At 73.2% G+C, this 112,603-nt stretch carries 108 protein-coding genes, 2 tRNA genes and 3 pseudogenes (1 of these 113 cut by a window edge); 73 read left to right on the forward strand and 40 right to left on the reverse strand.

The window, feature by feature from the left end; genetic code table 11:
- Positions 1–59: 59 nt before the first annotated feature.
- Genes ABZS80_RS00005 through ABZS80_RS00015 form a run of 3 tightly spaced genes read right to left on the reverse strand, consistent with a single transcriptional unit; the run spans position 60 to position 5,850 of the window.
- Positions 60–1,997 carry a nitrate- and nitrite sensing domain-containing protein gene (locus ABZS80_RS00005; protein ID WP_355053679.1) on the reverse strand — a complete coding sequence of 646 codons (1,938 nt, stop codon included), beginning with the start codon at positions 1,995–1,997 and terminating at the stop codon, positions 60–62.
- 32 nt (positions 1,998–2,029) lie between these two features.
- Positions 2,030–4,585, reverse strand: a complete 2,556-nt coding sequence (locus tag ABZS80_RS00010; RefSeq protein ID WP_355053680.1) for a LuxR C-terminal-related transcriptional regulator — start codon at positions 4,583–4,585, stop codon at positions 2,030–2,032.
- A 5-nt stretch (positions 4,586–4,590) separates the two neighbouring features.
- The gene (locus tag ABZS80_RS00015) at positions 4,591–5,850 is read right to left on the reverse strand and encodes an Hsp70 family protein (RefSeq protein ID WP_355053681.1); all 1,260 of its coding nucleotides are present in this window, start codon (positions 5,848–5,850) and stop codon (positions 4,591–4,593) included.
- Positions 5,851–6,137: 287 nt separating this feature from the next.
- On the opposite strand from ABZS80_RS00015, the gene ABZS80_RS00020 reads away from it, so the two are divergent.
- The 3 genes from ABZS80_RS00020 to ABZS80_RS00030 all read left to right on the forward strand — a co-directional run bounded on the left by ABZS80_RS00020 (position 6,138) and on the right by ABZS80_RS00030 (position 10,487).
- Positions 6,138–7,064 carry an IniB N-terminal domain-containing protein gene (locus tag ABZS80_RS00020; RefSeq protein ID WP_355053682.1) on the forward strand — a complete coding sequence of 309 codons (927 nt, stop codon included), beginning with the start codon at positions 6,138–6,140 and terminating at the stop codon, positions 7,062–7,064.
- Positions 7,065–7,164: 100 nt separating this feature from the next.
- Entirely contained in the window at positions 7,165–9,024 is a 1,860-nt protein-coding gene (locus ABZS80_RS00025) for a dynamin family protein (RefSeq protein ID WP_355053683.1), read from the forward strand.
- Complete coding sequence (locus ABZS80_RS00030) at positions 9,021–10,487, forward strand: dynamin family protein (protein ID WP_355053684.1); 1,467 nt, start codon at positions 9,021–9,023, stop codon at positions 10,485–10,487. The genes ABZS80_RS00025 and ABZS80_RS00030 overlap by 4 nt, the downstream gene beginning before the upstream one ends.
- Here ABZS80_RS00030 and ABZS80_RS00035 read toward each other — a convergent pair.
- The 3 genes from ABZS80_RS00035 to trxA all read right to left on the reverse strand — a co-directional run bounded on the left by ABZS80_RS00035 (position 10,401) and on the right by trxA (position 12,279).
- Entirely contained in the window at positions 10,401–11,303 is a 903-nt protein-coding gene (locus ABZS80_RS00035; RefSeq protein WP_355053685.1) for an MFS transporter permease, read from the reverse strand. The two genes, ABZS80_RS00030 and ABZS80_RS00035, sit on opposite strands and share 87 nt — an antisense overlap.
- Positions 11,300–11,740: a hypothetical protein gene (locus ABZS80_RS00040; protein ID WP_355053686.1), complete on the reverse strand. Its 441-nt coding sequence runs from the start codon at positions 11,738–11,740 to the stop codon at positions 11,300–11,302. Before ABZS80_RS00040 ends, ABZS80_RS00035 begins: the two co-directional genes overlap by 4 nt.
- Before the next feature lie 170 nt (positions 11,741–11,910).
- A complete protein-coding gene (gene trxA / locus ABZS80_RS00045) occupies positions 11,911–12,279 on the reverse strand; it encodes a thioredoxin (RefSeq protein ID WP_151464437.1) in 369 nt (122 codons plus the stop codon).
- 546 nt (positions 12,280–12,825) lie between these two features.
- On the opposite strand from trxA, the gene ABZS80_RS00050 reads away from it, so the two are divergent.
- The 11 genes from ABZS80_RS00050 to ABZS80_RS00100 all read left to right on the forward strand — a co-directional run bounded on the left by ABZS80_RS00050 (position 12,826) and on the right by ABZS80_RS00100 (position 21,059).
- Entirely contained in the window at positions 12,826–13,341 is a 516-nt protein-coding gene (locus ABZS80_RS00050) for a MaoC family dehydratase (protein WP_091314480.1), read from the forward strand.
- Between the two features lie 93 nt (positions 13,342–13,434).
- A complete protein-coding gene (locus tag ABZS80_RS00055; RefSeq protein WP_151464436.1) occupies positions 13,435–13,926 on the forward strand; it encodes a hypothetical protein in 492 nt (163 codons plus the stop codon).
- Positions 13,927–13,979: 53 nt separating this feature from the next.
- Positions 13,980–14,603: an RNA methyltransferase gene (locus tag ABZS80_RS00060; protein ID WP_355053687.1), complete on the forward strand. Its 624-nt coding sequence runs from the start codon at positions 13,980–13,982 to the stop codon at positions 14,601–14,603.
- Positions 14,604–14,668: 65 nt separating this feature from the next.
- The gene (locus ABZS80_RS00065; RefSeq protein ID WP_355053688.1) at positions 14,669–15,352 is read left to right on the forward strand and encodes a TFIIB-type zinc ribbon-containing protein; all 684 of its coding nucleotides are present in this window, start codon (positions 14,669–14,671) and stop codon (positions 15,350–15,352) included.
- Between the two features lie 118 nt (positions 15,353–15,470).
- The gene (locus ABZS80_RS00070; protein ID WP_167544553.1) at positions 15,471–15,629 is read left to right on the forward strand and encodes a hypothetical protein; all 159 of its coding nucleotides are present in this window, start codon (positions 15,471–15,473) and stop codon (positions 15,627–15,629) included.
- A gap of 6 nt (positions 15,630–15,635) precedes the next feature.
- Positions 15,636–16,511, forward strand: a complete 876-nt coding sequence (locus ABZS80_RS00075; RefSeq protein WP_355053689.1) for a PH domain-containing protein — start codon at positions 15,636–15,638, stop codon at positions 16,509–16,511.
- A gap of 102 nt (positions 16,512–16,613) precedes the next feature.
- Positions 16,614–17,276, forward strand: coding sequence for a SigE family RNA polymerase sigma factor (locus tag ABZS80_RS00080; protein WP_355053690.1), 663 nt, complete (start codon positions 16,614–16,616; stop codon positions 17,274–17,276).
- Between the two features lie 56 nt (positions 17,277–17,332).
- Complete coding sequence (locus ABZS80_RS00085) at positions 17,333–18,538, forward strand: hypothetical protein (protein WP_355053691.1); 1,206 nt, start codon at positions 17,333–17,335, stop codon at positions 18,536–18,538.
- 30 nt (positions 18,539–18,568) lie between these two features.
- Positions 18,569–19,435, forward strand: coding sequence for a PHP domain-containing protein (locus tag ABZS80_RS00090; RefSeq protein WP_355053692.1), 867 nt, complete (start codon positions 18,569–18,571; stop codon positions 19,433–19,435).
- A 31-nt stretch (positions 19,436–19,466) separates the two neighbouring features.
- Positions 19,467–20,081, forward strand: a complete 615-nt coding sequence (locus ABZS80_RS00095) for a MarC family protein (RefSeq protein WP_212838156.1) — start codon at positions 19,467–19,469, stop codon at positions 20,079–20,081.
- A gap of 132 nt (positions 20,082–20,213) precedes the next feature.
- A complete protein-coding gene (locus ABZS80_RS00100) occupies positions 20,214–21,059 on the forward strand; it encodes a PD-(D/E)XK nuclease family protein (protein WP_355054173.1) in 846 nt (281 codons plus the stop codon).
- 10 nt (positions 21,060–21,069) lie between these two features.
- Here ABZS80_RS00100 and ABZS80_RS00105 read toward each other — a convergent pair whose 3' ends face one another.
- Positions 21,070–21,921: an oxygenase MpaB family protein gene (locus ABZS80_RS00105; RefSeq protein WP_355053693.1), complete on the reverse strand. Its 852-nt coding sequence runs from the start codon at positions 21,919–21,921 to the stop codon at positions 21,070–21,072.
- A 101-nt stretch (positions 21,922–22,022) separates the two neighbouring features.
- Positions 22,023–22,451: a Fur family transcriptional regulator gene (locus tag ABZS80_RS00110; protein ID WP_355053694.1), complete on the reverse strand. Its 429-nt coding sequence runs from the start codon at positions 22,449–22,451 to the stop codon at positions 22,023–22,025.
- A gap of 174 nt (positions 22,452–22,625) precedes the next feature.
- Here ABZS80_RS00110 and ABZS80_RS00115 point away from each other — a divergent pair, with 174 nt between their 5' ends.
- A complete protein-coding gene (locus ABZS80_RS00115; protein ID WP_355053695.1) occupies positions 22,626–23,108 on the forward strand; it encodes a DUF2231 domain-containing protein in 483 nt (160 codons plus the stop codon).
- A gap of 55 nt (positions 23,109–23,163) precedes the next feature.
- Here ABZS80_RS00115 and ABZS80_RS00120 read toward each other — a convergent pair.
- Positions 23,164–23,391 (reverse strand): annotated as a pseudogene (locus ABZS80_RS00120) (hypothetical protein); the annotation flags it as partial.
- An 856-nt stretch (positions 23,392–24,247) separates the two neighbouring features.
- Here ABZS80_RS00120 and ABZS80_RS00125 point away from each other — a divergent pair.
- Positions 24,248–24,433: a hypothetical protein gene (locus ABZS80_RS00125; RefSeq protein WP_355053696.1), complete on the forward strand. Its 186-nt coding sequence runs from the start codon at positions 24,248–24,250 to the stop codon at positions 24,431–24,433.
- Positions 24,434–24,442: 9 nt separating this feature from the next.
- On the opposite strand, the gene ABZS80_RS00130 is transcribed toward ABZS80_RS00125, so the two are convergent.
- The 3 genes from ABZS80_RS00130 to ABZS80_RS00140 all read right to left on the reverse strand — a co-directional run bounded on the left by ABZS80_RS00130 (position 24,443) and on the right by ABZS80_RS00140 (position 26,409).
- Entirely contained in the window at positions 24,443–24,991 is a 549-nt protein-coding gene (locus ABZS80_RS00130) for a flagellar biosynthesis protein FlgA (RefSeq protein WP_355053697.1), read from the reverse strand.
- Positions 24,992–25,345: 354 nt separating this feature from the next.
- Positions 25,346–25,699 (reverse strand): FmdB family zinc ribbon protein, encoded by a 354-nt coding sequence (locus ABZS80_RS00135; protein ID WP_355053698.1) that lies wholly within the window; start codon positions 25,697–25,699, stop codon positions 25,346–25,348.
- Between the two features lie 62 nt (positions 25,700–25,761).
- A complete protein-coding gene (locus ABZS80_RS00140) occupies positions 25,762–26,409 on the reverse strand; it encodes a 5-formyltetrahydrofolate cyclo-ligase (RefSeq protein ID WP_355053699.1) in 648 nt (215 codons plus the stop codon).
- An 88-nt stretch (positions 26,410–26,497) separates the two neighbouring features.
- Here ABZS80_RS00140 and ABZS80_RS00145 point away from each other — a divergent pair, with 88 nt between their 5' ends.
- The 8 genes from ABZS80_RS00145 (at position 26,498) to ABZS80_RS00180 (ending at position 35,746) form a co-directional block, all read left to right on the forward strand.
- A complete protein-coding gene (locus tag ABZS80_RS00145) occupies positions 26,498–28,729 on the forward strand; it encodes a diguanylate cyclase (RefSeq protein ID WP_355053700.1) in 2,232 nt (743 codons plus the stop codon).
- A 9-nt stretch (positions 28,730–28,738) separates the two neighbouring features.
- Complete coding sequence (locus tag ABZS80_RS00150; RefSeq protein ID WP_355053701.1) at positions 28,739–29,734, forward strand: UTP--glucose-1-phosphate uridylyltransferase; 996 nt, start codon at positions 28,739–28,741, stop codon at positions 29,732–29,734.
- A complete protein-coding gene (gene glp / locus ABZS80_RS00155) occupies positions 29,731–31,044 on the forward strand; it encodes a gephyrin-like molybdotransferase Glp (RefSeq protein WP_355053702.1) in 1,314 nt (437 codons plus the stop codon). Before ABZS80_RS00150 ends, glp begins: the two co-directional genes overlap by 4 nt.
- A gap of 164 nt (positions 31,045–31,208) precedes the next feature.
- Positions 31,209–31,853, forward strand: coding sequence for a GNAT family protein (locus tag ABZS80_RS00160; protein ID WP_151464314.1), 645 nt, complete (start codon positions 31,209–31,211; stop codon positions 31,851–31,853).
- A gap of 179 nt (positions 31,854–32,032) precedes the next feature.
- Positions 32,033–32,815 carry a hypothetical protein gene (locus ABZS80_RS00165; protein ID WP_355053703.1) on the forward strand — a complete coding sequence of 261 codons (783 nt, stop codon included), beginning with the start codon at positions 32,033–32,035 and terminating at the stop codon, positions 32,813–32,815.
- A 92-nt stretch (positions 32,816–32,907) separates the two neighbouring features.
- Positions 32,908–33,459 carry a dihydrofolate reductase family protein gene (locus ABZS80_RS00170; RefSeq protein ID WP_355053704.1) on the forward strand — a complete coding sequence of 184 codons (552 nt, stop codon included), beginning with the start codon at positions 32,908–32,910 and terminating at the stop codon, positions 33,457–33,459.
- A 166-nt stretch (positions 33,460–33,625) separates the two neighbouring features.
- A tRNA-Ala gene (locus ABZS80_RS00175) sits at positions 33,626–33,699 on the forward strand.
- Positions 33,700–34,483: 784 nt separating this feature from the next.
- Positions 34,484–35,746 (forward strand): MFS transporter, encoded by a 1,263-nt coding sequence (locus ABZS80_RS00180; protein ID WP_355054174.1) that lies wholly within the window; start codon positions 34,484–34,486, stop codon positions 35,744–35,746.
- Between the two features lie 460 nt (positions 35,747–36,206).
- Here ABZS80_RS00180 and ABZS80_RS00185 read toward each other — a convergent pair whose 3' ends face one another.
- A complete protein-coding gene (locus tag ABZS80_RS00185; protein WP_355053705.1) occupies positions 36,207–37,331 on the reverse strand; it encodes an FAD-dependent monooxygenase in 1,125 nt (374 codons plus the stop codon).
- A gap of 30 nt (positions 37,332–37,361) precedes the next feature.
- Between ABZS80_RS00185 and ABZS80_RS00190 the strand changes: the two genes are divergently transcribed.
- Both ABZS80_RS00190 and ABZS80_RS00195 read left to right on the forward strand, forming a co-directional pair.
- Positions 37,362–38,087 carry a TetR/AcrR family transcriptional regulator gene (locus ABZS80_RS00190; protein WP_355053706.1) on the forward strand — a complete coding sequence of 242 codons (726 nt, stop codon included), beginning with the start codon at positions 37,362–37,364 and terminating at the stop codon, positions 38,085–38,087.
- A gap of 121 nt (positions 38,088–38,208) precedes the next feature.
- Positions 38,209–38,553 carry a VOC family protein gene (locus ABZS80_RS00195; protein WP_355053707.1) on the forward strand — a complete coding sequence of 115 codons (345 nt, stop codon included), beginning with the start codon at positions 38,209–38,211 and terminating at the stop codon, positions 38,551–38,553.
- A 55-nt stretch (positions 38,554–38,608) separates the two neighbouring features.
- Here the strand turns inward: ABZS80_RS00195 and ABZS80_RS00200 are convergent, their stop codons facing one another.
- Entirely contained in the window at positions 38,609–39,073 is a 465-nt protein-coding gene (locus tag ABZS80_RS00200) for a DUF1579 family protein (protein ID WP_355053708.1), read from the reverse strand.
- Between the two features lie 129 nt (positions 39,074–39,202).
- Here ABZS80_RS00200 and ABZS80_RS00205 point away from each other — a divergent pair.
- Positions 39,203–40,443, forward strand: a pseudogene (locus ABZS80_RS00205) (low temperature requirement protein A).
- 342 nt (positions 40,444–40,785) lie between these two features.
- Here ABZS80_RS00205 and ABZS80_RS00210 read toward each other — a convergent pair.
- The 7 genes from ABZS80_RS00210 to ABZS80_RS00240 form a co-directional block, all read right to left on the reverse strand.
- A complete protein-coding gene (locus ABZS80_RS00210; protein ID WP_151464308.1) occupies positions 40,786–40,893 on the reverse strand; it encodes a hypothetical protein in 108 nt (35 codons plus the stop codon).
- Between the two features lie 164 nt (positions 40,894–41,057).
- Complete coding sequence (locus ABZS80_RS00215) at positions 41,058–41,858, reverse strand: G5 domain-containing protein (RefSeq protein ID WP_355053709.1); 801 nt, start codon at positions 41,856–41,858, stop codon at positions 41,058–41,060.
- 273 nt (positions 41,859–42,131) lie between these two features.
- The gene (locus ABZS80_RS00220) at positions 42,132–42,395 is read right to left on the reverse strand and encodes a DUF2188 domain-containing protein (RefSeq protein ID WP_355053710.1); all 264 of its coding nucleotides are present in this window, start codon (positions 42,393–42,395) and stop codon (positions 42,132–42,134) included.
- A 96-nt stretch (positions 42,396–42,491) separates the two neighbouring features.
- A complete protein-coding gene (locus ABZS80_RS00225) occupies positions 42,492–42,683 on the reverse strand; it encodes a general stress protein CsbD (protein WP_151464306.1) in 192 nt (63 codons plus the stop codon).
- A gap of 108 nt (positions 42,684–42,791) precedes the next feature.
- Positions 42,792–43,505 carry a VOC family protein gene (locus tag ABZS80_RS00230; RefSeq protein WP_355053711.1) on the reverse strand — a complete coding sequence of 238 codons (714 nt, stop codon included), beginning with the start codon at positions 43,503–43,505 and terminating at the stop codon, positions 42,792–42,794.
- 107 nt (positions 43,506–43,612) lie between these two features.
- The gene (locus ABZS80_RS00235) at positions 43,613–44,680 is read right to left on the reverse strand and encodes a hypothetical protein (RefSeq protein ID WP_355053712.1); all 1,068 of its coding nucleotides are present in this window, start codon (positions 44,678–44,680) and stop codon (positions 43,613–43,615) included.
- Between the two features lie 75 nt (positions 44,681–44,755).
- A complete protein-coding gene (locus ABZS80_RS00240) occupies positions 44,756–45,412 on the reverse strand; it encodes a 4'-phosphopantetheinyl transferase superfamily protein (RefSeq protein ID WP_355053713.1) in 657 nt (218 codons plus the stop codon).
- A 163-nt stretch (positions 45,413–45,575) separates the two neighbouring features.
- Here ABZS80_RS00240 and ABZS80_RS00245 point away from each other — a divergent pair, with 163 nt between their 5' ends.
- On the forward strand, positions 45,576–45,794 hold the full coding sequence (locus ABZS80_RS00245; protein ID WP_355053714.1) for a hypothetical protein: 219 nt from the start codon (positions 45,576–45,578) through the stop codon (positions 45,792–45,794).
- Between the two features lie 54 nt (positions 45,795–45,848).
- Here ABZS80_RS00245 and ABZS80_RS00250 read toward each other — a convergent pair whose 3' ends face one another.
- The 3 genes from ABZS80_RS00250 to ABZS80_RS00260 all read right to left on the reverse strand — a co-directional run bounded on the left by ABZS80_RS00250 (position 45,849) and on the right by ABZS80_RS00260 (position 50,005).
- On the reverse strand, positions 45,849–46,625 hold the full coding sequence (locus tag ABZS80_RS00250) for a peptidase (protein WP_355053715.1): 777 nt from the start codon (positions 46,623–46,625) through the stop codon (positions 45,849–45,851).
- Between the two features lie 2 nt (positions 46,626–46,627).
- Positions 46,628–47,908, reverse strand: coding sequence for a VWA domain-containing protein (locus ABZS80_RS00255; RefSeq protein WP_355053716.1), 1,281 nt, complete (start codon positions 47,906–47,908; stop codon positions 46,628–46,630).
- Positions 47,909–48,304: 396 nt separating this feature from the next.
- Positions 48,305–50,005 (reverse strand): phospholipid carrier-dependent glycosyltransferase, encoded by a 1,701-nt coding sequence (locus ABZS80_RS00260; protein WP_355053717.1) that lies wholly within the window; start codon positions 50,003–50,005, stop codon positions 48,305–48,307.
- 83 nt (positions 50,006–50,088) lie between these two features.
- Between ABZS80_RS00260 and rsmI the strand changes: the two genes are divergently transcribed.
- Positions 50,089–50,937, forward strand: a complete 849-nt coding sequence (gene rsmI / locus ABZS80_RS00265; RefSeq protein ID WP_355053718.1) for a 16S rRNA (cytidine(1402)-2'-O)-methyltransferase — start codon at positions 50,089–50,091, stop codon at positions 50,935–50,937.
- A 56-nt stretch (positions 50,938–50,993) separates the two neighbouring features.
- On the opposite strand, the gene ABZS80_RS00270 is transcribed toward rsmI, so the two are convergent.
- The gene (locus ABZS80_RS00270) at positions 50,994–51,857 is read right to left on the reverse strand and encodes a hypothetical protein (RefSeq protein ID WP_355053719.1); all 864 of its coding nucleotides are present in this window, start codon (positions 51,855–51,857) and stop codon (positions 50,994–50,996) included.
- 138 nt (positions 51,858–51,995) lie between these two features.
- Between ABZS80_RS00270 and metG the strand changes: the two genes are divergently transcribed.
- Positions 51,996–53,798 carry a methionine--tRNA ligase gene (metG, locus tag ABZS80_RS00275; protein WP_355053720.1) on the forward strand — a complete coding sequence of 601 codons (1,803 nt, stop codon included), beginning with the start codon at positions 51,996–51,998 and terminating at the stop codon, positions 53,796–53,798.
- 58 nt (positions 53,799–53,856) lie between these two features.
- On the opposite strand, the gene ABZS80_RS00280 is transcribed toward metG, so the two are convergent.
- Complete coding sequence (locus ABZS80_RS00280; RefSeq protein ID WP_355053721.1) at positions 53,857–54,708, reverse strand: alpha/beta hydrolase; 852 nt, start codon at positions 54,706–54,708, stop codon at positions 53,857–53,859.
- A gap of 60 nt (positions 54,709–54,768) precedes the next feature.
- Positions 54,769–56,007, reverse strand: coding sequence for a hypothetical protein (locus tag ABZS80_RS00285; RefSeq protein WP_355053722.1), 1,239 nt, complete (start codon positions 56,005–56,007; stop codon positions 54,769–54,771).
- Between the two features lie 82 nt (positions 56,008–56,089).
- Between ABZS80_RS00285 and ABZS80_RS00290 the strand changes: the two genes are divergently transcribed.
- The 3 genes from ABZS80_RS00290 (at position 56,090) to ABZS80_RS00300 (ending at position 58,907) form a co-directional block, all read left to right on the forward strand.
- Positions 56,090–56,986 (forward strand): TatD family hydrolase, encoded by an 897-nt coding sequence (locus tag ABZS80_RS00290; RefSeq protein ID WP_355053723.1) that lies wholly within the window; start codon positions 56,090–56,092, stop codon positions 56,984–56,986.
- 13 nt (positions 56,987–56,999) lie between these two features.
- Positions 57,000–57,869: a 16S rRNA (adenine(1518)-N(6)/adenine(1519)-N(6))-dimethyltransferase RsmA gene (rsmA, locus tag ABZS80_RS00295; RefSeq protein ID WP_355053724.1), complete on the forward strand. Its 870-nt coding sequence runs from the start codon at positions 57,000–57,002 to the stop codon at positions 57,867–57,869.
- Positions 57,870–57,953: 84 nt separating this feature from the next.
- Positions 57,954–58,907: a 4-(cytidine 5'-diphospho)-2-C-methyl-D-erythritol kinase gene (locus tag ABZS80_RS00300; RefSeq protein WP_355053725.1), complete on the forward strand. Its 954-nt coding sequence runs from the start codon at positions 57,954–57,956 to the stop codon at positions 58,905–58,907.
- A 73-nt stretch (positions 58,908–58,980) separates the two neighbouring features.
- Here the strand turns inward: ABZS80_RS00300 and ABZS80_RS00305 are convergent, their stop codons facing one another.
- Positions 58,981–59,958 carry an NADP-dependent oxidoreductase gene (locus ABZS80_RS00305; protein ID WP_355053726.1) on the reverse strand — a complete coding sequence of 326 codons (978 nt, stop codon included), beginning with the start codon at positions 59,956–59,958 and terminating at the stop codon, positions 58,981–58,983.
- Positions 59,959–60,013: 55 nt separating this feature from the next.
- Here ABZS80_RS00305 and ABZS80_RS00310 point away from each other — a divergent pair, with 55 nt between their 5' ends.
- The 4 genes from ABZS80_RS00310 to ABZS80_RS00325 all read left to right on the forward strand — a co-directional run bounded on the left by ABZS80_RS00310 (position 60,014) and on the right by ABZS80_RS00325 (position 64,053).
- Positions 60,014–60,979, forward strand: coding sequence for a helix-turn-helix domain-containing protein (locus ABZS80_RS00310; protein ID WP_355053727.1), 966 nt, complete (start codon positions 60,014–60,016; stop codon positions 60,977–60,979).
- Between the two features lie 134 nt (positions 60,980–61,113).
- Positions 61,114–62,913, forward strand: a complete 1,800-nt coding sequence (locus tag ABZS80_RS00315; protein ID WP_355053728.1) for an ABC-F family ATP-binding cassette domain-containing protein — start codon at positions 61,114–61,116, stop codon at positions 62,911–62,913.
- A 94-nt stretch (positions 62,914–63,007) separates the two neighbouring features.
- Positions 63,008–63,463 carry a DUF4383 domain-containing protein gene (locus ABZS80_RS00320; protein WP_151463183.1) on the forward strand — a complete coding sequence of 152 codons (456 nt, stop codon included), beginning with the start codon at positions 63,008–63,010 and terminating at the stop codon, positions 63,461–63,463.
- Positions 63,464–63,579: 116 nt separating this feature from the next.
- Positions 63,580–64,053, forward strand: a complete 474-nt coding sequence (locus tag ABZS80_RS00325; protein ID WP_355053729.1) for a DUF4383 domain-containing protein — start codon at positions 63,580–63,582, stop codon at positions 64,051–64,053.
- 6 nt (positions 64,054–64,059) lie between these two features.
- Here the strand turns inward: ABZS80_RS00325 and ABZS80_RS00330 are convergent, their stop codons facing one another.
- Positions 64,060–64,743, reverse strand: coding sequence for a TetR/AcrR family transcriptional regulator (locus ABZS80_RS00330; protein WP_151463185.1), 684 nt, complete (start codon positions 64,741–64,743; stop codon positions 64,060–64,062).
- 41 nt (positions 64,744–64,784) lie between these two features.
- Positions 64,785–65,756 carry an acyl-CoA desaturase gene (locus ABZS80_RS00335; protein WP_355053730.1) on the reverse strand — a complete coding sequence of 324 codons (972 nt, stop codon included), beginning with the start codon at positions 65,754–65,756 and terminating at the stop codon, positions 64,785–64,787.
- Positions 65,757–65,876: 120 nt separating this feature from the next.
- Between ABZS80_RS00335 and ABZS80_RS00340 the strand changes: the two genes are divergently transcribed.
- From ABZS80_RS00340 to cysN, 9 genes and pseudogenes are all read left to right on the forward strand, one after another.
- Positions 65,877–66,617 (forward strand): resolvase, encoded by a 741-nt coding sequence (locus tag ABZS80_RS00340; RefSeq protein ID WP_355053731.1) that lies wholly within the window; start codon positions 65,877–65,879, stop codon positions 66,615–66,617.
- A 47-nt stretch (positions 66,618–66,664) separates the two neighbouring features.
- Positions 66,665–66,735, forward strand: a tRNA-Gln gene (locus tag ABZS80_RS00345).
- 130 nt (positions 66,736–66,865) lie between these two features.
- A pseudogene (glmU, locus tag ABZS80_RS00350) lies at positions 66,866–68,336 on the forward strand (bifunctional UDP-N-acetylglucosamine diphosphorylase/glucosamine-1-phosphate N-acetyltransferase GlmU).
- A 50-nt stretch (positions 68,337–68,386) separates the two neighbouring features.
- Positions 68,387–69,367 (forward strand): ribose-phosphate diphosphokinase, encoded by a 981-nt coding sequence (locus tag ABZS80_RS00355; RefSeq protein WP_355053732.1) that lies wholly within the window; start codon positions 68,387–68,389, stop codon positions 69,365–69,367.
- A gap of 296 nt (positions 69,368–69,663) precedes the next feature.
- A complete protein-coding gene (locus tag ABZS80_RS00360) occupies positions 69,664–70,356 on the forward strand; it encodes a 50S ribosomal protein L25/general stress protein Ctc (RefSeq protein WP_355053733.1) in 693 nt (230 codons plus the stop codon).
- Positions 70,357–70,452: 96 nt separating this feature from the next.
- Positions 70,453–71,043 carry an aminoacyl-tRNA hydrolase gene (gene pth, locus ABZS80_RS00365; RefSeq protein ID WP_355053734.1) on the forward strand — a complete coding sequence of 197 codons (591 nt, stop codon included), beginning with the start codon at positions 70,453–70,455 and terminating at the stop codon, positions 71,041–71,043.
- Between the two features lie 92 nt (positions 71,044–71,135).
- A complete protein-coding gene (locus tag ABZS80_RS00370; RefSeq protein WP_151463191.1) occupies positions 71,136–71,969 on the forward strand; it encodes an inositol monophosphatase family protein in 834 nt (277 codons plus the stop codon).
- An 80-nt stretch (positions 71,970–72,049) separates the two neighbouring features.
- Positions 72,050–72,961, forward strand: coding sequence for a sulfate adenylyltransferase subunit CysD (gene cysD, locus ABZS80_RS00375; RefSeq protein ID WP_151463192.1), 912 nt, complete (start codon positions 72,050–72,052; stop codon positions 72,959–72,961).
- The gene (cysN, locus tag ABZS80_RS00380) at positions 72,961–74,265 is read left to right on the forward strand and encodes a sulfate adenylyltransferase subunit CysN (protein WP_355053735.1); all 1,305 of its coding nucleotides are present in this window, start codon (positions 72,961–72,963) and stop codon (positions 74,263–74,265) included. The genes cysD and cysN overlap by 1 nt, the downstream gene beginning before the upstream one ends.
- A 64-nt stretch (positions 74,266–74,329) precedes the next feature.
- Here cysN and galK read toward each other — a convergent pair whose 3' ends face one another.
- Both galK and galE read right to left on the reverse strand, forming a co-directional pair.
- Positions 74,330–75,490: a galactokinase gene (gene galK, locus ABZS80_RS00385; protein WP_355053736.1), complete on the reverse strand. Its 1,161-nt coding sequence runs from the start codon at positions 75,488–75,490 to the stop codon at positions 74,330–74,332.
- Entirely contained in the window at positions 75,487–76,419 is a 933-nt protein-coding gene (gene galE, locus ABZS80_RS00390) for a UDP-glucose 4-epimerase GalE (protein WP_355054175.1), read from the reverse strand. Before galE ends, galK begins: the two co-directional genes overlap by 4 nt.
- A 229-nt stretch (positions 76,420–76,648) precedes the next feature.
- On the opposite strand from galE, the gene ABZS80_RS00395 reads away from it, so the two are divergent.
- The 6 genes from ABZS80_RS00395 (at position 76,649) to ABZS80_RS00420 (ending at position 81,205) form a co-directional block, all read left to right on the forward strand.
- Entirely contained in the window at positions 76,649–77,674 is a 1,026-nt protein-coding gene (locus tag ABZS80_RS00395; protein WP_355053737.1) for a hemolysin family protein, read from the forward strand.
- A 33-nt stretch (positions 77,675–77,707) separates the two neighbouring features.
- Positions 77,708–78,733, forward strand: a complete 1,026-nt coding sequence (trpS, locus tag ABZS80_RS00400) for a tryptophan--tRNA ligase (RefSeq protein ID WP_151465623.1) — start codon at positions 77,708–77,710, stop codon at positions 78,731–78,733.
- 41 nt (positions 78,734–78,774) lie between these two features.
- Positions 78,775–79,332: a 2'-5' RNA ligase family protein gene (locus ABZS80_RS00405; protein WP_355053738.1), complete on the forward strand. Its 558-nt coding sequence runs from the start codon at positions 78,775–78,777 to the stop codon at positions 79,330–79,332.
- Between the two features lie 57 nt (positions 79,333–79,389).
- The gene (locus ABZS80_RS00410) at positions 79,390–80,325 is read left to right on the forward strand and encodes a YhjD/YihY/BrkB family envelope integrity protein (RefSeq protein WP_355053739.1); all 936 of its coding nucleotides are present in this window, start codon (positions 79,390–79,392) and stop codon (positions 80,323–80,325) included.
- Positions 80,322–80,696 (forward strand): GntR family transcriptional regulator, encoded by a 375-nt coding sequence (locus ABZS80_RS00415; protein ID WP_313723154.1) that lies wholly within the window; start codon positions 80,322–80,324, stop codon positions 80,694–80,696. The genes ABZS80_RS00410 and ABZS80_RS00415 overlap by 4 nt, the downstream gene beginning before the upstream one ends.
- A 74-nt stretch (positions 80,697–80,770) precedes the next feature.
- Positions 80,771–81,205, forward strand: a complete 435-nt coding sequence (locus tag ABZS80_RS00420) for a hypothetical protein (protein WP_355053740.1) — start codon at positions 80,771–80,773, stop codon at positions 81,203–81,205.
- Positions 81,206–81,209: 4 nt separating this feature from the next.
- Here ABZS80_RS00420 and ABZS80_RS00425 read toward each other — a convergent pair whose 3' ends face one another.
- From ABZS80_RS00425 to ABZS80_RS00435, 3 genes are all read right to left on the reverse strand, one after another.
- Complete coding sequence (locus tag ABZS80_RS00425; protein ID WP_355053741.1) at positions 81,210–81,572, reverse strand: VOC family protein; 363 nt, start codon at positions 81,570–81,572, stop codon at positions 81,210–81,212.
- 161 nt (positions 81,573–81,733) lie between these two features.
- On the reverse strand, positions 81,734–83,368 hold the full coding sequence (locus ABZS80_RS00430) for a glycoside hydrolase family 13 protein (protein WP_355053742.1): 1,635 nt from the start codon (positions 83,366–83,368) through the stop codon (positions 81,734–81,736).
- 109 nt (positions 83,369–83,477) lie between these two features.
- Positions 83,478–84,554 (reverse strand): LacI family DNA-binding transcriptional regulator, encoded by a 1,077-nt coding sequence (locus ABZS80_RS00435; RefSeq protein ID WP_355053743.1) that lies wholly within the window; start codon positions 84,552–84,554, stop codon positions 83,478–83,480.
- 199 nt (positions 84,555–84,753) lie between these two features.
- Between ABZS80_RS00435 and ABZS80_RS00440 the strand changes: the two genes are divergently transcribed.
- The 4 genes from ABZS80_RS00440 (at position 84,754) to ABZS80_RS00455 (ending at position 90,551) form a co-directional block, all read left to right on the forward strand.
- On the forward strand, positions 84,754–86,004 hold the full coding sequence (locus ABZS80_RS00440) for a maltose ABC transporter substrate-binding protein (protein ID WP_355053744.1): 1,251 nt from the start codon (positions 84,754–84,756) through the stop codon (positions 86,002–86,004).
- A complete protein-coding gene (locus tag ABZS80_RS00445) occupies positions 86,004–87,647 on the forward strand; it encodes an ABC transporter permease subunit (RefSeq protein WP_355053745.1) in 1,644 nt (547 codons plus the stop codon). Before ABZS80_RS00440 ends, ABZS80_RS00445 begins: the two co-directional genes overlap by 1 nt.
- A complete protein-coding gene (locus ABZS80_RS00450; protein ID WP_355053746.1) occupies positions 87,644–88,549 on the forward strand; it encodes a sugar ABC transporter permease in 906 nt (301 codons plus the stop codon). Before ABZS80_RS00445 ends, ABZS80_RS00450 begins: the two co-directional genes overlap by 4 nt.
- A 190-nt stretch (positions 88,550–88,739) precedes the next feature.
- Positions 88,740–90,551: a glycoside hydrolase family 13 protein gene (locus ABZS80_RS00455; RefSeq protein WP_355053747.1), complete on the forward strand. Its 1,812-nt coding sequence runs from the start codon at positions 88,740–88,742 to the stop codon at positions 90,549–90,551.
- A 62-nt stretch (positions 90,552–90,613) separates the two neighbouring features.
- Here ABZS80_RS00455 and ABZS80_RS00460 read toward each other — a convergent pair whose 3' ends face one another.
- Positions 90,614–91,204 carry a TetR/AcrR family transcriptional regulator gene (locus ABZS80_RS00460; protein ID WP_355053748.1) on the reverse strand — a complete coding sequence of 197 codons (591 nt, stop codon included), beginning with the start codon at positions 91,202–91,204 and terminating at the stop codon, positions 90,614–90,616.
- 100 nt (positions 91,205–91,304) lie between these two features.
- Here ABZS80_RS00460 and ABZS80_RS00465 point away from each other — a divergent pair, with 100 nt between their 5' ends.
- From ABZS80_RS00465 to ABZS80_RS00505, 9 genes are all read left to right on the forward strand, one after another.
- Positions 91,305–92,312, forward strand: a complete 1,008-nt coding sequence (locus ABZS80_RS00465) for a hypothetical protein (protein ID WP_355053749.1) — start codon at positions 91,305–91,307, stop codon at positions 92,310–92,312.
- Positions 92,313–92,369: 57 nt separating this feature from the next.
- Positions 92,370–92,711: a hypothetical protein gene (locus tag ABZS80_RS00470; protein WP_355053750.1), complete on the forward strand. Its 342-nt coding sequence runs from the start codon at positions 92,370–92,372 to the stop codon at positions 92,709–92,711.
- 277 nt (positions 92,712–92,988) lie between these two features.
- A complete protein-coding gene (locus tag ABZS80_RS00475; RefSeq protein ID WP_355054176.1) occupies positions 92,989–94,059 on the forward strand; it encodes a BMP family ABC transporter substrate-binding protein in 1,071 nt (356 codons plus the stop codon).
- A 267-nt stretch (positions 94,060–94,326) separates the two neighbouring features.
- A complete protein-coding gene (locus ABZS80_RS00480; protein ID WP_355054177.1) occupies positions 94,327–95,820 on the forward strand; it encodes an ABC transporter ATP-binding protein in 1,494 nt (497 codons plus the stop codon).
- Complete coding sequence (locus ABZS80_RS00485) at positions 95,817–97,175, forward strand: ABC transporter permease (protein WP_355053751.1); 1,359 nt, start codon at positions 95,817–95,819, stop codon at positions 97,173–97,175. The genes ABZS80_RS00480 and ABZS80_RS00485 overlap by 4 nt, the downstream gene beginning before the upstream one ends.
- 2 nt (positions 97,176–97,177) lie before the next feature.
- The gene (locus ABZS80_RS00490; protein WP_355053752.1) at positions 97,178–98,458 is read left to right on the forward strand and encodes an ABC transporter permease; all 1,281 of its coding nucleotides are present in this window, start codon (positions 97,178–97,180) and stop codon (positions 98,456–98,458) included.
- Positions 98,459–98,563: 105 nt separating this feature from the next.
- A complete protein-coding gene (locus ABZS80_RS00495) occupies positions 98,564–99,271 on the forward strand; it encodes a cytidine deaminase (protein ID WP_355054178.1) in 708 nt (235 codons plus the stop codon).
- A gap of 41 nt (positions 99,272–99,312) precedes the next feature.
- The gene (locus ABZS80_RS00500; RefSeq protein WP_355053753.1) at positions 99,313–100,593 is read left to right on the forward strand and encodes a thymidine phosphorylase; all 1,281 of its coding nucleotides are present in this window, start codon (positions 99,313–99,315) and stop codon (positions 100,591–100,593) included.
- A gap of 102 nt (positions 100,594–100,695) precedes the next feature.
- Complete coding sequence (locus ABZS80_RS00505) at positions 100,696–101,376, forward strand: DUF4272 domain-containing protein (protein ID WP_355053754.1); 681 nt, start codon at positions 100,696–100,698, stop codon at positions 101,374–101,376.
- Positions 101,377–101,386: 10 nt separating this feature from the next.
- On the opposite strand, the gene ABZS80_RS00510 is transcribed toward ABZS80_RS00505, so the two are convergent.
- Together ABZS80_RS00510 and ABZS80_RS00515 are read right to left on the reverse strand one after the other, a co-directional pair.
- Positions 101,387–102,244 carry a putative RNA methyltransferase gene (locus ABZS80_RS00510; protein ID WP_151463154.1) on the reverse strand — a complete coding sequence of 286 codons (858 nt, stop codon included), beginning with the start codon at positions 102,242–102,244 and terminating at the stop codon, positions 101,387–101,389.
- Between the two features lie 2 nt (positions 102,245–102,246).
- Complete coding sequence (locus ABZS80_RS00515; protein ID WP_355053755.1) at positions 102,247–102,720, reverse strand: MarR family winged helix-turn-helix transcriptional regulator; 474 nt, start codon at positions 102,718–102,720, stop codon at positions 102,247–102,249.
- Positions 102,721–102,776: 56 nt separating this feature from the next.
- Here ABZS80_RS00515 and ABZS80_RS00520 point away from each other — a divergent pair, with 56 nt between their 5' ends.
- Genes ABZS80_RS00520 through ABZS80_RS00535 form a run of 4 tightly spaced genes read left to right on the forward strand, consistent with a single transcriptional unit; the run spans position 102,777 to position 105,501 of the window.
- Positions 102,777–103,406 (forward strand): hypothetical protein, encoded by a 630-nt coding sequence (locus ABZS80_RS00520; protein ID WP_355053756.1) that lies wholly within the window; start codon positions 102,777–102,779, stop codon positions 103,404–103,406.
- Complete coding sequence (locus ABZS80_RS00525) at positions 103,394–103,966, forward strand: NAD(P)H-dependent oxidoreductase (RefSeq protein ID WP_355053757.1); 573 nt, start codon at positions 103,394–103,396, stop codon at positions 103,964–103,966. Before ABZS80_RS00520 ends, ABZS80_RS00525 begins: the two co-directional genes overlap by 13 nt.
- Positions 103,963–104,376 carry a PPOX class F420-dependent oxidoreductase gene (locus tag ABZS80_RS00530; protein WP_355053758.1) on the forward strand — a complete coding sequence of 138 codons (414 nt, stop codon included), beginning with the start codon at positions 103,963–103,965 and terminating at the stop codon, positions 104,374–104,376. The genes ABZS80_RS00525 and ABZS80_RS00530 overlap by 4 nt, the downstream gene beginning before the upstream one ends.
- A gap of 51 nt (positions 104,377–104,427) precedes the next feature.
- A complete protein-coding gene (locus ABZS80_RS00535; RefSeq protein ID WP_151463149.1) occupies positions 104,428–105,501 on the forward strand; it encodes an adenosine deaminase in 1,074 nt (357 codons plus the stop codon).
- Here the strand turns inward: ABZS80_RS00535 and ABZS80_RS00540 are convergent, their stop codons facing one another.
- Positions 105,502–105,915 (reverse strand): hypothetical protein, encoded by a 414-nt coding sequence (locus ABZS80_RS00540; RefSeq protein WP_355053759.1) that lies wholly within the window; start codon positions 105,913–105,915, stop codon positions 105,502–105,504.
- Between the two features lie 384 nt (positions 105,916–106,299).
- Here ABZS80_RS00540 and ABZS80_RS00545 point away from each other — a divergent pair, with 384 nt between their 5' ends.
- From ABZS80_RS00545 to ABZS80_RS00560, 4 genes are all read left to right on the forward strand, one after another.
- Entirely contained in the window at positions 106,300–109,908 is a 3,609-nt protein-coding gene (locus tag ABZS80_RS00545; protein ID WP_355053760.1) for a nitrate- and nitrite sensing domain-containing protein, read from the forward strand.
- On the forward strand, positions 109,905–110,309 hold the full coding sequence (locus ABZS80_RS00550) for a roadblock/LC7 domain-containing protein (RefSeq protein ID WP_089011242.1): 405 nt from the start codon (positions 109,905–109,907) through the stop codon (positions 110,307–110,309). Before ABZS80_RS00545 ends, ABZS80_RS00550 begins: the two co-directional genes overlap by 4 nt.
- 100 nt (positions 110,310–110,409) lie before the next feature.
- On the forward strand, positions 110,410–110,787 hold the full coding sequence (locus ABZS80_RS00555) for a DUF742 domain-containing protein (RefSeq protein WP_091261430.1): 378 nt from the start codon (positions 110,410–110,412) through the stop codon (positions 110,785–110,787).
- A gap of 1 nt (position 110,788) precedes the next feature.
- Positions 110,789–111,382: an ATP/GTP-binding protein gene (locus ABZS80_RS00560; protein WP_355053761.1), complete on the forward strand. Its 594-nt coding sequence runs from the start codon at positions 110,789–110,791 to the stop codon at positions 111,380–111,382.
- A gap of 116 nt (positions 111,383–111,498) precedes the next feature.
- On the opposite strand, the gene ABZS80_RS00565 is transcribed toward ABZS80_RS00560, so the two are convergent.
- Positions 111,499–112,603: the 3' portion of an ABC transporter substrate-binding protein gene (locus ABZS80_RS00565; RefSeq protein ID WP_355053762.1), read on the reverse strand. Its footprint extends 119 nt past the window's final position; the window shows 1,105 of its 1,224 coding nt (coding positions 120–1,224); its start codon lies beyond the right edge, outside the window — the gene reads right to left on this strand; the stop codon is at positions 111,499–111,501.

Genomic DNA, 112,603 nt, shown 5'->3' on the forward strand with positions numbered 1-112,603 from the left:
CGCTCGTCATCGGACAGTTCCACCACACCACGCGGACGACCAGCCACCCCGACAGCCTACTATCTGCCGGCGAAATAACGACTCAGGACACTAGGTCCTCTCCCGCTGTTGCGGAGCGTTGTTTCGGGGGTGGCGGGGCCGGTGGATGCGGGTCGGACCGCCCCGGACTGGCGGGTCCGGGTGGGCAGCGCGCCGCCGGGGCCCGTCGGGGCCGGCGGGTGCGGCGGCCGGGTCGGCGGCGGCCCGGCCGCACCGCCGCCGGACACCGTGCCGCCGGGGGGTGCGGTCGCGGTCGCGGTGACCAGACCGAGGGGCAGCAGGACGACGGCGGCGGTCCCGCCGCGCGGGCCGGGACGAAGCGACACCCGGGCGCCGCACCGGGCGGCGAGCAGGGCGGCGACGTGCAGTCCGGCGCGTCCGGCGGGCGGGCCGTCCGGGGGCGGACGGTCCAGGAGGTCGTTCGCCTCGGCCAGCGCGGCGGGGTCCAGGCCGGGCCCGTCGTCGAGGATCACCACGGCGCAGCCCTGCGGCCCCGGCTCGCCGGCGAGCCGGACCGTGGTGTGCTCCGGGGAGCAGGCCAGCCCGTTCTCGATCAGCTCGGCCAGCAGGTGGACGACGTCGGTGACGCCGGAACCGGCGAGCGTCCACGGCCAGTGCGGCGCGACCAGGACGCGGTGGTAGTCCGGCACCTCGGCGACCGCCCCGCGTACCACGTCGAGCAGCGGCACCGGCCGCCGCCAGCGGCGGGCCGGCGCCGCACCGGCCAGGATCACCAGCTTCTCCACGTTGCGCCGGATCCGGGTGGCGAGGTGGTCGAGCCGGAACAGGTCGGCCGTCTCCTCGGCGGTCCGCTCCCGCCGCTCCATCGTGCCGAGCAGGTCGAGCTGCTCGCGCAGCAGTGCCTGGTTGCGCCGCGTCAGCTGCAGGAACAGCTCGCCGGTGGCGGTCTCCGCGGACCGAGAACCGGCCTCGCCCGGGGTCTCCGCCCGGGCGGCGGTGCCCGAGCGGTCCGGCCCGCCGGCCAGGCGGCGGACGGTGCGGGACCAGGCGGCCAGCACGACGAGCACGGCGATGAGCCCGAGCCCGACCACCAGGCCGGTCCTGGTGACCACCAGGGCGGCGCCCGGCGCGGCCCGCTCGACGCTGCCGCGGGCCGTGGTGGTCACCAGGTCCCGCAGCCCGCTCAGGGCGGGCTCGACGGCCTCCCGCCAGCTCTGCCCGCTGATCCCGGCCGTGCCGCCGCGGCCCGGGGCCCGGAGCAGCCGGTCCTCCAGCCGCAGCAGGCCGGCGAACCGGGGGCCCTCCACCAGCCGCTGGTGCTGCTCCCGTCCGCCGGCCGGCAGCGCGGCGGCGGCCGTCGTCCGGGCGTACCGCTGGACGGTCAGCAGCTCGACCAGGCGGCGCCGGTCGTCGTCGCCGATCCCGCCGCCGGCCAGGGCGGCGGTCACCAGGGTGTCCTCGCGGGCGAGCAGCTCCCGGGCCCGGGCCAGCGCGACGACGGCCCGGGTCTCGGCAGCCAGCGCGTCCTCGCGCCCGCCCCACTCCGGGCCGTACACCGCGAAGGCGGCGTCGACCAGCCGGTCGTACGCGGCGACCGCGCTGGGCCGGTCGAGCCGGCCGCCGTCCACGTCGGACCGGAGGGTGGCCAGCCCGGTCAACTGCCGGACCAGCTCGTCGGCCCGGTCCCGCACCGCGCCCGCCGTGAGCAGGCGCGGGTCGTGGTCCTCGGTGAACGCGCGCACCGGGGCGACGGCGCCGTCCGTCCGGTCCCGCGCCTCGGCCAGGGCGGCCCGCGTCCGCCCGGCACCGGCGATCGTCTCGGCGGTCAGCCGGCGTTCGAGCTGGAGGTCGAGGATCAGCAGGTCGGTGGGCTGGCCGAGGGTGTCCGCCAGGGCCCGCACCCGCACGAGGTCGGCGGCGTCCCGGCCGGTCAGCACGGCCGCGTACGCCCAGAGGGTCAGCAGCACGGCGGCCAGCGCGGCGAGCCTCAGCCGCAAGCCGGGGCGACCGGGGCGCCCCGCCGGCCGGCTCACCGCGGGTCCCGTTCCGGCCACGGCTGCCGGCCGGCGACGCCCGACCGGTCCGCCACGACGGTGCGCAGGAGGGCCAGCAGCTCCGCCCGGTTGGCGCAGTTGAGCCGGGACCGCATCCGTGCCACGTGGTGCTCCACCGTCTTCGCCGAGATGAAGAGCCGGTCCCCGATCTCCCGGTAGGTCAGGCCGGCCAGGACCAGTTCGGCCACCTCGTGCTCCCGGTCGCTGAGCCGGTACCGGGTGGGGCCGGCGTCGGCCGCCGGCGCCGTGCCGTCTCCCGCGCCGTCCGCGCGGGCGGGCGACCGGGCCTGGAGCACCCGGGCGCACTCCAGCAGGGTGGTCATGGCACGGCGGTCCGAGGTGCGGATCGCGGCCTGCCCGGCGAGGCGGGCGGCATCCCAGCACAGCCCGGTGTCGTGCAGCCCGCGGGCGGCGGCCTCCACCCGGACGGGGTCCACGACGCCGCGCAGCACCTCGACCCAGACCGTGGCGGCTTCCGCGGCCGCGGCGGCGTACCGGCTGTGATCGGCGGCGGCGAGCAGGGCGGCGACGTGCGCGTCGGCGACCGTCGGCTCCTCGGTGAGGATGGCGGCGTGCAGCCCGGTCCAGTGCAGCGGCGCGCTCCACAGCGCCGGGCCGCCGAGGCGGTCCAGCAGCAGCCACGCCTCCCGCAGGTACGGCTTCAGCCGGGCGAGGTCGCCCAGCCGGGCCCCGGCGACCGCCAGCTCGCCCAGCGGCAGCAGGGTGAACAGGTCCACCGGGTGCCGGACCACGGCCTCCAGCGCCGGGCCCCATCCGCCTTGGAGCCCCGCCACGTCGCTGTTGCGCCGGGCGATGCCGAGCCGGAGCGCACTGGCCAGGAGCAGGTCGCGAGGCTCCAGCGGCCGGTCGCCGGCGGTCACCGCGGCGAGGCGGTCGGCCGCGGCGGCCGTCTGGCCGCGGACCATCAGGATCCAGGCCTGCAGCAACCGATGCCGGCGGGCCATCAGCGGCCCACCGATCCCGGTCGTCACGGCCCGGTCCAGCACGCTCTCGGCGATGTCCAGCTCGGCACAGTGGATGGCGGTCAACGCGGCGAGCGCCGCCGGGCTGTCCGGCAGGAGCACCCGCCGCCCGTCGGGCTCCAGCAGCGCGGTGGCCTGCACGAGCCGGGACAGGACGCTGGTCGGCGCGGCGGTGACGCTGTCGCGTACCCCCTCGGCCATCAGCCGCGCGGCGCTGGCGTGCAGCGTCGGCGGCCCGCCGGCCGGGTCGTCGGCCAGGTCCACGCCCGCGACCGGGCGGCCGAGGGCGAGGGCTCCGACGGCGGCGAACGCCGCGGACGGGGCGAGGCGGGACCACCGGTACAGCTCGACGCTGCGCTCCACCTGGCCCCGGTGCGCCAGCGCCGTCGCGGCCACCGTGGCCGCCTCCGCCCGGACGGCCGGCGGGGCCGTCGCGAGCAGCCGGTTCGCCAGCCGCAGCGCGGCCTCCAGGTCGCCGGCGAGCGCCGCGGCGACGGCCTGGCGGGCACCGGCCGGGATCCCTCCGGCGGCGGCCGCGGCGAACAGTTCGGCGGACAGCGCCGGCTCGCCGCCCAGCGCCTCCTCGGCCGCGGCCTCCAGCGCCGCGGCCGGGCAGTCGTCGAGGGCGCCGGCCGCGCGCAGCGACCGGACCAGCGGGAGCACGGCCGCGCCACGACCGAGCTGCACCTCGGTGAGGCGCCGCCAGATCGCGCTGCGTTCGGTGGCCGGGCTGAGGGCGACGACCGCCCGCCGCACGATCGGCGCGAGCCGGCCGTCCGCGCCGAGCAGGCCCGCCGCCCGGGTGTACGCCACCAGTTCGTCCACCGAGGCCGGCTCCCGGTCGAGCAGCGGGCCGAGCAGGTCCACGGGCAGCGGGACGCCCGCGGCGACGGCCAGCAGCAGCCGCCGGACGTCCTGCGGCAACTCCTCCAGGTCCGGGCCGAACGCGAGGATGGCCGGCCGCGGCAGCTCGGTCGGCAGGCCGGGCCGCCTCTCCGACCCGCGCAGCCCCCGGACCAGCCGCTCGACGTCCCGCGGCACCCCACCGGTCTGCGCGTGCACGAACGCGGCCAGCTCACCTTCCGGGCCGGGGTCGGGCACGCCGGCGAGGTAGTCGCGGGTCTGCTCGACGGTGAACGGGTCGAGCACGAGCTGCTGCCCGTCGCGTTTCAACGCCTCGGCCAGCCCGGCCAGCGCCCCCGGCCGGGGCCACGGGCGGTAACCGACCAGCAGCCGGTGCCGGCCGCCGGTCACCAGCCGGCGCAGCGTCTCGAGCCGCGCGTCGTCGAGCAGGTGCGCATCGTCGACGAGCAGCACGGTCCCGGGGTCGACCGGGCGGTCCGGGCCCGGAGCACCTTCCCGCACCGTGCGGCCCGCGTCCCGGTGGGCCCGCGCCAACTCCCGGAGCAGGGCGGTCTTTCCGTGGCCGCCGGGACCCGTCACGCCGACGGCGAGGGGGCGCCCGGGATCCGCCACGACCGCTGCGAGCAGGGCGGCCGGCCCGGTGCCGAGCACGAGCCGGGCGTCGGTGACGGTACTCATGATCATGTCGGTCATCCTTCGCGGTCCCGGCTCCGGCCGCGGGCCAGCGCCAGGCGGGACGCCTTCGGCAGGTTCAGCGGCGTGACCCGGACCGGGGGGCGGGCCGGCGGCTCGCCGTGGTGGGGGTGGTCGGGTTCGGCGTCCCGCCACGCCGGAACGGCCGGCGCGGCGGCACCGACCGGTGCGGTGGCGGGGATCGGCGCCGGGCGGCGCGGGCGCGGTGCCACCACCTGGCAGGCGGCGAGCGCCGCCCCGGTGGCGGCGGTCAGCTGAGGGTCCGGCTCCACCTCGACGGGCACGGGAAGCGCGGCGGTGAGCAGTTCGGTGACCAGCGGGACGCGGGCCGAGCCGCCGGCCAGGAGGACGCCGTCGAGCTGCGCCGGCGTGAGGCCGGCCGAGTGCACGGTCTGTGCCAGCAGGTCGACGGTGGCGCGCACCGCGGGCCGGATCATGTCCTCGAACTGCGCCCGGGTCACCGGCACCCGGACGGGGCCGCCCGGCAGGGTGAGCATGACGTCGGCCTCGGTGGCGATGGTCAGCTCCCGCTTGACGCGGCCACACTCCGCCAGCAGCCCGCGCAGGGCCGGGTGGGCCTCCGCGCCGGCGAACTCCCGGCCGAGCGTGGCGCGCACGTGCTCGGCGAGCGCCTCGTCGAAGTCGGTGCCGCCGAGCGTCTCCAGACCCTGCGGCAGGCCGAACGTCTCGTACCTGCCCCGCGCGTTGCGGCGGACCAGCGCCGCCTCGAAGGTGTTGCCGCCCAGGGCGTACACCGCGGCCGTGGTGCCCGGGAAGCCCCGCGCCGCATGGCTCTCGGCCACCGTGACCGTGCGCGGGAGCAGCGTCACGTTGCGCAGGTCGAGGGCCCACAGCGCCCGGTGCAGCAGGTCCCGCCGGTGCGGGCCCCACCCGGCGGGATGGCTCAGCACGACGGCCTCGGGGAACTCGCCCTCGTAGGCGGAGACCCGGTGCACCACCCACGCCGCCAGCTCGGCGACCAGCGTCTCCGGCGGGCACGACTCGCCGCCGAGCAGGAGGGGCACGTCGTCACCGACCCGGCGGACGAAGTCCCGGGTCGTGCCGCTGCGGTCGTCGGTCGCCGGCTCGCCCACCCGGAGCGACCCGTCGGGCGCCAGGTGCAGCACCGACGGTACGACGGCCGACCGGCCACCCAGCGTGACGACCTCGGGGCGGGCCCAGGAGTCGCCGCGCCGGCTCGCGACGGTGGCGGCAGTGCCTGTGTTCCCGATGTCCAACCCCAGGACGTACGGCATTCGTTCTTCCTCCACCGCGAGTGGCCTGGGGACGGTGTCGGCACCGTGGCAACCCACCCCCGGCGAACCCCGTGGGCTCCTACGTTCGTACCAGAGATCGGCTCCGACCCGGTACCCTAACTCCGGCCGGCCCGGCTCCCCCTGCCCCCCTAACGCACGAGGGGGCGAGGACCCTAACCGGCGGGGGCGGGTTGCGGGTCGCGCCCCGATGACGACGGGTGGCCCCCCGCCCTAGCGTCAGTGTCGCGGCACGACGGTGCTGACGATACGTTCGAGGAGAAGCCCCCATGGAATCGCACCAGACCCTGCACGACTTCGTGCTCAACCTGCTCACCGACCCCGACGCGCGGTCGGCCTTCGACCTCGACCCGGAGGGCGCGCTGCAGGCCGCGGGGCTGACCGACGTCACCGCCGCCGACGTGCAGGACGTCGTCCCGCTGGTGGTCGACTACGCCCCCGGCGCGGCGGGGCTCGCCCCGGTGGCCCCGGTGGTCGGGCAGCTCGGGCTCGACCCGCTCACGAGCGACGTCACCGACGTGGTCGGCCAGGTCCAGGCGGTGCCGCACCAGATCGGCGTGAGCAGCTCCCACAGCGGTGTGGACGTGTCGGCCGGCGCGCTGGGCGCCATCGCGGTCGACCCGGCCGGCCTGTACGCCGGCGTGGCCCTGGCCCCGGGCATCGGCCTGGGCGTCGGGCCCGGCGGTCTCGGGACCGACCTGACCGCGGTGCACGACGTGGCGGACACCCTCGACTCCGACGTGGTGGGCACGGTGAACACCGCCGTCGACCCGGTCGTCGGTGACGTCACCGGGGTGGTCGGCGAGCCGCTCGGCACCACGGCCGGCACCGACCTGCTGCACGACGGCGGCGTGCTCGGCGGCGACCTGGGTGTCCTCTCCGGCACGCAGGGCCAGGTGCACGGCGTCGTCGGTTCGCTCGGCCTCGACCAGACCCTCGGCGGGCTCGGCCTGGGCGACGGCAGCGGCGTGGTCCCGCCGGTGCACGTGCCGGCCACCGTGGATGGTGTGACGCACCAGGTCGACAGCACGCTTACCGGTGTGACCGGCACGGTCAGCGGCGTGACGGGCACCGTCGGCGGCCTGACCGGCGGGCTCACCGACGGGATCACCGGCGACGCCGGGGCGCACGGCGCGGGGGTCCACGGCGACGCGCACGCCTCGTCCGACGGCGGCCTGCTGGGCGGGCTGCTCTGACGGAGGGCTCAGGCAGGAGCGGGAGGCACGATCCGGCCTCCCGCTCCTTTTCCGTTCACGACCCTCTTGATAATTGAGCCGAAATCCGCACACTTGGTGCGTGATCGCGGGGATCTGGCTGGATGTGCTCGATGAGATCGCCCGTACGTGCAGTGCACACGGGCGAGGCGACCTGCTCCAGACGGTGCGGCAGAAGCGGGTCCAACTGCTGGACCCCCGGCTGCGTGTGCTGGTCATCGGTGAGTCTCAGCAGGGCAAGAGTCAGCTGATCAACGCCATCGTCAACGCGCCGGCCTGCCCGGTCGGCGACGGCCGCACCACCGTGCTGCCGACCGTGGTGCAGCACGCCGAGGTCCCGTCGGCCGCCGTGGTCCAGGCGCCACCCCCCAACCCGGGCCGGCCCGCCGGCGCGGCGCTCCCGGCGACCGGCGAGCGGACCCCGGTGCCGCTGGACCAGGTCGCCGCCGGGGTCGCCGGCACGTTCGGCCGCCGGCCGGGCGGCGGTCCCGCGTACGTCGAGATCGGACTGCCGCGCGCGCTGCTCGGCTCCGGGCTGGTGCTGGTGGACACCCCGGGCACGGAGGAGGCCGCCGCGCTGGGCGCCGCCGGCCCGGCCGCCGCCCCGGCGTGGGCGGACACCGTGCTGCTCGTCTCCGACTCCACCCGGGAACTCTCGGCCGGCGAGCTGACCATGCTGCTGCACGTCGCGCGGTCGCACCCGAACGTGGTGCTGGTGCAGACCAAGACGGATCTCGTGCCGGACTGGCGTGCGGTCGCCGAGCGCAACCGCCAGCACCTCGCCGAGGCCGGCGTGCCGGCGCCGGTCATCCCGGTCTCGGCGGCCCTGCGACTGCGCGCGGCCGTCGGCGACGACCGGGAGCTGAACGCCGAGTCCGGCTTCCCCGTGCTGATCGGCCGGTTGCAGCGGGACCTCGCCGGCAAGTCCGACCGACTGGCGCGGGCCGCGGTCGGCGTGATCGCCCGGACCGTGGTGGAACAGCTGGCCGCGCCGCTGCGCGCCGAGCTGGAGAGCCAGGAGGTCGAGGAGCAGTCCGGTCCCATCTCCCGGCTGCACGCGGCGCAACGCGAGGTCGACGAGCTGCGTCGCTGCTCCACGAGGTGGCAGAACACGCTGGCCGACGAGATGGCCGACGTGCTCGCCGACATCGAGTACGACCTGCGGGACCGGACCCGGCAGATCCTGCGCGAGGTCGACGACGCGTTCGACAGCGCCGACCCGCTGGTCAGCTGGGACACGTTCCAGGAGTGGCTGGAGCGCAGCCTCACCGAGGCGGCGGAGGCCAACCACGAGTGGCTGGTCCGGCGCTGCGACTGGGCCGCGCGGCGGGTGGCCGACACCTTCGCCCGGTACGGCGGGGACGTGCTGCCGCCCTGGTCGATGACGACGCCCCCGGACCTCGGCGACGGCCTGCCCGAGCTGGAACGGCCCACCGTCGACCGGTTCACCCCCAGCCAGAAGCTGATCAGCGGCATGCGGGGTTCGTACGGCGGCCTGCTGATGGTCGGCCTCGCGACGACGCTGGCCGGCATGCCCATGATCAACCCGCTGTCGGTGGGGGTCGGCGCGCTGTTCGGCGGCAAGAGCATCCGCGACGAGAGCAAGCAGTTGCTCCGCCGCCGCCAGGCGGTGGTCAAGACGGCGATCCAGCGGTACGTCGACGACTTCTTCGTCCGGGTCACCAAGGACCGCCGGGACGCCGTCCGGCAGGTGCAGCGGATGCTGCGGGACCACTTCACGGCGCTGACCGAGGAACTCCAGGAGGCCATCATCCGGTCGTTCCGCAGCGCCAAGCAGGCCGCCGACACCGACGCGGCCGTCCGCGACCAGCGGCAGCGGGAGATCCGGTTGAAGATGACCCGGCTGGCCGGGCTCTTCGAGCAGGCCCAGCAGTTGACCGGCGCCCGATCCGCTCCGACGCCGCTGGAGCCCCGGCCATGACGGTCGGGCTGCGGCTGGACGAGGCGGTGTGGGGCCTGCTGCACCAGGCGCTCCAGCACTACCGGGACAACCCCAGGGCGACGGACCACCTGCGGCACCAACTGGCCCGGCTGGAGCAACCGCTGCGGATCGCGATCGCCGGCCCGTGGCGCTCCGGCAAGTCGACCCTGCTGAACGCCGTCATGGGGGAGGAGGTCGCGCCGGTCGACGGGGTGGATGGCAGCACCGTCTTCACCTGGTACGAGGACGGGCCGCAGCCGAGCGCCACCGCGTACGCGAACGGCCAGCCGCCGCAGGAGCTGGCGATCGCCAAGTCGGCGACCGGGATGCGGGTGGACCTCGTCGGCTGGCGGGCGGGTGAGCTGCGCGACATCGTGGTGCAGTGGCCGACCCGGACGCTGCGCCAGGTCACCCTCATCGACACTCCGGCCACCGGCCGGGACGAGCAGGGCCGGGCGCCGGTCATGGAGCGGGTGCTGCGGGACGCGGACGCGGTGCTGTACCTGACCCGGGACGGCCGCGACAGCGACCTGCGGGTGCTGGAGACCAGCCGGGAGAGCGCGGTCGGGCAGGCCGCCGCCGTGCACGTGATCATGGTGCTGTCCCGGGTGGACGAGACCGGCGGTGGACGGATCGACGGCCTGCTCACGGCCCGCCAACTCGCCCGGCGCCAGCACCGGGACCCCCGGGTGAACGAGCTCAGCGTGCACGTCGTGCCGTGCAGCGGCCTGCTCGGCCTGGCCGGCCGGATCCTCAGCGAGTCGGACTACGCCGTGCTCGCGGCGCTGGCCCGGGTGCCCCGGCCGGAGCTGGAGACGCACCTGCTCTCGGCCGACCGGTTCCTCCGCGGCGACCTGCCCGTCCATCTCGACACCGGCGTGCGCGCCGGTCTGCTGGACCGGCTCGGGCTCTTCGGGATCCGGCTGGCGACCACGCTGATCCGCACCGGCTGCGACAGCCGGGCGAAACTCTCCGCCGAGCTGATCCGGCGCAGCGGCCTGACCGAGCTGCGCGAGTCGGTGGCCCGCCTCCTCGTCGACCGGCGGGACACGCTCAAGGCGCGCTCGGCGCTGGCGGCCGTCGAGGCGCTGCTGCGGGCCGAGCCCGGCCGGGGCACGGACGAACTGCTGGGCCGGGTCGAGCAGATCCTGGTCGGGGCGCACGAGTTCCGCGAGCTGCGCCTGCTCGCCGCGCTGCGGACCACCCGGCTCGGCTTCGACGCCGACCTGGCCGCGGAGGCGGCACGGCTGGTCGGCGGCGACGGGGTCGGCCTCGCGGCCCGGCTCGGCGTGGAGCACGACGCGACCGTGCACCGCCTCTGGGACGCCGCCTCGGACGCCCAGTGGCGGTGGCGGAACCGCGCGGAGGACCCGCTGCTACGCCTGGCCCAGCGGCGCGGCGCCCAGGTCGTCGTCCGCAGTTGTGAGGGGATGCTCGCCGAGCTGGCCGAGGGGGGCCGGTGACCGCCGCCGGCGGAGCCAGGCGATCGGACGGACCTTCTCCAGGGGCAGGAAGCTGGTCATCGCCACCAGATGCGGCGCGAACGAGATGGTGATCGTCGCGATGGTCACCAGGTGGAACGAGTAGAAGGAGCCGACCATGGCGAGCCGCCACCGCTCGGGCAGCAGGAAGACCAGCGGGCTCAGCAGCTCGAAGGCCAGGATGCCGAACTGGGCGACGATCAGCAGGTGCGGCACCTGGGCGATCACGTCGGCCAGGTCGGTGCCGCGCCGGATGATCGCGCGGGCCAGCACCGAGCCGGTGGCCCAGTCCAGGCCGCCGAAGCGAAACTTGGCCCAGGCGGCCAGGAAGTAGGTGCAGATGACCGCGATCTGCGTGACCCGCAGCGCCCAGCCGCCCGCCTCGGTGCGGGTGAGGTCCCCGTGCCGGGCCCGCCCCGCCGTGGGCAGCACGGCCAGCGCGACGAGCAGCCCGACCCGGTCGTGGTCGACCTTGCCGTAGCTCATCGCGACGATCATCCACTCGAAGTAGAGGGCGAAGACCGTCCAGCCGAGCAGCCGGGGCGCCCGGCCGGTGGCGGCGAGCAGCGAGACCGCCAGCAGCACCCAGAAGACGACAGCGACCAGGGTCGGGGTGGGGGTGGGCAGCGGGAGCAGCCGGCCGATCAGCAGCGGCTGGTAGAGGTCGCCGGGCACGTCGACCCGGGTGCGTACCCAGGGGGTGAAGATCACCAGGTCGGCGGCGACGAAGAGGTAGACGAGGGTGCGGAAGGCGGCCACCCGGCCCCGCGGGACCGCCTCGGTCAGCCAGCCGGTCACGGGGCGGTCTCCCAGCGCACGGCGGTGCGGTCGGTCCAGCGGCCGGTCGGCCGGCCGCCCTGGATGTCGTACCAGCGGACCACGATGCGGACCTCGGCGAGCGGGGGGGCCGCCGGGTGGCGCTCGGCGTACGCCTGGGCGACCCGGCGGAGCAGGCTCGGGTCGGCGGCGTACCGGTCCTGCTGGCCCTCGATCTCGGCGCGCCGGATGCCGGTGGCGTCCTGGCCGAGCGGCACCACGGCCCCGCTGCGGTCGACGCCCTCGACGCGGGTGTCGGGGGCGGGCGCGTCAGGCGGGTCGGAGGTGGAGTACATCCGGAACGGCCCGAACGGGAAGTCGTCGTCGGTGCCGCGCACGGTGCCGAGGAGGAGCAGCGCCAGCCCGAGCAGAGTGGCGCCCAGCCGGACGGCACGCCCGCGGGTGGTCAAGGTCTCCATCGGCTCGTGACGATACGGGATGAACATGCCCGGAAGGCGTCGGTCCGTCGTCCAGTCCTCGCTGCCCGTGTCGCTCTTTCCGGTCGCCCCGGACGACACCGGCCGGGCCCCGCGGTGGGGGCCCGGCCGGTGGTGTCGGCGCCGCTCGGCTCGGTGCTTGTCGAGTCGGCTCAGTGCTTGTGGCCGTGCTCGGCGAGCTTCTTGCGGACGTCCTCCATGTCGAGCTGCTCGACCTGCTCGATCAGGTTCTCCAGGGCCGACTCGGGCAGGGCACCCGGCTGGGCGTAGACGATCACGCCGTCGCGGATCGCCATCACGGTCGGGATGGAGCTGATGTTGAACTTGGCGCCCAGCTCCTGCTCGGCCTCGGTGTCGACCTTGCCGAAGACGATGTCCGGGTGCTTCTCGGACGAGCGCTCGTAGACGGGGGCGAAGCGCTTGCACGGGCCGCACCAGTCCGCCCAGAAGTCGAGCAGGACGATGCCGTCGCGTTCGGTCACCTCGTCGAAGTTGGCCGTGGTCAGCTCAACCGTTGCCATTGCACTCTCCGATCAACGCGGATTTCCTACGTCCCGTGGAACCAGGGTCGATGGTTTGGCATTCCCGTGACGTGCGCGACGAAACACTGCGCAGCGCGTCGGTGACGGAGGGACGCATCGAGCAAGGTCTGTGTACCCCGTCCTGCGGAACGCAAGTGCACGACGCATTTGCGTGACGGGACGTGATGGGAGCGCTTCCAGGGTGATCGCGGCCGATTCGCGCTACGAATCGGTAACTTGACGCTTGACAAGCGGGGATTCGACAGGCGGAGATCGCTTGTGGAGTGATCACGAGTCACTACGCGTAGTGTTACGAAAAGATAAATGTGACGCCCGTCTCTGTCGTCACAGTACCGGCGTACGGCAGAATCTGTCGCATCAGAGCGTGGGCGGCGGGTGCCGGGGAGGGCCCCGCCGCTCATTGCGTCTCCACCCGGGTCGGTCCGGGTGTGACTTTTCCGCACCGGCTGCGCCCCGCCCACCGCCTTAACAAGCGGTAAGGCATGCTGTGCCGAACTCCATCGCCGCCCGTCGAAGGGGACCAGGATGCAGTTCGGCCGCTACTACGAAGAGTTCGAGGTCGGCGCCGTCTACCGGCACTGGCCGGGCAAGACGGTCACCGAGTACGACGACCACCTCTTCTGCCTGCTCACCATGAACCACCACCCGCTCCACATGGACGCCCACTACGCCGAGTCGGCGAGCCAGTTCAAGCGCAACGTGGTGGTCGGCAACTACATCTACTCGCTGCTGCTCGGCATGTCGGTGCCGGACGTCAGCGGCAAGGCGATCGCCAACCTGGAGATCGAGTCGCTGCGGCACGTCGCCCCGACCTTCCACGGCGACACCATCTACGGCGAGACGACGGTGCTGGACAAGCGGGAGTCCTCCTCCAAGCCGGACCGCGGCGTGGTCGCCGTGGAGACCCGGGGCTACAACCAGGACGGCACGCTGGTCTGCGTGTTCCGCCGCAAGGTCATGGTCCCCAAGAAGGAGTACGCGGCCGCTGCCCTGCCCGAGGGGGTCGACCCCGAGCGGCCCAGCTTCCCCGAGCCGCGCTGACCTCTCCCGTACGCCCGGAAGGGCCCCTTCGCCGATCCGCGGGGAAGGGGCCCTTTTCCCGTTCCGGGGCATATGCTGACGCCGGAGGTCACCATGAGCCACTCCGTCGCCGGAGAGCCGCCCTCTGCCGGCCGCCGTGCCGCACCGCTGACCACCGCCGTCTACTCCGCGGCCGAGTGGGACCTGTTGACCGACCTGCCGGGCCGGGTCCTCGTCGCCGCCGCCACGCCCGGTCCGGGCCGTCCGCCGCGTGGCGTCGCCGCCGGGCTCGCCGGGCTGGACGCGGTGGCCGCCGGCCGGGCCTTCGACAGCGACCTGGTCCGGGCCGTGGTCGCCGCGATCTACGCCCGCCACGACGGCGCCGCCGACCGGCACGAGCGCCTCACCGACCTGGTCGACCTGCTCGCCGCCGCCCGGGCCGCGGTGCGGGTGTTGCGGCGGCGCGCCGACCCCGCAGACTCGGCGGCGTACCGGCAGTGGGTGGAGTCGGTCGCGGCCCGCGTGTGCCGGGCCGGCGAGGCCGCCCCGAGCCCCGCCGACCGGCGCTTCCTCGACCGGCTCGCGGGCGCGCTCGACCTCCGCTGACCTGCCGGCCCGTGACGGCCGTCCGCCCGGTTGGGCCGTACCCTCTGCAGACCGTGACCGACGACCAGCTCGACGTGGGCGTGGGGCCGTGGCCCGGCGACCCGCCGGACGACCCGCGCTACGACCCGGAGCTGCTCGCCCAGGGCGACCGGCGCAACGTCGTGGACCGGTACCGCTACTGGCGGCGCGAGGCCGTGGTGGCCGACCTGGACCGCCGCCGGCACGACTTCCACGTGGCCGTCGAGAACTGGCAGCACGACTTCAACATCGGCACGGTGGTCCGCAACGCCAACGCCTTCCTCGCCGCCGAGGTGCACATCGTCGGGCGGCGGCGGTGGAACCGGCGGGGCGCCATGGTGACCGACCGCTACCAGCACGTGCGGCACCACCCGACGATCGAGGAGTTCGTGGCCTGGGCGGCGGGGGAGCGGCTGCCCGTGGTCGGCATCGACAACCTGCCCGGCTCGAAGCCGCTGGAGAGCAGCACGCTTCCCCGCCGCTGCGTGCTGCTCTTCGGCCAGGAGGGACCGGGGCTCTCCGAGGTCGCCCGGGCCGCCTGCGACCAGCTCTTCTCGATCGCCCAGTACGGCTCGACCCGCTCCGTCAACGCCGGAGTGGCCAGCGGGATCGCCATGCACGCCTGGATCCGGGCGTACGCCGGACCCCCACCGGAGTGACCGATCCGGCCGCTCCGCTTGACGCCCCGCCGGTCCGGGGTGACCGTGAAGGCGTGAGTGTCGCGGTGAGTTGTCCCAGGTGCGCGGGCCCGGTCCGGGAGCCGGACCTGATGCACGGCGAATACCGGTGCCTGCGCTGCGGTCCCGTGCCGCCGCTGCACGTGCCCGAGCACATCGGTGCCGAGATCATGGCGAGCGTGGTGGAGCGGGTGGCCGCCGGCACCGACCCGGCCGGGCCGGGCATGCCGCTCTGGTGCCCGTGGCCGCTGCCCACCGGGTGGACGCTGACCGGGGTGGCCTGGGCGGGGGACGACCGTTCCGGGGTCCGCGCCACGGCGGTGGCCTGCGCCGGCCCGGCCCCGCTCGACGGTGGACCGGCCGACCTGCTCTTCGTCGCCGAGGAGCCGGGCGTCGGCCTGGGCTCCCGCCTCGCCGGCCTGCCCGGCCCCGACCCCGGGCCCGAGATGGCGGAGGCGCTGACCGATCCCGGCCCTGGTCACCCGGAGCGGGTGCCGCACGCCAAGATCCGGGTGGGCGGCCACCCCACTCCACTGTGGCCCGTGAATTCCCCGACCGATCGAAGCGCGTACGCCGGCGAGGCTCGGGGAATGTGGCTCCATGCGATAGCCTGGCCGGCGAGTGCGGGTCACCTCCTCGCGGAAGAAGTCGTGCTGCACGACCTCACCGAGTGGACACCGCCCGAACTCGTGTACGGCGCACCATCTCCGTACCTGCACGGGCGGGCCTGACCGGCCGGCACCGGCGAGTCGGAGAACAGACGCAGATATTCACTCTACGACACCATACTGATACTCTGGGTGCCGCTGCAGTAAACGGACCCGGCTCCGCGCGAGAGGATGGCCCGCTATGGTCAAGAAGGTCCTCACCTGGGCCGGCCTCGCATTCTTGATCTTCTTCATCGCCTACCGGCCGAACTCCGCCGCCGACGTGTTCAAGTCCCTGGGCGGCGGCATCATGGACATCGCGCAGGGCTTCGGCGACTTCTTCACCAACCTGGTCGCCTAACCGCCCATGGGAAGCCCCTCCGGTCCACCCTTCGACCCGGACGACCCCGACCGGGAGCGCCGGGAGCGCGACACCGAGCCGATCCCGCGGATCGACCCCGACGACGGCCCGGGCTTCGGCTCCGGTTCCGGCTACGGCGGAGGCCCCTCCCTTTCGGACGACGCCGCCTTCGGTGACGGCCCGGCCTATGCCGGGGAGGGGCGGTCCGGCCGCGCCTGGATCCGCGACCCGGAGGCCGGCTACCAGAACCCGCAGATCTCCGAGGAGGAGCTGGCGGGCCTGCGCGCCGACGCCTCCGGGATGGCCCCGCGCCGGGTGCTGCCGATGGAGGACGAGCCGAGCGCCCTGGCGGCCCGCTACCTCTTCCCGACGGAGCGCTTCCGGGGCGAGTGGAAGCGGCACTGGGTCCACCTCTCCACGCCGATCATCGTCGGCATCGCAGCGACCTTCGTGCTCGGCTACCTCTCCGGTTTCCTCGCCGGGCGTGACGTCGGGGCGCTGACCACCGTCGCGGTGCTGCTCTGGTTCGCCGTGATGGGCTGGGTCGCCTGGCGGGTCGCCGACTGGTGGTACGACCGCTTCATCCTCACCAACAAGCGGGTCATGGTGGTCAACGGGATCATCACCCGCCGGGTGGCCATGATGCCGCTGGTCCGGGTCACCGACATGAAGTACGAGCAGACCCCGACCGGCCGCGCGCTCAACTACGGCACCTTCGTGCTGGAGTCGGCCGGCCAGGAGCAGGCGCTGCGCGAGATCAAGAACCTGCCCAACCCGAACGAGCTCTACCTGCGCGTCGTGGAGGAGATGTACGAGCCGCAGGCCGTCGAGGCGCGGATCGGCAAGGAGCAGGACGAGGCGAAGGCCGACGACGGCGCCTGAAGGTTTCTGTCCGAACATCGGAGGAACTGCGCACCTTTTGCCGTCGACCCACCCCGCTCTTCCGTGGGAGCCTGCCAGGCAGGACGGGGTGTGGAGGTGGGCGTGGCCAGCAGGGATCCGCTGGAGGAGGAGTTCCGCGACTTCGTCGCGGCCCGCTCCGGTGCCCTGCTGCGCACCGCCTACCTGCTGGCCGGCGACTGGGCGACGGCCGAGGACCTGCTCCAGACCGCGCTGACCAAGACCTACCTGGCCTGGAAGCGGCTCGGCGGGATCGACGCCATCGAGCCGTACGCCCGCCGGGTCCTGGTCAACACCTCCACGAGCTGGTGGCGCCGGCGCTGGCACGGGGAACGCCCGACCGAGGTGCTGCCCGAGCGGGCCGGGGTCGACGAGATCGAGCAGCAGCTCGACCGGGACGCGCTGTGGCGGCACCTCCAGGCGCTCCCGGCCCGCCAGCGGGCCGTGCTCGTGCTCCGCTTCTACGAGGACATGTCCGAGGCGCAGACCGCCGCCCTGCTGGAGATCTCCCCGGGCACGGTGAAGAGCCAGACCTCCCGGGCCCTGAACACCCTGCGCCGCCGGCTCGGCTCCGCGGCCGCCCTCGCCCTGCCGGCCGCGCCGGAGGAGACACCCGCGCCGCCCGCGCCGCACACCCCGCCGCGGGTGGTCCGGCAGCCCGCCCCGGCCCCGCCCGCCCCGCCCGCCCCGGCGTCCCCGGCGGTCCGGCCGACCGCGCGACCCGCCGTCCCGGTGAAATCCCGATGAGCCGCACGCCGCAGGACTGCGACAACCGGACGGGCGGCCCGAAGCGTCCACTCCCCGTGACCGAGGACGAGCTGGAACGGGCGCTACGGCAGACGCTGGCCAGCCGCGTCGCCACGCCCCGGCCCCTCGCCGCCGACCCGGCCGGCGCCGTTCTCCGGCGGGCCCGGGTCGCCGCACGGCGCCGCACGCTGACCGGGCTCGCCCTGGCCGGGGTGGCGACCGTGCTGGTCACCACCGGCATGGCCCAGCTCGGCGGGCCGACCGGACACAGCGGCACGCCCACCGTGGTGCTCGGTGACCCGGGCGGGTTCTCGCCCGTGCCGCTGCCCACCGCCAGCAGCCCGGCCCCCGGGAAGGGGCCGGTCCGCGCCGAGCTGGACCTGATCGTCGGCTCGTGGCTGGACAGCAGCGGGGGCGAGCGCCGGGAGCTGACCGGGTTGAGCGGCGTCGAGCGGGCGCAGCGGGTCCCGGACTACGGCGGCTGGCTCGTCACCTCGGTGGCCACCCCGGCCGGCCGTACCCTCTGGTGGGTGCCGCCCAACGGCAGCGACCCTCAGGTGCTGCTCGCCGGCGCGGACGCCGTCGTGGTGGCCGCCGACGGGCGGCAGGTCGCCTGGCGCGACGGCGCCTACCTGGCCGCCGCCGGCGTGGTCGGCGGTCAGCTTTTGGCCAGCAGCCGGACGGCGGCTCCCGAGGGGGCGGTCCCGATCGGCTTCGCCGGCGACGCCGTGCTGGTCCGGCAGCCCGACCGGGGCGGGGTCAGCGTCTGGCGGCGGCCGGTGGGTGGGGTGCCGGGCGCGGCGAACCCGGACGTGCTCACCGTCTACGGCACGCTGCCCGACGGCCGGGTCGTCGGCCTGGTCTCCGCCGGCACGCCCCGGCAGCCCTGCGTGGCGCTGCTCGACGCGGCTCGCGAACTCACCCCCGTCCGCACCGGCTGCGGCCCCGCGGTGGCCACCGACGGCCTCGGCGGGGTCTCCGTCGACGGGCGGTGGCTCCTGCTCAACGCCGCGCGCAAGGACGCCCTGCTGGTCGACCTGGCCAGCCTCGGCGCCGCCGCCGTGACCCGCCCGGCCGGGCCGGCGGTCGCCGGGGCCGTGGCCTGGACCCGCAGCGGGGCCGCGCTGCACGTCGACGCCACCGGCGGCCTGGTCCGGGTCCGGCCCGACCGGGTGCTGGCCGGCGAGCGTCCCACCGCCTCCGCGCTCGACGGGGTGGCGCCGGGCGAGCGCCCCGTGGTGGTGGCCGACACCCGCTCCTGACCGGTTCGGGGTGGGCGTAGCGTCGGCGGGGTGAGCGCCCCCGCCCGGATCGACCTGCACACCCACTCCACCGCCAGCGACGGCACCCTCAGCCCCGCCGAGCTGGTCCGGGCCGCCGCCGCGGCCGGTCTCGACGTCGTGGCGCTCACCGACCACGACACCACGTCCGGATGGGAGCCCGCCGTCGCGGCCCTGCCGCCCGGGCTCACCCTGATCCGGGGCGCCGAGCTCTCCTGCCGCTGGTTCGGCGTCGAGCCGGCGATCCCGCTGCACCTGCTCGCGTACCTCTTCGACCCGGCCGAACCGGAGCTGGCCGCCGAGCTGGCCCGGGTCCGGCGCGCCCGCGAGGAGCGGGGCGAGCGCATCGTGCGCCTGCTCCAGGCCGACGGGATCCGGGTGAGCTGGTCGGAGATCCTGGCCGGCGCCGCCGGCGGGACTGTCGGCCGGCCGCACATCGCGCAGGCGCTGATCCGGGCCGGGCTGGTCGCCACCACCACCGAGGCGTTCGGGCCGCGCTGGCTGGGGGAGCGCTACCGGCTGCCCAAGGAGGACATCGACGTGTTCCGGGCGGTGGCGCTGGTCCGGGCGGCCGGCGGGGTGCCGGTCTTCGCCCACCCCCGGGCCAGCCGGCGTGGCCGGATCGTGCCGGACGAGCTGATCGTGGACCTGGCGGCGGCCGGGCTGGCCGGCCTGGAGGCCGACCACGAGGACCACAGCCCGGCCGAGCGGGAGCACGTCCGCGCGCTCGCCGCCGAGCTGGGGCTGCTCGTCACCGGATCGTCGGACTTCCACGGCACGCACAAGACCGTCCGGCTCGGCGCGTTCACCACCGGCGCCGGGGCGTACGAGCGGATCGTCGAGCTGGCCCGGGGGGTGACCCCGGTCGCTTCGAGCTGAAGCGTTCCGGCCACGCGGCTACCGTGTCCGCGTGGATCTCAAGCTCTTCGGCGAGGTCTTCGTGACCCTGCTGGTGATCGTCGACCCGCCCGGCATGATGCCGATCTTCCTGGCGCTGACCGGGCCGCTGGCCGCCCGCGACCGGAACCGGGCCGCCTGGCAGGCCGTCGCGCTGGCGCTCGGGGTGATCGTGGTGTTCGCCGTCGCCGGCCAGACCATCCTGGCCTACCTGCACGTCGACCTGCCCGCCTTGCAGGCCGCCGGTGGGCTGCTGCTGATCCTCGTCGCGCTGGAACTGCTCACCGGCAAGTCCGACGACCCGAACCAGCAGGCGACCAGCAACATCGCGCTGGTGCCGCTGGGCACCCCGCTGCTGGCCGGCCCCGGCGCCATCGTCGCCACCATGCTCTTCGTGCAGCAGGCCGGTGGCTTCACCGACTACCTCGCCATCGCCGCCGCGATCGTCGCCGTCATGGTCGCCGTCTGGGTGGTGCTGCGCTTCTCCGGCGGCATCGTCAAGATCCTGCGGCCGGGCGGCATCGAGGTGCTGACCCGGATCGCCGGCCTGCTGCTGGCCGCCATCGCCGTGCAGCTCATCGCCGACGCGATCGCCGCGTTCGTCACGCAGTACCTCACCATGGGCTGAGCCGTCGCGGCACTGTCGTACCCGGGTGGCAGGATCTGAGGCGTGCGACGACCCTCCCCGACCGGGCGACCCACCGGCGGCCGGGCACCCCGGCCCCGCGCCGAGCAGGCCGAGCAGCTCGGCTTCGAGGGCATGCCGGAACGGCTCTTCGTCTGCACCCCCAGCAAACTCGGCGCCTACACCGACTGCCCCCGGCGCTACCGCTACTCGTACGTGGACCGCCCCGCGCCGTCCAAGGGCCCGCCGTGGGCGCACAACTCGCTCGGCGCCAGCGTCCACACGGCCCTGAAGAACTGGTACGCGCTGGCCCCCGACCGCCGCCGCCCCGAGGTGCTGGGCACCCTGCTCAAGGGCACCTGGGTCCGCGAGGGCTACCGCGACGACGAGCAGGAGCGGGACGCGTTCCGCCGGGCGCTGTCCTGGCTGGAGTCCTACGTCGCGGGGCTCGACCCGGCCGACGAGCCGCTCGGGGTGGAACGCGTGGTCGCCGTGAAGACCGCCGTGCTCGCCTTCAACGGCCGCACCGACCGCATCGACTCCCGCCCCGGCCCGGACGGCCGGCCCGAGCTGGTCATCGTCGACTACAAGACCGGCCGCACCGGGCTCGACGGAGACGACGCGCGCGGCTCACAGGCCCTCGCGCTCTACGCGTACGCCGCCGAGCGGGTGTTCCGCCGCCCGTGCCGCCGGGTCGAGCTGCACCACCTGCCCACCGGCACGGTCGCGGCGCACGAGCACACGCCGGAGTCCTTGCAACGGCAGCTCACCCGTGCCGAGGACACCGCGCGGGACATCATGGCCGCCGAGCGGGCCGTCGCCGACGGCGCCGACCCCGACGAGGCGTTCCCCACCGAGCCGGGGCCGCGCTGCGGCTGGTGCGACTATCGGCGCACCTGTCCGGCCGGCGCCGCCGTCCCGGGCAAGGAGCCCTGGGCGGCCGTGGAGCGTCCCGCCGCGCCGGTCGCCGACCAGGGCTGACCGCGGCTTCTCAGGCCGCCGCGAGCCGGGCGGCGCGTTCCTTGGCGGCCTGCTGCAACGGGCCCTCCCGGTAGCGCCGCGGCACCGCCGCCAGGGCGAGCCGCAGCGCCCGCACGCCCAGGTCCGCGGAGAGCGCGGTGGTGGGCAGGCCGAGGCCGCCGTACAGCCGCTGGGCCCAGGCCGGCAGCAGCGCCAGCGCCGTGCCGGCGATTCCCAGGTACGCCCAGCGCGGCGGGCCGAGGTGCAGGCCGAGCCGCACCGGCAGGCTGAGCTTCCACGGGATCGGCGGGGCGGTCAGGAAGAGCGCCGTCTCCGCGGCCTCCCTGGTCATCCGCAGCTCGGGCCGGACCGCGCGGTAGTAGTCGGCCACCTCGGCGGCGGTGCCCGGCACGTCGGCCGGGTCCAACCCGACCAGGGCCGCCGCCCGGCGCTGCTCGGTGTAGTAGCCGTCCACCTCGTCGTCGGTCAGCGCGAGCCCGGCCCGCCGCGCGGTACTCACGAACGACTCGACCTCGGTCACGTGCACCCAGCGCAGCAGGTCCGGCTCGTCGATGCGGAACTCCTCGCCGGTGAACGGGTCGGTGGCCCGCATCCGGGCGTGCAGCGTACGCAGCCGCCGGCCGGCCGCCTCCGCCTCGGCGGTGGTGCCGTAGATCGTCGTGGCCACGTAGGTGGCCGTGCGGACGAGCCGGCCCCAGGCGTCCGTCTTGTAGTTGCTGTTCTGGGCGACGCCCGCCATGGCGCGGGGGTGCAGCGCCTGGAGGTAGAGCGAACGCAGGCCGGCGACGATCAGGATCGGCTCCTCGTGCACCTTCCACGTGACCGATCCCGGACCGAACAGGCCGAGGTCATCGGAGTCCACCGACCAAGAGTGCCACGCCCGTCTGGGCGTGGGTGCGGTCAGCTCGGCGAAGGCCGGCGCGGGGGGTGCGGTCAGCTCGGCGAAGGCCGGCGCGCGGCCGGTCAGTCGTCGGCCGAGCGGCGGGCCTGGCAGGCCGGGCAGAGGCCCCAGAAGGTCACTTCCGCCTCGTCCACCTCGAAGCCGTGCGCGACGTTCGGGTCCAGGCAGGGGGCGTTGCCGGTGGCGCAGTCCACGTCGGCGATCTCACCGCAGCCCCGGCACACCACATGGTGGTGGTTGTCCCCGACCCGGGCCTCGTAACGGGCGGGGCTGCCGGCCGGCTCGATGCGGCGGGACAGCCCGGCCCGGGACAGCGCGCCGAGCACGTCGTAGACAGCCTGGGTGGAGACCGAGTCGAGGCGCTCACGGACCCGTCGGGTGATCTCGTCGACCTCCAGGTGACCGCCGGCGGCGAGCACCTCCAGCACGGCGAGACGCGGCCGGGTGACCCGCAGGCCCCTCGACCGGAGCAGCTCCTCGCCCGTGGACATGCGTCCATGACAGCACGGGCCCTCGGGACCGACAAGCGAGCGGGACCGCGGGTGGTTTGGGCCACAGGTGAACCGCGCCGGTGACCCGTGCGTGTGTCGATGTACGGAAGCGGGACGGCGGATCATCACGTCGTACGCTGACCGCGCGATCCCGTCCACTCGCCGGAGGTGTCGGTGTTCAGGGAAGTCAACGGCCTGCCGGGCCACGTCCTGGTCGTACACGCCGCAGTGGTGCTGGTGCCGCTGCTGGCGTTGCTCTCCGTCGCGTACGGGGTGCTGCCCCGCTGGCGGCCCCGGCTGGACTGGGCGGTGGCGATCCTCGCCGTGCTCACCCCGATCGTCACCTGGGTGGCGACGGAGTCCGGCGAGGCGCTGGAAGAGGTGCTGCGCCAGCGGGGCTACCCGCCCGAGGGCCTGCAGAAGATCCACGAGCATTCCGAGTACGGCGGGAACCTGTTCTGGTTCACCGTCGGGCTGGCCGTGGCGGCGCTCCTACTGCTGCTGGTGACCAGCGGTTTCGCCCGCACCCGCAACCTGCCCCGCTGGCTGTCCCTGGTGCTCACCGCGATCATCATCGTGCTCGCCGTGTTCGCGCTGGTCTACGTCTATCTGACCGGTGACAGCGGCGCCAAGATGGTGTGGAGCGGCATCGTCTGACCCGGATCGGCCGGGCCGCTCCAGCCGGGGCGCCCGGCCGGCTCAGAAGACCGGCTCAGAAGAGCAGGCGCGAGCAGAGCAGGCAGGTGAGCAGCACCAGCACGACGCCGACGACGGCGCCGATGCCGTAGGTGAGCCGCTGGGCCTGCCCCTCGGCCTGGTCCATGGCGGCCATGTCCTGCGGCGGGAGCCGGCGTGGCGGCGTCGGCTGCACGTGGACCGGCGGTCGCCAGCCGGGCGGCGGCGGGACGGTCGGCGGCGGGCCTGCATATCCGGCGGGCGCGCCACCCGGCCCCCAGCCACCGGCCGCGGCGGCCTGCTGCAGCCCACCACCGGCCGGACCGGTCTGCGCGGGCCAGCCGCTGGTCGACCCGGCCTGCCCGGTGTGCGCGGGCCAGCCGCCGGTCGATTCGGCCTGGGCGGTCTGCGCGGGCCAGCCGCCGGTCGCGGTGGCACCCTGACCGGGCCTTGCCCACGGGCTGTCGGTGTGGCCGGCGCGCGACCAGGGGCTGGTCTCCGGCTGCGGAGCGTCGCTTGTCGAGCTGGCGGGCTGGTCACCGTCGGCTGCTGAGCCGCGGGCCACGTTTCCGCCAGCCGCCGCAGCGGGCTGGTCCGCGCCAGCCTGTTCGGTACCGGGAGTCTGCGCGGTGCCGGGGGTGCGGGCCGTGTCGGCCTGGTCCGTGGCGTGAGTGTGGGCCGTGTCGGCTCGGTCTGTGCCGGGGGTGCGGGCCGTGCCGGCTCGGTCGGTGCCGGGAGTGTGGGCTGTGCCGGCTCGCTCTGTGCCGGAAGTCCGGTCTGTGCCGGCTCGGTCTGTGCCGGATGTCGGGGTCGCGCCGGCCGGCTCGTCCGGGCGTCGCCAGATCTCGTCCTCGGGCCTGCCACCGCTCGGCGTCGTCACGCCGTCCGACGCTACCAACGCCCCGGCCGGTCGGCCGCCCGACGCGACGGGCCATCGTGGCACCGCTTCGGCCGGTCCGTGATCGACTCCGCCTCGGCGAGGTAGTGGTATCGAGGGGAGCCGGATACCGCCGGCTCGGCGACCTGGAGTTGACCAAGGCGGGTGTGGACCGTCGGCGGCGAGGGATGGCGCCCGGCGTTCGCGCCTCAGCGGTCGAACCCTTACCCGTCCGGCGGTATCCTTGCCGCTCGTGAGCGATCCCGGCATCCGTGTCCCGCGCGGCGACGACGACCGCGTGGTCGACCTCAGCGAAGACCTCGTCGTGCTGCCCGAGCAGACCACCGACGACACCGACCGCGGCTGGGGCGAGCGCTCCTCCGGCAACGACGACTGGCTGCTCGCCGAGCGCCCGCCGCACTGGGACTGACCGGCCGGGTCATTCGCGTACCACCACGGCGAAGCGGCTGCCCTCGGGCACGCCGACCGCGCGTTGCGCCTGCTCGGGGCGGAGCGGCAGGTAGAGCGCCGAGGAGCCGTCGACGGCCCCGGCCGCACCCACCACGTCGAGGACGAGCGCCCGCGGCGCGAGCAGGGTGGCCGCCCCCGCCGCTCGGCCGGCCGGCACGACCAGCAGGTCCACCCGGGCACCCGGGCGGAGCACCGCGAGCGCGGCCGGTTCGGCGAGCCGGACCGGCACCCCGACCGCTCCGGCCGGCAGCGGCAGGGCGGCCGCGCGACGATCACCCCCGCCCGGCGCGCCACCCCCGTCCGGCGCGCCACCGCCCGCCGGGACACCGCCGGTCGGGGTGGGAGCCGCGGCCGGGACCGCGCCAGGGACCGCGCCCGGCGGACAGCCGGCCGGGTTCTGCAGGACAGCCGCGGCCAGCCCGAGCAGCACCGCGACCAGCGCCACCCGGAGCAGCGTGCGCCCCCGGGGCAGCCCGCGCCAGCGCACCGGCCGCAACGATGCTTCCTCACCCGCCACCAGCGCCTCCCGCCCACCCGACCCGACCGGTACGCGGGCAGGCTAGGCGGTGAACAACGCCTCCCGCCGCCCCCGCTGGCTCACCTGTGGAAAACCGGCCGACCTGTGGACAAGCACCGGGAGACCGTGATCGCGAAGAGCCCGACGACCTCGGGCGTGACCCGCACTTGGCGTCGTTGATCAAGGGGTTTGCGTCGGCTCGGCGCCGGATTCTGACGCAAACCTCTTGATCAACGCGGGTGGGTGCGGCGGCCACACATGCCCGGGGCTGGGAATTTGGCACGCGACGCAGCTCCGGGGATACGAAAAGTGGCCACCCGTGCCGGATGGCCACTTTCGTGGAAAGAAGGAGCGTCAGGAGGAGCTGCTGGCCGCCGGTGCCTTGCTGGTCGACGAACCGGAGGACGAGCTGGACGACGCGGCGGACGAGCCGTTGCTCGACCCGGTCGACGAGCTGTCGGACGAGCCGCTGGTCGACGACTCGGACTTGGCCGGCTTGCTCGTGGCGCTCGTGGTGCTGTCGGAACCGGACGAACGGGAGTCCGTCCGGTAGAAGCCGGAGCCCTTGAACACGATGCCGACCGAGTTGAAGACCTTGCGCAGCCGCCCTTCACACGCCGGGCACTCGGTCAGCGGCGCGTCGGAGAAGGACTGCACCGCCTCGAGCTGGTGGCCGCACGCGGTGCAGGCGTACTGGTACGTGGGCACGTTCTCCTCCGGATCTTGGCTCGGTCGCTTGGCACTCGACGGATTCGAGTGCCAATGGTGCGTCATGGAACCCGGGTTCGTCCAGCGGAAGCGCCTTGGGCCACACCCGGCACCGCCACCAGCCCCTCCGCGGGTGTGATCACGAAGCGCACCGGCCGGTCGTGCGGCTGCGCCGGAACCGCCTCGACCAGCTCCCCGTCGTGCAGCAGCGCCACGGTGGGGACCGTGGCGGGCACCCGGGCCAGCGCCCGGTCGTACGAGCCGCCGCCCCGGCCCAGCCGGAACCCCCGGCGGTCCACCGCCAGCGCCGGCACCACCACGAGGTCGGCCCCGGCCACCGCCGCGCTCCCCAGGGGCGGCCCGGTCGGCTCGCGCAGGCCCCGCCCGGCGGCCCGCAGCGACTCCGGGTCGGTGTAGGCGGCCCAGTCCAGGTCGAGGTCGTCGAGGAGCACCGGCAGCAGCAGTTCGGCCTCCGGCGGCAGCGCCGCCCGCAGCACCGCGGGCAGGTCGCTCCCGCCCGGCTCGGAGCCGACCGGCACGTACGCGGTCATCCGGGTCGGGCGCAGCCGGCGTACCAGATCGACCAGCTCGGCCTGGACGGACGCCGCCGCCTCCGCCCGGCGCGGCGCCGGCAGCGACCGGCGGTGGGCGAGCAGCGCGACCCGCAGGTCCCGCTTGGTCACATCCGCTCCATCAGAAAATTCCGGCACGCAACACTCCTGACGCAACGCTTGCCTCCCGGTCGCTCTGTGTCAGCATCGCAGGGAGGGGCGCGGTACTTCCGGGGGGAAGCCAGCTTTGACGCTACGTGGGCGGTTGACGGCAGCCTTCCTCACGGTGGTGCTCGGCCCCGTCCTGCTCGGCGCCTTCTTCGTCGGGTCCACCCTGAGCGCCGTCGACCGCGGTCGGGCCACCGAGCGGCTGGGTGTGGCGGCCGCCGGGGTGCGCACCTCCGTGGACGCCCTCTGCCAGCAGCTCCGCGCGGCGGCCGACGCGGTCGCGCTGGTGGCCGACCCGGCCGCCCGGCCCCGCGCGGCCGACCAGGTCGTGGGCCGGGGCCTGGCCGCCGCCGTGCTGATCGCCGACCCGGCCGGCCGCACCAGCTACGCCACCGCCGGCGGCCCGGCCGGGCCCTGGCAGGACTGCGCCGGCGACACGACCGGCCCGGTCCATGCGCTCGCCGCCCAGGTCCGGCTCCGTGACCCGGCGGGCGCCGACCTGGGCACGGTCGCCGCCGCGCAGCCCGTCGACCCGGCCTTCGTGGCGCGGCTCGCCGCGGTGACCGGGGCCGGGGTCACCCTTCTCGACGACCCGGGCCGGATCACCCACACGACCGAAAACCGGGAGGTACGCGCAGCGGTGCTGGCCGCCGCCCGCCAGGCGGACGGGGATCGGGTGGCCGGGACCGTCGACGGCCGGTACGTGCGCCGGGTCGGCCCGGCCCCCGGTCAGCCGCTGCCGCTGGTGCTCTCGGTGCCGGGGGAGCGCCCGCCCGGGCTCTACGCCGCTCTGGTCGGCGCGGTGGTGCTGGCCGCCCTGCTGGCCGTGCTGGCCGCCTGGCGGCTGGCCCGGGTGACCACCCGGCCCCTGGTCGAGCTGGCGGGCGCCGTGGACCGGGTGGCGCACGGCGACCTCACGACCCGGGTGCCGGTGCGCAGCCGTGACGAGATCGGGCGACTGGCCTGCGCGTTCAACCGGATGACCCGGGAGACGGGCAGCTACGTGGCCGCCCTGACCAGCAGCCGGGACCAGCTGCGCGGCCACCTGACGGTGCTCGGCGACACCCTGGCCAGCACCCACGACCTGCAACGCATCCTGCGGGTGATCCTGCACAGCGCGATCGCCGCCACCGGGGCCCGGGCCGGTGCCGTGCTGCTGCTCGACGGTGACGGCGCGCTGGTCGGCCAGTGCGTCGAGGGGCTGGACGGGCGCTGGCCGACCGAGGACCCGGCCGACCCGGCGACGCTGCGGGTGCCCGTCGGCGCCGGGGTGCTCGGCACGGTGGCCGCCACCGGGGAGCCGCGGCGCGGCCGGTGGGAGGCGACGGACGAGCCGACCGGGGAGCCGTCCTGCGAGACGTACGTGGCGGTGCCCTTCGCCGCTCCCCGCGGCGTGGAAGCGCGCGGCCCGGACCGCCCCGGCCACCCCCCGGCCGAGTCCGACGACTCCAGCTCGGCGCGTCTGGCGCCGCGCCGGGACCTGGAGCCGCCGTCGGACGACTCGTGCGCGCTCGGTGTCCTCGCCCTCTACGACCGGCTCGGCGCGGACGAGTTCGACGACGACGACCTGGTCACCCTGCGGACCTTCGCCGGGCACGCGGCGGTGGCGGTGCAGAACGTCCGGGTGCACGAGGAGACGCAGCGGCTCTCCCTGACCGACCCGCTCACCGGGCTGTGGAACTACCGCTACCTGCGCGAGTCGATCCGGCGCGAGGTGGAGCGGGCCAACCGCTTCGGCCGGATGCTCAGCGTGCTCGCCCTCGACCTGGACCGGTTCAAACACGTCAACGACACCTGGGGGCACGCCGCCGGGGACGCGGTGCTGGTCGAGTTCGCCCGCCGGGTACGCGGCGAGATCCGCGAGGTCGACCTCGCGTTCCGGCAGGGCGGCGAGGAGTTCGTGGTGCTGCTGCCGGAGACCGACGCCCGGGGCGCCGCGATCGTCGCCGAGCGGCTTGGCGCGGTGGTCCGGGACCAGCCCGTGCCGGTGGAGGGGCACGCGGGGGAGCCCGTCCGGGTCCCGGTGACCGTCTCCATCGGCATCGCCGTCTACCCCGACGACGCGGCCGGCGGGCAGCAGGTTCTCGACGCCGCCGACGACGCGCTCTACGCGGCCAAGGCCGCCGGCCGCGACGGCTATCGGGTGGCCCGGGCCCCCGATCCGGTTCCCACCCAGGAGATCCCCGTGGTGGTCGCCGCGGTCAGCCCGCCCGACGGACTGCCCCGGGCCGGCGCCGGGGACGCCGGGGCGGGGGCACAGGGCGGCGCGTCTTCCGGTCCTCACCCGCCGCGGCAGGGCCGTGGCCGATAGTCTCGCGACATGTCGGAGCACTCAGCTAATCCCTCAGCGACCGCCGCGACCGGTCGCACCCGCGCCGTCAAGGCCGTCATCCCGGCCGCCGGCCTGGCCACCCGGTTCCTGCCGGCCACGAAGGCCGTCCCCAAGGAGTTGCTGCCGGTCGTCGACCGGCCGGTGCTCCAGTACATCGTCGAGGAGGCCACCCAGGCTGGGCTCAACGACGTGCTGCTGATCACTGGGCGCGGCAAGACGGCCATGGTGGACCACTTCGACCGCCGGCCCGACCTGGAGGAGCGGCTGGAGAACAAGCCCGAGCTGCTGGCCGCCGTCAAGCGCACCGAGGACCTGGCCGAGATCTACACCTGCCGGCAGCCGGAGCAGCTCGGCCTCGGCCACGCGGTCGGCTACGCCGAGTCGCACGTCGGCGACGCGCCCTTCGCCGTGCTGCTCGGCGACGAGTTCGTCAAGATGGACGAGCCGCTGCTGCCGGCCATGCTGGAGCTCCAGGCCCGCACCGGCGGCATCGTGCTGGCCTTCTTCGAGGTCGACCCGGCCGAGACCTCGCGCTACGGCATCGCCTCGGTCGAGCCGGCCGGTCCCGAGTTCGGCGACCTCGCCGAGGTCGTCAAGGTCACCGGGATGGTGGAGAAGCCCAAGCCGGAGGAGGCGCCGAGCAACCTCGCCGTCCTGGGCCGCTACGTGCTCCCCGGGAAGATCTTCGACGCGATCCGGCGCACCGAGCCGGGCAGCGGCGGGGAGATCCAGCTGACCGACGCCATGGAGATCCTGCGCAACGAGGGGGTGCCGGTGCACGCCATCGTCTACCGGGGCACCCGCTACGACACGGGCCAGCCGCTCGGCTATCTCCAGACCGTGGTGCAGATCGCCGTCGAGCGCGAGGACCTGGGCGCCGAGTTCCGCAAGTGGCTGACCGAGTTCGTCAACAACGGCGACGAGACGGTCAGCGCGGCGATCCTGAACGGGATGCGCGACCAGTCCGGCGGTGCCGGTACATGACCGCGACGGCCGACGCCGAGGCGGCCGCGAACGAGTTGACGCCGCTCGCCGACTACCTGGGCAGCGTGCTGCGCAGGTTACGCGCGCTGCCTCCGCTCGACCTCGACCTCACCCAGGCGTACGGCAACGTCCTCGCCGAGGACGTGGTCGCGCCGCACTCGTTTCCCGCCTTCGACCAGGCGGCGGTGGACGGGTACGCCGCGCGCTGGGAGGACATCTCCGGAGGGAGCCGGGGGCCGGGCTATGTCCCGGCCCCCTCCGGTATTCCCGGTGGCCGCAGCATCCGGCTGAACGTGGTCGGTGACCTGGGCGCGGCGAGCTGGCGGCCGGTCCGGCTCACCCCCGGCTCCTGCTTCTCGGTGGCGGCGGGCGCCCCGCTGCCCGTCGGCGCCGACGTGGTGGTCCCCGTGGAGTGGACCGACCAGGGCATGGCCGCCGTGGAGATCTTCCGCGCCCCCAAGCGGGGCTACGGCGTGCGGCGCGCCGGTGAGGAACTGCCCGCCGGCACCCTGCTCGCCCGCGCCGGCACGTACGTCTCGCCCGCCCTGGTCGCGGTCTTCGCCGCCACCGGGATCGGTCACGTGGTGGTCCGGCCCAGCCCGCGGGTGGTCATCGTGGCCACCGGCGACGAACTGGTGGACGTGGGGCGGGGCAGCCAGCCCGGCCAGGTGGTGGACACCAACTCGCACGCGCTGACCGCCGCCGCGGCCGAGGCGGGCGCGCTGGCGTACCGGGTCGGGATCTGCGACGACGACCCGGAGGCGCTGCGCGGCCTGCTGGAGGACCAGACGCTGCGGGCCGACCTGATCATCACGACGGGCGGCACCGGCACCGGCCCCGGCGACATGGTCCGCCGGATCCTGTCCCGCCGGGAGGGCGGCCGGGCCGGGCCGGTCACCTTCTCAGAGGTCGCCCTCTATCCCGGAACGGCCCTCGGATTCGGTACGGTCGGCGCCGAGGAGGTGCCGGTGGTGTGTCTTCCCGGTGAGCCCGGCGCGGCGCTGATCGGCTTCGAGGTGCTGGCCCGCCCGGCCATCCAGTTGCTGGCCGGCGCCGAGCCCGTGTTCCGGCCCAGCGTCCGGGCGCACCTGCTGGAGACGGTCTCGTCCCCGGTGGGGCTGCGCGAGTTCCGCCCGGCGCACGTCGCCGAGCGGCGCGGCGGCGGCTACACCGTTCAGCCGCTCGCCGGTGGGCCGTTCACCCTCTCCGGCCTGGCCGAGGCGAACGGCCTGCTCGTCCTCGGCGAGCGGGTCACCACCGCGGCGGCGGGGTCGACCGTGGACGTCCTCCTGCTGGACCGGCGCCGGTGAGCGCGAGGAGTGAGCTTGCGAGCCCCGCAGTCGCGAACGGAAGGCCGGCTCGGTGAGTGCGAGGAGTGAGCTTGCGAGCCCCGCGGTCGCGAACGGAAGGCCGGCTCGGTGAGCGCGAGGAGTGAGCTTGCGAGCCCCGCGGTCGCGAACGGAAGGCTGACTCGGTGAGTTGGCTCCGGCGGCAGCCGGGATGGCCGGCGGTGCTGGTGGACGGTCCGGTGGTGCTGCGGCCGTACCGGCGGTCCGACGCGACGGGCTGGTCGGCGATCCGGCGGGCCAACCGGGCGTGGCTGTCCCCCTGGGAGTCGCACCTGCCGGGCAGTTGGGACGAGATGAACTCGCCGGCCGCGTTCCGCTACGTCCACGCCGACCAGCGCCGGTCCGCGCGGACCGGTGACGGCATGCCGTTCGCGGTGTGCCTGCGCGAGAACGGCGAGGAACGGCTCGTCGGCCACCTCAACGTGGGCAGCATCGTGCGGCGCGCGTTCTGCTCCGGCTACGTGGGCTACTGGGTGGACTCCCGGGTCGCCGGTCGCGGCGTCATGCCCACCGCGGTGGCCCTCGCCGTGGACCACGCGTTCGGTCCCGGCGGGTTGCACCGCATCGAGGTGAACATCCGGCCGGAGAACCAGCCGTCCCGCCGGGTGGTGGAGAAGCTCGGCTTCCGCGAGGAGGCCTACCACGTGCGTTACATGCACATCGACGGCGCGTGGCGCGACCACATCGGATACGCGATGACCAGTGAGGAAGTGGTCGCCGAGGGCGGGCTGCTGGCCCGTTGGCACCGCGTACGTGACAACCACGGTTGAAGGCTCCCACCCGCCACGCCCCGGCGCGGCGCACGATGAAGTCGGTCGGCGGCCCGTAACCTCAAGTAACTGCAAGCTGTGGCAAGCGCTGCCTGCCCGCACGATCTGCGCCATCAACGACGGGCGACGGAAGAAGTTGCGGTCGTGTGGCGCTCGCCCCGAACTTGGTGACGGGAGGGGTGAGGGTGCCGACCTCGGTGCTCCTCGCCGTCCTCGCCGCCGCCGGTCTGCTCGCCCTCGCGCCGGCGCTGGTCCGCCGGTACGACGCCACCGAGCGGCTGGTGGCGGAGCGGGCGCAGTCGACGGCCCGGGTGCTCCAGCGCCGCCGTCGACGTCGCACCGTGCCCGGACGGCGGCCGGTGCACCCGCCGCGCTCCCTCGTAGTCACGCTCAGTGAAGATGCCGATACGGGCGGTCTTGCCCGTCCGGTGTCGGCACCGCCCGCCCGGCGCCGGCCGGGCCGGCTCCGCGCGGTGCCGCCCGCCCCCGCGAAGTCCCGCCGACGGCACCCTCCGAAGCGCCGGCACACCCCGGCCGTCTACCGCCGGCGCCGGGTGCTCGCCGCGCTGCTGCTGCTCAACTTCGTCGAACTGATCGGCGTGGTGCTGGTGAGCCCCGGGTTCTGGATCAGCGTCTCGGTCACCGGCGCCCTGCTCGTGGCGTACGTCGTGCACCTCCGGCAGCGGGCCCTCGCCGAACGCCGGCGGCGGCGCGCGGAGGCCCGGGAGGCGGCGTGGCTGGCCGCCCGCCAGGCCGAGGTGCGCCGCGAGCAGGCGAGGCGCGCCGCGGCCCGGCGGGAGGCGCAGCGCCGGCTGGCCGCCCAGCGGGAGGCCGTCCGGCGTACCGCGATGGGGCTGGACCGGCCCGCGGACCTGCCGCCCGCGGCGAGCGGTGGCTCGGTCTCCTACCGCCGCGCGGGTGGTCTGCGCGGGCGGCCGTACCAGAGCGGGCGGGGCGCCTAAAACTTTTCCGCCGGTGTTGTCGAATCCGGCGGCCCTCGTTCGACGGGTTGGTGAAGGCCGGTGCGGAGCCGGTCGCGGACAGGGAGCTTGTGATGGCCAAGATCGTGTCGAACTTCTTCATCTCGCTGGACGGTGTCGTGGAGCGGCCCGACCAGTGGCACTTCCCCTACTTCGACGACGAGATGGGCGCCGTCGTGGGCCGCGGGGTGGAGGCGACCACCGCCTTCCTCATGGGGCGCACGCAGTACCAGGAGTGGTCCGAGTTCTGGCCCAACCAGTCCGGGGACGACATGGAGTTCGCCTCGTTCATCAACTCGGTGCCGAAGTACGTGCTCTCCAACACGCTCACCGAGACGACCTGGCAGAACTCGCACCTGATCTCCGGCGAGTCGGACCAGGTCGCGGCCCGGCTGCGGGAGATCAAGGAGCAGGCCGACGGGGAGATCGCCATGTCGGGCGGCGCCACCACGGTCCGGTGGCTGCTCGCCAACGGCCTGCTGGACGAGCTGCGGCTGCTGGTCCACCCGATCGCCGTGGGGCGCGGCCAGCGGCTCTTCGAGGACACGCCGACGTACCCGCTGCGGCTGCTGAACAGCTCGACCCTCAAGAGCGGGGTGCTGAACCTGACGTACGCGCCCGCCTGACGACCGCTTCGCGATCTTGGAGGGTCTGTGCCCCTCTGGGAGCCCTTTCCCTCCAAGATCTGCCGGGTCCGCGGGGCGGTTCGCCTCGAAGGCGCGCGACCTGTTAGCCTTGTCGCCGGCCCGCCCGGTGCAAGCCGGGTGGGACCGACGCTGGTACGCCAGCGGAGGGGCTGTGGCGCAGACCGGTAGCGCACCTCGTTCGCATCGAGGGGGTCAGGGGTTCAAATCCCCTCAGCTCCACCCAGCTCAAAGGCCGTTTCCCATCGTGGGGGACGGCCTTTTCGATCTTCTACAGCAGCGAGTACAGCAGTCGTCGACCGCACAGGCGATGGGGCTGGCCGCAAGCCCCAAGCATGGGGGCGGTGTCCGCCGAGGGCATGCCAGTCGCCCAGGAGCCGGCTCCACAGCCGCTCAGGGTCAGGTCAACTGCTCACCTGGGAGGGGGAGGGGTGGCCGCAGGTGGCCAGCTTCGACCCCGGGAGCCGGGTCCGTGCCGGGCGAGGTGGGTCAACTGCGCTGCTGTGGCGGTGTCCGTCGGGGCGCGGTCCGTGACACGAGAGCCGACTCAGTCTGTTCCGGCACCGTCCGTACGTGCGCCCAGGCCCGCTTCACGTAGCGGGCCGGGCGACGGCCCGCTCCTCAGGAGGGCGGGTTGGCGGCTGACAGAAGCAGAGGACCTTCGGTCGGACCAACTGTGGTGCACGTCACGAAGTGGCAGACCCGGAACCAAGCCAGACTGATGTCTTTCTCTTGCTGAAAGTATCCATTGAGGGTCCTGGTGCGGCTCTGGAGCGCAGTAAGGGGTCCCCCTGTACGTCGCCTAGGGCGCGGCCATTGTCTTGACGGGATCGACCTCTGAGCGCTGTTGATGTTGCGCATCGGCCGCTGGCCTGACCGCCGGGGCCGGCAATACGGTCAGCCGCATGCCCGAACTGATACTGCCGACCACCGGTTTGCACGCTGCCTTTCAACAGTGCCGGGACGACTGGGGCCTCGGCGTGTACGAGGACGGCTTCGGCCTTGGCTGGCCCGGGAGGTATGGATCATGTTGGATTTGAAGCCTTACCGGGACGCGCTCGCGCTGCCGGGGTTGCGGCCCCTGCTGCTGGTCGCAATCCTGGCCCGAGTGCCGGTGGCGGCCACTGCGGTGGTGATGACGCTGCACGTACTCGATCTGGGCCATGGTTATTTCGCCGCCGGACTGGTCGGGACGGCGATGACGGTCGGTTCGGCGCTCGGCGCACCACTGCTCGGCCGGCTGGTCGACCGGCGTGGCCTGCGGCCGATGCTGCTGCTGACCACGGCGGTCGAGGCGCTGTTCTGGGCGATGGCGCCGGTCCTGCCGTACCCGGTGCTGATCGGCGCCGCGTTCGTCGGCGGGCTGCTCACCCTTCCGGTCTTCTCCGTGGTCCGGCAGTCGATCGCCGCGCTGGTTCCGCCGATCCAGCGCCGTCAGGCATACGCGCTGGACTCGATGTCAGTCGAACTCAGCTTCATGATTGGGCCGGCGGTGGCGGTGGCGCTGGCCACCAGTGTCTCGCCCACCCTGGCGATGTATGCCGTCGGTGGCGGCATCGTGCTGGCCGGACTCACCCTGCTGGTGCTCGACCCGCCGACCCGGGCACGAGACGAGGAGACGACGTCGGCGCAACCGCTGCCCCGCCGGCAGTGGCTTACCCCACGGCTGATCGGGCTGCTCGCCGGTGGAGCGGCCAGCACGCTCGTAATCGCCGGCACCGATGTGACGGTGGTGGCGGTGCTACGTGACGCCGGTCAGGTCGACTGGACTGGTGTGGTGCTGGCGCTCTGGGCCTCATACTCGTTGGTCGGCGGCTTCACCTACGGTGCGCTGTCCCGCCCAGTGCTGTCGCTGAGCCTTACCCTTGTCCTTGGTCTGGTCACCGTTCCGGTCGGTCTGGGCAGCGGCGAATGGTGGCTGCTGGCCTTGGTGCTGCTGCCGTCCGGGGCGCTCACCGCGCCGACCGTAGCCGCCACCACCGACGCGGTGAGCAGGCTGGTGCCGGCGAGCGCGCGGGGTGAGGCGATGGGCATGCACGGCTCGGCGATGACGGTGGGGCTGGCACTCGGCGCCCCGCTGGCCGGGGCGGTGATCGATGCCTCCGCACCGGCCTGGGGCTTCGCCGCGACGGGCCTGCTCGGCGCGCTGATCGCGCTGGCGGTGCTGCCGGCCGAGTTGCGTCACCGGCGGTCCGACGCCACCGAACCCACCATCACACCTACCGCCGGTCCCATGCCCGAATCCGCCCCCGTCCGAACGTCGCTCTAGAACAGCGCATCGGGCAGGTCGGTTACGGCGTGCACCCCCTCGCCGCGTGCGTCGGGTCCCTCCCAGTGCCGTGCCCGTTGCGCGCCCGACGTAGCGGTCAACATCGGCCCGCAGTGGTCCGTCGGCAGCTCGACGCTGACCAAGGAGCCGGCGCCGACTCGTAAAGCGTCGGTCAGCGGCCGACGCGAATTCGATCGGCGGCGTACGTCGAGCAGCACGACCAGACCACGAGGCAGCCAGTCCGCATCTAGGGGGTCAGAGGTTCAAATCCCCTCAGCTCCACCAGACAGAAGGCAACGGCCAGCGGAAACGCTGGCCGTTGATCGTTTGGCGCAGGATCCGGCCCAACCGGGCCGGGACGAGCGGAGCCCCGGGCGCTTTCCCGCAGCCTCCCGAAGTGCCCCGCCGACGATGTTGCAGTGGGGCAGGAGCGTCTATCGGGGTGCGGCCGGCGACGTTGTCAGTCTGGGGGTGCCGGCTCGGTGGGCCGCGGCGTGAAGAAGCGGACGATGTCGTCGGCTGCGGTGGGGGACAGCATCATTGCTTGGACTCGTGCGGACATCTCGGCGATCGGGTGGATCCTGGTGAACATCGCCTCCTCGTACCTCCGGATCGCCGCGTCGGCGTCGGCGGGGCTGGTGGCGAGTTCGGCGGCGAGTTCGGCGGCGTCGAGCATGGCTTGGTTGGCGCCCTCGCCGACCGGCGGCATGAGGTGCGCGGCGTCACCGATGAGGGTGATGCCCGGTTGGTGGGTCCAGCGGGTGCCGGTGGGCATCGCCTCGATCCTGCGTGGGACCGGCGGGTTGTCGCCGGCTTCGATGAGCGCGGTGAGGCCGGGGTCCCAGCCGTCGAAGATGTCCAGCAGGGCCCGCTTGCTGCGGTAGGTGTCGAGGTGGCGATCGTCCGCACCCAGGGTGATCCCGACTCGGATGCTGCCGTCGGCGAGGCGTTGTGCGGCCAGGATCTGGTTCACGCCGATGCACCAGAGGTTTCCGGGGCCGACCAGCTCGGCGAGATCCGGGTGGCGCCGGTCGGCGTCGCTGATGTTCAGCTCCACCAGGGTGGCCACGGAGGACAGTGGCGCGTCGGTCAGCAGCGACCGGACGACCGAGCGCGCGCCGTCCGCGCCGATGAGGACGTCGCAGTCGGTGCTGTGGCCACCATCGAACGTCAGCCCGAAGCCTCCAGCGGATCGTGGGGTCGCCGCGACGAGCCGGTGCTGCCAGGCCACCGCGTTGCGGGGGAGCGAGTCGAGCAGAAGGTCGCGCAGTGCGCCGCGGTCGATCTCGGGGCGTCCGGCGAATGAGCCGGGTTGTGGCAGGTGGTGCACGAGGGTGCGGCCGGCCGGGTCGAGGATTCGATGTTCCTCGCCCTCCGGCCGTGCCTCGGACCGGAATCGCCCGGTGAGGCCCGCATCGGCCAGGGCCTGTTGCCCGGATTCCGGGTGCAGGTCGAGCATCCCGCCCTGTGCTCGCGCGGATCGGCTCGCCTCGCGTTCGTACACCACCGCGTCGATGCCGTGCCGGTGGAGGATCCGGGCCAGCGTCAGGCCGCCGAGGCCACCACCGGCGATCGCGATTCGCATCATCATCTCCGTTCCCGTACGCTGTAACTCATGGATACGCCGTACGGTAGCGCGCCGTTGCCCGTCTGGGAACGGCCCGAGCCTCAGCCGCGGGCGGCGCCGGTGCCGCTGAGCCGCGCGAAGATCGCCGCCACGGCGATCCGGATCGCCGACGCGCACGGCCTCGACGGTCTGTCGGTACGCAAGATCGCCAAGGAACTCGGCGTCGGTCCGATGCGGCTCTACGACTACGTGATCAACAGATCTGAACTGCTCGATCTGATGGTCGACGCCGTGTATGCCCAGATCGCCGAGGCCGGTCAGCAATCCGGGTGGCGCGCCACGGTCCTGGCCATCGTGCACCGGACCCGCACCGTCGCTCTGGAGCATGAGTGGTTCGCCGACCTGCTCGGCGCGAGGCCACACCTGGGACCGCACGCCCTTGCCGTGGGCGAATCGACCGCGGCGGCGCTCAGTAAGGCCCCTGGCGTGCGCGGTGTCGACGATCTCCAGCGGGCCCTGGGCGCCCTCAACGCGTTCATCGTCGGAGCGCTCCGCAGGGAGATCACCGAGCGACGCACCGCCCGTTCCACCGGCACCGACGTGTCCGCCTGGCAGGCCGCCCTCGGGCCCTACCTGACCCGCATGCTCGACACCGGCCGCTACCCCACCGTCGCCCGGCTCGTCGTCGACGGCGCCCACCTCGACGCCGAGGAAACCTTCCACCACAACCTGAGCACCATCCTGGACGGCATCACCAGCCATCCCCACACCTGACCAATCGCCCGCAGGCCAGTACCGGCTGAGTACACCTCGATCAGGCGTTCCGGATCTGCCGACCTTGCCGCTTTCTGGGGGATCGGCGGTGCCCGGTCGGTCCCGGCACTATGGTCGGTGAATGATCAATGGTGCTCATGTGATCATCTACAGCCGCGACCCGGAGGCGGACCGCGCCTTCTTCCGGGACACGCTCGGCTACGGCCACGTAGACGCCGGCCATGGCTGGCTCATCTTCCGGCTCCCGCCGGCCGAACTCGCCCTGCACCCGACCGAGGGCGAGACGCCCCACGAGCTGTTCCTCATGTGCGACGACGTCGCGGCGACCATGGCCGACCTGACCGCGAAGGGCGTCGAGTTCACGATCCCGGTGACCGAGGAGCGGTGGGGGCTCCGTACCGCGCTACGGCTGCCCGGTGGGAGCGAAGTCGGTCTCTACGAACCGCGCCACCCGGTCGCGATCTGACACGGCCACCGGCGCATGTCCCGGAGATGCGCCTGCGCGGACGACGGCCGACGCGTCAGACCCGGCGTACGTCGGTGACCATGACCGGATACGGCCCGGCGGCCTTGTCGGCCGTGGCCCGGTCGGCCGGGATCACGTTGTCCATCCGCATCCGCAGGTTCTCCGGATCGGCGGCGTCGAAGACGATCCGCCACGCCCAACCGCCGCCGTACTCGGCTGCCAGCTCGAACGTCGCGTCCGTTCCCGGACCGCCGGTCAACGACATCGGCGTCGGCTGCTGGTGCCACGAGTCGCCCCAGACGGCGACCAGCGAGCCCTCCTGGTCGCCGGCCCCGATGACGACCAGGCCGTCCTGCGGGCCGTCGTCCGGGTGCGTCCAGGAGTAGGCGACCGAGGTCAGGTGCCCGCCGGCGGCCGTCGTCACGGTGAGCGCGGCCGGCGACTCGGCGAGCGGGTCGTCGGGCATCAACCGGAAACCGTTGGTGCCGGCCCAGGACCCGGCGAAGTCGGCGAGGATCATCCGCCCACCATAGGGGCCATGGGGCACCTCCGACCGCCGACGCACTGCTCCGTCTGACTGCCGGCGGTCCGAGCACCGTGGTACGACTGCGTGAAACCGGTGCGAAGCGGACAGGAGCACGGGCGGTAGATGTCGATCGGTGGCTGGCGCGGACTGCTGCGGGGCCGGGAGGGGGAGCTGCTCCTCGACCTGGTCTTCGTCTTCGTGCTGACCCGGTTCTCGCAGCGCCTGATCGAGGACTTCACGACGGACCGTCAGGTCGTCCTGCCCGAGGTCGGCCAGACGGTGCTCCTGCTGCTGGCCCTGTGGATGGTCTGGGTCCACGCGGCGTGGGTGACCAGCAGGGTGGAGCCCCAGCAACCGGTGACCCAGCTGCTGATCGTCTGGACATGTTCGGCAGCATGATCATCGCGGTCACCCTGCCGCACGCGTTCGGCGCGCGGGGGCTGCTCTTCGCGATCACGTACGTCGCCATCCAGACCGGAAAGCCCCTCATCCTCCTGATCGCGCACCGGGACGTCGAGCGGCACAGCCCCGCGCGACACCTGTGCTGGGCCACCCTGTCCGCCGTGCCGTGGATCGCCGGGGCGGCGCTGTTCCCCCAGAGCCCCGCGCGCGGAGCGCTCTGGACGCTGGCGATCGCCCTGGACTACGCGGGACTCGTGTTCGGCTGGCCCGTCCCGAAGCTCGGCCGCACCGGGGCCGAGGACTGGCGGATGGCGGGCGAGCACCTCGCGGAGCGCTACCAGCAGCTCATCGTCATCACGATCGGCGAGACCATCCTGCTCACGGGAGCGGCGTTCGCCGACGCGTTCACGCCGGACCGGGTGGCACCGACCGTGTTGTCCTTCGCCACCGCGGTACTGATGTGGCGGATCTACTTCCATCGGGCGGGCGCGGTGTTCTCCGCCGCCATCGGGGTCGCCGCCCGCCCCGACAAGCTCGGCAAGTCCGGCTACTACACCCAGCTGGTCATCGTGACGGGCATTCTCGCCGCCGGCGTCGGCTACGCGCTGGTCATCCGGGAACCGCGCGGCCACCAGGATCCGCTCTGGCTCGCGGTCATCCTCGGTGGGCCGGCGCTCTTCCTCGCCGGACGGTCCCGCATTGGAGTACGAGGTGTTCTCCCGGCTGTCCCCGTCCCGGGTGATCGGACTGGTCGCACTCGCCGCCGCGGCCCCGGTGCTGATGCACCGCACGCCGATGTTCGCCGCCGCTGCCGCCACCGTCGTCCTCGCCGGGGTGGCGCTGTGGGACGCGAGGCGCGAGCGCCGGAGCCCCGAAGAGGCGCCGTCACCGCCGCAGTAGGCGATCAACCGGCCAGCCGCGCCACCAACTTGTCATTGACAAGATTCCGGGTTGCCCGGTAGCGTTCGGCGCGAACTTGACGGCGACTAGATAGGTCTACGGCCAATGACTTTCCTCGTTCTCCTCATGGCGCTCGCCGGTCTGCGCGGCCTCGGGGCCCTCGGTGTGCGCAGGCTCGCGGCCTGGCCGGTCGCCGCGGCGTACGCCCTCGCGCTCATGCTGGTCATGACCGCGAGCGCGCACTTCGTCCCGGCGGGCGTCACCGTCATGCCGAACCACGAGGACCTGGTCCGGATGGTGCCGCCCGCAGTGCCGTTCCCCTCGGCGGCCGTCTACCTCACCGGCGTCCTGGAGTTCCTCGGCGCCCTGGGCCTGGTCATCCCGGCCACCCGCCGCGCGGCGGGCTACTGCCTGGCGGTGCTCTTCGTCGTGATGCTGCCGGCGAACATCCACGCCGCCACGGCGGAGGTTCCGTTCGCCGGCGAGCCGGCATCGCCGCTGTGGCAGCGCATCCCCGAGCAGGTCCTCTACATCGGAGTGGCGCTCTGGGCCACGCGCGGCGCCCGAGCTCTCCCGCTCTCGGGGGCTCCCCGCAGCCGCCCGGTCGCCGAGCCGACGAGCTAAGGCGATGGCCGCTCCCGCCGGGCACCGGATCGGTGCCCGGCGGGGGTTGCCGTCAGTCGCAGGCGATCCCGTCGCCGTCACGGTCCAGGTCGTAGATGTCGCTGCCCACGACCCGAACGGGCCCGTTGACGTACGCGGGACCGTTGCCGCTGCCGCCCGCGCAGTCGACGTCGCTGGCGATCGGCACGCAGGCCCCGCTGTAGTTCGGGTCGCACTGTCGAGTCTGCTTGGTTCCCACGGCGACCACCTGCGTGACCGGCGCCTTCGTGACCACGGACCGCACCAGCTTCTTCCCGGACTGCACGCCGTCGGTGACGGTCACCTGGTACGTGAGGGTCCGGACACCGGCCACACCGCGAGTGCGGACCTTCTTCGTGCCCTCCGCCAGGGAGGAGTCCTTGACCGTCCTGGTCGAGTAGGCGATCTTCTCGGTCGACGTGACGGTCCGGGTCTCCACCTGCGGGGACGGCGAATCGCTCGGTGCCGCCTCGGTCGGGCTCGCCACCGCCGACGGGGTGGCGACATCGACCACGGCCGGGGCGGGAGCGGCCGCCTCGCCGCTGTCGGGCGCGGAGGTGGCCGGGGCGGCGTCCTTCTTGCCGGTGTTCGCCGGCGTGTCCGCGACCGCGCCGATGGCGACGCCGCCGCAGCAGCAGAGCACCAGGACGCCCGCCGTCACGATGGCAACCTGCGCTCCGCGGGAGAGTCGGCGCCACCACGACTGCCGTGGCGACATGGCCGGGTACTGCCCCGTCGGATACGGGACCGCGCCGAACTGGGCGGTCGGCTGCTGGGGCGGCGGGGGCGGGGGCGCCTGGCCGCGCCACGGGTCCTGCGGGGGTGGGTACGTCACGCCTCACAGTGTGCTTGCGGCCTCAACAATTGCTAGCGGCCTATCGGGCACCCTCGGTGCTGACACCTCGACGGCCTGTGACGTCGGACGGCTCCGGCTGGTTGCCCGGAGCGACGAGTGGTGATCAGCTACCCGGCTGGCGGGAAGCGCTGGTCAGCCCGATTCTGGTCCGACCGCGATCAGCAGGTCCTCAGACGAGATCGGCGGTGGCGTCCTGTCGGAGGCCACCGCCGAACCTGAGCACTTCGGATCCGTGCCGTCGTACCCGACGGCTCAGCCCTTGATGTCGCGGGGATCGCGGCTGCGGGGGTAGGTGTTCTTCGCGCCGATCGTGCCGTCCTGCTTCTTGATCACATGCTCGACGCCGCGTTCGGCGGCCGTCTCCCGACCCGCGGCTTCCGCCTCCGACTTGGTGTCGTGCACCGTGCTCGCCCGCTGGTTGCCTTCGGGACGGTTCTTCCACTGCCCGTCCTCGTGGTACGTGTCGATGTCGCCCTTAGCCATGTCGTGGCCTCCCTGGTTCACATGGTCGGTCACGAATATCTGCCCCGTCGGCAGCTACTCCGAAACGTCCCTCCTCGGAACGGCTGTGGGGTTGTGGCTAGATACCGGCCCGGCCGAGGCCGGGACACCTCAGGCCGTGAAGTCGTCCCGCGCGTCACCGGCGTCCTGCTGGACGTGCTCACCGGGCCGCTTGCCCCGGATCTCGTCCTGGCGTCGTACCTCGTCCGCCTCGGACCGTTCGTCCTGGTTCAGGTCACCCAACCGCGCCCGGGCCGGGCCGGCCAGATCCTCGAGGTCGTCCTTCGCCCGTTCGACGCTCATGCCGCCTCCCCTGTCGCCGTGGGCGCCGCCGCGCCCCTCCGCCAGCGGCGTCCCCGACCGTCGAGCACTGAAACCCGGGGGCGTCGGCGGGGACGGGCGCGTGGGTGGTCAATCGGTGGCCGCTCCCAGGTCCGCCGCGTGCCGCAGGGTGGCGGCCAGCCGCTCCCGGTCGTCCTCGCTCAGCGGCACGGCCCCCGCCCGCTCCAACAGCTCCCCGGCGACCGCCGGCTCGTCGAGCACGAGGGCCAGCTCGGCCCGGTAGACCAGCGCCTCGACCTGGGTGACCGGGTCGTCGGCGGCGTCCGGCCGGGACAGCGCCCCGTCGAGGATCCGGGCGGCCTGCCGGTGGTCGCCGCGCGAGTCCGCCTGCACCACGGCGTTCGCCAGCGTCCGGGCCAGCCGCCCGGTCGGGCCCTCGGCGACCGGTGGCGCGCTGCGGGCCACGAACCGGATCCAGTTGCCGCCGGGGTCGACGATGCTGAAGCCGGTGTGCCCGTCCTGGTTCGTCCGCACCCGGGGCCGGGTCATCCGCGGCACCCCCGACACGAGCACCTTGCCGTAGGCCGCCCGCATGCCGGCGGCCAAGTCGCGGTGGATCGCCACGATGTCGTCGACCAGGACCAGGCAGGAGCCGTACGAGGTGGCCGGGTCGAACCCGGGCATGCCGAAGAAGTGCAGGTGGAGGTCCTCGCGGTGCAGGGCTAGGTACGGGTTGGGTCGCGCCTGCCGGTAGCCGACCTGGAAGCCGAGGGCCTGGTAGAAGGGCGCCACGTCGTCCAGGGAGCGGCACGGCAGCAGCGGGATGGTCGTCTCATGGGCCATCCGTTCTTCCTAGCGGGGCGCCGGCGGCGTTCGCACATGGAAATGGCCGAACGGACGAGGGGCCGGTCCCTTTCGGAACCGACCCCTCGCTTGCGACGCGGACGTCGTTACGGCTTCCAGGAGCCCGCGGTGCGCAGGTGGTGCTGGTACTCCACAGTGCCGCTCTTGTTCTTGACGTCGAAGATGAGCTGGCCGCTGCGCTTGCTGCCGCTGGGCAGGTTGTTGCCCGAGCCCATCAGCTTGCCGCAGCCGGAGAAGGCGCCGCCGACGCCGCTCTCCTCGCTGCCGTCGGTGCCGATCCACTTGAAGAAGAACGGGTTGATCGAGCCCGTGCCCTTGGTGACCTCGGCGGTCACGTCGGCGATCAGGTACATGCCGTTCTTCGGCCCCGGCATGAACTCCTGGCAGGCCTTGTCCTTGGTGCGGAAGTTGCCGACCGTGATCTCGACGGTGCCGTCGTCGTCGTTGACGATCAGCTTGTCGCCGGACGGCATGTTGAAGGTCTCGCTGTCGGTCCGGCCCGGCTCCGGCGTCGCCGAGGTGCCGCCGGTCGGGGTGTCGTCTACCGGGTTGCTGTAGGTGACGCCCGGGGTGGGCAGGCTGTCGATGGCGTCCTTGGTCTTCTGCGCCCCGCTGTAGATGGCGAAGATGCCGCCGCCGCAGCACAGCAGCAGCATGACCGCCACCACGATGCCGACGGTGATCCAGACGTTCTTGTTGGACTTCTTGGGCGGCGGGCCGAACTGCCCGGGCGCGGGCGGGTACGGCCCGGTCGGCGGGTAGGCCTCACCCGGGGGCGGCGGGAACTGCCCGGGCGGCGGGGGGAACGCGGCCCCCCCGGTCGGGTACGGCGGCTGCGCCCCGCCCGGCGGCGGGTACGGCGCACCCGACGTCGGCGGCTGCGGCACGTAGGGCGCACCCGAGGGCGGCGCGTACGGCGACTCCGGGGCGGGCGGGTAGCCGCCACCCGGGACCGGCGGGTACGGCGCACCGGAGGTCGGCGGCTGCGGCGGGTACGGGGCGCCCGAGGTCGGCGGCTGCGGCGCGCCCGAGACCGGCGGCTGCGGGCTGCCGGGCACCGGCGGCATCGGCGCGGTGGGGAACGCCTGGGTCGGCGGTTCCTGAGGCTGCTGGTTCGGGTCGTGCGGTCCGAACGGAGGCTGAGGGTGGCTCACCGTACTCCTTGGGCACCTTCGAGATCGTCAGTCGGGACGACGGTACAAGCCGCCCGCAACGCGACCGTCAGGCCCTCACCCGGGTACCAGAACGGCGGCGGTGCGCACCAGATCGGCGTCCACGGCGAACCGACCGGCTATCGATGACGGCGGATCGGTCAGCGCGGTGGCGGTGAGCCGGGCCGCTGCGATGCGGGCGGTGAACGTGCCCGCCTCGGGGTCGAACGTGACCCGGGCGTCGGAGAAGTCCAGCCAGGTCCCGACGAGCGGGCGCCAGACCTTGTAGACGGTCTCCTTGACGCTGAACAGCACGACCGACCAGGCCACCCCGCCGGGCAGCCGGGCCAGCTCCGCCTCCTCCTCGGGCAGGCAGACCTTCCGGCGTACCCCCGCGGGAAGTTCCCGGTGGCCCTCGGCGTCGATGCCCACCGCGCGGATCTCGGCGGCGCGGGCGGCGGCGGCCGCGCAGTAGTCCCGGGTGTGGGTGATGGCCCCGACCACGCCGGCCGGCCAGACCGGGGCGCGGTCGGGGGCCGCGGGCACCGGCGTGGGCGGCAGCCCCAGCCCGGCCAGCGCCCGGCGCGCGCACACCCGGCCGGCGGTGAAGTCCCGGCGGCGGCCCGCCACGGCCCGCTCGCCCAGGCAGGCCCGCTCGGCCGGGAGCAGGGCGCCGGTCCAGTCCGCGGCGCCGGCCACCGCCACGGTGACCTCGGGTGGCAGCAGGTCCCGCATGACGCCGAAACGTACCGCAACCCTGTAACGCCGGTGCGTTCCGGAGCGCTGTTGGGTCGTTGCGGGGAGGCACCGTCCACACACACATGTTCAATCACGAGAGGAACGGCCGATGACGCCTGGTGCGAAGGCGTCGGAATCACGACCGGGCGAGCACGCCCCCGTGACCCCCGACTGGACCTGCGGTTCCTGCGGCGAGGACTGGCCCTGTGTCACGAAACGCGGGCAACTGCTGAACGAGTACCAGGTGGACCGCGCCTCGTTGAGCGTCTATCTCGGCTCCTGCCTGGCGGCCGCCACGCAGGACCTTCGCACCGCTGCGGACTCCACGCTCCAGGACCGGTTCATCGGCTGGGTGCCGCGCGGCCCGCGTACCCTCTGACCCCCGCTTCCGGTGGCCGCCCCGAACCCGACGCGGCGGCCACCGGTCGCGGGCTCAGGGTCGGCGGGGTCGCCGGGTGAGCGCGAAGCCCACCACGCCCGCCACGGCGGCGAGCACGCCGCCCGCGCCGGTCCACACCCAGCGCGAGCCGGGCTCCGGGAGCCAGTCGGTGAGGCCGGCGTCCTCCTCGGCGACCGGTTCCGGGGCCGGCTCCCCGGTGAGCACCGTGCCGGCCCTGGTGTTCGCCACCAGTGGCGCCGCCAGCTCCCCGTCGTCGCCGGACCCGCCGCCCCCGGTGTCCGCGCCGACCAGCAGGTCCACCTCGACCGGCAGGCCGAGGTCGGGCTCGGGCAGGTCGCTGACCGAGAGCCGGAGGTAGTAGGTGCCGGGCAGCGGGTCGCCGGACCACGGCTCCGCCCAGGGCCGGACCCGGCGCAGCGTGCACCCGAGGGTCACGGCGGTCGCGGTCGCCGCGGCGGTCGGGGTCTGCGCGCCGGCCGTGCACGCCTGGCGGCGGCGCAGCCCGTCGAAGACGTCGACGGTCCAGGTGGATGGGCCGGTGCGCGCCCTGCCGCCGAAGGAGACCGTCGCCGTGACCTCGTGGACCTCGCCGGCCTCGGCGCGGAACGACCAGTAGAGGTGGTCGCCGGTGGAGGCGCTCACCCGGACCGGCTGGCCGGGGGTGATGGTCGTGGCGGTGAGGAACGAGGTGCCGGCCTTGGTGACGGTGGCCGCGCCGGGCGACGGGGTCGGCGCCGCACCGGCGGCCGTGGGGGTGAGGGTCAGCCCGGCGGCGGCCAACGCCGCCGCGGAGCGGATCAGGGTACGCATCCTCAGTTCTCCCTCCAGGTGGCCACCCACCAGCGGGTGAGTAGCCCGGCGACCAGCCCGGTGACCAGCCCGGCCAGGGTGAGCAGGAGCAGCAGCGCCCAGCCGCGGCCGAGATCCGGCCCGTCCGGTGCGGGGGACGCGGCGACCACGTCCACGGTCAGCTCCACCGGCATGCCCGGGGTGACCTGGGTGCCGGGTCGCGGTGCGAACGAGTTGCTGACCACCAGGCATACGGTCCGCGCCGGCTGCGTCCCGGTCGGGGCGGGCTCGGGGCTCTCCTCCTCGGCGGCCGACCAGCGCAGCCCGGCCGAGACGACGTCGGTACGCCCGCTGCCGGCGTCGACGCCCCGGACCAGTTCCCGCCCGTCCGGAGTGGTGGCCCGCAGCAGCACGCCGTAGTCCGGGTTCACCGGCCGGTCCAGCGCGACGCTCACCGAGGCGCGCAGCTCCTGACCGGGACGCATTGGCACCCGGTACCAGCGGTGCTCGGCGAACGCCTCCCGGTCGCTGTAGACGCCGGGGGCGAGCAGCGGCGCGCCGTCGCACCCGGCCGACCCGCCGACCACGGTCGGGGTGGCCGTGTACGTGTCCCGGGCCCGGTCCACCAGCTGCTTGATCCGCCCGGTCAGCTCGTCGGCGCTCTGCGCCGCGGTGTACGTGCCACCGGTCGCCCCGGCGATGCAGAGCAGCTGCCGGCGGACCTTCTCGTCGGGGGCCAGGCCCAGCGTGTCGACCACCAGCCTGGTGCCCTGGGCGGCCAGCTCGCGGGCCACCTGGCAGGGGTCGGGCGGCGCGCAGGTGTCCTCGCCGTCGGTGATCAGCACGATCCGGCGGGCGGTGCTGCCGGTGCCCAGGTCCTGCGCGGCGGAGCGGAGCGCGAGCCCGACCGGGGTGAAGCCGGTCGGGCGCAGCGTGGCGACGGCCGCCTTGGCCTGCGTACGGTCCACCGGGCCGACGGGCACGATCTGCTGGGTGTCCCGGCAGCCCTGCTTCTTGTCCTCGCCCCGGTAGGTGGCGCCGAGGACCCGGATGCCGAGCTGGGTCTCGTCCGGCAGCGCGTCGACCACCTCGTTGAACGCCTGCTGGGCCACCGAGATCCGGCTGCGCCCGTCGATGTCCCGGGCCCGCATCGAGCCGCTGACGTCCAGGACCAGTTCGACCTTGGGCGGCTCGGCGGGAGGTTCGGGGGTCTCGTCGTCGGCCGCGGCGGGCGGCGGACCGATCAGCGCGGTCGCCGTCAGAAGTCCGATCAGGACGGCCGCCGATCGTCTCTTGTTGATCACGGGCGAAGTGTAGTGAGATCCACTGTGGAAGATCATCCGGGTCGCCTGATCAAGCTCGATCGATGCGACAGGTGGCATGATCAGGAGTTGCGGCGTGGCCGCCCGCGCCGGCGGATGGTAGGGAATTCGTGACGTTTCCGCAGGGTGACGCACCGTGAGTTGCCCGATGTAAACCTTTTGTGGGGTGGCGCATTCGTCGGAAATCTGACCAGGGTCGACCCGTTGTGCCACTGCCGCACTGTGGTTAAGCTCTGTCTTGCGCGCCCCAATCGCCCGCTTCCCCCGTGGCAGGCGATCGGGGCGCGCTTTTTCGTACCCGAACCCGCCGACGGCGGACGGTCCCTTGATCGCAACCGGTTTTCCGGCCCGGCGGGTGCCCCCGCCGGGCCGCGCCGGTCAGATCCAGCGACCGTCCAACCACATCCGGGCGGACCAGTCCGCGTAGGCCATCAGCCGGCCCACGAAGATCGGGTAGAAGTAGCCGAAACAGAGGCCGACCAGCAGTACGTACGCGCCCGCGATGATCCCGCCGACCAGGCGGCGGTCGGCGGTCGCCTCGGCGCTCGGCGGCGCCGCCGTGCCGGCGGCCGGGGCGGGCGAGACGATCGCGCCGAGCACGTAGACCACGGCGAGCACCAGGAACGGCACCGCCGGCGCGGCGTAGAAGGAGAACATCGTGCGGCCGTCGAGCGCGAACCAGAACCAGGGGAGCAGGCCGGCGGCGACGCTGAGCAGGATGGCGCCGGCCCGCCAGTCGCGCCGGGCCAGCCCGAGCCAGACCGTCGCCGCCAGCGCCGGCAGGAACGACCACCACAGCAGCGGAGTGCCCAGCAGCAGGATCTCCGAGGCGCAGCTCGGCGCTCCGCAGTTGCCGTCGCCGGACCAGTAGAAGGCGACCGGCCGGCCGAGCAGCAGCCACTGCCACGGCCAGGACTGGTACTTGTGCGGGTCGTCGAGCTGGGTGTGGAAGCCGTAGGCGGCCTTGTGGTATTCCCACAGGTTGATCAGCGGGCCGATGACCGGGGTGTCGCTCAGCCCCGGGGTGTTCGGATAGCGGCTGGCCAGGCGGTAGTAGCCCTCGTCGCCGAGCAGCCAGCCCGACCAGGTGAGCACGTAGGTGACGACCATCAGCGCGCCGGCCGCCAGCAGCCAGGGCAGCTCGTCCAGCAGGGCGTCACGCCACGGGCGGCGGACCCCGGCCGAGCGGCGCACCCCGACCTCCCAGAGGAGCACGAGCAGCGCGAAGGCCGGGACGAAGTAGAGGCCGCTCCACTTCACCGCGCAGGCGCAACCGAGCAGGACGCCGGCGGCCAGCCGCCACCACGGCCAGTCCCGCCAGGTCGACGGCGGCCGGCCCGCCCGCCCCGGCAGCGTCGGGTCGAGCCCCGCCTCCAGGGCCCGGGTCCAGCGCCGCCGCCGGGCGTCCCGGTCCAGCACCAGCGCGCCGAACGCGGCCAGCACGAACAGCAGCAGGAAGATGTCGAGCAGCGCGGTGCGGGAGAGCACGAAGTGGAAGCCGTCCAGGGCCAGCAGCAGCCCGGCCGCGCAGCCCAGCGTGGTGGAGCGGAACATCCGCCGGCCGATCCGCACCAGCAGCAGCACCGACAGGGTGCCGGCGACGGCCGCCGCGAACCGCCAGCCGAACTCGGGGGCGGTGGTGAGCAGGTGCCCCGGCACGGAAATCTTCGTCTCGGCGTCCTGGTAGCCGAAGGCCCACTCGCCCAGGCCGATGAGCCACTTGCCCAGCGGCGGATGTACCACGTACGACGGGGCGTTGTCCTTGTAGTTCCACTCGACGCCGCGGTCGATCAGCCCGTACGCGTCACGCGCGTAGTAGATCTCGTCGAAGATCTTCCCGTTGGGGCCGCTCAGCCCGACGAACCGCAGGATGGCCGCGATCGCCACCACCACCCCGGTGGCCAGCCAGGCACGGCCCCGGTCGAGGCGGGCGTCGACGGTGTCGAGCCGTCGCCGGACGACGGACGGGAGCCGGCCGCCGCCGCCACTCGTGGCGGGGCCGGTGGCCTGGTCGGCGCTGGTCGGCTCGACGGCGGACCCGCCCGCGTTCGCGCTCTGTGCTGTCGACGCACTCGTCACCCGGCGATCGTAGGCTGCGAAGGTGCCCGGTGGCGCCCGTCGTCTCCGAGATTGGTACGGCCGTCGATGAAGGAGCGCACGTCGTGGGTGAAATGTCCGAGGTTGGCCGCCTGGTGCTGCTCGGTGCGCCGCTGGGCAACCCGGCCGACGCGTCCGCCCGGTTCCGCGAGGTGCTCGCCGCCGCCGACGTGGTCGCCGCCGAGGACACCCGGCGGCTCACCCGGTTGGCCCGCGACCTGGCGGTCACCGTGCCGGGCCGGATCGTCTCCTACTTCGAGGGCAACGAGGAGCGGCGCACCCCGGAACTGGTCGACGTCCTCGCCGCCGGCTACACCGTCGCGCTGGTCACCGACGGCGGGATGCCCAGCGTCTCCGACCCCGGCTACCGGCTGGTCCGGGCCGCCCTGGACGCCGGTGTCCCGGTCACCGCGGCCCCCGGGCCGAGCGCCGTGACCACCGCCCTGGCGCTGTCCGGGCTGCCGTGCGACCGGTTCTGCTTCGAGGGCTTCCTGCCCCGCACGCCCGGCGCCCGCCGGTCCCGGCTGCGCGCGCTCGCCGCCGAGGAGCGCACCCTGGTGCTCTTCGAGGCGCCGCACCGGATCGCCGGAGCGCTGGCCGACCTGGCCGAGGCGTTCGGCCCGGACCGGCCCGCCGCACTGTGCCGCGAGCTGACGAAGACGTACGAGGAAGTGGTCCGCCGGCCGCTCGGCGAGCTGGCCGAGTGGGCCGCGGCGGGCGATCCGCGCGGCGAGATCACCCTGGTCGTGGCGGGGGCGCCGCCGGCCGCCGCCGTCCGGCCGGACGACGACACGCTGCGCGCCGCGGTGGCCGCGCGGGAGGCGGCCGGGCTGTCCCGCCGCGACGCCGTCACGGAGGTGGCGACGGAGTACGGCCTGCGCCGCCGCGAGGTCTACACGGTCGTGCACAGCTGAAAGGAAGGGCCCCCTGTTAACGCCTCCGGTATAGGAGGGGTCCCCTCCTAACGCGGCTACCAGGCCCAGCCCAGGAAACCGACGGTGATCAGCAGCGGGCCGGCCAGCGCCACGCCCACCGCCCAGCGGCGGTGCCGGGGGTCCGGCAGCCGGGTGGCGCCGGTCCAGCGGGCGATCCCGGCGGCGCAGCCGGCCACCAGGAGCAGCCCGAGCAGCCAGCGCAGGTGCCGGCCGGCGCCGGCGTCCGCGTAGGCGGTGCCGGCGGCCGGTCCGGTCATCCGGGCGGGCAGCACCGAGCCGGTGGCGCTGCGGTCGGCCGGCACCCCGCTGACCCGCACGCCGTGGGCCAGGAAGCGCTCGCCGTCGGCCAGGAAGAGCCCCCGGCAGCGCTGGGTCAGCCCGCCGCCGCTGCAATCGGTGATCACAGCGGTGCCGCTCGTGCCGTGCCCCACAGCCAGCCAGAACGGCCCGGCGCTCACCCAGGCGAAGAACGCCGCCAGCAGGCTCAGCGACAGCAGCACGGACAGGCCGGTGACCGGGTCCGGGGGACGCGCCGGACGGCGGTCGCGCCGGGCCGCCGACCGCCGGAGCGGCCACCGGGTGCGCCGGCGGCGCGGCTCCTCCCGCAGCGGGGTGCCGTCCCAGTGCACCTCCTCGATCGGCGCCCAGGCGGCCCCGCCGTCGGCCGGAGCGGACCGCCGGTGCCAGCGCGGCTGCCGGACCGGCACCCGGCGGGGGACGGCGTCCACCGGCGCCCCGGTGGTCGGTTCCACCTCGACGGGCGGGTCCGCCGGGTCCAGCCGGGGCTGGGGAGCCACCGTGCCGCGCGCCGGGATCCGCCGCGCGGCCTCCTCGGCCGCGGGCGCGGAGGAGGGCCCGCCCGGCCCGGGCGCCGCTGGTCTGCTGGTCACGCCGTTCATTTCACACCGGCAAGCCGGGGTCGCCGGGCAGCTCAGACCGCGTGTCGGCGACAAATCGGGCGTACGGCGGGGGCCGGCGCGTGGGACGCGCCCTATTGGTTCGCCGGTGTCCCGCGGCAATCACTAGGCTTGGCGCTCATGAGTCACGTTCTCGCCGCGGTCGCCTGGCCCTACGCCAACGGCCCGCGCCACATCGGCCACGTATCCGGATTCGGCGTTCCCTCCGACGTCTTCGCCCGGTACATGCGGATGGCCGGTCACGACGTGCTCATGGTCTCCGGCACCGACGAGCACGGCACCCCGATCCAGGTGCAGGCCGACGCCGAGGGAGTCACCCCCCGCGAGCTGGCCGACCGCTACAACCGGGTGATCGCCGAGGACCTGCGGGCGCTGGGCCTGTCGTACGACCTGTTCACCCGGACCACCACCCGCAACCACTACGCGGTGGTGCAGGAGTTGTTCGAGGGGCTCCACCGCAACGGCTACATCGTCCCCAAGGTCACCACCGGGGCGATCTCCCCGTCCACCGGCCGGACCCTGCCCGACCGCTACATCGAGGGCACCTGCCCGATCTGCGGCTACGACAGCGCCCGCGGTGACCAGTGCGACAACTGCGGCAACCAGCTCGACCCGATCGACCTGATCAACCCCAAGTCGAAGATCAACGGCGAGACGCCGGAGTTCGTGGAGACCGAGCACTTCTTCCTGGACCTGCCGGCCCTGGCCGACGCGCTGCGGCAGTGGCTGGACAGCCGGGAGGGCTGGCGCCCCAACGTGCTGCGCTTCTCCCGCAACCTGCTCGACGACCTCCAGCCCCGGGCCATCACCCGCGACCTGGAGTGGGGCGTGCCGATCCCGCTCGACGGCTGGCGCGACCGGCCCGACAAGCGGATCTACGTCTGGTTCGACGCGGTGATCGGCTACCTGTCCGCCTCCATCGAGTGGGCCCGCCGCACCGGCGACCCGGAGGCCTGGCGGAAGTGGTGGTCCGCCGACGGGGAAGGTAAGGACGCCCGCGGCTACTACTTCATGGGCAAGGACAACATCGTCTTCCACTCGGTGATCTGGCCGGCGCTGCTCGGCGGCTACTCCGGCGAGGGCTCCCGGGACGGCGAGCCCGGCCGGCTGGGCCGGCTCAACCTGCCCACCGAGGTGGTCTCCAGCGAATACCTGACCATGGAGGGGCGGAAGTTCTCGTCCTCCCGCAAGGTCGTCATCTACGTCCGCGACTTCCTGGCGCGGTACGACGCCGACGCGCTGCGCTACTTCATCGCGGTGGCCGGCCCGGAGAGCAACGACACGGACTTCACCTGGGCCGAGTTCCTCCGCCGCAACAACGACGAGCTGGTCGCCGGCTGGGGCAACCTGGTCAACCGGTCCATCTCGATGGCGGCGAAGAACTTCGGCGCGATCCCGCCGGTCGACGCCGCCGGGCTCACCGAGGCCGACCGGGCCCTGCTGGACACCGCCAGGGCCGGCTTCGGCACCGTCGGTGACCTGATCGCCCGGCACCGGCAGAAGCAGGCCATCGGCGAGGCCATGAAGGTCGTCGCCGAGGCCAACAAGTACCTGTCCGAGCAGGCGCCCTGGAAGCTCAAGGGCTCCGACGACAAGCCCCGGATGGGCACCATCCTGCACGTCGCCCTCCAGGTCGTGAGCGACGCCAACACGCTGCTCACCCCGTTCCTGCCGCACTCCGCGCAGCAGATCCACGAGCTGCTCGGCGGCACCGGGGTGCACGCGCCCATGCCGGTGATCGAGGAGGTCGAGGACCTCGACGGCGGACCCGGGTACCCGGTGCTGACCGGCGACTACACGGTCGGGGCGCGCTGGGAGTCCGTACCCCTGGAGGCGGGCCGGCCGCTCGCGGCGCCCAAGCCGGTGTTCCGCAAGCTCGACCCGTCGATCGTCGACGAGGAGCTGGCCCGGCTGGCCGGCTGAGCCGACCGACGCACGACGCGGCCCCGGGGAAACCCCGGGGCCGCGTGCCGTCGCCGGCTCAGGCGCGGGCCATCTGCGGTTTGCCGATGAACTCCATGATCGCCTTGTTGACCTCGGTGGGGTGCGTCCACGGCGTGCCGTGCGGCGCCCCTTGCAGGGTGACCATCCGGCAGTCGGACAGCATGTTCTGCAACCGCTGGCCCGTCACCGGGTACGGCAGCACGTTGTCCTTGTCGCCCTGGATGATCAGCACCGGGATGGTGATGTTCGGCAGGTCGCCCCGGAAGTCCGTCAGCCAGGCGTCCACGCTGTCGTGGGTGCCCTTCGCCGACGCCCGCGCGCCGATCTCCCAGTGCGCCCGGTACGCCTCCTCGCTGACCCACTTGCCCTTGTTCTCGCTGTAGTTGAAGAACGCGTCGCAGAACTGGGTCAGGTAGGCGAACCGGTCCTGGATGATGGCCGCCTTGAACCCGTCGAACAGGCTCTGGTCGACGCCTTCGGGATTGTCGGCCGTCTTCAGCAGGAACGGCGCCAACGGCGCCATCAGCACCGCCCGGTCGACCCGGTCCGACCCGTACGCGCCCAGGTAGCGGGTCACCTCGCCGGTGCCCATCGAGTGCCCGATCAGGATCGCGTTGCGCAGGTCCAGCTCGGTCATCAGCATGTCGAGGTCGGCCGCGAAGGTGTTGTAGTCGTAGCCGAACGCCGGTTGGGCGGAGTTGCCGAATCCGCGCCGGTCGTACGTGATCACCCGGTAGCCGGCCGCGAGCAGCGGGTTGGCCATCTTCTCCCAGGTCGCCCCGTTGAACGGGAACCCGTGGATCAGGACGATCGGCTGGCCGGAGCCGTGATCCTCGTAGTAGAGGTCGATGGGTGCGGAATTCTCCGTACCGACGGTGACGAAAGGCATGTCGGGTTCTCTCCCCTTGCGTGCGTCTCGGACGCCCGCGCTTTCCCGGCCCGCTCCCGCTTATGCCGTCCGGTACGGCAGATCCACCACCCGGTCGTCGGTCAGCTCGCCGCCCGGCGCCCACGTCTCGTAGACGCCTCGCTCGTGGCACTGCGCCCCGGTCGTGGCCACCGCGTCCGGATCCGGCCGGCACAGCCGCAGCCGCAGCCAGCCCGCCTCCTCCCGGAGCACCAGGCAGGGCACCCCGCGCCAGGCGGCGTAGCGCAGCCGGCGGGCCGCCGACTCCACCGGGTAACGGGCCGCCCGGGTCATGGCCAGCACGCGGAACCCACCGGGCTGGTCGGCCACCGCCTCGTACTCGACGCCGCCGTACCCGCCGACGAGCTGGGTGGAGCGGGGCGCGTCGCCGGTCGGCACGTACTCCTGGTCGGGGGAGAGGCCGGGCACCGCGGCGAGCAGGTGCCGCCACTGCGGGCCGACCATGCGCAGCCAGCCCCGCTGCTCCGCCTGGTAGGTGTAGAGCACCACCTCCACCCCCTCCGCCGGGTAGGCGAGCAGGGTGGCGTTCGCCGGCATCGGCAGGTCGGCGAAGTCGCGGGTGACGAACTCCGGGACGAGCTGGGCGTTGCTCGGCACGAACCCGGTGCCCAGCACCGCCGGCCCGAGCCGGTCCCGCGGCGGCAGTGCCGTCAGCCCCTGGTGCGCCGGACCGACCGGCACGTCGTAGTCCGCCGGGTCGGTGGCGCGCCAGCGCAGCGCGTACGCCACGTCGCCGCCCTCCGAGTCGCCCCGCAGCACCGCCATCCCCGCCGGGGTGCGCAGGTGCGCCACGTCGTGCTCCCGGTGGCAGAAGCCGTGCGGCAGCCAGCCCCGCACGTAGCCGGCGAGCTGGCGGGCGGAGAGCACCTTCACCATCCGGGTGCCCGGCCGGATCATCGCCGAGCCGCGCACCGCCGCGAGGGTCGGGTCGGCCGCCGCACCCGGCTGCTGGCTGAGCTGGTGCAGGTACGCCCAGCCGTGCTCCCGGTGCAGCGGCATGAGCAGCGGCGGGTCCAGGTCCTCCGTCGGCTCGGCCGCCCCGTGCACCGCGCTCACCTCGGTGACGTGCACGAACCTCCGCCACGGGTACGGCACCCCGGGCCGGGGCGCCCACTCGAACCCGGGCGCCTCCTCGGCGCTGAACAGCTCGTACGCCGCGCCCCGGGCGATCTCCTCCGCCGGGTGGACGCGGCCGTCGTACGTCACGCGCAGCCCGGTCCGCTCGGGGGCGGCCTCGCCGGCCTGAGGTGTGACGGTCACGCACCGCACCGTAGGCGCGGCAGATGTGGTGCACGTGAACAGTCGGTGGCGGTCCGGAAACGCCGGCGCGCGGCGGTGTGTGATGCTGGCCGCGATGAGCGAGCAGACCGAAACCCGCAAGCAGCGTGCCGCCCGCCGGGCCGGTGAGTTCCCGCCCGCCCCGGAGCCGCTCGCGGTGCCCGTGCTGGACAGCCATACCCACCTCGACATCACGGTCAGCGAGGCCGGTGTACCCGGCGGCCCGGCCGACGACCCGGTGGCGGCGGCCGTCGCGGTGGCCGCCGGCGTCGGCGTGGACCGGCTCGTGCAGGTGGGCGTGGACGTCGAGTCCTCCCGGTGGGGCGCCGACGTCGCCGAGCGCTACGGCGCGGTGCTGGCCACCGTGGCCCTGCACCCGAACGAGGCGCCCCGCCTGGCCGACCTGGACGAGGCGCTGCGCGAGATCGAGGCCCTCGCCGGCCGGAGCAGGGTCCGCGGCATCGGCGAGACCGGGATGGACTTCTTCCGCACCGGCGACGAGGGGCGGGCCGCGCAGGAGGAGAGCTTCCGGGCGCACATCGCCATCGCCAAGCGGCACGGCAAGGCGCTGGTCATCCACGACCGCGACGCGCACGCCGACGTGCTGCGGATCCTCGACGACGAGGGCGCGCCGGACACCGTGGTGCTGCACTGCTTCTCCGGCGACGCCGACTTCGCCCGCGAGTGCGTCCGCCGCGGCTACCTGCTCAGCTTCGCCGGCACGGTCACCTTCGGCAGCGCCACCGCCCTGCGCGAGGCCGCCGCGGTCACCCCGCCCGGGCAGCTGCTCGTGGAGACCGACGCGCCGTACCTCACTCCCATGCCGCACCGGGGGCGGCCGAACGCCTCGTACCTGATCCCGCTGACCGTCCGGTTCCTGGCCGAGACCACGGGGACCGACCTCGACGAGCTGTGCGCGGCGATCTCCGCGACCGGCGAGCGCGCCTTCGGGCCGTGGTGAAAGGATGCCCGGCGTGACCGGTCTCCTCGGCCCGGCGGAGATCCGGGAGCTCGCCGCGCGGCTCGGCGTGACGCCGACCAAGAAGCTCGGCCAGAACTTCGTGCACGACCCGAACACGGTCCGCCGGATCGTCACCACCGCCGGGCTCGCCCCGGACGACGTGGCGCTGGAGGTCGGCCCCGGCCTCGGCTCGCTCACCCTGGCCCTGCTCCCGGTGGCCGCGCACGTGCACGCCGTCGAACTCGACCCGGCCCTGGCCGCCGCGCTGCCGGAGACCGCCGCCCGGTTCGCCGGCCCGGACGCCGCCCGGCTCACCGTGCACCCCGCCGACGCGCTGCGGGTCACCGCCGCCGAACTGGCCGACCCGGCGCCGACCGCGCTGGTGGCGAACCTGCCGTACAACGTCGCCGTGCCGGTGGTGCTGCACCTGCTCGCCGAGCTGCCCACCCTGCGCCACGGCCTCGTGATGGTGCAGAAGGAGGTCGCCGACCGGCTCGTCGCCGGTCCCGGTTCCAAGGTGTACGGCATCCCGTCGGTGAAACTCGCCTGGTACGCCCGCTCCCGGGCCGCCGGCAAGGTCCCGCCGAACGTCTTCTGGCCGGTGCCGAACGTCGACTCCGGGCTGGTCGCCTTCACCCGGCGCGACCCGCCCCGCACCGACGTACCCCGGGCGGCCGTCTTCGCGGTGGTCGACGCGGCGTTCGCGCAGCGCCGCAAGACCCTGCGCGCCGCGCTCGCGGGCTGGGCCGGCGGTGCGGACCGGGCCGCGGCGGCGCTCACCGCCGCCGGCGTCGACCCCGGCGCACGCGGCGAGTCACTCACCGTGGAGCAGTTCGCCGCCATCGCCGCGTCGGCCCCGGCCGCTTCCGCGGGCGCCCAGTAGGCTGGCGCCGTTGCCGACCCCGCCCGAGGAGCTGACCGTGCAGAAGCCGTTCGACATCCGCCTGCGCCCGCGGGACATCGTCCCGTGACCGAGGCCTGGCGACCGGACGACGAGGACGGGCAGCGGCGCGGGGCCAGCGGCCCGGTGAAGGTGCGGGTGCCGGCCAAGGTCAACCTGCACCTCGGGGTGGGGCCGCTGCGCCGGGACGGCTACCACGAGCTGAACACCGTCTACCACGCCATCTCCATCTACGACGAGCTGACCGCCCGCCGCGGCGACACCCTGACCCTCACCATGGAGGGCGAGGGCGCCGGCGAACTGGCCCTGGACGACTCCAACCTGGTGATCCGGGCCGCCCACGCCCTCGCCGGCTACGCGGGCGTCCTGCCGCACGCCCGGCTGCACCTGCGCAAGCAGATCCCGCTCGCCGGCGGGCTGGCCGGCGGCAGCGCCGACGCGGCCGCCGCGCTGGTCGCCTGCGACGCGCTCTGGGGCACCGGGCTGTCCCGCGACGAGCTGGCCGGGATCGCCGCCGACCTCGGCTCCGACGTGCCGTTCCTGATCTACGGCGGCACCGCGCTGGGCACCGGGCGGGGCGAGGCGGTCAGCCCCGTGCTGGCCCGCCCCACCTCCTGGCACTGGGTGGTGGCCCTCGCCGACGGCGGCCTCTCCACCCCGGCCGCCTACCGGGAGCTGGACCGGCTCCGCGACGCCGGCACCGCCGGGGAGCCGCTGGGCAGCACCGACACCCTGCTGGGCGCGCTGCGCCAGCGCGACCCGCGGGTGCTCGCCGCCGCCCTCGGCAACGACCTCCAGGCCGCCGCGCTGACCATGCGCCCGTCGCTGGCCGAGACGCTCAAGGCGGGGGAGGCGGCCGGCGCGCTCGCCGGCCTCGTCTCCGGCTCCGGCCCGACCTGCGTCTTCCTCGCTCGGGACGAGGCCGACGCCGGCCGGATCGCCGCCGAAATGGAGGCTGCGGGCGTCTGCCGAGAGGCGCGCACCGCGCACGGGCCGGTGGCCGGCGCACGGACCATCTGATCCCCGTTGGCGCACCACGGCCGCACCGTCGCGTATCACCGGAGCGTCGACCGGTCCGGTGGCAGTGCGGCAGTCAGAGCCGGACGAGCATCTTGCCGATGTTTCCGCCACTCAACATCGACAGGAAGGCGTCGACCATGTTCGTGAGGCCATCGACGACCGTCTCGTCCACCACGATCCGTCCGTCGCGCAGGCGCGGTACGACGAACGTCTCCAGCTCCGATTGCAGGTGCTGGTAGTCCCGGACCAGGAACCCCTCCAGTCGTAGCCGCTTGGCGACGATGGCGAAGAGGTTGCGCGGGGCGGCCGGTGCGGTTGGCGCGTTGTACTGGGCCACCGCCCCGCACCAGGCGATCCGGCCATGGTCGCGTAACACGTCGATGGCTGCCTCCAGGTGGCTTCCACCGACGTTGTCGAAGTAGACATCGATTCCGCCGGGTGCCGTGGCGGCCAACCGAGCGGCCAGGTCCCCCGCCGAGTAGTCGACCGCGGCGTCGAATCCCAGGTTGCTCACCAGGTGCGCGGCCTTGGCCGCGGTTCCGGTGCTGCCGATGATCCGTCCCGCCCCGAGCTGACGGGCGAACTGGCCGACCGCGCCGCCGACCGCGCCGGCCGCCGCCGAGACGAAGACCGCCTCGCCAGGCTGAAGGCGGGCGACCCGGGTCAGTCCCACGTACGCCGAGAGCCCGGTCCCGCCGAGGACCCCCAGGTACGCGCTGAGCGGAACGCCCGGCACCTCGGGAAGGACCCGGACGTCCGACGGGGTCACGATGGCGTGGCTGCGCCAGCCCTGGCGGTGGAAGACCAGGTGGCCGACGTCCAGGCCGGGAGCGGAGGAACGCACGACCCGCCCGATGGACCTGCCTTCCATGGGCGTCCCCAGCTCGTCCTCGTCCATGGCTTCCCGCATGTACGGGTCGACCGAGAGGTAGAGGTTCTGCACCAGCGCCTCGCCGGTGGCGGGCACGGGCGTGGGTACCTCGAGGTAGGCGAACTGGTCGGAGGTGGGCGCTCCGAGCGGACGGGCAACCTGGTGTACGACGAGAGACATGCGGTGAGCCCATCCCAGGCGCCCGGGGGCCGCCAGAGTTTTAGCATATTGCTTAATGATCACTTACCGGCTCGGTGTCGACGACCTCGCCGGCACGCGGTTCGCGTATTCGCCGCTGCTGGAGACGGTCACCAGCCTCTGGGCGCTTCGCTGGCCGGAACGGTACGTCCTGCATCTGCCCTGGATCCGGCGGACCCGGGCGGCGCTCGCCGAGGCTCCACGAGACCGGCTCGCGCCCCTCGACGGGTTGCTCGGACCCGCCCGCGGCTGGCTGCCGGACTTTCTGACCCCGCGGCCGGAAACGCCGCTTCCTGACTTCGCCGAAGAGCTGCGGCGGGTGCAGGAGACGCCCACCTCGTCGGCGGTGGCCGACTTTCGCACCGTCTACGGTCGGCATCCACTGCCGCCGGTCGTGGAACCCCCCGTCATCGCGGAGGCGCTCCGGTTCTACTGGCACCTCGCGATCGAGCCGCACTGGCCGCGCATGCGCGCTTTGCTGGAGGCCGACCTGCTGTACCGGGCCCGGCTGCTCGCCCGGGCCGGTGCCGCGGCGGTGCTCGCCGAACTGGATCGCCGTGCCCGGTTCGCCGGCGGCGAGTTCCGGCTGCACGTCGGCCACGCGCTGCACTACGACGTTTCGGTCGCCGGCCGAGGGCTCTGGCTGGTGCCGGCCCTGTTCCTGCCGCAGGCGGTCAGCCCGGTCAGCCCGTCGCGACCGCCGACGGTGGCTTATCCCGCGCGGGGCACAGCCACCCTCTGGGAGACCTCGCCGCCCCGGCCGGCCGGGGCGGTCGTCGATCTGATCGGCGCCGCCCGGGCGGGTCTGCTGGCCGCGATCGAGGCACCGACCTCGACCAGCGATCTTGCGCGGCGGCTCAGCGTCACTCCGAGCGCGGTCTCCCAGCACCTCGGTGTGCTGCTGCGCGCGGGCCTGGTCAACCGGGTCCGGGCCGGCCGGATGGTGCTCTACGCCCGGACCGAGCTGGCTGAGCGGTTGCTGCGGGGCGGCGTCGACGAGTGAGGCCCGCACCGCGCACGCCCCGGTGGCCGGCGCGCGGATCAGCTGACCGAGCGTGCGCGTACCCTTGAGGTTTCAGGCGTCCCCAGGTGCCCGCCGGCACCGGGACGCCTTGATCATGGGAGGTAGGTGAGTTCGTGGCCAACATCGTCAACCTGGACCGGGTGTCCAAGGGGTACGGCGCCGCCGGGCCGCTGCTCACCGACGTCTCGCTCGGCTTGGACGACGCCGACCGGGTCGGCGTGGTCGGCCTCAACGGCGCCGGCAAGTCCACCCTGCTGCGCCTGCTCACCAAGCAGGAGGAACCCGACGACGGCCGCGTCACCCACCGCCGTGACCTGCGGGTCTCCTGGCTGCCGCAGAACCTGGACCTGGCCCCCGAGGCCACCGTCCGGGACGTGGTGCTCGGCACCGCCTGGCTCGGCGAGAGCATGGGCGCCGAGCACGAGTGGGCCGGCGACGCCGGCGTCCGGGCCATCCTCGACGGCCTGGGCATGCCCCACCTCGGCCTCGACGCGGCGGTCGGGACGATGTCCGGCGGCGAACGCCGCCGCGTCGCGCTCGCCGCCCTGCTGGTCCGCGACGCCGACCTGCTCATCCTCGACGAGCCCACCAACCACCTCGACGTCGGCGGCGTCGACTGGCTGGCCCGGCACCTCGTCACCCGCAAGGGCGCGCTCGTCGTGGTCACCCACGACCGCTGGTTCCTGGACGCCGTCTGCACCACCACCTGGGAGGTCGCCGACCAGGCCGTCCGGGCCTACGAGGGCGGCTTCGCCGCCTGGACCCTGGCCCGCGTCGAGCGGCAGCGCGTCGCCGCCGCCACCGAGGCCCGCCGGCAGAACCTGCTCCGCAAGGAGATCGCCTGGCTGCGCCGCGGCGCGCCGGCCCGCACCTCCAAGCCGAAGTTCCGGATCGACGCCGCCAACGCGCTCATCGCCGACGTGCCGGAACCGCGCGACACCATGTCGCTGCAACGGCTCGCCACCGCCCGGCTCGGCAAGCAGGTGTACGACCTCGACCAGGTCACCCTGCACGCCGGGCCGAAGGAGATCCTGCACGACACCACCTGGCAGGTCGGCCCCGGCGACCGCGTCGCCATCCTCGGCCGCAACGGCGCCGGCAAGACCACCCTGCTGCGGATGCTCGCCGGTGTGACCCGCCCCGACGGCGGGCGGTTCGCCACCGGGCAGACCGTACGCCCCGCATTCCTCTCCCAGGAACTCGCCGAACTCCCCGGCCACCTGCGCGTCCTCGAAGCCGTCGAGGAGGTGGCCCGGCGGGTGCAGCTCGGCGACCGGGAGATCAGCGCCGCGCAGCTCGCCGAGGTCTTCGGCTTCGACGACCGGCGGCTCTGGACCCCGGTCAGCGACCTCTCCGGCGGCGAGCGCCGCCGGCTCCAGATGCTGCGGCTGCTCGCCGGCGAGCCCAACGTGCTCCTCCTCGACGAGCCCACCAACGACCTGGACACCGACACTCTCGCCGCGCTGGAGGACCTGCTCGACTCCTGGCCCGGCACGATCGTCGTGGCCAGCCACGACCGCTACCTGATCGAGCGGGTCACCGACGTCGCGTACGGGATGTTCGGCGACGGCCGGCTGGTGCACCTGCCCGGGGGCGTCGACGAGTACCTGGCCCGCGCCGCCGCCCACGGCGGCCCCGCGCCCGCGGACCTCACCCCGGCCACGGCCGCCCCGGCCCGGGAGGGCCTGTCGGCCGCCGAGGTACGCACCGCCAAGAAGGAGCTCAGCCGGCTGGAACGGCAGATCGCCAAGCTCGAACAGAAGGAGGCGACGCTGCACGAGCGGCTCGCCGCGAACGCCACCGACTACGCCAAGGTCGCCGAGCTGGACGCCCAGCTCAAGGAGGTCCGCGCCGAGCGGGACCGCACCGAGGAGGCCTGGCTGGCCCTCGCCGAGGAGCTGCCGGCCGGCTGACCCCGACCGGGGGTGGGGGGTGTGCGGCGTCACTGACGGCCGTGCGGGACAATCGCAGGCGACCCCTCTTCCGTTCGGTCTTGGAGACGCACAGATGGCCCACACCCCCGTCAACCACCCCGCGCGGCCTGTCTACCGGGCGATCGGCGGGCTCGTTGGTCTGTACTTCGTCGTCTTCGGCGTGCTCGGCATCATCGCCAGCGCCGGCAACGAGGTCCTCGCCCAGGACGACACCAAGGTCCTCGGCCAGGGCACCAACCTCGGCCTCTCGATGCTCGCCATCCTGCTCGGCGCCGCGATCCTGGTCGGCACCGCGATCGGCCGCAACCTCGACGTGGCGATCAACCAGTGGCTGGCCTACGCCCTGATGGTCCTCGGCCTGGCCGAGCTGGCGTTCCTCCACACCGACGCCAACATCTTCAACTTCTCGATCATGACCGACATCGTGGTGCTCACCCTCTCGCTGGTGCTCCTGATGGTCGGCATGTACGGCAAGGTCGGCACCGACGACGAGCACGAGGCCTGGCAGAAGGCCCGGCTGGTGCTCTGACCCGCGAACACCCCCCGAAGGCCCGGCGCGCGCCGGGCCTTCGGCGTTTTTCGGGGACGGGAGCGGGCGGCTCGGGGGACAATTGGGCCAAACCAGTCAGCGGACCGGAGGCTCCCATGGCGCATTTCCCGGTGAACCACCCCGCACGGCCGCTCTACCGGGTGCTGTCCGGGCTGATCGGCCTCTACATCCTGGTCTTCGGCGTCTGGGGGGTCTTCGAGACCTGGGGCGACAGCCTCTTCAGCCGGGAGGACACCACGGCCCTCGGCCTCCGCACCAACCTGGCGTTTGCCCTGGTCTCCGTGGTGTTCGGCGCCTTCCTGCTGATCGGCGCGTCCCGCCGCGACAACCTCGGCCACTACATGAACCTGACCGCCGGGGCGGTCTTCCTGGTCACCGGCATTCTCATGATGGCCGTGCTGCAGACGTCGGCGAACTTCCTCAACTTCTCGATGTCCACCGTCCTCGTCTCGCTGGTGTTCGGGCTGATCCTGCTCGCCACCGGCCTCTACGACAAGGTCGGCACGGACCAGCACGCCGCCGACGAGCGGCGCCGCCGCGAACACCCCGTCGCCGATGCCCACCGCTGAGCCGGCTCAACCCCGCTTGCGGACGGTGATCAGACCCGGCTTCGCCTCCAGGTGCGACAGGCCGTTCCAGGCCAGGTTCACCAGGTGCGCCGCCACCGTCTCCTTCCGCGGCTTGCGCACCTCCAACCACCAGCGCCCGGTCAACGCCACCATGCCCACCAGCGCCTGCGAGTAGAGCTCCGCCAGCTTCGGGTCGTAGCCCCGGCTGGAGAACTCCGCGCCCAGGATGTGCTCCACCTGGTGCGCCACGTCGTTCATCACGCTGCTGAAGTTGCCCGTCGCCGACATCAACGGCGACTCCCGGACCAGCACCCGGAACCCGCTCGTCTCCTCCTCGATGTACGTCAGCAGGGTCAACGCCGCCTGCTCCAGCAACTCCCGCGGATGCCCCGCCGTCAACGCCGTGGAGATCCGGTCCAGCAGCGAGCGGACCTCCCGGTCCACCACCACGGCGTAGAGCCCCTCCTTGCCGCCGAAGTGCTCGTAGACCACCGGCTTCGAGATCTTCGCCCGGGCCGACACCTCCTCGATCGAGGTGGCGTCGAACCCGCGTTCGGCGAAGATCTGCCGGGCGATCGAGATCAACTGCTCGCGCCGCTGGGTCGCGGACATCCGTACCCGGGAAGGCTTCGCCGCCGGGACGGCCCGCCGCCGGGCGGAGCTGGCGTCGCTGCCGGGAACGTCGGTCACCCGGCCCATCCTGCCAAACCCCACCCGCGTCGATCGACCGGTTACCGCGCCGGCCGGCCGCGCACCCGCCCCGGCTCCACCAGCTTCGCCGTGATCCGCTCCGGTTTCGGCCACCGCACCGACCAGGCCGCACCGACCTTCTCCAGCAGCCAGATCACCCGCGCCGACGGATCGACCTGCCCGCGCAGCACCCCGTGCCGCGCGCTCGTCGGCTCGGCATGGTGCAGGTTGTGCCAGCTCTCCCCGAACGACAGCAACGCCAGCGGCCAGAAGTTCGACGCCCGGTCGCCCTGCCGCACCGCGAACGGCCGCTCACCGTAGACGTGGCACACCGAGTTGATCGACCAGGTGACGTGGTGCAGCAGCGCGATCCGGACCAGCCCACCCCAGAAGAACGCCGTCAGCGCGCCCTGCCACGACCCGGTGAGCAGCCCGCCCATCGCCGCCGGCCCGAGCACCGAGACCACCACCAGCACCGGGAACAACCGGTCGACGCGGCGGGTGATCGGATCGGCGAGCAGGTCCGGGGCGAACCTCGCCCGGTTCGACAACTCCCGGTTGAACAGCCAGCCGACGTGCGCGTGGAACAGCCCCTTCGTCAGCCCGCCGATGCTCTCCCCGAACCGCCACGGCGAGTGCGGGTCGCCCTCCTGGTCGGAGAACGCGTGATGCCGCCGGTGATCGGCCACCCACTGGATGATCTCGCCCTGCACCGCGAACGAACCCGCCACCGCCAAGGTGGCCCGCAGCCACGGTTTCGCCTTGAACGAGCCGTGGGTGAAGTAGCGGTGGTAGCCGACCGTGATGCCGAAGCCGGACAGCACGTACCAGAACCCGGCCACCAGCACGTCGGTCCAGCCCAGCCAACCGCCCCAGGCCACCGGCACGGCGGCCAGCAGCGCGAGGAACGGAACGACCACGAAGACCCACAGGGCGATCAGGATGCCGGGTGACTGGTGGCCCTGGGTGAGTGGCTTCGGGCCGCTGTCCGGGCCGGTCAGGGTGGTCGACATGGCACCTCCCAGTCGTACGGGCTACGCCTACGTCACCGTAACCAGGAGCGAGCTTGATCGCAGCGGACACGTCACTCCGTCGATGCCGGACCTGTCGTACGCCCGTCCTAACCTGCCGGAGTGACCGACCGTGAGCCTGCCGTCACCGGCCCCGCTCCCTACCGTGGCCGGAAGCCCGCGCTGTACGCGAAGGCCCTGGTCCTGCGTCAGGAGGGCTGCCCGGTGGGTGAGATCGCGGAGCGGCTCCGGGTGTCGAAGTCGACCGCCTACCTCTGGACGCGGCACCTGCCGCTCGACCCCGAGCTGGTGCTGCGGCGACGCCGGGCCGGCCAGCGAGGGCGCGCGGACGCCCAGTGGAGCGCCCACCGGGCGGCACGCGACGCCGCGCGAGCCGACACCGTGGCGGCGGCCGCCCGCTGGGTTCGTCGGCTGAGTTACCGCGAGCTGGTGCTCGTCGGCGCGGCGATCTACTGGTGCGAGGGTGGCAAGGCCAAGCCATGGCGCCCGCACGACTGCCGGATCAAGTTCGTGAACAGCGACCCGATGCTGGTGGCGCTCTTCCTGCGCTTCCTCGACGCGCTCGGCGTGCCGCCGGCCGACCGGCGTTACCGGGTGAGCATCCACGAGACCGCCGACGCGGCATCGGCGGTCCGCTGGTGGGCGGAGCAGGTCGGAGTGCCACCCGAGCGGTTCCAGCGCACCACCCTGAAGCGGCACCGGCCGCTGACCACGCGAAAGAACGTCGGCGCCGACTACCGCGGCTGCCTGACGGTTCACGTCGTCGGGGCGAGCCGGGTCTACTGGAGGGTCGAGGGGATCATGAAGGGAATGACCGATGAGGATCCACCTCGCGACCGGTAAGGTGTAGGCAGCCGCCGAGCGGGCTCCCTTTTGCCCGTTTTCGACCATCCCGGGTCGTCTAATGGCAGGACGTCAGGTTTTGGTCCTGATTATAGGGGTTCGAATCCTCTCCCGGGAGCTTCCGCTGTGTGCATCCGGTCGCGTGGTTAGCATGGCCGCGAGACTGTCGCCGTCCCGACTGGAGCCACGTCGTGTCCCAGCCCCACCTCCGCACCGTTGTCGTGCTCGCCGCCGGTGAGGGCAAGCGGATGAAGTCGGCCCTGCCCAAGGTGCTGCACCCGCTGCTCGGTCGTACCCTGCTCGGTCACGTGCTGGCCGCGGCCGCGCCGCTCGGCGCGGACCGTCAGGTGGTCGTGGTCGGCCACGGCGCCGACCAGGTGCGCGCGCACCTGGCCGAGATCGCCCCGGCTGCCGCCCCGGTGCTCCAGGAGCGTCAGCTCGGCACCGGGCACGCGGTCCGGATCGCGCTGGACGCCGTGCCGGACGCCGCCGGGACCGTCGTGGTGATCAACGGGGACGTGCCGCTGCTGCGGCCGGAGACCGTGGCGGCCCTGGTCGAGGCGCACGAGGGCGCGGGCGCGGCGGCGACCGTGCTGGCCGCCGAGGTGCCCGACCCGGCCGGCCTGGGCCGGATCGTCCGGGACGTCGACGGGCGGCTGGCGCAGATCGTGGAGGAGCGCGACGCCACCCCGGAGCAGCGCGCGTTGCGGGAGATCAACGCGGGGATCTACGCGTTCGACGTGGCGCGGCTGCGGGACGCGCTGGGCAAGCTCTCGACCGACAACGAGCAGGGCGAGGAGTACCTGACCGACGTGTTCGGCCTGCTGCGGGACGCGGGGGAGCCGGTGGCGGTGCACTGCGCGGCGGACCACGTGGAGACGCTGGGCTGCAACGACCGGGTCGAGTTGGCCGCGCTGCGCCGGCTGCTGCGGGACCGGGTGAACGAGGGCTGGATGCGGACCGGGGTGAGCATCCTGGACCCGCACACGACCTGGATCGACGTGACGGTGACCGTCGAGCGGGACGCGGTGATCGACCAGAACACCCAGCTGCAGGGCGCGACGGTGGTGGGCGCGGGCGCGGTGGTCGGTCCGGACAGCACGCTGGTGGACACTTCGGTGGGCGCGGGCGCGAGCGTGGTGCGCAGCCACGCGGTGGGCGCCGAGGTGGGCCCGGAGGCCAGCGTCGGGCCGTACGCGTACCTGCGGCCGGAGTCGCGGCTGGGCCGGAAGGCGAAGGTCGGCACGTTCGTGGAGACGAAGAAGGCGACCATCGGCGAGGGTTCGAAGGTGCCGCACCTGTCGTACGTGGGTGACGCGACGATCGGCGAGCACAGCAACATCGGCGCGGCGACGGTGTTCGTCAACTACGACGGGGTGAAGAAGCACCACACGACGATCGGCAGTCACGCGCGCACCGGGGCGGACAACATGTTCGTGGCGCCGGTGCGGGTGGGTGACGGCGCGTACACGGCGGCGGGCTCGGTGATCATCTCGGACGTGCCGGCGGGCGCCATGGCCGTGGCCCGGGGTCAGCAGCGCAACGTCGAGGGCTGGGTGCTGCGCAAGCGGTCCGGCACGGCGGCCGCGGAGGCGGCGCAGCGGGCCCGTGAGGGTGCGTCGGACCCGGCCGGTGCCGCAAGCGAAGGTGACTGAATCCACGGGGGGGCCGGAGACCGTGGGAGGACCGGTGAACGCGGGGGATACTGCAACCGAATAGTCCCGGCTCACCGCCGCCGGGAACACCGACATACGGGAGCAGACGGGCCCATGGGCAGCATCGTCGCCGAAAACCGCAAGAGCCTGATGCTCTTCTCCGGACGGGGTTTTCCGGAGCTGGCCAAGGAGATCGGTGAGGTGCTCGGCGTCGCGCCGACGCCCTCCGACTCGTACGATTTCGCCAACGGGGAGATCTTCGTACGCTTCAAGGACTCGGTACGCGGTTCGGACGCCTTCGTGGTGCAGTCCGTGACGCACGGGGTCAACACCTGGGTGATGGAGACCCTGATCATGGTCGACGCGCTGAAGCGCGGTTCGGCCAAGCGGATCACCGTGGTCCTGCCGTTCTACCCCTACTCCCGGCAGGACAAGAAGCACCGCGGCCGGGAGCCGATCTCGGCGCGGCTGGTGGCCGACCTGCTGAAGACCGCGGGCGCGAACCGCATCCTGACGGTCGACCTGCACACCGCGCAGATCCAGGGCTTCTTCGACGGCCCGGTGGATCACCTGTTCGCCATGGACGTGCTGGCCGAGTACGTGGAGCGCAAGTACGCGGGCCGGCCGATGACGGTGGTGGCGCCGGACTCGGGCCGGGTGCGGGTGGCGGAGCGGTGGACGGACCGGCTGGGTGGCTGCCCGCTGGCGTTCATCCACAAGACGCGGGATCCGCTGAAGCCGAACCAGGTGGTGGCGAACCGGGTGGTCGGTGAGGTCGAGGGCCGGGTCTGCCTGATCGTCGACGACATGATCGACACCGGTGGCACGATCACCAAGGCCGCCGACATCCTCAAGGAGTCGGGCGCGGCGGAGATCGTGGTGGCGTCCACCCACGCGCTGCTGTCCGACCCGGCGACCGAGCGGCTGAAGAACAGCCCGATCAGCGAGGTCGTCGTGACGAACACGCTGCCGCTGCCGCCGGAGAAGCAGCTCGACAAGCTGACCGTGCTGTCGATCGCCCCGCTGCTGGCCCGGGCGATCCGGGAGGTCTTCGACGACGGCTCGGTGACCACCCTGTTCGGTGGCCTGAGCTGAGGTCCGCGCCCCGCCGGCGGCGGCCCTCCGAGTGGGTCGTCGCCGGTCGGGGAAGTGGCCGTCGCGGTGTCGCCGGCGGTGATATGGGGACTGCCGGAAAGCTCGGAATTCGCTCGGGTAGACTGGTGCGGTTGCCACGGCGAGGGTGCCCGGCGGGCCGCTGAAAAGCACCGCACGGAGGCGCCGTCATCGACGCGGTGCTCCGGGCGGTCGTTCATGACCTTGAGCCCCAGCGAGCCCCTCGCCCAGCACCGCCAGACGACAAGCCGCCGCAGCGAAGCATCAGGAGTTTCCCCGTGTCCGAGGTAAAGATCAGCGCCGAGCCCCGTACCGAGTTCGGCAAGGGTGGTGCCCGTCGTACCCGCCGGGCCGGCAAGGTGCCCGCCGTGCTGTACGGCCACGGCGAGAAGCCCAAGCACATCGCGCTCCCGGCGCGTGAGTTCGCCGCCGCGATCCGCAAGGGCGGTGCGAACCAGCTCTTCGCGATCGAGGTCAGCGACGGCACCCAGGTGCTGGCGCTGCCGAAGGCGATCCAGCGTGACCCGATCAAGGACACCTTCGAGCACGTGGACCTGCTGCTGGTCCGTCGCGGCGAGAAGGTCACCGTCGAGGTCCCGGTCCAGCTGACCGGTGAGGCCGCGAAGGACACCCTGATCGTGCACGACCACGACACCCTCACGGTGACCGCCGACGCCACGAAGGTGCCGGACCACCTGGAGGCTTCGATCGAGGGCGCCGAGGCCGGCACCCAGATCACCGCCAGCGACGTGGAGCTGCCGGCCGGCGTCGAGCTGGTCGCGGACGGGGACCTGCAGGTCGCCTCGGTGACCGCCGCTCCGACCGCCGAGCAGCTCGAGGCCACCCTCCCCGAGGTCGAGGTCGCCGAGGAGGAGGCCGAGGCCGAGGTCGGCGAGGAGACCGCCGAGGCTGCGGAGGGTGCTCCGGCCGAGGGCGAGCCGGCTGCCGAGGAGCCGAAGACCGAGGCCTGATCGGTTCGCAGGCTGTGCGACAGGCGTCCCCGGTTCCCGGGGGCGCCTGTCGGCGTATCGGAGACGGGTCGGCGGGCAGAGCGGAAGGGACGTGGCGTGACGGACGAGGCGGGGCCGTGGCTGGTGGTCGGCCTGGGCAACCCCGGTCGGGAGTACGCGGGCAACCGGCACAACGTCGGCTTCCTGGTGGCGGAGCTGCTGGCCGCCCGGGTGGGCGCGAAGTTCGGCCGGCACAAGCGGGCAGTGGCCGAGGTGGCCGAGGGGCGGCTGGGTTTCGGCGGCCCGAAGCTGGTGCTGGTGAAGCCGCTGACGTACATGAACCTCTCCGGCGGGCCGGTGGCCGGGCTGGCGCAGTTCCACAAGATCCCGCCGGGGCGGGTGATCGCGGTGCACGACGAGCTGGACATCCCCTACGGTCAGTTGCGGGTGAAGATCGGCGGCGGCGAGGGCGGCCACAACGGCCTGCGCTCGATGTCGAAGTCGCTGGGCACGAAGGACTACGTGCGGGTGCGGTTCGGGATCGGCCGGCCGCCGGGCCGGCAGGACCCGGCCGACTACGTGCTGTCGGACTTCTCCGCAGCGGAGCGCAAGGAGCTGGAGTTCCTGGTGGACCGGGCGGCGGACGTGGTCGAGTCGGTGGTCACCAAGGGCGTGGAGCCGACGCAGAACCTCTACCACGGGGCCTGAGGCGCCGGGCGGGGCATCCCGGGCGGGTCGGCCCGGTACCGGTAGTGTCCGCCTTCTGACGTGCGACGACGGGCGACGGGAGCGGGAACACCATGGGCAGTCCTCCGATGATCGACGGCGCTTTCGCCCGGTGGCTGGCGGCCCGGGCCGGGCAGGCGCTGATGGGCCTGCGCGCGGAGCTGGGCTTCGCCGACGCGGGAGCGCTGAAGTCGGCCGGGGACAAGGTCTCGCACGATCTGATCCGCACCGAGCTGGCGAAGTGGCGGCCCGCGGACGCGGTGCTGTCGGAGGAGGACGAGGGTTCGCGGCTGGCCTGGACGGCCGAGGTGAGCAGCGACGTGGTGTCCCGGCTGAACGCCGAGCGGGTGTGGATCATCGACCCGCTGGACGGCACCCGCGAGTTCGCCGAGGAGGGCCGCTCGGACTGGGCGGTGCACGTGGCGCTCTGGTCGCGCAGCGCGCCGACGCCGCACGGGCTGGTGGCGGGCGCGGTGGGTTTGCCGGCGCAGCACCGGGTGCTGGGCACGGACTACCCGCCGGCGTACCCACCGATGACCCTGGAGGCCGCCACGGCGGGCGGCGGCAGGACCATCCGGTTGGCGGCCAGTCGTAGCCGTCCGCCGGTTTTCCTGACCGATCTGGCAGAGGACATCGGCGCGCATCTGGTTCCGATGGGCTCGGCGGGCGCGAAGATCGCCGCTGTGGTCACGGGCGAGGTCGACGCGTACATCCACGCGGGCGGTCAGTACGAGTGGGACTCGGCCGCTCCGGTCGCTGTGGCGACGGCCACCGGACTGCACGCTTCCCGGATCGACGGATCTGCGCTGAAATACAACGAGGCCGACCCACGCCTGCCCGACCTGCTGGTCTGCCGCAAGGATCTCGCCAGCCGGTTGCTTGCAGCGCTGCAGAGGCATTCCGGGTAGCCTGAGCGTTCTTCTTCACGAGTCCGACCGGAAAGGTCTGGAATCCCGATGTGCGGATCCGAGCGAATCGAGTTCGTGTCATGACGGCGACCGCCGCGTACCAGGTGTCCCACCTGGACGCTCTCGAGGCGGAGAGCATCTTCGTGATGCGAGAGGTCGTCGCCGAGATGGAGCGCCCCGTGCTGCTCTTCTCCGGCGGCAAGGACTCGATCGTGATGCTCCGGTTGGCCCAGAAGGCCTTCGCCCCGGCCAACATTCCCTTCCCGGTGATGCACGTCGACACCGGGCACAACTTCCCCGAGGTTCTCGAATACCGGGACCAGCGGGTCGCCGAGCTGGGTCTCCAGCTCATCGTGGCCAGCGTGCCGGAGGCCCTCACCAAGGGGCTGGTGCGCGAGTCGGCCGACGGCATGCGCAACCGGATCCAGACCCCGGTGCTGCTCGACGCGGTGGAGAAGCACCGCTTCGACGCGCTGTTCGGCGGCGCGCGCCGGGACGAGGAGAAGGCCCGGGCCAAGGAGCGGATGTTCAGCTTCCGCGACGAGTTCGGCCAGTGGGACCCGAAGAACCAGCGCCCCGAGCTGTGGGCGCTCTACAACGGCCGGCACCACCCGGGCGAGTCGATCCGGGTGTTCCCGCTCTCCAACTGGACCGAGCTGGATGTCTGGCACTACATCGCCCGGGAGCGGATCCCGCTGCCGTCGATCTACTACGCGCACCAGCGCGAGGTGATCGAGCGCGACGGCATGCTCTACGCGGTCAACGAGTTCTTCCGGGGCCGCGCCGGTGAGCAGCCGTTCAAGGCCCAGGTGCGGTACCGGACCGTGGGCGACGCCTCCTGCACCGCGGCGGTCCGTTCGGACGCCGACACGGTGGAGAAGGTGATCGAGGAGGTGGCCGCCACCCGGATCACCGAGCGCGGCGCGACCCGCGGCGACGACCGGGTCAGCGAGGCCGCCATGGAGGACCGCAAGCGGGAGGGCTACTTCTGATGAGCGTCGAGACTGTTGCGCCGGCCGAGGCCGACGCGTCGGCCCGGCAGATGGACCTGCTGCGGTTCGCCACCGCCGGCAGCGTCGACGACGGCAAGTCGACCCTGATCGGGCGGCTGCTGTACGACACGAAGTCGCTCTTCACCGACCAGCTGGCCGCGGTCGAGGCGGTCAGCGCGGCCCGGGGCGACGAGTACACCAACCTGGCGCTGCTGACCGACGGCCTGCGCGCCGAGCGGGAGCAGGGCATCACCATCGACGTGGCGTACCGCTACTTCGCCACGCCGCGGCGGAAGTTCATCATCGCCGACACCCCGGGGCACATCCAGTACACCCGGAACATGGTCACCGGCGCCTCCACCGCCGACCTGGCGCTGATCCTGGTGGACGCGCGCAAGGGCCTGGTGGAGCAGTCCCGCCGCCACGCGTTCCTCTGCTCGCTGCTGCGGGTGCCGCACCTGGTCCTCTGCGTGAACAAGATGGACCTGGTCGACTGGTCGCAGGAGGTGTTCGAGCAGATCGCCGACGAGTTCACCGCGTTCGCCGCGAAGCTCGACGTGCCGGACCTGACCGTGGTGCCGATCTCCGCGCTGCAGGGCGACAACATCGTCAGCCGCTCGGAGAACATGCCCTGGTACGAGGGCCCGTCGCTGCTGCACCACCTGGAGCGGGTGCACATCGCGTCCGACCGCAACCTGGTCGACGTCCGCTTCCCGGTGCAGTACGTGATCCGGCCGCAGTCCACCACGGTCACCGACTACCGGGGCTACGCGGGCCAGGTGGCCTCGGGCGTGCTCAAGGCGGGCGACGAGGTGATGGTGCTGCCCTCGGGCTTCACCAGCCGGATCGCCGCCGTGGAGACCGCCGACGGCCCGGTGGACGAGGCGTTCCCGCCGATGTCGGTGACCGTCCGGCTGGCCGACGAGATCGACATCTCGCGGGGCGACATGATCTGCCGGCCGAACAACGCGCCGGCCGTCGCGCAGGACATCGAGGCGATGATCTGCTGGATGGACGAGACCCGCCCGCTCCAGGTCGGCGGTCGGTACGTCATCAAGCACACCACCCGTTCGGCGCGGGCCATCGTGCGCGGGCTGCACTACCGGCTGGACGTCAACTCGCTGCACCGCGACGAGACGGCCGGCGAGCTGAAGCTCAACGAGATCGGCCGGGTGCGGCTGCGGACCACGGTCCCGCTGCTGGCCGACGAGTACCGGCGCAACCGCACCACGGGCGGGTTCGTCATCATCGACGAGGCCACGAACCGCACGGTCGGCGCCGGCATGATCGTCGAGGCCGGCTGACCGCCGCCAGTTGTTAAGAAGGGCCCGCTGTTATACGCCAGGCGTTAACAGGGGGCCCTTCCTTCTACTTCAGGCGGGTTGCGCCGGGGGATGGGAGGACGGTGCGGGTGCCGGGCGCGGTGAAGCCGCGGTCGGCGTACGCGGCGGTCACGGCGGCCGCCACGGCGTCGGCGGCGTCCGCGTCGACCAGGGCGAGCACGCAGCCGCCGAAGCCGCCGCCGGTCATCCGCGCCCCGTACGCCCCGGCGGCCAGGGCCACCTCGACCGCGGTGTCGATCTCCGGCACGGTGATCTCGAAGTCGTCCCGCATGGAGGCGTGCGAGGCGGTCAGCAGCGGGCCGATGTCGCGGACCCGCCCGGCGCGCAGCAGCTCGACCGTGTCGAGCACCCGCTGGTCCTCGGTGACGACGTGCCGGACCCGGCGGCGGGTCTCGTCGTCGTCGAGGCGGGCCAGGGCGGCGTCCAGGTCGGCGGTGGCGACGTCGCGCAGCGCGGCCACCCCGAGTGCCTTGGCGGCCCGCTCGCAGGACTTGCGGCGGGCGGCGTACTCGCCGTCGGCGTGCCGGTGCGGTGCCCGGCTGTCGACGACCAGCACGGCCAGCCCGGCGGCGTCCAGGTCGAACGGGATCTGCTCGACCTCCTCGGTGCGGCAGTCGAGGAAGAGGGCGTGCCCGGACCGGCCGCGGATCACCGCGGACTGGTCCATGATGCCGGTGGGCGCGCCGACGTAGTCGTTCTCGGCCCGCTGGGCGAGCCTCGGCCAGCGGTCGGCGGGGAGGTCCAGACCGCCGAGGTCGACCAGGGCGGCGAGCACCGCCGCCTCGATGGCCGCCGACGAGGACAGCCCGGAGCCGACCGGCACGTCGGAGGCGATGGCCAGCCGGGCGCCGGGGACGTCGTGGCCGGCGGCGCGCAGCGCCCAGACCACCCCGGCCACGTAGGCGGCCCAGCCGTCGAGGCGGCCGGGCTCGTCGGCCTCCGCCGGCCCGAACTCCACGGGCTCGTCGTCCAGCTCGGACCAGACCGACCAGCGCCCGTCGTCGGCGACGGCCGCGGCCACGACGGTACGCAGCGGCAGCGCGAAGGGCAGCACGAACCCGTCGTTGTAGTCGGTGTGCTCGCCGATCAGGTTGACCCGGCCGGGAGCCGCCCAGCGGCCCGCCGGCTCCGCGCCGTACCGCTGCCGGAAGCCGGCGGCGGCGCGGGCCGCGGCGTCGCCACTCACCGGTCCTCCTCCAGGATGTGCGTGCGGTAGAACTCCCACGCGTCGCCGACCATGTCCTGGAGGGTGGGCTTCTCCGGCACCCAGCCCAGCTCGGCGCGGGCCAGCGCCGAGGAGGCGACCAGCTCGGCAGGGTCGCCCTCGCGGCGCGGGGCCACCTCGACCGGCACCGGGTGCCCGGTGACCTCGCGGACCACCTCGATCACCTGCCGGTTGGTGAAGCCGTTGCCGTTGCCCAGGTTGTAGATCCGGTGCCGGCCCGCGGTGGCGGCGTCGAGGGCCAGCAGGTGGGCGCGGGCCAGGTCCTCGACGTGGATGTAGTCGCGCACGCAGGTGCCGTCGACGGTGGGGTAGTCGTCGCCGAAGAGCTGGAACTTGTCGCGCCGGCCGGCGGCCACCTCGAGGGCGAGCGGGATGAGGTGGGTCTCGGGGTCGTGCCGTTCGCCGATGGTCCGCCCACCGTGCCGGTAGGCCCCGGCCACGTTGAAGTAGCGCAGCGAGACGGCGGCCAGGTCGTGCGCGACCGCCTCGGAGGTGAGCGCCATGTCGACGGCCAGCTTGGTCGCCCCGTACGTGTTCGTGGGCGCCTTGACGGCGGTCTCCGGGATGGGCAGCTCGGTGGGGTTGCCGTAGACGGCGGCCGTGGAGGAGAAGACCAGCCGGGGCACCCGGGCGGCGCGGACCGCGTCGATCAGGGCGAGCGAGCCGACCGTGTTGTTCTGCCAGTAGAGCTCGGGCTTGACCATCGACTCGCCGGCGGCGATCAGGGCGGCGAAGTGCAGCACGCCGTCGAAGCCGGCGTCGGGGGTGAGCACCCGCGCGGCCTCGTGGATCGGCAGGTCGACGTGGGTCGCCTCGGGGGCGAGCGCCTCCCGGTGGCCGGTGCGCAGGTCGTCCAGGACGGTCACCTCGTGACCGTGGTCGAGCAGCATCCGGGTCACCACGCTGCCGATATAACCGGCGCCGCCGGTGACGAGCAGTTTCACGTCGCTCCTCCTGCCTGGGCCGCGTGCCGCGGCGGCCGTCCGTGATCACCCTACGGGCCGCGGGCGGTGTCGCGGCCGCGAGTGGGGCGGCCTCTATTCCACCACAATCCTTCATGATTGAACAGATCCGAACATCGGCCGGGCTGTCCGGCGCCCGCTGTCTACCATCCTTGTCATGCGGGAGGGAGGTGGTCCCGGGCCCCGGCGACGCCCTCCGGGGCGGCCGAGACGCGCACCCGGACCCGTGGCCCGCACCGTGGCCCGGCTCGTGGTGCGCGCCGCCGACGGTGCCACCCGCCTGGTCACCGACCTGCTCGGGGCCAGCCCGACCGCCGGCCGAGAGCGGATCAGCGAGGCCGAGCTGCGTGACCTGGTCGCGGCCAACACGGTGCTCGACCCCGACGAGCGGCGGATCATCGACGAGGTGCTGGTGGCCGGCGCGCGGCTCGTCCGTGAGGTGATGGTGCCGCGCACCGAGGTGGTCTTCCTCGCCACCGGGCTCACCGTGGCCGAGGCCGAGCGGCTGGTCCGCGCCGACCCGCACACCCGCTACCCGGTGGTCGACGGCACCCACGACGACGTGGTCGGCTTCGTCCACCTGCGGGACGTGCTGCTGCGCCCCGAGCGGGACCCGCGCGCCACGGTCGGCGAGCTGACCCGCGAGGTGAAGCGGCTGCCAGGCAGCAAACGCGTGCTGGCCGCGCTCACCGAGATGCGCCGGGAGGGCCACCACCTGGCCGTGGTGGTCGACGAGTACGGCGGCACGGCCGGCATCGTCACCTGCGAGGACCTGGTCGAGGAGCTGGTCGGGGAGATCCACGACGAGGACGACGTCCCGCCCGACCCGGCCCACGCCGGCCTGCCCGCCGTGGTCGACGGCCGGCTCAACCTGGCCGACTTCGCCGAGCGCACCGGGGTGCCGCTGCCCGCCGGGCCGTACGAGACGGTCGGCGGCTACGTGATGGCCGCCCTCGGCCGGCTGCCGGTCACCGGCGACGAGGTGCCGGTGGCCGTCGACCCGGACGACGCCGGCGTACCCGACCCGGACGACCCGCCGGGCGGCTGGCTGCTGCGGGTGGTGGCCCTCGACGGGCGGCGGGTGTCCCGCCTCGCGGTCTCCCCGGCCCGCCTGCCCGAGCCCCGGCGCGAGGTCACGGCCCCGCTCCCGCCCGTGGCCACCCGACCCACCGGCCCGTCATGACGGACGCCGGGGCTTGCTGACAGAATTGCCGGCATGTCCGACGTACCTGCCCGCCCACGCGTCTTCTCCGGCATCCAGCCGACGGCCGACTCGTTCCACCTCGGCAACTACCTGGGCGCGGTACGGCACTGGGTGGCCCTGCAGGAGAGCCACGACGCGTTCTACTGCGTGGTGGACCTGCACGCGATCACCGCGGGGCACGACCCGAAGGTGCTCAAGCAGCGCAGCCGGGTCGCCGCCGCGCAGCTCTTCGCGGTCGGCCTCGACCCCGAGCGCAGCACCCTCTTCGTCCAGTCGCAGGTGCCCGAGCACCCGCAGCTGGCCTGGGTGCTCGGCTGCATCACCGGCTTCGGCGAGGCCAGCCGGATGACCCAGTTCAAGGACAAGTCGCAGAAGCAGGGCAGCGAGCGGGCCAGCGTCGGCCTGTTCACCTACCCGATCCTCCAGGCCGCCGACATCCTGCTCTACCAGGCCCACGCGGTGCCGGTCGGCGAGGACCAGCGGCAGCACCTGGAGCTGTCCCGCGACCTGGCCCAGCGCTTCAACTCGCTGTTCGGCCCGACGTTCACGGTGCCCGCCCCGCACATCGTCAAGGACACCGCGAAGATCACCGACCTGCAGGACCCGACGGCCAAGATGTCGAAGTCGTCCTCCTCCCCGGCCGGCATCATCGACCTGCTGGAGGATCCGGCCCGCTCGGCCAAGAAGATCCGCTCGGCAGTCACCGACACGGGCCGCGAGATCGTCTTCGACGCCGAGGGCAAGCCGGGCATCTCCAACCTGCTCACCATCTACTCGGCGCTGTCCGGGCGCGGCATCGACGACCTCGTCGCCGCGTACGACGGCAGGGGCTACGGCGACCTGAAGAAGGACCTCGCCGAGGTGGTCCGGGAGTTCGTCACCCCGATCCAGGAGCGCACCCGCGCCTACCTGGACGACCCGGCGCAGCTCGACAAGCTGCTCGCGCAGGGCGCGGAGAAGGCCCGCGCGGTCGCCGCCGTGACGCTGCGCACCGCGTACGAGCGGATCGGCTTCTTCCCGCCGGTCCGGTTCGAGTAGCGGCCCGGCGGGAACGGGTGTCGCAGTCGGTGGCCGGAGGGATGGCGCGCAGCGTGGATGGCAGGGACGGGGCGCCGGACGCCGGTGACACCATCCAGATCGGGATCGCCGTGGACATCCCGGAGCCGTGGGGCGGGATGCTCACCCGCCGGCGGGTCGAGGCGGGTGACCCGCAGGCCGTGCCGGCGCACGTGACCCTGCTTGGGCCCACCGAGATCCCGGTGCGCGCGCTGCCGGCCGTCGAGGAGCACCTGGCCCGGGTGGCCGCCACCCACCTGCCGTTCACCCTGCACCTGCGGGGCACCGGCACGTTCCGGCCGGTCACCCAGGTGGTCTTCGTGGCGGTGGCCGCGGGGATCAGCGAGTGCGAGCTGCTCGCCGCCGCCATCAACGCGGCACCCGAGCTGCACCGCGAGGCGCGCTTCCCGTACCACCCGCACGTCACGGTGGCCCAGGACGTGCCGCCCGAGGTGCTCGACAAGGCGTACGAGGATCTGGCCGACTTCTCCGCCCTCTTCGAGGTGGAGGCGTTCACCCTGTTCTCGCACAGCGGGGCCACCCGGTGGCAGCCCCGCCGCGACTTCCGCCTCGGCGGCTGAGCTGAGCGCCCGGCCGGCCTGCCTCCAGGGGGCGGGCGGATCGGTGAGGATGGCGGGATGAACGTCATCGGCCGGATCGAGACGGCGCTCGGTCGCCGCGTCGACGCGGCCCGGGCCCGGTCGTCGGCCTTCGACCACGTGTGGCGGGCCGGGACGCTCTACGCCGACCTGCTCGGCGGCCGGCTGGCCGCCGCGATCGCCTACTACGGCTTCTTCGCCGTGTTCGCGCTGGCCCTGGTCGGCTACTGGATCTTCGGCACGGTCCTCCAGGGCAACCGCGAGGTCAGCAGCGCGGCGAGCGACTTCCTGGAGGGGAACCTGCCGTTCCTCGACACCCGGCAGATCGCCGAGAGCAGCAACACGGTCGGCGTGGTCGGCCTGGTCATCCTGGTCTTCACCGGGATCGGCTGGGTCGAGGCGATCCGCTCCTCGCAGCGGCTCATGTACGGCTTCAACCAGCAGCCCGGCAACCTCGTGGTCCGCCGCCTGGTCGACCTGGGCGTGCTGGTCGCGGTCTTCGTGCTGCTCGGCATCTCCGTGGCCGCCGTGGACGCGCTGGAGTCGCTGCTGCGCTTCCTGCTGCGCAGCACCGGGTCGGTCGGCCTGACCACGGTCAGCGCGGTCCTCAGCGTGGTGGTCAACGCGGTGCTCGCCACCGCGCTGCTGGTGGCGGTGCCCCGGCTGCGGATGAGCCGCCGCCGGCTGCGCCCCGCCGTGCTCGCGGTCGCCATCGGCATCACGCTGCTCAACACCGTGGGGCGCTACTACGTGGTGCGGACCGAGCGCAACCCCGCCTACACCGTGGTGGCCACGGCGGTGGGGCTGCTGCTCTACCTCTACCTGCTCAACCAGATGGTGCTCTTCGGTGCGGCGCTGGCCGCCACCAGCCGCTACGGCCGGGTGGTGGACCTGGCCGAGGGCGGCGGCGGGCGGGACGTGGACGTGGAGGTCGACGAGGGGACCGACCCGGGAACGCCGGGAGGGGCGGGATGAGCACGCGGATCCGGATCGAGCAGGACTCGGCGGTGCCGCCGTACGAGCAGGTGCGCGGGCAGTTCGCCGCGATGATCGGCGACGGCCGGTTGCCGGTGGGAACCCGCCTGCCCGCGGTCCGGCAGCTCGCCGCCGACCTGGGCCTGGCCGTGAACACCGTGGCGCGGGCGTACCGGGAGCTGGAGTCCGCCGGGCTGGTGCAGACCCGCGGCCGGCACGGCACCGTGGTGGCCCCCGGCCGGGACGACGCCACCGACCGCCTGCACCGCGCCGCCACGGCGTACGCGGCCGAGGCGCTCCGCCTGGGCGTTCCGCCGGACCGCGCCGTCGCCCTGGTCCGTGCGGCTCTGGACGCCGGTACGCACGGGTGAGAGCGACCGCCGGAGAGGGGGGAGTTGGCGTGAATGACGCGCACGTCCGCGCCGCGACCGACCATGATGGGCCGGTGGGCGCACTCGTGACACTGGACCTGCCGGACGACTCGCCGATGCTGGGCCTGCCGTGGATCATCACCTTCGGCCCGCTCGGCGACGACGAGTGGGAGCCGGTGGTCTGCGGCCCGTACGAGCGGCCGCACGCGCTCGCCCTGGCCGAGGCGGTGGTGGCCGAGGAGCAGCTCATGGCGGTGGTGGAGCCGCTGTTGCCGGCGCTGACGCCCGAGGAGATCCGCGGCGAGATCGCCGCCGCGCAGATCGCCGCCGAGGACGAGGCGGCCCAGGTCGACCAGGCCGACCTCTACGGCGACTTCGAGGACGTCATCGACGAGGAGCTGGAGCTGGCCGCCGAGCGGGAGCCGGAGCCGGCGGCCCCGCCCAGCCGGGACGAGGTGCGGGCCGGTCTCGCCCGGATCGCCGGGCTGCTCACCAGCAGGGGCGCCTGAGGGCTCAGCTCGGCGGCCCGTCGAGCACGCAGAACTCGTTGTCCTCCGGGTCGGCGAGCACCACGAAGCCCTCCGTGCCGGTCTGCCCGACGTCGACGCGCCGGGCGCCGAGCCCGATGAGCCGGTCGACCTCGGCCGCCGGGTCCCCGTCGGAGACCAGGTCCAGGTGGAGGCGGTTCTTGCCGCGTTTCGGGGTGCCGCTGCCCTGCAACCAGACGGTCGGGCCGGGCCGGCCGGGCGGCGGATAGAGCTTCGCGTTGCCGTCGTCGCTCCGGCGGACGGTGTAGCCGAGGGCGGCCGACCAGAAGTCGACCATCCGGTCGAGGTCGCCGATGTCGAGCGTGTACTGCGCCAGGTGTGCGGTCATCACCCGTTGGTACCCCACGGTCCCAGATGGACACCGACCCCCCGGGAACGAGTCCCCGAGGGGCCGGCGCCACCTCACCCCCCACCACAAGGGGTCGGTAGCCCAGCCGCCCGTCGGCGCGGGGCACAACGGACGACCAGGTCAATGGCGGGTTACCCGGCTCAGCGCCGTTCGAACCACGCAGCCGCGTCCACCGGCAGAACGTGCCCGTCGCCCCGCTCGGTGAGCTCCGCGCTGGCGACGACCGGCCGGCCGTGGCCGGCGACGGTCACCTCCGCGCCGCTGAGATTGACCACGCAGGTCAGCTCGGCGTCCCCGGCGGCGCGGCGGAACGCCAGCACCCCGGGCTCGGTCTCCAGCCAGGTGATGCCGCCGGTGCCGGCCAGGGCCGGGTGCCCGTGCCGGATCCGCAGCGCGGCCCGGTACAGCTCCAGCGTCGAGCCGGTCACCCCGGCCTGGGCGGCCACCGAGAGGGCACGCCAGGTCGCCGGGGCCGGCAGCCAGCTCAGCTCGCTGCCCTCCGGGCCGAAGCCGTACGGAGCCAGCTCGCCGCTCCACGGGATCGGGACCCGGCAGCCGTCCCGGCTCTCCCCGGTGCGCAGGAACGCGGGGTCCTGCCGCAGCTCGTCGGGGAGGTCCAGCACCTCGGGCAGGCCCAGCTCCTCGCCCTGGTAGACGTAGGCGCAGCCGGGCAGGGAGAACATCAGCAGGGCGGCGGCCCGAGCGCGGCGCAGGCCGACCTCACCGTCGCCGTAGCGGGTGACGTGCCGCTGCCGGTCGTGGTTGGAGAGCACCCAGGTGGTCGGGGCGCCCACGATGGTCGACTCGGCGAGCGCCGTGTCGATCACCTTGCGGAACGAGTCGGCCGACCAGGTGGCGTCGAGGAAGTCGAAGCTGAACGCCTGGTGCAGCTCGTCCGGACCGATGTAGCGGGCCAGCCGCTGCGGGGTCTCCGCCCACGCCTCGGCCACCGCCATCCGGCCACCCGGGTAGCTGTCCAGGATCGGCCGCCAGGCGCGGTAGATGTCGTGTACCTCGTCCTGGTCGAAGTAGGGCAGCCGGCCCTTGCCCAGCAGCTCGGACTGGCGCTGGCCGGTGGTCATCGAGTTGAAGCCGACGTCCGGCAGCCCCTCGGCCTTGATCATCCCGTGGGCCACGTCGATGCGGAAGCCGTCCACGCCCCGGTCGAGCCAGAACCGCAGGATGTCCTCGAACTCGGCGCGCACCTCCGGGTGGCGCCAGTTGAGGTCGGGCTGGGCCGGGTCGAACAGGTGCAGGTACCACTGGCCGTCGGCCACCCGGGTCCAGGCGGGGCCGCCGAAGATGCTCTCCCAGTCGTTCGGCGGCAGCTCGCCCTGCTCGCCCCGGCCCTCGGCGAAGAGGTAGCGCTCGCGCTCGGGGGAACCGGGGCCGGCGGCGAGGGCCGCCATGAACCAGGGGTGCGCGCTGGAGGTGTGGTTGGGCACCAGGTCCACGATGATCCGCAGGCCCAGGGCGTGCGCGTCGGTGATCATGGCGTCGAAGTCGGTCAGGTTGCCGAACAGCGGGTCGACGTCGCGGTAGTCGGCCACGTCGTAGCCGGCGTCGACCTGGGGCGAGGTGTAGAAGGGGGTCAGCCAGAGCGCGTCCACCCCGAGGTCGCGCAGGTACGGCAGGCGCTGCCGGATGCCCTGGAGGTCCCCGACGCCGTCCCCGTTCGCGTCCGCGAAGCTGCGGACGTACACCTGGTAGACGACCGCGGACCGCCACCAGTCGTCGTCGGCGGTCAGCGGCGTGGGGTGGGGGGCGGAGGTCATCGGTGGGGATCCCCGTTCTCTGGCGCGGGACGGCAGGGCGTCTGAGCAGGATGCCGCTCAGGCGCTGCAAGAGTCAAGCATTCCTTGCGCAAGAACTGACGGCAAGGGGTCAGGCGGGGACCGCCAGGGTGGGATCGACGGAGGAGGGGTGCTGCCGCTTCGGGCCACCGGCCGGGCGGGCCACCGCGGTCGAGCCGCGCACCACCAGCTCCGGGCGGAACAGGTACTCGGAGTTCGGGGCGGCGTGCCCGTTGATCTCGTCGACCAGGGCGCGGACGGCGGCCACCGCCATGGCCGCGACCGGCTGGCGCATGGTGGTCAGCGGCGGGTCGGTGAAGGCCATCAGCGGGGAATCGTCGTAGCCGACCACCGAGATGTCGTCGGGGACGGTGAGGCCGCGCTGCCGGGCGGCCCGGATCGCGCCCAGCGCCATCAGGTCCGAGCCGCAGACCAGGCCGGTGACGCCGCGCTCGATGAGCCGGCCGGCGGCGGCCTCGCCGCCCTCGACGCCGAACAGGGACAGCTCGGCAAGCTCGCCGGCCTCCGCCTCGGTCGTGCCGACCAGCCGGGTCATCGCGGCCCGGAAGCCGGCCACCCGGCGCTGCACCGGCACGAAGCGGTCCGGGCCGGTGATGAGCCCGATCCGCCGGTGGCCGAGCGCCACCAGGTGGGCGACGGCCAGCTCGGTGGCCTCGCCGTCGTCGCACGAGACGAAGGGCGCCGAGATGCCGGGCGCGTACCCGTTGATCATGACGATCGGCAGCGGTCGGGCGATCAGCGCCCGGTACCGGTCGTGGTTGGCGGCGGTGTCGGCGTGCAGGCCGGAGACGAAGACGATCCCGGAGACCTGCCGGTCGAGCAGCATCTCGACGTACTCGTCCTCGGTGACCCCGCCGGGGGTCTGCGTGCAGAGCACCGGGGTGAACCCGCTCTGCGCCAGCGTCGACTCGATGACCTGGGCGAAGGCCGGGAAGATCGGGTTGTCCAGCTCGGGCACCACGAGGCCGACCAGCCCGGCGCTGCGCTTGCGCAGCCGGGCGGGGCGCTCGTAGCCGAGCACGTCGAGGGCGGTGAGGACGGCCTGCCGGGTCTCGGGGGCCACTCCGGGGCGGTCGTTGAGCACCCGCGACACCGTGGCCTCGCTGACTTCGGCCTGTTGGGCGATGTCGGACAGTCGAGCGCGCATGGCGGCACTTTAGCTCACGAGCAAGTTCTTGCGTACGCTCCTGCAAGCCCTTCCATTCTCTGCAACCTCTTGCTAACGTCCCCGCAACATGCGAGAGCAGCGGCGCAGTATCCCCGCGCCGGTCAGCAAGACTTTTCCGAGGTTTCCACTGGCGAGCCGCCCTTCCCCCGGCGGGCCCGCCATGACGACAGGAGTACCGATGCGCATCCGTACCGCGGGTGTGGTCGCTGTCCTCGGCCTGGCGCTCGCCGCGTCCGGCTGCGGCGGCGGTGACAGCGACAAGCCGGCCGCCAAGGAGTCCGCCAAGGCCGCCGGCGGCAAGCTGGTCATCTGGGCCGACGACAAGCGGACCGCGGCCCTGAAGCCGTTCGCCGAGGAGTTCGGCAAGGAGAACGGTGTGACCGTCGAGGTCCAGGCCGTCTCCAAGGACCTGCAGACCAACTTCGTCACCGCCTCGCAGCAGGGCAGCGGCCCGGACGTCGTGGTCGGCGCGCACGACTGGATCGGCAACATGGTCCAGAACGGTGCCATCGACCCGGTGCAGCTCGCCGCCGAGCAGAAGAGCGCGTTCAACGAGACCGCGATCAAGGCCGTCACCTTCAACGGCCAGCTCTACGGCGTCCCCTACGCCACCGAGAACGTCGCGCTGATCCGCAACACCGAGCTGGCCCCCGAGGCGCCGAAGACGATCGAGGACCTGGTCGTCGCCGGCAAGAAGCTCAAGGCCGAGAAGAAGGCCAGCGAGATCCTCTGCCTCCAGTCCGGCCAGAACGGCGACGCGTACCACATCTACCCGCTGTACACCTCGGGCGGCGGTTACCTGTTCGGCACCGCGGCCAACGGCGACTACGACCCGAAGGACCTGGGCGTGGGCAAGCCGGAGTCGATCGCGGCCTTCCAGAAGATCGCGAAGCTCGGTGAGAAGGGCGACGGCGCGCTGAAGCGCTCCATCACCGGCGAGAACTCCATCGCCACCTTCACCGGCAAGAAGTGCGCCTTCCTGGTCTCCGGCCCGTGGGCCATCGCGGACGCGAAGAAGGCCAACATCAAGTACGACATCTCGCCGGTCCCCGGCTTCGCCGGCGGCAAGGAGGCCCAGCCGTTCGTGGGCGTCCAGGCGTTCTACGTCGCCGCCAAGGGCAAGAACAAGGCCCTGGCCCAGGAGTTCGTCACCAACTACGTGACCAAGCCCGAGCTGGCCGTCGCGCTCTACAAGGCCGAGCCGCGCCCGCCGGCGCTGACCGCCGCGTTCGACCAGGTCAAGGGCGAGGACGCCGACCTGGCCAAGTTCTCCGAGGCCGGCAAGAACGGCCAGGTGCTCCCGGCGATCCCGGCCATGGCCGCGATCTGGGACCCGTTCGGCAAGGCGGAGGCCGCCATCATCGGTGGCGCCGACCCGGCCAAGACGATCACCGCCGCGGGCAAGACCATCGCGGGTCAGATCAAGTAATGAGCACGTCGCTTTCCGGCCCGGGGTCTGCTGAGCAGGCCCCGGGCCGGGAGCCCGTTCGCCGCGGGCTCCCGCGCACGCCCCGTACCGCGCGGAACCACGCGCCGATCACCGCGACCGGCCTCGTCGTCAAGGTGGTCCTGCTCGGCCTCGTGGCCGGGATCGCGATCTGGGCGGCGTTCCCGCTCGTCGAGGCCGAGCACTGGGTCGGGCTGGGCATCCTCGCCGCCACCACGGCCGGCCTGTTCTACCTCTACCTGAGCCGCCGGCACATCCCGGCCAAGTACCTGGTCCCCGGCACGATCTTCCTGATTGCCTTCCAGGTCTTCCCGGTGCTCTACACCGCGAGCACCGCGTTCACGAACTTCGGCGACGGCCACCGCGGCACCAAGGACGACGCGATCGTCGCCATCCAGACCTCCTCGGTGCGGCAGGTCCCCGGCTCCACCGAGTACGCCCTCTCCATCGCCACCAAGGGCGACCCGGCCACCGGCACGCTGGTCTTCCTGCTCAGCGACCCCAAGACCAAGGAGGTCTTCGCGGGCGACGCGGGCGGGCTGCGCAAGCTCGACGCCGGTCAGGTGGACGCCAGCAGCATCACCGGCAAGATCACCGCCGCGGACGGCTACACCGTCCTGAACATCGGCCAGGCCAGCGTCCGGAGCAAGGAGATCACCGACCTCGTGGTGCCGACCTCGGGCGGCGCCATCCGGTCCAACGGCCTCACCCGCGCCTATGAGGGCAAGGCCGTCCGGGCGTACGACGCGGGCTGTGACTGCGTCAAGGACGGCGAGACCGGCAAGACCTGGACCGCCGACCCGGCGACCGGCGCCTTCGTGGCCGCCGACGGCGAGCGGCTCACCCAGGGCTGGAAGGTGAACGTCGGGCTGAAGAACTTCACCCGGGTGCTCACCGACCCGAACATCTCCGGGCCGTTCTTCGGCACCCTGATCTGGAACTTCGCCTTCGCCATCGCCTCCACCGGCGGCACGTTCCTGCTCGGTATGCTGATCGCGCTCGCGCTGCACTCGCCCCGAATGCGGGGCACCAATCTCTACCGGGTCCTGCTCATCCTGCCGTACGCCATGCCGTCGTTCGCGATGCTGTTGGTCTGGCGGGACATGTTCAACACCGACTTCGGTCTGATCAACAACGTGTTCGGGCTCGGCGTGGACTGGTTCGGGCAGAACTGGACGGCCCGCTTCGCGGTCATCCTGGTCCAGCTCTGGCTCGGCTACCCGTACATGTTCCTGGTGACCACCGGCGCGTTGCAGGCCATCCCGCGCGAGCTGACCGAGGCCACCTCGGTCGACGGCGCCTCACCGTGGCAGTCGTTCCGGGCGGTGACCCTGCCGCTGCTGCTGGTGGCACTCTCGCCGCTGCTGATCTCGTCGTTCGCGTACAACTTCAACAACTTCAACGCGATCTACTTGACCACGGAGGGCGCGCCCTTCCCAGCGGACAACTCGACCAACGGCGCGACCGACCTGTTGATCACGTACACCTATCGGCTGGCGTTCGGCGCGCAGGGTGCGGAGTTCGGGTTCGCGGCGGCGATCTCGCTGTTCATCTTCACGATCGTCGCGGTGGTCTCGGCGGTGAGCTTCCGGCGCACCCGCAAGCAGGAGGAGGTCTACTCGTGACGACCTACGCGGACGCCCCCGTCGCCAACCGGAACGCGAAGGGGAAGTCGAAGAACCGCTGGTTCGCCCAGGTCGGCTGGCGGCACCTGGTCGGCGTGCTCGCTGTGCTGTTCAGCCTCTTCCCGATCATGTTCGTCGTCTCGGCCGCTCTCAACCCGCTGGGCACCCTGTCTTCCACGGAACTGGTGCCTACCGGCGGGATGTCCCTCGGCAACTTCGGTGAGCTGTTCCAGCGCACCGCCTTCGCGCGGTGGTTCCTCAACTCACTGCTGGTCGCCGGGGTCGCCTCCTTCGCGTCGGTGTTCCTCTCCGCACTGGCGGCGTACGCCTTTTCCCGGATGCGCTTCCGCGGTCGCCGGGTGGGGCTGCTCTCACTGCTGCTGATCCAGATGTTCCCGCAGTTCCTGGCCATCGTGGCGATCTTCCTGATCTTCACCACGGTCACCGACCTGTGGCCGGCGCTGGGCTTCGACACTCCGTGGGGTCTGTTCCTGCTCTACCTGGGTGGGGCGCTGGGCGTGAACACCTGGCTCATGAAGGGCTTCTTCGACACCCTGCCGCGCGAGCTGGACGAGTCGGCGACCATGGACGGCGCCACGCACGCCCAGGTCTTCTTCCGGATCATGCTGCCGCTGGTGGCCCCGATCCTGGCGGTGACCGCGCTGCTGTCGTTCATCGGCACGATCAACGAGTTCCTGATCGCGAACGTGTTCCTGCGCGACGCCAACTCGAAGACCCTGGCGGTCGGCATGTACGGCCTGCTCCAGGGAAACGAGCGGAACACCAACTTCGGCGTGTTCGCGGCGGCGACCCTGCTCACCGCGATCCCCACCGTGCTGGTGTTCCAACTGCTCCAGCGCTACATCGTCTCCGGCCTCACCGCCGGAGCCGTCAAGGGATAGACCGGAGGGGTGGCCACTCGCCGTCGTGGGCGAGGCGAGTGGTGCCACTCCGTACCCATTGCGCACGCTGCGGCAAGGGCGTCTGTGACGTACACCGGAGCGGTTTTCGGGTGGACCGCCGCGGTCGGGTGACCGATCGCGGCGGGTGCCCGCCCGACTCCGTGTTCTCGACGACGCGAAAGGCATGCCCATGTCTCTCCAGCCGCACCACGACGGATCCGCGACCTACGTTCCCGAGCAGGAGCCCGCCCTCGGGCAGACCGTCCCCGTCTTCGTCCGGGTGCCGGCCGGCGCCGGCGTCGGCCAGGTGCACGTCCGGACCGCCGGTGACGGCGAGCCGCGCTTCGCCGAGGCGGTGGTCGACCGCACCGAGGATGGTGACGTGTGGTGGCGGGCCGACGTCGAGGTCCGCAACCCGGTCAGCAACTACCGCTTCCTGCTCGACGGGGCGGCGGGCCCCCGCTGGCTGAACGCGGCCGGGCTCGCCGACCACGACGTGCCGGACAACGGCGACTTCAAGCTGGTCAGCTACGCACCGCCGCCGGCCTGGGCCCGGGACGCGGTCATCTACCAGATCTTCCCGGACCGGTTCGCCCGGTCGGCCGCCGCGGCGGGCCGGACGGCGCCGGACTGGGCGATCCCGTGCGACTGGGACACCCCGGTGATCGGGCGCGGCCCGGAGACGCCCCGCCAGTTCTACGGCGGCGACCTCGACGGCGTCACCGAGCGGCTGGACCACCTGGACCGGCTCGGCGTGAACACCGTCTACCTCACGCCGATCTTCCCGGCCCGCTCCAACCACCGGTACGACGCGGCGAGCTTCGACACGGTCGACCCGCTGCTCGGCGGGGACGCCGCCCTGGCCCGGCTGGCCGACGCGGTGCACGTCCGGGGCTGGCGGCTGCTCGGCGACATCACGAGCAACCACACCGGCGACGCCCACCACTGGTTCACGGCCGCCGTCTCCGACGTGCACGCGCCCGAGCGGGAGCTGTACTACTTCGACCTGCCCGGCGGGGATTTCGAATCGTGGAACGGGGTGAAGTCGCTGCCGAAGCTCAACTGGGGCAGCGCCGAACTGCGCCGCCGCTTCGCCACCGCCGAGGACTCCCTGCTGCGCCGCTGGCTGCGCCCGCCGTACGCGCTGGACGGCTGGCGGGTGGACGTGGCGAACATGACCGGCCGGCGGGGCGCGGACGCGTACACGCACGAGGTGGCCCGGCTGCTGCGGGAGGTGGTCGCCGGCACCCGCGCCGACGGGCTGCTGCTCGCCGAGCACGGCCACGACCACACGGGTGACCTGGACCGGGACGGCTGGCACGGCACCATGAACTACGTCGGCTTCACCGACCCGGTGTGGTCCTGGCTGCGCCGGGGCGACGGCACGCTGCCGAACTTCCTCGGCACCCCCGGCGGGGTGCGGCGACGCGACGCGGGCGCGGTCCTGGCCACCATGAACACCTACCGGTCGCTGATCTCCTGGCGGTCGTACACGCACTCGTGGCAGCTGCTCGGCTCGCACGACTCCGCCCGGATCCGCACCGTGGTCGGCGACGCGGCCCGGCAGGAGGTGGCGGCCGGCCTGCTCGCCACCATGCCCGGCACCCCGGTGGTGTTCGCGGGCGACGAGCTGGGCCTGACCGGCGCCAACGGGGAGGGCTCGCGTACCCCGATGCCGTGGCACCGGCCGGAGAGCTGGGACGGGCGCACCTTCGACGCGTACCGGTCGCTGCTGGCGCTGCGCCGCGACGAGCCGGCGCTGCGGCACGGCGGCCTGCGCTGGGTGCACGCCGACGCGGACACGCTGGTCTTCCTCCGCGAGGCGCCGGCCGGTGCGGTGCTCGTTCTGGCCCGCCGGGCGGCCGGGACCCCGGTCCGGCTGACCGGCCTGCCGGCCGGCGACAACGTGTACGGCGGTGCCCCGGCGCTGCGCCCGGATGCGGACGGCGCGCTCACCCTCCCCGCCGACGGCCCCACCTTCCAGGTGTGGCGCCTCGCCTGAGGTGCAAGGAAGGGCCCCCTGTTAACGCCTCCGGTAGAGGAGGGGTCCCCTCCTAACCAGGGTCAGCGGGCGAGGAGGGTGCGGACGCCGGTCAGGTAGGTGTGCCGGTCGGGGGAGCCGGTCAGGATGCGCTGCATGAAGTAGCCGGGGACCAGGGCGAACAGGGCCGCACCGACCGCCTCGGGGTCGGCGTCCGCGGGCAGCTCGCCGGCGCCCTGGGCCCGTCGGGCCAGCGTGGTGAAGTGGCTGCGGAAGCTGGCGTACGTCCGGCTGACGAACTCGGCGAGCGTCGGGTCCCGCTGTGCCTCGCCCCACACCTGCACGGCCAGCGGGAGCACGCCGTCCGGGCCGGACTGGGCGTCGACGTAGGTGAGGGCCCGGTCCAGCGCCTCGACCAGCGGCAGCGGCGGCTCGGTCGTGGCCAGCTCGGCGAAGAGCCCGTCGGCGCCGCCGATCACCGACTGGGCGATGGCGGTGATCAGGTCGTTCTTGCTCGGGAAGTAGCGGTAGACCGCGCCGACCGAGAGGCCGGCCTCCCGGATCACGTCCTGCATCGACGTGTTGTGGAAGCCGTCGCGCCGGAAGCAGCGCCGGGCCGCGTCGAGGATCTGCTGACGGCGGGCCGCGAGGTGTTCGTCCGATACGCGTGGCACGACCCACAGTGTAAAGCGAACGTTCGTTCTTGACGCCGGACCGTGTGGCGGCGCACGCTCAGTCTGAGAGAACGAACGTTCGTTTTAAGGAGGCGCGGCCATGCCCGCTCACCCGTACCGGATCCGCTCGCCCTGGCTGCTCGCCGCGTTGGTCGCCAGCCTGGCCGTGGTGGTGCAGGCGCTGCTCGTACCCCTCTTCGCGGCGCCGGCCGCGCACCTGGCGCCGCGCGACCTACCCATCGCCGTGGCCGGGCCGGCGCCCGCCGCCGCCGAGCTGGCCGCCCGGCTCACGGCCGCCCGCCCCGGCGGCTTCGCCGTGACCACGCTGCCGGACGCGGCGGCGGCCGACCGGGCGCTGCGCGACCGGGAGGCGTACGCCGCCTTCGTGGTCGGCCCGGACGGCGTCGCCCTGCACACCGCCCCGGCCGCGAGCCCGACCGTGGCGGCGCTGCTCACCGAGGCCGCCACGCAGCTCTCCGCCGGCCGTCCGGTGCCGGTGGTGCAGGTCGTGCCGGCCGACCCGGACGACCCGCGGGGGGCCGGCTTCGCCGCCGGGTTCCTGCCGCTCGCGCTGGCCGGCATGCTGGTCGGGGCCCTGCTCACCGTGCTGGTGGCCCGGCGCGCGGCGCGGCTGGCCGGCCTGCTCGGTTTCGGCGTCCTGGCCGGCCTCGTGGGTGCCGCGGTGCTGCACGGCTGGCTGGGTGTCCTCGACGGCGACCTCTGGCGTGAGGCCGGCGCGATCGGGTTGTTCGCGCTGGCGGCGGCGGGGACCGTGGCGGGCCTCGGCGCGCTGCTCGGCGCTCCCGGGATCGGGCTCGGCGCGCTGCTCGTCTTCCTGGTCGGCAACCCGCTCTCCGCGGTGGGCGCCGCGCCCGAGCTGCTGCCGCAGCCCTGGGGGACCGTGGGGCAGTTCCTGCCGGTCGGCGCGGGCGGCACGCTGCTGCGCTCGGCCGCGTTCTTCGACGGGGCGGGTGCCGGCCGGCCGGTGGCCGTGCTGGCCGGCTACGCCCTGGTCGGCCTGGCCCTGGTCCTCGTCGGCCGCCGGCAGGTCCGCACCGGCGCGGGCAGCCCGGCGCCGGACCGGCGGCCCGCCGAGGTCACGGTATGACGGCACCTCGGCGGGCCGGCTACTACAAGGCGTCGTTGATGGGGGAGGATGGCCGGCGTGGAAGCTCTTCGACTGATCCTTCTCTACGTCCATCTCATCGGGTTCGCGATGCTGCTCGGCGGCGCCATCGCCCAGTACGTCAGCGGCCGGCTGCGGATCAACGTCGCCATGCTCTGGGGCTCGGTGATCGGGCTGCTGACCGGAATCGGTCTGTCCGCCCCGCTGCGCGACGGCGACGAGCCGGCACCGGCGAAGCTTGTTACCAAGTTGGTGCTCGCGCTGCTCATCTTTGTCATGGTCTTCTTCTCCCGTAAGCGGGAGTCAGTGAACCGCGGGCACTTCCTGGCGATCATCGGGTTGACGCTGGTCAACGCGGCGGTGGCGGTCTTCTGGCGTTAGCCTTCGGCCGCAGCGGGAAGACCCCGGGAAACGGACGTTCGCGACACCTCTCCGGAAGGCCGCGGGCACGAAAGGTGATGTGCCCCACGCGTCGGTTACGTAGGGGTAACGACCGCTCAACAGTCGTGCACGATTGTCGGCCGGTGGGTGGGCGCGGGCGTACGCTCCCGTCCGTAACGTGGGACGCCGGCGGCACACCGCAGGCCGGCGCAAGGGCTGCCACCGCGCACGACGCGGTGTGCAATGGGAAGGAGACGTCTTGCGCTCTGTGCGTGGGATGCGGATCGCCTCCGCCATCGTGGCGGGTGGCCTCGTGCTGGGCGCCGCCGCATGTGGTGAGGCCCCCAAGGACGACAAGAACGCCGGCGGCACCGGCGGCAAGAAGTTCAGCGCCTGCATGGTGACCGACGTCGGCGGCATCGATGACAAGTCCTTCAACACCTCGGCCTGGAAGGGCCTCCAGGAGGCGAAGAAGGAGAACGACAACATCGACATCAAGAACGTCCAGTCGAAGGCCGAGGCGGACTACGAGGTCAACCTGACCGGGTTCGTCAACCAGAAGTGCGACTTCGTCCTGGCCGTCGGTGGCCTGATGTCGGACGCCACCAAGAAGATCGCCACCGCGAACCCGAACCAGCAGTTCGGCATTGTGGACGCGAACCCGGGCGTCGACAACATCTACCCGATGCAGTTCGACACCGCGCAGGCCGCCTTCCAGGCCGGTTACCTGGCCGCCGGGCTGAGCAAGACCCAGAAGGTCGGCACCTACGGCGGTCTGCCGATCCCGCCGGTCACCATCTTCATGGACGGCTTCGCCGACGGCGTGGCGTACTACAACAAGGCCAAGAGCAAGAACGTCCAGGTCATCGGCTGGGACAAGGCCACCCAGAAGGGCTCCTTCACCAACGACTTCGTCAAGCAGGACGAGGGCAAGAAGGTCTCCGACGCGCTGGTCGCCCAGGGCGCGGACATCATCATGCCGGTCGCCGGCGGCGCCGGCCTCGGCACCACCGCCGCGGCGCAGGCCTCGGGCGGCAAGTACTCGGTCGTCTGGGTGGACGTCGACGGCTGCGAGAGCACCCCGAACTGCCCGGCGCTCGTCACCACGGTCGTCAAGAACATCCCGGACGCCGTCAAGGACGCCGTGCTGAAGGCCGCCAACGGTGAGAAGCTCCAGGCCAAGCCCGGCTTCGTCGGCACCCTGGCCAACAACGGCGTCTCGATCGCGCCGTACCACGACTTCGACAGCAAGGTCCCGGCGGACCTGAAGGCCGAGGTCGACAAGATCAAGGCGGACATCGCCGCCGGCACCATCACGGTCACCTCGAAGGCCCAGCCGACCAAGTGACCGCTCCGCCGACCCCCGCGGTGAGATCATCGGCAGCGGGGGCCGGCGGGCACCAGGTTTGACGACCGGCCGCCTCGGCGCACGCGGGAACACCCCGCGCGACGTCGGGGCGGCCGGTCACCTTGATCCCCCACTGACCCCCACCCGGCGCGGTGGCGGCGCGGCAGCCGCTACGCTGCACCATCGCTCGCACTCCAGGAGGTTGCGCTGAGACTCGAACTGCGCGGCATCACCAAGCGGTTCGGTGATCTGGTCGCCAACGACCACATCGACCTGACGGTGGAGCCTGGAGAGATCCACGCCCTGCTCGGCGAGAACGGCGCCGGCAAGTCGACCCTGATGAACGTGCTGTACGGGCTGTACCAGCCCGACGAGGGCGAGATCCTGGTCGACGGCAAGCCGCTGAAGCTGAAGGGCCCGTCCGACGCGATCGCCGCCGGGATCGGCATGGTGCATCAGCACTTCATGCTGGTGCCGGTCTTCACCGTGGCCGAGAACGTGATGCTCGGCGCGGAACAGACCAAGGGGAGCTTCACCGGCTTCCTCGACCGGCGGCGGGCCCGGCGCGAGGTCGCCGAGGTCTCCGAGCGGTACAACCTCCGGGTCGACCCGGACGCGGTGATCGAGGACCTGCCGGTCGGCATCCAGCAGCGGGTGGAGATCGTCAAGGCCCTCACCCGCGACGTCGACCTGCTCATCCTCGACGAGCCGACCGCCGTGCTGACCCCGCAGGAGACCGAGGAACTCCTCACGGTCATGCGGTCCCTCAAGGAGGCCGGCAAGTCCATCGTGTTCATCACCCACAAGCTGGGCGAGGTCAAGGCCATCGCCGACCGGATCACGGTGATCCGGCGCGGGAAGACGGTCGGCACCGCCGAGCCGAGCGCCAGCCGCGACGAGCTGGCGGCGCTCATGGTGGGCCGCAGCGTCCGGCTGACCGTGGACAAGAAGCCGGCCCAGCCGGGCAAGCCGATGCTCGAGGTCGCCGGCCTGGTCGTCGACGACGATCGGCAGGTCCGCGCGGTCGACGGCGTGGACCTGACCGTGCACGCCGGTGAGGTGCTCGGCATCGCGGGCGTGCAGGGCAACGGGCAGACCGAGCTGATCGAGGCGATCATGGGGCTGCGCCCGGTGCTCGCCGGCTCGATCAGCCTGGACGGCGAAGCCGTGCACGGCTGGTCGACCAAGAAGGTGCTCCGCGCCGGCGTCGGCTACGTCCCGGAGGACCGCAGCGTCGACGGCCTGGTCAAGGAGTTCTCCGTCGCGGAGAACCTGGTGCTGGACATCTACGACCAGCCGCCCTTCGGCAAGGGCCTCTCGCTCAAGCCGGACGCCATCGCGAAGTCGGCGAAGGAACGGATCGAGCAGTTCGACGTCCGCACCTCCTCGGCCGACGCGGCGGTCGGCACCCTCTCCGGCGGCAACCAGCAGAAGGTGATCGTGGCGCGGGAGCTGTCCCGGCCGCTGAAGCTCTTCATCGCCGCCCAGCCCACCCGGGGCGTGGACGTCGGCTCGATCGAGTTCATCCACAGCCGGGTCATCCGCGAGCGGGACATCGGCACCGCCGTCATGGTGGTCTCCAGCGAACTGGACGAGGTGATCGGCCTGGCCGACCGGATCGCGGTCATGTACCGCGGCCGGATCATCGGCATCGTCGGCCCGGACACCCCCCGCGAGGAGATCGGCCTGCTGATGGCCGGCATCACGCCGGACACCGCCACCACGACCGCTGACCGCCCTGGCAACGAGGACGAGGCATGACCAACCCAGACCCGGTGTCGGGCTCCCCCGACAAGGAGCCGGCGACCGAGGCGCAGGAGGCGCGGACAGAGGCCCGGGCGAACCCGCCCGCGCCCGCCGGTGACACCGAGCGGGCGGTGCCCGCCACCGCCACCAAGCAGCCCCCGGCCGCGGAGCCCCGCCCCACGCTGGGCCGGCTCTTCCTGGACAACCTCTGGGCGGCCAACACGGTCACCGTGACCGTGCTCGCGGTGCTGCTCGCCATGCTGGTCGGCGCGGTGCTCATCATCGTCTCCGACCCGGAGGTACTGGCCACCTACGGCTACATCACGGCCCGCCCGGCGGACGCCTTCAACGCCAGCTGGACCGTGGTCAGTGAGGCGTACGCGAACCTGTTCAAGGGCGCGATCTTCGACCCGGACGCGGTCGGCTTCACCGCCGCGATGGGCCCGATCTCGGAGACGCTCACCTACACCGCGCCGCTGGTCTTCACCGGCCTGGCGGTCGCGCTCGCCTTCCGGGGCGGCCTGTTCAACATCGGCGCCCAGGGTCAGGCCACCATCGGCGTCGTCCTGGCCGCCGTGGCCGGCTTCGCGCTGCCGCTGCCGCCCGGGGTGCACCTGCTCGTCGCGCTGCTCGCCGGCGCGCTCGGCGGCGCGCTCTGGGGCTTCGTCCCGGGCATCCTCAAGGCGCGCACCGGCGCCCACGAGGTGATCAACACGATCATGCTCAACTACGTGGCCGTCTACTTCCTGTCCTGGATCATCGTGCAGAGCGGGGTGCAGAACCCGAACCGGTCGGACGCGATCAGCAAGCCGGTCGAGTCCTCCGCCCAGCTGCCCCGGCTGCTCGGCGACAACCTGCGGGTGCACGCCGGCATTCTGATCGCGGTGCTGGCCACCTGGTTCATCGCCTGGCTGCTGAACCGCTCGACGCTCGGCTTCGAGCTGCGCGCGGTGGGCGAGAACCCGGACGCCGCCCGGACCGCCGGCATCAGCGTGACCAAGACGTACGTGCTGGTCATGGTGATCTCGGGTCTGCTGGCCGGCCTCGGCGGGTCGAACATGGTGCTCGGCTCCACCGCCAACGCGCTGACCCCGCTGGTGATCGCGCAGATCGGCTTCGACGGCATCCTGGTCGCCCTGCTCGGCCGGGTGAAGCCGTGGGGCGTGCTGCTGGCCGCGCTGCTGTTCGGCGCGCTCCAGGCCGGCGGCAACCGGATGCAGTCGTACTCCGGGATCTCGCTGGAGCTGGTCACCGTGCTTCAGGCGCTCATCGTCATCTTCATCGCCGCGCCGGCCATGGTGAAGGCGATCTTCCAGCTCCGGGCGGCCCGCGCGGCCCGGCTGCAGACGAGCCTCGCGAAGGGCTGGTGAGCATGTCCACCACCGCTGTCCCCGAGGTCGCCGTGACCGCGGTCGACGAGGGTTTCTGGACGCGTGCCCGCAAGACCGGGGCCGTCCTGTTGGGGCTGGGCGTGCTCGCCACGGTGCTCTTCGGCGCGCTCGCCACCGACCAGCAGGCCCGCTTCACGCTCAGCGAGACCGAGGGCGGCGCCGCCCTGGAGATCAACGGCACGGTCGGCGCGATCCTCTTCGGCATCATCGCCGCCGCGGCCGGGGCCGCCCTGCTCGCCGGGGTCCCGAAGCGCTGGTTCACCCTGGTGCTCGGCGTGGGGCTCGTCGCCTTCGTGCTGAGCTTCCTGTGCTGGCAGGTCTCCGCCGCCCCCGAGGGCCGCAACTTCATGCCGCTGGTCAACGTCATCCGGGGCACGTTCATCCTGGCCCTGCCGCTGATCTTCGGCGCGCTGGCCGGCGTGCTCTGCGAGCGCTCCGGCGTGGTGAACGTGGCGATCGAGGGCCAGTTGCTCATGGGCGCCTTCTCGGGCGCGCTGTTCGGCAGCATCTCCGGCAGCGTCTGGGTGGGCCTGGTCGCCGCCGCGATCGGCGGCGCGGTGATCTCGCTGCTGCTGGCCTTCTTCGCCATCCGCTACCTGGTCGACCAGGTGGTCATGGGCATCGTGCTGAACCTGCTGGCGGTCGGCGTCACCGGCTTCCTCTACGAGCGGCTCATGCAGACCGACGCGACGAAGTACAACAGCGCGCCGCGGTTCAGCAACTGGGAGATCCCGCTGCTCAAGGACATCCCGCTGATCGGTCCGGCGCTGTTCCGGGGCAACATCTTCCTCTACGTCGGCCTGCTGCTGGTGCTGGTCATCCACATCGCGCTGTTCCGCACCCGGTGGGGCCTGCGGACCCGGTCGGTGGGTGAGCACCCGACGGCAGCCGACACGCTCGGCGTGAAGGTGCTGCGACTGCGCTACCGCAACGTGATCATGGCCGGGCTGGTGGCCGGCGTCGGTGGCGCGTCGTACACGCTGGCGCTCTACTCGTTCACCAAGAACATGATCGGCGGCAAGGGCTTCATCGCCCTGGCCGCGCTGATCTTCGGCCGGTGGAGCCCGACCGGCGCGCTGCTCGCCGCGCTCTTCTTCGGGTTCGCCGACCAGCTCGCCACCTACCTGGGCGCGATCGGCAGCAGCATCCCGAGCCAGTTCCTCGCCATGCTGCCCTACCTGGCGACGATCCTGGCGGTGGCCGGTCTGGTCGGCAAGGTCCGGGCGCCGGCCGCCGACGGAAAGCCGTACATCAAGGGCTGACCGCCCGCGACGCAGCGTGCCCGGCGGTGTTGAACCCGCCGGGCACGGCCGTCTCCGGCCGCCACCGCGACCGATCAGCGTGAATTGGGCAGAATGGGAGTCGTGATGGAGATCGACTGGGAGCGGCTGCGGGCCGCCGCCACCGAGGTCATGCGGCACGCGTACGTGCCCTACTCGAAGTTTCCCGTCGGGGCGGCCGCCCTGGTCGACGACGGCCGGGTGGTGGTCGGCTGCAACGTGGAGAACGCCGCGTACGGCGTGGTCCTCTGCGCCGAGTGCGGCGTGGTCTCCTCGCTGCACGCCACCGGCGGCGGGCGGATCGTGGCGCTGTCCTGCGTCGACGCCACCGGCGAGCCGCTGATGCCGTGCGGCCGGTGCCGGCAGCTGCTCTGGGAGAACGGCGGCCCGGAATGCCTCATCGAGGCGAAGGGCGGCACGCTGCGGATGGCCGAGCTGCTGCCGCACGCGTTCGGCGTGGAGGACCTGGAGGCGGTGACCGGCGAGACGCCCGTGCCGGTGGTCCCGGAGCGGCTGGCCGCCTGGCGGGGCCGGGGCACCGTCTTCGTGCACCCGGACCTCTCGGCCGGCCAGCAGGTGTGGACGGCGTACTGGGAGCGGTCGGCCGGTGACACCGAGGGCGCCGAGACCGGCGTGCTGGAGGAGGGCCCGACCTGGGACGACCCGGCGGAGGCGATCACCTGGGGGCTGGCCCGGACGCCGCGCGTCGTCGTGGTGGACGCGTCGGGCACCATCTTCTGGGCCGGCGAGGGCGAGCCGCCCCTGGAGATCCCGATCCGCTGGTCCCCGGCCTGAGCCGGGACACCGGTTCCGGAACGACGAGGAAAGATCATCTGATGAGTGCATTCACGGCGGTTGACGTCATCCGGGCCAAGCGGGACGGGGGCGTGCTGAGCGACGGCCAGATCGACTGGGTGGTCGACGCGTACACCCGGGGGTTGGTGGCCGACGAGCAGATGTCGGCGCTGGCCATGGCGATCCTGCTGCGCGGTATGACCGCGCCGGAGATCGCCCGGTGGACCGCCGCGATGATCGCCAGCGGCGAGCGGCTGGACCTGTCGGCGGTGGCCCGGCCGACCGTGGACAAGCACTCCACCGGCGGCGTCGGCGACAAGATCACCCTGCCGCTGACCCCGCTGGTCGCGGCCTGCGGCGGGGCCGTGCCGCAGCTCAGCGGCCGGGGCCTCGGTCACACCGGCGGCACGCTCGACAAGCTGGAGTCGATCCCCGGCTGGCGGGCCGCGCTGAGCAACGACGAGTTCATCGCCCAGCTGCGCGACGTCGGCGCCGTGATCTGCGCGGCCGGCGAGGGGCTGGCCCCGGCCGACCGCAAGCTGTACGCGCTGCGCGACGTCACCGGCACCGTCGAGGCCATCCCGCTGATCGCCAGCTCCATCATGAGCAAGAAGATCGCCGAGGGGACCGGCGCCCTGGTGCTCGACGTGAAGGTGGGCTCCGGCGCCTTCATGAAGAACGTCGACGACGCCCGCGAGCTGGCCCGGACCATGGTGGAGCTGGGCGGGGCGCACGGCGTGCGCACGGTCGCCCTGCTCACCGACATGTCCACCCCGCTGGGCCTCACCATCGGCAACGCGGTCGAGGTGACCGAGTCGGTCGAGGTGCTGGCCGGCGGCGGCCCGGCCGACGTGGTGGAGCTGACCCTGGCGCTGGCCCGGGAGATGCTGACCGCGGCCGGCCTGCCGGACGCCGACCCCGAGGCGGCGCTGCGGGACGGCCGCGCCATGGACGCCTGGCGGGCGATGATCCGGGCGCAGGGCGGCGACCCGGACGCTCCCATGCCGAAGGCCCCCGAGGTCGAGGTGGTCACCGCGACCGCGGACGGCTACGTGGCCGGGATCGACGCGTACGCGATGGGCGTGGCCGCCTGGCGGCTCGGCGCGGGCCGGGCCCGCAAGGAGGACCCGGTGAGCATCCCGGCCGGTGTGGTGCTGCACAAGCGCCCCGGCGACCCGGTACGCGCCGGCGAACCCCTGTACGAGCTGCGCGCCGAGCACGCCGAGCGGATCCCGGCGGCGCTGGCCGAGGCGGAGCGGGCGGTCCGGATCGCGCCCCACGCTCCCGCCGCGACGCCGCTGGTGATCGAGCGGATCGGCTGATCTTTCCCGGTCATGGTGCGGCGGCGACCGAGCCGCTATTGTCGCAGGCCAAGGGGGGACCGACCGGCGATGAGCCGTTGCGAGCAGACAGGGACCTGAGCCGTGCGCGTACCCGCCCCCGATCCCCGGGCCGTTCGTGAGGCGAGCCTCGACGAGCTGTCCCGGCTGGGCCTCCCGCTGCCGCCCCCGCAGTTCCCGCTGGTGTGGGAGCCGGGGGACGAGATCGAGCTGCGCCCCACCCCGGAGATCGAGGCGCGGATCGCGGTGCTGCACGTGATCCTGGCCCGCTGCTTCGGGATGCCGGCGCAGGCGGCCATGAGCTGGCTGCTGGAGTCGCACCTGGTCGAGATGGTGACGCCGCCGGAGTGGCAGTTCGTGATGGGGGGCAAGGGCGACCACCGGTCGTTCGTGCTGCACCACGACGCGCTCTTCTCGCTGGCCTGGGTGCTCGGGCTGGCCAAGGAGCTGGACCCGACGGTGCCGGTGGACGAGCGGCTGGTCGAGCGGATGCCCAACCTGGTGACCGGGGAGAACTTCGGCCAGTGGCGGGCGCGGATCCTGGCCGCCCCGCAGCATCCGGCCGACGCGGCCGCCCTGCTCGACCTGCACTACTGCCTGGACTGGGCGTACCTGGAGGTGGAGGAGGCCGGTCGGGCGCTGCCCGGGCTGGTGGACGCCAACGCCATCGGGCAGCGCCGGTGGGCGCTGGAATGGGCGGTGGTGCTGCGCGGGCCGTACCACGACGAGCCGCCGGGCTGGGAAGAGGTCGATCTCTCCACCTGAGCGGCGGTGGTCAGCGCGGCCGGTGCACGCCGAGCCGCACGGCGAGGGTGACCGGCACCGGCTCGGGCAGCGCGGCGATCCGCTCGGCGAGCCGGGCCGGGTCGGCGTGCCAGGCGCTCGGACCCATCCCGACCAGGGTGGCCACCTCGGTGCGGCGGAGCTCCAGCCGGGCCCGGTGCTCGGTGGCGGACTCCTCGGTGAAGTGGGCGCTCAGGCTGCCGGCGACCCGGTCGGCCTTGGCCGGGTCCACCCGGAGCAGGTCGAGCGCGTCGACCAGCTCGGCCAGGTGGTCCGCGGCGGGGGTGACCACCAGCAGCGCGCCCGCCGGGTCGAGCACCCGGTGGAACTCGGCGCCGTTGCGCGGCGCGAAGACGTTCAGCAGCACCGTCGCGGCGTGGTCGGCCAGGGGCAACCGCTGCCAGGTGTCGGCCAGCGCGGCGGCCGCGCGTGGGTGGGCCCGGGCCGCCCGGCGCAGCGCCGGCTTGGCGACGTCGAGGGCCAGGCCGACCGCGTCGGGCAGCGCCGCCAGCACCGCCGCGAGGTACCAGCCGGTCCCGGCGCCGGCGTCCACCACCAGGGGGTACGCCTCGTCGGCGCCCTCCGCGATCTCCCGGGCCGTCCCGGCGAGCGCGGCGGCCACGGTGCCGTAGTGGCCGGCGGCCAGGAAGTCGGCGCGGGCGGCGACCATCTCGGCACTGTCCCCGGTGTGCGGGGCGCGGCCGGCGAGCAGGTTGACGTACCCCTGGCGGGCGATGTCGAAGCTGTGCCGGCGCGGGCAGCGCAGCGCCCGGGCGGTGCCGGCGGTGGTCTCGGCCAGCGGCTCGCCGCAGACCGGGCAGCGCAGCCGGGTCAGGATCCGGGCGTCCACGGTCAGGCCTCCGGGGCCGGGCGGCCGGTGAGGTGGTCGACCACCCGGTGGGTGAGCGCGCCCAGCGCGTCGATCTCCTCGTCGGTGAGCAGGTCGATGAGGTGCCGGCGGACGGCGGCGACGTGACCCGGGGCGGCGGCCTCGATGGCGGCGAGGCCGGCCGGGGTCAACACCACGATGGAACCGCGGCCGTCCGAGGGGTGCTCCTCCCGGGTGACCAGGCCGCGGTGCTGCATGCGGGAGATGTGGTGGGAGAGCCGGCTGCGTGACCAGAGCATCCGGTCGGCCAGCTCGCTGAGCCGCAGCCGCTGGTCGGGCGTCTCGGAGAGGTCGGAGAGGACGTCGTAGTCCGGTTCGGAGAGCCCGGCGTCCTGCGCCAGTTCCCGGGCCAGCTCCAGGTCGAGCAGGCGGCGCATCCGGCGGTAGCCGCGCCAGGCCCGGTTCTCCCGCTCGTCCAACCACCGTGGTTCGTCCATGCACCGAGCCTAACCGAATGGTTGACACGTCATCAATGAGGCTCTAGGTTGGTGACATGTCAACAAGCTTGCCGGCCCGCTGGATCCGGCTCCTCGCCGGCCTGGCGCTCTTCGGCGTCAGCGTCGGGCTTCTGGTCCGGGCCGACCTGGGACTGGCGTCGTGGGACGTGCTGCACCAGGGCCTGGCCGCGCGTACCGGGCTGCCGATGGGCGTGCTGGTCAACGGTGTCGCGCTGGTGGTGCTGCTGCTCTGGATCCCGCTGCGGCAGCGCCCCGGCGTCGGCACCGTCGCCAACGTCGCGCTGGTCGGCCTGGCGTTGGACGCCACGCTGGCGCTGCTGCCGCCGGTGGGATCACTCGCCGGCCGCGTTTCCCTGCTGCTCGCCGGCATCCTGCTCAACGGCGTCGCCACGGCCCTCTACCTCGGAGCCCGGCTCGGCCCCGGTCCGCGGGACGGCCTCATGACCGGCCTGGCGGCGCGCGGCCTGCCGATCGGGCGGGTCCGCACCCTCATCGAGCTGGTGGTGCTCGCTCTCGGCTGGCTGCTCGGCGGCACGGTCGGTCCCGGCACCCTGCTCTTCGCACTGGCCATCGGGCCGCTCGTCCAGTACCTCGTCCCCCGACTCACCGCGCCGGCCCCGGTCCGGCCCGCCCCCACAGGAGTGACCACGCCATGCCCCGCCTGAACGTGATCGTCGCCAGCACCCGGCCCGGCCGGGTGGGCCGGCGGATCGGTGACTGGTTCGCCGCGGCCGCCGTCCGCCACGGCGGCTTCGACGAGGTACGCCTGGTCGACCTCGCCGAGGTCGGACTGCCGTTCCACGACGAGCCGCACCACCCCTCGGAGGGGATCTACCTGCACGAGCACACCCGCTCCTGGAGCGCGACCACCGCCGCAGCCGACGCCTTCGTGCTGGTGATGCCCGAGTACAACTACGGCTTCAGCGCGCCGCTGAAGAACGCGATCGACTACCTCTACCACGAGTGGCGGCACAAGCCGGTGGGCTTCGTGAGCTACGGCATGAGCTCCGGCGGCCTGCGAGCCGTCCAGATGATCAAGCAGGTGGTGACCACGTTGAACATGGTGCCGGTCAACGAGGCGGTGACCATCTTCCTGCGGCAGGCGCTGGACGACGCCGGCGAGCTGCGGCCCGATCCCGGGCGGGAGAAGGCGGCGGACGTGATGCTCGACCAGGTCGCCCGGCTGGCCACGGCGCTCGCCCCGCTGCGGGCGGTGGCCGCGTGACCGCCCGGCTGTGGGAGCTGTTCGGCGAGCGGGGGCGCGGGGTGCTGGTCACCCTGCGCCGCGACGGCCGGCCGCAGCTCTCCAACCTCGACTACCTGGCCGAGCCGGGGCTGATCCGCTGCTCCACGGTGGGCGACCGGGCCAAGGTAAGCAACCTCCGGCGCGACCCGCGGGCCAGCTTCCACGTGAGTACCCCCGACGGCGGGGCGTACGCGGTGGCCGAGGGTCGGGTGACCCTCACCCCGCCGGCCGCGGCCACGGACGACGCCACGGTCGAGGAACTGGTCGAGGTCTATCGGCGGATCCGGGGCGAGCACCCGGACTGGGCGGACTACCGGGCGGTCATGGTGGCCGACGGCCGGCTGGTGCTGCGCCTCACGGTCGAGCGGGTGTACGGCTGGCGGCCGTGAGTCGGCCCGGTCCGGTGCCGCTTCCCGACGGTCGGTGACTAGGGTCGGTGCATGGCAATCTCGTACGAGGACATCGTCAAGGTCCCGAAGGCGCTGCTGCACGACCACCTCGACGGCGGTCTGCGGCCCGCGACGATCGTCGAGCTGGCCGCCGAGGCCGGCCACGAGCTGCCCACCACCGACCCGGAGGCGCTGGGCCGCTGGTTCGCCGAGGCGGCGAACTCGGGTTCGCTGGAGCGCTACCTGGAGACCTTCGCGCACACCGTGGCGGTGATGCAGACCGGGCCCGCGCTGCGCCGGGTGGCCCGCGAGTGCGCGCTCGACCTGGCCGCCGACGGCGTGGTCTACGCCGAGGTCCGGTTCGCCCCCGAGCAGCACCTGGAGCAGAACCTGAGCCTGGACGAGGTGGTCGACGCGGTGGTCACCGGCTTCCGGGAGGGCAGCGCCCTGGCCGCCGAGGCGGGCACCCCGATCCGGGTCGGCACGCTGCTCACGGCGATGCGGCACGCGGCCCGGTCGCAGGAGATCGCCGAGCTGGCCGTGCGGCACCGGGACACCGGGGTGGTCGGCTTCGACATCGCCGGCGCGGAGGCGGGTTTCCCGCCCACCCGGCACCTGGACGCCTTCGAGTACCTCCAGCGGGAGAACTTCCACTTCACCATCCACGCCGGCGAGGCGTTCGGGCTGCCGTCGATCTGGCAGGCGATCCAGTGGTGCGGCGCGGACCGGCTCGGGCACGGCGTTCGGATCGTCGACGACATCACGCCCGGGAATCCGCCGGTGCTGGGCAGGCTGGCCGCGTACGTCCGGGACAAGCGGATCCCGCTGGAGCTGTGCCCCTCGTCCAATGTGCAGACCGGGGCGGCCGCGTCGATCGCCGACCACCCGATCGGGCTGCTGCGCGACCTGCGCTTCCGGGTGACGGTCAACACCGACAACCGGCTGATGAGCGGCACCTCGATGTCCCGCGAGATGGCCCTGCTGGTGGACGCCTTCGGCTACGGCTGGAAGGAACTCCAGTGGTTCACCATCAACGCGATGAAGAGCGCCTTCATCCCGTTCGACGAGCGGCTGAAGATCATCGACGAGGTGATCAAGCCGGCGTACGCCAAGCTGATCGGCTGATCACGGCTGCCGCGGGTGGCCGGCGAGCAGGGCGGCCACCCGGCGCAGCACCTGCCCGGCCCGGGCCGCCTCGGCGCCCAGCCCGGTCTGCCGGCGCAGCACCGCCGGCTCCGCCCGCAGCAGCGCCACCCCGCGCCGGACCAGCACGCGGGGCGCCTTGCGCTGCTCGGCCAGGTCGCGGGCGAGCCGGCGGACGAAGGTCGCGCCGCGGGGGCGGCGCAGCGCGTACGCCCCGGCGAGCAGGCCACGCCGGCGGCACTCCTCGACGATCTCGGCGGCGAAGATCCCTTCGGCAACGAAAAGTGGCGATCCGTCGACGTCGAATGGCCGAGTGGCCACCCGGCGGTCCGCGCCGATCGCATAAACCGGCACTTCGGCCTTGCCGTCCCGGGCCAGTCGGGCGATTGTTTCCACCGCTGTGTCCGCATCCCAGGACAGCGGGGACTCCCAGTCCACCTCTCCGTTCCGACGCGGCAACGTAGGGTCATCGCCGTCCTTGTAGAAGTCGTCGAGGCAGAGGACGGGAAGTCCGGTTCGCTCGGCTATATACGACTTTCCGGAGCCGGAAGGGCCGGCGAGCAGGACAACGCGGTGCGGATGTTCCATTACGGTCAGTGACTCCGGCCAGACGGATTGCTATCAAATTGCATCAACATCTCATCACACCTCCGGCGAGGGACAACCTGGGCTTTCTCTTTGCGGGGCGGCGTGATGGAATCTCGGAGGTCCGACCCGCCGGGTCGGTCGCTCGGCGTTGCCCACAGGCGACGCCGGACGCGGTAATGCGAGGGCGGTGACGTGAGCAAACGGCCAACGACGGCGGGCTCCTTCCTGTCGCGTCTGAGCCGGCCGGCCAGCCGGCTCCGCGACATGCCGATCTGGTCCAAGCTCGGCCTGATCATGATCGTGCCGACCATCGCGACAGTCGTGGTCGGCACCAGCGGTCTGGTCGACCACCTGGAGACGCTGAACAATGCCAACCGAGCCGGTGACCTGGCGAACCTGATCTCCTACTCGGGTGACCTGGCCGACACGCTCCAGGACGAGCGGGTCAGCTCGGTGCTCTTCCTCAGCGCGAAGGAAGTGCAGACGCGGGCGCAGTACCAGGAGTCCTACAACCGGGCCAACCAGCGGGTCGACCAGGCGAAGGCGCCCTACTCCCGGCAGCGCCTCGAGATCGACGACCTGCCGCGCACGTTCGAGTCGCAGCTGAAGGACGTCGACCAGGGGCTGGCTGATCTTCCGGGCACCCGCAGCCAGGTCCTCAACGGCAAGCTCACCAGCGACGATGCGCAGGCGTCGTACGAGTCCCTGATCAGCGACCTGCTGACCATCCGCGACTCGGCCATCCAGCTCGCCGGCGACAACGACCTGAGCGACCGGATGCGCGCCGCAGCCGCGGTCGCCCGGCAGAAGGAATACCTGGCTCTGCGTCGGGTGGTCGTCCACGAGGCGCTGAACGGGAAGCGCCTCACCCCCAACCTGCGCGAGCAGTTCATCGCCAGCGGCACCGGCCAGCGGCAGTCGCTGGAGAACTTCAAGGCGGTGGCCAACCAGGCCGATTCGGAGTTCTTCGACCAGACGGTCAGCGGCTCCGACCTGCGGAAGGCGGAGCGGTACACCACCCAGATCGGGGCGATCAACTCCGGTGACCTGTCGAACCCGCCGTTCACGGCGGACGACTGGGACGGCACCATGTTGGCCAACGCCAAGTTGATCCGCACGGTCGAGAAGCGGCTGGACGGCAACGTGGTCCGCCAGGCCGGCGAGCTGCGGTCGGACACCCAGCGCCAGGTGTTCCTGGAGACCGGCCTGCTGCTCAGCATGCTGCTGCTGGCCATCCTCTTCGCCTACCTCGTCGCCCGCTCCATGGCCCGCTCGCTGCGCGACCTGCGCCAGGGCGCCCTCTCGGTGGCCCAGTACGGCCTGCCGCAGGCGGTGGCCCGCCTGCGCGACCCGCAGGTCACCGGGCAGCTCACTCCGGTCCAGCTGGCCAACCAGATCGCCGAGCCGCTGCCGGTGCGCAGCAAGGACGAGTTCGGCCAGGTGACCGAGGCGTTCAACGCCGTCCACCTGGAGGCCGTCCGCACCGCGGCCGAGCAGGCCGCCCTGCGGGCCTCCGTCGCGACCATGTTCGTCAACCTGGCCCGCCGATCGCAGATCCTGGTCGACCGGCTGATCGGTCACCTCGACCGGCTGGAGCGCGGCGAGGAGGACCCGGACCGGCTGGCCGAGCTGTTCCAGCTCGACCACCTGGCCACCCGGATGCGCCGCAACGACGAGAACCTGCTGGTCCTCGCCGGCGCGGACTCCACCCGCGTGCAGCGCGAGCCGGCCGCCCTGATCGACGTGCTGCGGGCCGCGCAGTCCGAGGTCGAGCACTACACCCGGATCGAGTTCGGCGTGATCGACCGGGACATCGAGGTCGCCGCGCACGCGGTCAACGACCTGGTGCACCTGGTCGCCGAGCTGTTCGACAACGCCACCGCCTTCTCCCCGCCGGACTCGCAGGTCATGGTCGAGGCCCGCCGCGTGGGTGACCGCGCCTCGCTCTACGTCGAGGACCGGGGCATCGGCATCAGCCACGAGCAGCTCCGTGACCTGAACGAGCGGCTGGCCACGCCGCCGCAGGTGGACGTGGCGGTCTCCCGGATGATGGGCCTCGTCGTGGTCGCCCGGCTGGCCTCCCGGCACGGCGTCAAGGTCGAGCTGCGGCCCGGCGCCGACCGGGGCACCGTCGCCGACGTCACGCTGCCCACCTCGGTCCTGGTGCCGCGGGCCCTCGCCGGTCGCGGCCAGCCCGCGCCGGCCCTCCCGACCGCCGGCCCGCAGCAGGGCGGTCCCGCCCCGGCGTTCGGCCAGGGCGGTCCCGCGCCGGCCTTCGGCGCCCTGGCTGCCCTCGGCAACGGCCCGCACACGCCGCCACCGGTCCCGCACCCGGGCACGTCCGGCAACCAGGTCACCCTGGGCGGTCGGTCCTTCGACCCGGCGCACCGGAACGGCTCCGGCACGCCGGCCAACGCGGGCGGGGCCCGGTCGATGCCGGCCTGGTCCGACCTGACCGGCGCCGGCGCCCTGACCGGCGGTGACGGCTTCAACTCGCGGAACCCGAACGGCCAGCCGATCGACCCGCTGCCCCAGCGGCGCAACCCGGCCGAGGCCGACCCGGCCTCCACCGGCCAGCAGCCGGCCATCCCGCGGCAGCTGCCGAGCAGCCCCGAGGCCCGGCCGTACAACCCGCCGCCGGTCTCCGCCCCGCCGGTCCCGCCGGCGTCGGCGCCGCCGCTGCCGCCGGTCTCCGGTGTCCCGGTCTCGGGTCACCCGACCTCCGGCTATCCGACCTCCGGCTACCCGGTCTCCGGCTACCCGGTGTCGGCGTCGCCCGTCTCCGGTTACCCGGTGTCCGGGGCGCCGGTCTCCGGTCAACCCGTGTCGGCCGCGCCCAGCGCGGGCTACCCGGTATCGGTGCCTCCGGTGAACCAGGCGCCGCCGCGTCCCGCCCCGCCGGCTCCGACGCCGCACGTCGGCGCCCCGCCGGTCTGGCCGCCGGTCGCGACGCCGGACCAGGCCGCGGCTCCGGCCGTGCCGGAGCGGCTCGCCGCCGGTCTGGACATGACCACCGAGCTGCCCCGGGTCAACCGCCCGGAGACGCCGCCGGCCGTCAACCGGCCGGCACCGGCCCCCGCGCCGCGGCCGGCGACCCCGCAGCAGCCGGGCAACCGCCAGCGGTACGCGGACGAGACGATGGAGCTGCCGATCTTCCGGGAGCTCGAGTCGGCCTGGTTCCGCACCAGCCGACCGGGGCCCAAGGAGGAGCCGGCGGCAGCGCAACCGGTCGCGGCGCAGCCGGCGGCGGCCAACGGCGCCGCGACCCAGCAGTTCGCCAAGGTGGACGCCGCCGGTCGGGCCGTGCAGCAGACACCACCCGGGACGACAGGTAACACACCGATGGCACAGACTCCGACGGCCGGCGGAGCGCCGCAGGACAACGGCTCGACGAACGGGGGTGCCCGTCCCGGTTACGCCGGTGCGCTGCCGACCCGGCAGCCCGCCGCCCCGCCGCAGCAGCCCGGTTGGCAGACCGCGGCCGACGACGGTTGGCGGGCCGCCTCCGCCGCCACCGAGGTCCCGGTCGAGGAGACCACCCAGAAGGGCCTGCCGAAGCGGACGCCGATGGCGCAGCTCGTGCCCGGCGGCGTCGAGAAGCCGTCCACGTCGGTGCAGCGCCGGACGCCGGAAGGCGTACGGGGTCTGCTTTCGGCCTACCATCGGGGCGTGCAGCGGGGGCGCCACAACCCGACTGACAGCAACTCCAGCGGCCCGGAGGGGACTCCGGGCGGGCAGCAGTCCTCGCAGTCTGGCTCAGGCCCAGTGGCCGGGAGCGGGCAGAAGGAGCAACAAGGATGACTACTACGCAGGATCTCGGATGGCTGCTGGCCAACTTCGCCGACCGGGTGCCCGGGGTGGCGCACGCGGTCGCCGTCTCCGCCGACGGCCTGCTCCTCGCTTCGTCTCGTGACCTCCCGCGGGACCGCGCGGACCAGTTGGCGGCGATCTCGTCCGGTCTGGTCAGCCTGACCCAGGGCGCGGCCCGCTGCTTCGAGGGCGGGGCGGTGCTGCAGACCGTCGTCGAGATGGACAACGGCTTCCTGTTCCTGATGTCCATCTCGGACGGCTCCTCCTTCGCCGTGCTCGCCGCGCGCAGCTGCGACGTCGGGCAGGTCGGTTACGAGATGGCCCTGCTCGTCGACCGGGTGGGCGACGCTCTGACCCCGCAGCCGCGCACGGCTGTCGGGATGATGGGCTGAACGACGCGCTGACCGGTGGGTCAGAAGCGGCAACAACTACGACAAGGACGAATGCCACCGGGGCGAGCCGGTGCCGGGTACGAAGGAGGTGAGCGGCGAGATGGTCGATCGTGACGAACCGACCGGAGCGTTGGTCCGTCCATACGCCGTGACCCGCGGTCGTACCCGCCCCCGGCTCGAGATCGCCCTGGAGGCGCTCGTCGAAACGACGGTGCGCGGCCGGTCGGTTGCCACTGGCAACGGTGGCCAGGGCCGGGAGCACCAGTACATCGCCGCGCTGTGTGACGGACGTGTGCAGTCGCTCGCCGAAATCGCGGCGCGAATGCAGCTTCCGCTCGGCGTGGCCCGGGTGCTCATCGCCGACATGGCGACGGACGGCCTGGTCGCGGTCCACGAGCCGACCATTTTGGACGACTCCGACGACGCGGTGGGCACTGAACTGCTGGAGAGGGTGCTGAGTGGACTTCGCAGGCTCTGACATGTCGCACCGGCCGCCTGCCCCGAACGGGCGTGTGACGTCGGCGAAGATCGTTATCGCCGGTGGATTCGGCGTCGGCAAGACGACGCTGGTCGGCTCGGTCTCGGAGATCACGCCGCTGACCACCGAGGCGATCATGACCTCCGCCGGCGTGGGCGTCGACGACACCCGGCAGGTGCCGGGCAAGACGACGACCACGGTGGCCATGGACTTCGGTCGTATCTCGATCGACCGCGATCTGATCCTGTACCTGTTCGGTACGCCGGGTCAGACCCGGTTCTGGTTCATGTGGGACGAACTGGTCCGTGGTGCGATCGGCGCCGTGGTGCTGGTCGACACCCGCCGGCTGGCCGACTGCTTCGCGGCGATCGACTTCTTCGAGCACCGGCGGCTGCCGTACCTGGTGGCCATCAACTGCTTCGACGGGATGCAGTACCACGACCCGCAGGACGTCCGGGACGCGCTCGCGATCTCCTCGGACGTTCCGGTGGTGGCCTGCGACGCCCGTAACCGGGAGTCGACGAAGCACGTGTTGATCTCGCTGGTCGAGTACGTGCTCACCATGCGGCGCTCGAAGGCCGTCGCCCCCGCCTGACCCGGTGACGAAGCGCCCGGCGGCCATCGGCCACCGGGCGCTTCTCGCTGTTCGCCGTCCGGTACGCTGCGCGGTCGGCCAGTGACCGTCCCACCGGGACGGTCCGGCCCGGACGGTCAGGCGTACGGCCGCCAGGCGCCCTGCGTGACCACGTAGACGGCGAGCGAGTCGGCCTCCATGCCACCGTGCCGGGCGGCCGTGAAGGCGTACCCGCCGGCGATGCCCTCGGCCACCTGGGTCTGCAGGAACGCCCGCATCCGTCCACGGTCGAGGCTCACGGCCATCCGCGCCGACGCGGCGAGGAGCTGGAGCGCGTCCGAGGCGTACGGGGCGAAGGTGTTGGAGGTGCCGTACCGCTGGGTGTAGCGGTAGTTGAAGTCCCGCCGCTCCAGGCCGGCCGTGCTGGTCACGGTCAGCGTGGAGGTGGACAGGCAGGCCGGGTGCACGGCGTACGCCCCTTCGACCGCGGCGGCGTTGGCGGCGCTCAGCGTGTCCTCGGCGACCGCGCCGGCGTCGAAGAAGAGCGGCCCGCGGTAGTCGGCCCGGCGCAGCTCCCGGGCGGCCACGCCGGAGTCGGGGGCGGCACCCCAGACGATCACCCCGTCCGGGTCGGCGGCGGCGATCCGCCGGGCGGCGCGGGCGAAGCTCCGCCCGGTCTCGGGCAGCCGGACCGTGCGGACCAGGTCGGCGTCGCCGTCGCGCAGCGCGGCGCGTACCGCCTGCACGCCGGAGTCGCCGTGCAGCCCGTCGGCGGCCAGCAGCGCGACCCGCCGTACGCGCTGCGTCTCGACCAGGCCGGCGAGGCGGCGGGCCACGTCGACGGCGTCCGGGGTGAGCTGGAAGCTGAAGGTCCGTTCGGTGAGCGGCAGCACGACGCCGTCTCCGAGGCCCAGCGAGAGGAACGGGGTCTTGACCTTCTGGGCCGCCTCCGCGAGGGCCACCGAGGTCTCCGCCAGGGTGCCGCCGACCAGGGCCTGCACGCCCACGCGGGTCAGCTCGGCCGCCTGCCGGGCCGCCTCCCGCGGGTTGCTGCGGTTGTCCCGGATCTCCAGGCGGATCGACCGCCGCAGGTTGCCGACCGGGATGCCGGCCTTGTTCAGCGCGTCCGCGCTGATCTCGAGGGCCCGTTGCTGGGGAATGCCGAGCGCGGCGCCCCGGCCGGTCAGTTCCAGGCTGGCGCCGACGACCAGGTCCTGGCCGCTCGGGGCGCTGCTGGCCGAC

Origin of the sequence: Micromonospora sp. NPDC005305, from assembly GCF_040607315.1 — a bacterium.
Classification (GTDB): Bacteria; Actinomycetota; Actinomycetes; order Mycobacteriales; family Micromonosporaceae; genus Micromonospora.

Bases quoted from the DNA above. Each gene is read 5' to 3' on its own strand.
- ABZS80_RS00010 (WP_355053680.1), bottom strand. From the start codon at position 4,585: ATGATCATGAGTACCGTCACCGACGCCCGGCTCGTGCTCGGCACCGGG.
- ABZS80_RS00015 (WP_355053681.1), bottom strand. From the start codon at position 5,850: ATGCCGTACGTCCTGGGGTTGGACATCGGGAACACAGGCACTGCCGCC.
- ABZS80_RS00020 (WP_355053682.1), top strand. From the start codon at position 6,138: ATGGAATCGCACCAGACCCTGCACGACTTCGTGCTCAACCTGCTCACC.
- ABZS80_RS00030 (WP_355053684.1), top strand. From the start codon at position 9,021: ATGACGGTCGGGCTGCGGCTGGACGAGGCGGTGTGGGGCCTGCTGCAC.
- ABZS80_RS00040 (WP_355053686.1), bottom strand. From the start codon at position 11,740: ATGGAGACCTTGACCACCCGCGGGCGTGCCGTCCGGCTGGGCGCCACT.
- trxA (WP_151464437.1), bottom strand. From the start codon at position 12,279: ATGGCAACGGTTGAGCTGACCACGGCCAACTTCGACGAGGTGACCGAA.
- ABZS80_RS00050 (WP_091314480.1), top strand. From the start codon at position 12,826: ATGCAGTTCGGCCGCTACTACGAAGAGTTCGAGGTCGGCGCCGTCTAC.
- ABZS80_RS00055 (WP_151464436.1), top strand. From the start codon at position 13,435: ATGAGCCACTCCGTCGCCGGAGAGCCGCCCTCTGCCGGCCGCCGTGCC.
- ABZS80_RS00070 (WP_167544553.1), top strand. From the start codon at position 15,471: ATGGTCAAGAAGGTCCTCACCTGGGCCGGCCTCGCATTCTTGATCTTC.
- ABZS80_RS00075 (WP_355053689.1), top strand. From the start codon at position 15,636: ATGGGAAGCCCCTCCGGTCCACCCTTCGACCCGGACGACCCCGACCGG.
- ABZS80_RS00100 (WP_355054173.1), top strand. From the start codon at position 20,214: ATGCCGGAACGGCTCTTCGTCTGCACCCCCAGCAAACTCGGCGCCTAC.
- ABZS80_RS00110 (WP_355053694.1), bottom strand. From the start codon at position 22,451: ATGTCCACGGGCGAGGAGCTGCTCCGGTCGAGGGGCCTGCGGGTCACC.
- ABZS80_RS00150 (WP_355053701.1), top strand. From the start codon at position 28,739: ATGTCGGAGCACTCAGCTAATCCCTCAGCGACCGCCGCGACCGGTCGC.
- glp (WP_355053702.1), top strand. From the start codon at position 29,731: ATGACCGCGACGGCCGACGCCGAGGCGGCCGCGAACGAGTTGACGCCG.
- ABZS80_RS00170 (WP_355053704.1), top strand. From the start codon at position 32,908: ATGGCCAAGATCGTGTCGAACTTCTTCATCTCGCTGGACGGTGTCGTG.
- ABZS80_RS00185 (WP_355053705.1), bottom strand. From the start codon at position 37,331: ATGCGAATCGCGATCGCCGGTGGTGGCCTCGGCGGCCTGACGCTGGCC.
- ABZS80_RS00190 (WP_355053706.1), top strand. From the start codon at position 37,362: ATGGATACGCCGTACGGTAGCGCGCCGTTGCCCGTCTGGGAACGGCCC.
- ABZS80_RS00195 (WP_355053707.1), top strand. From the start codon at position 38,209: ATGATCAATGGTGCTCATGTGATCATCTACAGCCGCGACCCGGAGGCG.
- ABZS80_RS00200 (WP_355053708.1), bottom strand. From the start codon at position 39,073: ATGATCCTCGCCGACTTCGCCGGGTCCTGGGCCGGCACCAACGGTTTC.
- ABZS80_RS00210 (WP_151464308.1), bottom strand. From the start codon at position 40,893: ATGCGCTGCCACAGCGGCGATGCCGGCTCGCCGGCGAACGGAACCTCC.
- ABZS80_RS00225 (WP_151464306.1), bottom strand. From the start codon at position 42,683: ATGAGCGTCGAACGGGCGAAGGACGACCTCGAGGATCTGGCCGGCCCG.
- ABZS80_RS00230 (WP_355053711.1), bottom strand. From the start codon at position 43,505: ATGGCCCATGAGACGACCATCCCGCTGCTGCCGTGCCGCTCCCTGGAC.
- ABZS80_RS00240 (WP_355053713.1), bottom strand. From the start codon at position 45,412: ATGCGGGACCTGCTGCCACCCGAGGTCACCGTGGCGGTGGCCGGCGCC.
- ABZS80_RS00250 (WP_355053715.1), bottom strand. From the start codon at position 46,625: ATGCGTACCCTGATCCGCTCCGCGGCGGCGTTGGCCGCCGCCGGGCTG.
- ABZS80_RS00270 (WP_355053719.1), bottom strand. From the start codon at position 51,857: ATGAACGGCGTGACCAGCAGACCAGCGGCGCCCGGGCCGGGCGGGCCC.
- metG (WP_355053720.1), top strand. From the start codon at position 51,996: ATGAGTCACGTTCTCGCCGCGGTCGCCTGGCCCTACGCCAACGGCCCG.
- ABZS80_RS00280 (WP_355053721.1), bottom strand. From the start codon at position 54,708: ATGCCTTTCGTCACCGTCGGTACGGAGAATTCCGCACCCATCGACCTC.
- ABZS80_RS00290 (WP_355053723.1), top strand. From the start codon at position 56,090: ATGCTGGCCGCGATGAGCGAGCAGACCGAAACCCGCAAGCAGCGTGCC.
- ABZS80_RS00305 (WP_355053726.1), bottom strand. From the start codon at position 59,958: ATGTCTCTCGTCGTACACCAGGTTGCCCGTCCGCTCGGAGCGCCCACC.
- ABZS80_RS00310 (WP_355053727.1), top strand. From the start codon at position 60,014: ATGATCACTTACCGGCTCGGTGTCGACGACCTCGCCGGCACGCGGTTC.
- ABZS80_RS00320 (WP_151463183.1), top strand. From the start codon at position 63,008: ATGGCCCACACCCCCGTCAACCACCCCGCGCGGCCTGTCTACCGGGCG.
- ABZS80_RS00325 (WP_355053729.1), top strand. From the start codon at position 63,580: ATGGCGCATTTCCCGGTGAACCACCCCGCACGGCCGCTCTACCGGGTG.
- ABZS80_RS00335 (WP_355053730.1), bottom strand. From the start codon at position 65,756: ATGTCGACCACCCTGACCGGCCCGGACAGCGGCCCGAAGCCACTCACC.
- ABZS80_RS00355 (WP_355053732.1), top strand. From the start codon at position 68,387: ATGGGCAGCATCGTCGCCGAAAACCGCAAGAGCCTGATGCTCTTCTCC.
- ABZS80_RS00370 (WP_151463191.1), top strand. From the start codon at position 71,136: ATGGGCAGTCCTCCGATGATCGACGGCGCTTTCGCCCGGTGGCTGGCG.
- cysD (WP_151463192.1), top strand. From the start codon at position 72,050: ATGACGGCGACCGCCGCGTACCAGGTGTCCCACCTGGACGCTCTCGAG.
- cysN (WP_355053735.1), top strand. From the start codon at position 72,961: ATGAGCGTCGAGACTGTTGCGCCGGCCGAGGCCGACGCGTCGGCCCGG.
- galE (WP_355054175.1), bottom strand. From the start codon at position 76,419: ATGCTGCTCGACCACGGTCACGAGGTGACCGTCCTGGACGACCTGCGC.
- ABZS80_RS00395 (WP_355053737.1), top strand. From the start codon at position 76,649: ATGCGGGAGGGAGGTGGTCCCGGGCCCCGGCGACGCCCTCCGGGGCGG.
- trpS (WP_151465623.1), top strand. From the start codon at position 77,708: ATGTCCGACGTACCTGCCCGCCCACGCGTCTTCTCCGGCATCCAGCCG.
- ABZS80_RS00405 (WP_355053738.1), top strand. From the start codon at position 78,775: ATGGCGCGCAGCGTGGATGGCAGGGACGGGGCGCCGGACGCCGGTGAC.
- ABZS80_RS00410 (WP_355053739.1), top strand. From the start codon at position 79,390: ATGAACGTCATCGGCCGGATCGAGACGGCGCTCGGTCGCCGCGTCGAC.
- ABZS80_RS00415 (WP_313723154.1), top strand. From the start codon at position 80,322: ATGAGCACGCGGATCCGGATCGAGCAGGACTCGGCGGTGCCGCCGTAC.
- ABZS80_RS00425 (WP_355053741.1), bottom strand. From the start codon at position 81,572: ATGACCGCACACCTGGCGCAGTACACGCTCGACATCGGCGACCTCGAC.
- ABZS80_RS00430 (WP_355053742.1), bottom strand. From the start codon at position 83,368: ATGACCTCCGCCCCCCACCCCACGCCGCTGACCGCCGACGACGACTGG.
- ABZS80_RS00435 (WP_355053743.1), bottom strand. From the start codon at position 84,554: ATGCGCGCTCGACTGTCCGACATCGCCCAACAGGCCGAAGTCAGCGAG.
- ABZS80_RS00440 (WP_355053744.1), top strand. From the start codon at position 84,754: ATGCGCATCCGTACCGCGGGTGTGGTCGCTGTCCTCGGCCTGGCGCTC.
- ABZS80_RS00445 (WP_355053745.1), top strand. From the start codon at position 86,004: ATGAGCACGTCGCTTTCCGGCCCGGGGTCTGCTGAGCAGGCCCCGGGC.
- ABZS80_RS00455 (WP_355053747.1), top strand. From the start codon at position 88,740: ATGTCTCTCCAGCCGCACCACGACGGATCCGCGACCTACGTTCCCGAG.
- ABZS80_RS00465 (WP_355053749.1), top strand. From the start codon at position 91,305: ATGCCCGCTCACCCGTACCGGATCCGCTCGCCCTGGCTGCTCGCCGCG.
- ABZS80_RS00475 (WP_355054176.1), top strand. From the start codon at position 92,989: ATGCGGATCGCCTCCGCCATCGTGGCGGGTGGCCTCGTGCTGGGCGCC.
- ABZS80_RS00485 (WP_355053751.1), top strand. From the start codon at position 95,817: ATGACCAACCCAGACCCGGTGTCGGGCTCCCCCGACAAGGAGCCGGCG.
- ABZS80_RS00490 (WP_355053752.1), top strand. From the start codon at position 97,178: ATGTCCACCACCGCTGTCCCCGAGGTCGCCGTGACCGCGGTCGACGAG.
- ABZS80_RS00495 (WP_355054178.1), top strand. From the start codon at position 98,564: ATGGAGATCGACTGGGAGCGGCTGCGGGCCGCCGCCACCGAGGTCATG.
- ABZS80_RS00500 (WP_355053753.1), top strand. From the start codon at position 99,313: ATGAGTGCATTCACGGCGGTTGACGTCATCCGGGCCAAGCGGGACGGG.
- ABZS80_RS00515 (WP_355053755.1), bottom strand. From the start codon at position 102,720: ATGGACGAACCACGGTGGTTGGACGAGCGGGAGAACCGGGCCTGGCGC.
- ABZS80_RS00520 (WP_355053756.1), top strand. From the start codon at position 102,777: ATGTCAACAAGCTTGCCGGCCCGCTGGATCCGGCTCCTCGCCGGCCTG.
- ABZS80_RS00525 (WP_355053757.1), top strand. From the start codon at position 103,394: ATGCCCCGCCTGAACGTGATCGTCGCCAGCACCCGGCCCGGCCGGGTG.
- ABZS80_RS00535 (WP_151463149.1), top strand. From the start codon at position 104,428: ATGGCAATCTCGTACGAGGACATCGTCAAGGTCCCGAAGGCGCTGCTG.
- ABZS80_RS00550 (WP_089011242.1), top strand. From the start codon at position 109,905: ATGACTACTACGCAGGATCTCGGATGGCTGCTGGCCAACTTCGCCGAC.
- ABZS80_RS00555 (WP_091261430.1), top strand. From the start codon at position 110,410: ATGGTCGATCGTGACGAACCGACCGGAGCGTTGGTCCGTCCATACGCC.
- ABZS80_RS00560 (WP_355053761.1), top strand. From the start codon at position 110,789: ATGTCGCACCGGCCGCCTGCCCCGAACGGGCGTGTGACGTCGGCGAAG.